This is a genomic window from Wolbachia sp. wLmal (genome assembly GCF_049435495.1).
In the GTDB taxonomy this organism is placed as follows: domain Bacteria; phylum Pseudomonadota; class Alphaproteobacteria; order Rickettsiales; family Anaplasmataceae; genus Wolbachia; species Wolbachia pipientis.
Window position 1 is genome coordinate 1,038,090 of sequence record NZ_CP185405.1, and the last position, 114,097, is coordinate 1,152,186.

Genomic DNA, 114,097 nt, shown 5'->3' on the forward strand with positions numbered 1-114,097 from the left:
TTATCAATGCTTTTTGGGTTGATTTATTATGGCTTTTTCTAAATTTCTCGATCCTAAATATGATTTGCCCTTCAAACGAGTGTTCGGCACTGAAAAAATAAGAATATTCTTATCCATTTTTTAAACGATATTTTAGGATGTACTGAAGTCAACACTATACAAGAAGTAGAATTCTTAAGCACTATTCAAGATGCTGAAATTGCCTCTGATAAGCAAAGTATAGTTGATGTTCTTTGTAAAGATTCATACGGAAATAGGTATATTGCGGAAATGCAGCTCGCTAGGGACAAGGGATTTGAAAAACGTGCCCAACTTTATGCTGCTAAAGTTTACTCAAGACAATCTGGCAATTACATTGATTTTAAGAAAGTATTCTTTATCGCTATTTCCAATAGTATATTGTTTCCTACAGAGGTTGAGTATATTTCCACTCACAATATACGTGATATAAAGACTAACGGACATTACTTAAAAGATTTTCAATTCGTCTTTATTGAGTTGCCTAAATTCACAAAGAACAAAGTAGAGCAACTGGAGAGCACAGTAGAAAGGTGGTGTTTTTTTCCGGTATGCAGAAGATACTACAGATGAAGACCTAAAAGATATTGCAGAAAAATCACCAATAATAAAGCTAGCATATGATGAATTAGACAAGTTTAGTTGGGAAGAAGAGGATCTAGCAGCATACGAAGAAAGAGTTTTGAGTGTACAGAAAGAAGCTGCTATTTGGGAACAACGTCTTGATGATGCTACTGAAAAAGGCAGAGAAGAAGGCAGAGAAGAGGGCGAAAAACAAGCTAAAATAGCAGTTGCAAAGAATCTACTTAAAGCAGGGGTTTCTATTGATATCATAACTGAAACTACTGGTCTTACAGTTAACGAAGTCAAAGACTTAAGCTCTTTGGGTGTCTAGATGAACACTTTATACTAGATGAAAACCCAGCAATTGCGGCTCAAATGTTGTGTATATAGTAAAAACGCTACTAGAAACTACTGAGTAATGTTTTTTCAACAGCACCCTAATCCTTTTATTAGTGTAATAGATTATAATATAGAAGTTCCATACAAACTTACTCATGTCCTTGTTCTTTATACCTCAGTTATGGATTAGCTTGATGTAAAGTCCTGAAATTCTGTTCTCTGCACTAATTGTAATAACATAAAATCACTTTTGCTTCAGATATTTTGTAAATTGCTGTTATTTTGCGCTTTTTGATCCATAATCTAGCAAAGCTGTTACTTTCTGTCATATATGTATTACCAATCGTATAACTTAATGATTTTAGCTTCTTTTTTGGTGTTATACTCAATTTCTAATCCATAATTGGAGTTCTTACTATCATCCACAAAGAAGTCCTGCTAATTTTTCTACTAAAATTAGTCTTTTCTTCATCTGTATCTCCTTTTGCACCTAGAATTTTATTTGCAAATTCTTTATTTTCTAAGCGGTACTTTACACCCGCCATTCAGCAACAAATTTTTCACACCAAAAGCTGATAGCACTTTTCCACTTCTCCCTAAATCTTTTGGGGAGCAAAGCAAGATATTTTTTTTCCGAACAGTTATAAACCAGGAACCATAGAAACAGCTTCATGATTAGCAATTTTAAAAGTTTGATCAAGTTCAATATTCCTAAGCGTCGTACTTGCCTTATACGAACAATAACATCCCAATGTAAGGAAAGTTAATGCAGTCAAAGCAAGTGAAATAGATATTCCTAAATGAGACATTGTTAAACTTGCGCCAACAGCAAATACTCCAGATAATATAAGAGAAGCAGAGGCATAAATTATTTGCTTTCTACCATGAGTGCTTGCTGCTGAGAATTGAGATCTTACTGATGAACTTTTTTCAGGAACTTGAGATAGGTTACTAGCCCTTTTACTATAACCTTGTTTTACATTAACTAGATCCACGTTCTTTGTAGGTACCATCGCCTCAGTGCCAACTTCCGCCTCCATTTCATTTTGGGTTGAATTATCGAGCTTCCCCCTCTTTTCAATAGCTGCAAGCCCATTATACAAATTTTCTACAGAGCAAAAATGTGAGATCTCGGCACTCAAGCTTTTTTCAACGTTTTCTAATCGTTTATTCTCTGCCTTTAATAGTTCTACGCTGCTCAATAATATAATCCTTTCTGATAAGAGTTTCTCAATTTGTTCTTTCATTATATCTGTCTCTTCTATCAACTTCTCCTGTTCTATCTGTCCATGACACTTAACATCTGATTGGGTAATTTCTCCGGATTTGCTTATGTTCTCTGTTTGTATAGCAATACTTTTTGTTTCGCTTGCTATTAAAATGCAGTCGTCACGCTTGTTTAACTCATCATTTTCCCGTTTTAATTGCTTGTTTTCTGCAATCAACTTATTTTTATCTTTCTCTCTTTCTTCTATCGAAGCATACAGCCTATCTCTTTCCTCGAGTACGCCACGTAGTTGATCCTCAATCAAATTGTTTCTATTGAAAAGAACTTTGTTCTTTTCTACAAGTTTAAGGTTTTCTTCGATCAATAATTCATTTCCTTGATCTAGAGAACAATTCATTTTTTCTTGTATTTCCAATTTAGATTTAAGTCTGCAAATTTGTCGTAAAAAATCCCCAGATGAATTTTCGAAATTGCCTCCGGACCCATTCTGTAGGCATTTTTTGACACTTTCACTTATAAGTTCTTCTACAACATTGAAAAAATCTCGCAAGAACATCTTCAGCTCTGTTAACTCTCCACTTAATGACGTAAAATTTTGTTGTTTTAGTATTTCCTCCACTTTGTTCAACCCACCTACAATTAGTTTCATAGGTTCAACCATTCTACTTGCACCACTTAAATTCATCTTGCCACTAAGATCTGCTTCATTAAACGGATCTTCACTCGTAGAAGTGTGGTTAGACTGACCGATCTGTTTAATCGGAGTACTCGAATTAATCAAATTTATATCAAAGCCAGAAGGTACGCTCATATCACTTAAAACATTAATTGAGCTATCCAGAGAAGATATGCCACTATTTTCAATTAATTCACTATTATTGGAAGCTTTCTGATCTTGTCTCTTATCAACAGCAGCTTTTGTTAGACTAGCACAATCTTTCTGATCTTCTCCACTGCTTTCACTCATAAAGCGCTTGACTCCCATTACCTTCCTAACATTCTCTCCAAGTTCTTCTCTTTCGATTATAATACGAGATTCATTTTTTTTATAGTTAATTGTCATATAATTGTTCACATTCTCTGTAGGATAATATTGGTTGTAGCGTCTTCTTCTTTACTTCTTCATCGTAGAAAGCTCGCAGCTTATCATTTGATAATATTGCTATAGCTTCTCTTACATCAGGATGCAATTGAGAACACCCATTTCTGCATGAATTAACACGGTTCAGTAGAAAAATCTTAACAGAGTGTTGCTTGTATTCCATAAGTTCCTCTAATGTAATCCCCATAACTTCTTCTTGTGATTCTATGTATTCTAGAGCTTCTTCAAAGTCTTGTCTATTAGAGGTGAGAGGTTGAGCTTTTTTTAACTTTTTGATCTCACTATCTTTTGGATGCACACCATTAACTTCAATAACAGGGATAACACTTGCAGAGTCAATTGCATTTAACACAGTACCGCAATCATCTTGATTTTTTAAGAAAGCTTTTAGCTGTTTTTTAAATTCCAGTAAATCACTTAGTTTACTTTCAGTAGTTTTAGACTTTTTGATTTGATCATTAACGTTCTTGGCTGCATGATTATTTTCTTCATCAGTCCTTATTTTACTTCTTAACTTACTAAGGAATTTGCTCAGTGGTTTCTTAAGTTTTTTATAATCATCAACAAGCAGGCCACTTATCTGTCTTTGAAAATCTTCTTGTCCTTTGAATCTCAAAACAGTATACAGATCATCTTCAGCCCTCTGCTGATCGAATCTTGTATTTACAACCATAGCCTTACCTAACACAAATGGAACAGAGCAGATACTGCTGAACAGAACTTAAGGGCGAAGTTAAAACCCACTTGGTTAAAGCCACCAGCACTTCTACAGTTAATTGTACCAATGTTTCTCTGGAAAACAACATATCTGCTAACTTTATTCTTGGGAATATAAATAGCGCAATGTCAAAAAGTGCATCACCTATGGTCTCCAGAAAACCTGGTGTTAGCTGTCAAATTAAGATTTTTAGAAAATACTCAATAATTCCAGACAGATTGCTCTAGGCCTGACCAGAACGTTTGGGTATCAAATAGGTCTTTCTGGAGTAATTAGGTATTGCAACCTAGTTACAAATTTAGTAGTGTAGAAATATTTTCATCATATAGGGAGGTTTAAATGCCAATAGAAACAAAGCGTCAAGCTGCAGTGCTTAAAAAGCTGCAAGATGTTATAAAATATACAGATCCTGAAATTGCTGCTGGGAGGAAGTTAGCTATTAAAAGGTGGTTGGAAACCTATATAGAGAATATTAAATCTTTTAAGGATGATAAACTGCAGTTTTTGTACAATATATTCCAAGATGAAAGTTGCTGGTCAGGTACAAGACTGAATAATAACGTTCTAGCTCAAAGATTGACTGAAGAAAGAATAGGTGAAATAGATAATCCACTTCGCAGGTATGAGATGGCTTCTAGTTGCTGTGTGGTAGATAAAATTCATCCACTCTTTCAAAAAAGATTTGAATCTTACAAAAGTAATTTTTCTTCTGATGAACTTGATGGTAGTGGCAATCCTATAACTGACAAATACATAAGAAATTCACTTTTGAGTGGCATTGGAAGGAAGGGCCATGTATTTAATTTCTGGATAGATAGAGAGTCTGGAGAATTAAAGCAACCTGGTAATGCAGAAGAGGGTTTTGACAGTGCTATAAAACTTAAGTGGAGTGAAGGAGTGGAATATTTTTCTAATCAGTTAGAGGAAAAAGCTAAGGAGAAGAAGCTTACGGAAGCAATTATTGCTCTATCTCGTGTTCAATCTGTCGAGAAAGACGCTCCTATTTTAGATTTCTGTATAAGGAATGTAGATGATAAAGATACTCTTTTACAAGAATTATTACGGAGAGATGATGGAGTATATTGCTTTTTTAGTAGATTAATACGTTCGTGTTTTTTTGATACAGTTCATGATTTGGTGCAGTGCTGGTGTTATAAAGAAGTTTCAGCATGTGGAAGCCATTCAGAGAAAATATTTTCACAGGATAAGTATGAACTTCTTCTTTATTCACTTTCAAATGTGATGTTGAAAAATCCTGAGTCAAGCGTTCAAGCTAGATCTCTTATCATGGAGATTTGGAAGTGTGACCGCTTTACTGAATACAGAAAGACTTCTGTTAATACTTCTAATTATACAGTTCCTATAAAGAGTGTACTTAGGGGATTAATCATTAATTGGAAACGAGGAGATGTTTGTAAGCCTGATGAGGAAAAGAAAATAGAGAAAAAAGAAATATTAGATATAATATCATTTGCTCGAGGTTCCTTTCCTGAAAAATTTGAACTTTTTAAAGAAATCATGATAGAAAACCTTAGATTATGTGGTAGCGAAGGAATGGAAGAAGATATGGACTATGGTACTTTCGCAAAAGAGTTGTTTTCTGAGTTAGAAGAAGCAACTTTACCTCCTAGAGATGATGGTTCCGGTGATTATCGAAGACGGTCCATATCCATAGTGGAAGCTGAAGATTCTAGTCTTTCTATTAGACATGATGGTTCTGGTGATGCTCCGAAATCCATTCTTGGAATCTCTAGCGTAAGTGATTTTTCTCGCCGTAGCAAGTAGAAAGGTATATTATATGAATAATGGTGATGGGTTTATCAGAAGTTTGGTCAATAGAAATCTTGAAGGTCTTAGATTAGAGTTTGAATCCTTTTTAGATCAGTGTCCATCTTTCTTGTATCATGTGGGTACGGGTCGTTTCTTTCCTGTATTCTTTTTCAGTATGTTTGCTACTGCACATGACGCAGGTGTTTTAGCTCCAGATGAGAGAGTCTATATTCGTTTTGATAATCATGGTATTGATACAGATGGTAGGAATAGAAATACAGGAAACCTGAAGGTTGCAGTCTTAACTAATAAATCCCTTGGTAAAAAGCGAGTTGTCAGGTGTTACAGCATCTCTGATGTCCCCAATAGTGGTGGGTTAAGATTTAGTAAAAGGGAGAAAAATTCTCTAGTGCAAGAGATTGGACGGGAAAATTGGGATTTAAGGGAAGAAGGCCTAAGTTTTGAGCAATACAAAGTGTGTACGCATGGGAAAGGCAAGAGCCAGGGAGAGAAAGGAGCAGTAGTATTTGAAGAGATTCGCGAAAAAGATCCTCGAGGTGGAGGTAGATTTGCCAAATATTCAGCATCTGAAATCAATCTTATTAGAGTGCTCTTAGAAAATCACGAATTAACAATTAAGGAAATAGAAGGGATGGACCTCAATCAAAATCAGCATGGACAGCTTGATGAGTTGGTCAATTTTGCACAAGTCGGGCCTGGTCAACAAAGAATCGACGGTTTTATAGGGATGCTAGCAAGTAACAATGAAGAAAATACAGAACGTCAAATAAATGAAGAAATTTTGCCATACATAACTCGAATCTATCGTCATTACTCAGGCACACCAGAAAATGATATTCGAAATCGTAATCAAAAATTTGAGAGTCACGCGGTTTTATTAGGTTTGTTAGCAAATTTTAGTCACCTCTACACGATAGATGTTGACCTTGACTTGTCCCATGGAAATTCATATGCTGCTTTTCTTGTACGTCGTCAAGCAGAGAGAGAAAACATTCCTATCGGTATTAATGTTACTGAATGGAGAACACTGTCTGATATTGCATTAAACCGCGCTAGAGGTGACGCTAAAAGATTACATGCTTCTTCATTTATATCTATTCATACTGAATCAAGACATGCTGTTTGTGTTGGATTAAATTTTAATTTACGCACAGACCCTTTTAGGGTTGGCATAGCAGAGCTTCAACAGAATAGATTTCCTTTAGTACAAAGATTATTTGAATATGTAGAAGATGAAGAAATTGAAGAAATTGAAGAAAATATTAAAAATTTCTTACTTCAATATCTTCTTGCTGAAATACCAAGAAATGCAGAAAATCGTAACAGAATACTTGCTTATATAACTGGTTTTGCTTTTGGGAATAGTGCTTTTACAAGAGAATATTTAGAGCTAAGAGAGGGAGAAGATCAAATACGTCTAAAAAAGTACATATTTAGATATGATAATGAGGATTTAAGAAGACATGCTTTAACTATGGTCTTCCATGTTCAAGGTTTTCCTATAGTTATACTTGATATTAGAAATCCCCATGATATACGATCAGTAAAAGCCATCACTCTACCACCAGGTTATAATGGTGCTGTGAATAGAGTTACATGCATACCTAATAATCAATATGGACTAAATGTTCTATTAGATAGATTTAATTCGCCTGATGATTACCTACGTAGGAATAGATATGCTTATTTTGATGGTAATCTTATAGAAGTGCCTAATGCTGAAAATGTACATAATGCTTTGAATCAAGTTATGAACAATGGATGGCAAAATGTAGCTCAGCATAGAGAGTTATTTAGAACCATTTCTAGAGTGTTAATGAATATGGGTGGTAATGCAATAATAGATGTGGATAGCGAGTACAAGTTTCGGTCTATATTGCATGGTGTATTTTATATTTGTGACAATCCTGATAAGGTGATTGCTGGGTACAATGTAGGTCAAACATATAGTCAGAGGAGGATAAGAGAAGGAGGAGTGGTGCAAGGAGTACGCACAAGAGTTACAGAACAGAGATTAGGTCTTCTATTATTAAGATCTGCAAGAAATCATCCAGAAGATACTCATCTGATTGGATATGTATTAGGATTTGCTGATAATGCAGAAGAAGTAGAACAGGAGCAAGACGAGGCAAGGTATAAAATAACAGAATTTATGGACAAACAAAGAGGATATTTGCCTATTACTTCTGGAAATGAAGTGGTTTTATCTTATGCTATATTTAATAGAGGTGCACAGAGAGCGGAAGAACTTATAACTATTCCACGAGAAGTGTATCTACATAGACTTGACCGCAGTCGTACTTCAGGACCCGGTGGAAGGACAGGAAGAATTGTAAGGCCAGTAGCACTTAATGATATTTTACCCCAAGTAAATGTGCATATTCAAGATAATATAATGGGTCTTGATCCGATAGGCAATGTGCATGATATACTCACACTAGACTTTGCAACAGATAATCGTTACTATCATTATTGGCTTCAAGAAAGGGATATACGTTCTGCTGCAAGGACAACACTATATAACTTACAGCCTGATCCGCATAATAATGTGCTCTTTGCCACACTACCTATAGGGTGGGTAAATGATCATTTGCAACGGTTGCAAAATGATATTAACAATAGAGAAATGCAAAACAATGAAATATTGATATCAAATTTGATTGTTAATATAGGTGGCATCCATTGGACTACATTAACTATTGTTTACCAAAATGAGAATTATTATTGTTATTATGCTAACTCAGCTGGCGGCGGTATTCCAAATGATGTTAGACTAGCTTTAGAAGATGGTGGTATTAATAATGCTAATATCCATAACATTCTTGCTAATCAGCAAGGTAATTTGTTAGTACAACAAAGAGATAATCACAATTGTGGCTTGTGGGCTTTGGAAAATGCCAGAGATATCAATCAAGTTTTACAAGGAAATAATAACCTTGGAGAAAGGGGTCCAGGTATGTTGGATGAGATGTGTCGCCGTCTTACGTTAAATGTTCCAGGCTTGAATAACCAGGATGATCAAAATCCTCCTAGAAATGAGCAGTACTTTCAAGATCTGAGAAGAGAAATCTCAAGAGAATTTCGAAACATTAATAATAATATTCACCAATTTCCTCAGGAGGAGCATTTAATCGATAGAAGCGTTGTTATATCATGTCAAAATCTAAATGAAATTCGTCAATTACTATTAAGTTTTTTAGAGCTCCAATATCCAACGCATGGAGTATTGCACCAGCAACCACAAGGAGGGGGAGGACCAACTATATCGCTTAATGTTGGTGATTCTGATAATAGGGAATCGTTAAAAAAACTAGAACAAACAAAAAATGATAATAAGGAAGAAAGGCAAGAAGCTGAGGAAAGGAAACATGAAGAAATAAAGCAGAATAAGAATCTGATGTTGAATGCAAGCGATCCAAATAGAACTGTAAATGATGCGATATTATCTGGAATAAAAAGCTTTGAGAGTCAAGGGGTTTCAACTATGTTGAGTGAGGCAAGCGTTTCTGTTACAAATACTCGACTTGGTAAACATTGATTGTAGAAAGTGTTTAACAAAGCATAAGCATCAAGTTAAGGAATAAGCGTGCCTTGCGAACTATAAAATTATATAGTCACAAAGGATAATGGTGCGGATTATGGGTGTAAACAACCAATGTTAATTCTTTTGCCAATAAGGTAAGGAGAATAGCCTATAATTGCAGGCTGAGGAAATTAGAATCTATAGAAATCTGATTTATGTTCTTTCAAGCTAAAGTTAGTCTTGTAAAGGTTATGTGGTCTATCGATAAAAGATTTTATCCTATTTTACCGTGAGTTCACCCTCAATGCTTCTTTGGTATTTTTGAATAGGGACTAGTATTAACTTAGTGTTATGTATTACTAATAATTCAATAGTGCAACCATTTCCAGCGTTCGAAACCAAGGGCGTTGAGAACAAGTTTCTTTGGGATGGATTGGTCTACCACTGGATTCGTGCGAACTTCTTCCAATACCTGAATGGTTTTTTCTTGAGTCATAACTGTACTCTGCTGGCATTTTACCTTCTTGTTACCATAAATCACTATCTTATCTTGTTCCCACTATTATGGAAAGGGCTATATCGCTGGGAAGTAGAACGTAAAAAGGCTATTCTTGCTTATGAAGCGCTACTTTATACGGCATAATATCGATTAATCTTTTCTTTATTTATTTTTCCAACTTTTCAATCGTTATCTTTAATCAATTATATTTTTCATTTTGTAAATTAAAAAATTTAGCTTATCCTTTTTAAATAACATTAGCATGACTTACCTTTTTTTCGGGTCTAGGAATTGTCTTCTTGAATTCTATGGTATTTTGTTTAACATTGACGCGAGAGTCTGGCATCCAGTTCTTTCGCGCAGTTCCATCAAAAACGTTGTAAAGGATTAATCGCTTTCGTGTTTACCAACTTAGTGCCCAATCTGGATCCCAGATACTGTCTCTGCTGTCAAACAAATTATCCAACAAAATTACAATTAAATGGTTGATTATTTTTAAGAATACCAAAAAAGACATGCATTAATTTTCGCATTAACGCAAGAACTATGACTTTTGGACATTTGCCTTTACTCGCTAGACGCTGACAAAACTTTTGAAAATGATTATTATGGTTTTTGACTACTATAGCTGGCATATAAAGAGCTTTTCGAATACGCTCAGATCCTATTTTGCATATGCAACTTCTCTTACTTACTGACGATCCCGATTGATAATGTCCTGGATTTAGACCAGCAAAAGCTGTAAATTGCTTAGCATTGTCAAAGTTATCAACTGATGGCATTTCTGCGACAACAGCAACAGCAGTAAGATATCCTATACCTTTTATAGTCTTAAGGTTTTCCACCATATTTTTTAGATGTGGATAGTTATTTATATGCTCATTAATTTCTTTTTCGAGAACAATAATTTGCTCCTCTATTGCCAAAATTACTTTAGATATAGCTTCTTTGCAACTGGAATGCATATTTTTGTTTTCCAAGCGATTTGCCTGTTGCACCTTATCATCTTTTAGCGATTGCATGCAACGGTAAAGCTCCCTCAAATGGCTCATTTCAGGTGCAATGGGCTTCCAAAGAGCAGGTTTGTTGGCGATACAAAATCTAGCTATCATAGCTGCATCTGATTTATCTGTCTTATTTCTGAGCAGCTCGCTTTTGCCAAAAGCTTTCTGGGTTTACTATACTGACATTATGTCCTAAATCGTGCATAAAAGTAGCCAAATCTTCTCCATACCAACTAGTTGCTTCAAGACATAAATGAGTAAGATTTGCTCCATGGCCATTGCACCAAACTACAAGTTTTGCAAAACCATCTTGATTATTTTGAAAGACTTTGTGTCGTTTTTTACTGTCCACTAACAAACAAACATCAAATTTCTTTTTTGAAATATCCACACCCAAAATAGCATTTACTTGCATAAAATTGCCTCCAAGACTATAAATAAACTGAGAGTTTAGACTAACCTTGTAATACGGGATATAATTCCAAAAGATACTGTTCAGTCTTTAACTCTATGGGAGGGAAGCAAAATCTGGCTTAATGGCATTAGTGTCGCATCAGCTTCACCCTCCCTGTGAGGTATTTTAGCTCTAATGCCTCACATCATAAAGATACAAGTGTCACGCACTGGGATGACGAGAAAGGAGTACTGGAATTTTTGTTTCAATATTTGTACATGAGCCATGCATCTGAACAGATACAATGTTATAACTAGAGATAATTTTTAAATGATTGATATTTATGAACTACGACTTTTCTTGTTGTCCACTTGTTCAACATCACCCTTCTCAAGTTTACTATCTACTTCTTTTGTGTGTTCATCATCTATACTAGTTTCATCTTTTATCTTACTAGGGTAATCTTCCTGCGATTTTTTATATGCTTCCATGTTGTCATATATAGGGTTACTGATGATTTCTATTTTTTCAGGTGTGAAAATCCTTGCTAAAAATCTCCTTATTATTGGTATTGACCTTAAGAGATCTCTTAGCTTTGAAGATTCTTGTCTTTTGTTTAGGGACTGTTGGTCTATTTTAGAGGTTTTTACACCATACTTTTTATCATCAAAATTTATTGTAGGCTTTCTTTTATTCGAAAGAACACTTTGGGCCTTTGATCCATTGGTTCCTTCAGGCCCTTGAGGTGTAGACATTGCAGGTTTAACCTTAGTTTCATCGTATTCCTTACTCATCTTTCATTTCATTATGTAATATTACTAATATTGCATAATAATAGCTAAATTACAATTAATTGCAAGGTAAAAATATTAAAACAATTGTAAATTTTGTCAGTAAAAATATAATAGGACTTTAAAATTAGAGGTTCATCTATATGAGATACAAAATTGCTGTTATTGGAGCAACCGGAAGAGTAGGGCGTAAGGTATTAAGCACGCTTGCTGAATTTCAAGATGAGGCGATAGATTGCGTTATTGCACTTGCATCGAAAAAATCAGAAGGGAAGAAGGTGAGCTTTGGTGACAAAGAGTTAACAGTTTTATGCCTTGAGGATTATGACTTCGTTGGAACTAATGTAGCCATTTTCTGTGCTGGACCTCATGTTTCTGAAGAGTATGTACCAATTGCAACACAGGCTGGATGCATCGTGATAGATAACAGTTCCCATTTTAGAATGAAAGAGGGTGTGCCACTCATTATTCCAGAGATTAATAAAGAAAAAATTATGGAATATAAAAACCACAACATAATATCCAATCCAAACTGTACTACAATACAGATGCTGCTAGTACTACATCTATTACACCAAAAAGCAAAAATAAAGAGAATCGTTGCTTCAACTTATCAATCAACTTCTGGTGCAGGCAAAGCAGCAATGGATGAGCTCTATGACCAGACAAAAAAAATCTTTATGAACGAAGCTAAAAAACCCAAGATATTCTCTAAGCAAATAGCATTCAATTGCATTCCCCATGTAGGAGAATTCATGGAAAATGGCTCTACAGAAGAGGAATGGAAAATGCAAGAGGAGACAAAAAAAATTTTAGAGGAAGATATAAAAGTTACTGCAACTTGTGTAAGGGTACCCGTCTTTATCGGTCACGCTATGGCAGTAAATGTGGAATTTGATCAACATATCACTGAAGAACAAGCTCGTGAAGTGCTAAGTGAAGCCGAAGATAGTGGAGTTTTAGTGTACAACAGGCGTGAAGATAGTGAATACATAACTCAAATTGATGTTGTACAGGAGAATGCTGTATATGTATCGCGTATTAGAAGAGACAATACTGTTGAGCACGGATTAAATATGTGGATAGTGGCTGACAACCTGCGCAAAGGCGCAGCATTAAATATAGTGCAGATTCTTGAGATTTTGATAAGAGAGCATTTGTCAATCAAGTGCATATAGAGCGCACGTACGTTGTAATTCGAAGGAAATTGTATATCACATGGCAGCGCGTGACGCTGGAATGGCTTTGTTGCATCGCTACTTATGAAAGGCTAACTATAATTAGGATTATAAGCAACTTATTGAAAATCTTGTTTTTTTTGCAATCAATCTGATCAAATTTAAGAATAGTAATTTGTTATTTATATTAATAAATTTAATTCTATTGAAAATAGCTAAAGCATTGAAATTCTTGAATTTTAGCCGGATTAGTGAGTGGTAGTGAAATTTCTTTTACTCAAATTTAGGTATTCACTGACCGTTCTTGTTATAAATACCAGAATAATAAGCTACTGATATTCTCCACCTTTTTTATCTTTAATCCATCATAGCTAGCGATGCAACAAAGCCGGCTGGATTCCAGTGTCAAGCACTGGAATGACACCATTTGCTGTGCAGTTTACCTTCAAAAATGAATGTTCGTACAGCTATGGAATAAATCGCGGTATGACGGTTCGCAGCGGTATAGTAACTCGTCACCCCGCTACTTGTTAGCGGCTGAGATACCGCGAATGAATCGCGGTATGACGTAGAAGCTATACTTTTATACTCACCAACTCAGCTGGATCCAAGTAGTCAAGCTATTCGGATGACACCCTCATAAAGTGAAATGAGATCCCGCTAACACGTAGCGGGATGACGGGAAAAGAGGTACTGGGAGACATCCTTCCTGGTAGACCCAAATCACAATGTTCGCACAGTTGTGCATCACGCGCTGCCGAACACTGTATGGTTATACAAGAAAAATTAAGGCTTAAAAGGAATTTTAAGTATCAGGACTCAAGGTTTTTATTCCTTCTTAATAAAACATAAAAAGCCCCTTTACCACCATGTTTTTTCGTAGCTTGTTGGTAGTATAGAACCATATGCTGGATTTTAGTGTCATTTAACCATTTATTTAAGTTACTCTTTATAGTGTCTGTTTTGTTTGTTGCACTGCCGTATCCCGTAATTACCAATAAACATCTATTTCCTGCTCGATAATTTTTGATAATAAAATCTATCAATTTACAGTAAGCATCCTCTATATTATAGCCATGCAAATCGAGCTTATCGCTTATAAAATATTTACCCCTATCAATCTTTGATTTTGTGTTGTAGTCAAGACAAAATGATGAGTTACCATTATTGGTATTAAGAAAATTCCCTTGTAAGTCGGAGGTACCTTTATCAACCATAGACTTTATATTTACTTTATGATCAACTTTCAAAGTAACTTTTCTACATTCTATTGGCTTAACATTTTTTTGCCAATCCAACTCATCGTCCGACATAAACGCATTAATCGAATTGTATAATTTTACAACAATATCCAAACATAGTAAAATGTTGCTTATTCTATAAAAACCCGATTTTCAATAATACGATGAAATCGTCAAAAACTAATGAGAATTTTTGGCTGTATGGAAAGCACACCTGCATGTCAGCACTGAAGAATAAAAATAGGCGGTGTATAGAACTGTTAGCAACAGAAAATTTCTATAGAGAGCACAAAAAAGAAATTAGGCAATGTGTAGACAGTAAGGGCATTAAAGTTCGATTAGTAGAAAGCAAAATACTTAATGACGTTTTACCCAAAGGTGCTAACCATCAGGGAATTGCTTTAAATGTTGCCCCTATTCTTTATAACTTAAGCATTGAAGAAATAGCTGAAAGCTCGAACGATAGCTCTACTATAGTCATTTTAGATCAAGTCACTGACACGCACAATATTGGGTCGATTTTAAGAACTTCAGCTTGTTTTAATGTCGACGCATTGGTTTTACCACATAACCATTCACCAAGTGAAAATGCATCTATTGCAAAAGCAGCAAGTGGAGCATTGGATATTGTCCCACCAATATACGTTACAAATATAGTAAAAACTATGCAGTATTTAAAAAAGGTCGGTTACTGGTGTTATGGGTTTGATTGCAATACTAAAGAAAATATAGATGAAATAAAGAGTTTTGAGAAAAAAAGAGTAATTATTTTTGGTTCCGAAGAGAAAGGAATGCGGAGGTTAGTTAAAGAAAACTGTGATTATCTTTTAAAAATACCAATGTCAAATGCAATTAACAGTTTAAATGTTTCAAATGCAGCAGCAATAGGCCTATATTCTATTTATATTAAAACAAATGCCAGCGCATAGCTGTTTATAATAAAAACACTTGATGAAAATATGGTTTTATATTATAACGTGTTAAGTAATGGATAAAAGGAGTTATATTATGTCTTACATGAGAAATGAACAGGATATTCGCTCTCAAGGCGCTTACTACAGTGCTGGGCTTAGAAGTTACCTAACTAAAGTATATAATTATATGGCTTTAGCTTTAGGCGTTACAGGGCTTGTCGCGTTCCTAACGGTGTTTTCAGGTCTTTTTCAGGTAATTCATTCTAATCCAGTCCTGTTGTATACAGTAATATTTTCTCCACTTGTACTAGTGTTTTTTGTATACCCTAAAATTCTACATCTTAGTGTTCAGTCTGCATTCACCATATTTTTTGCGTTTGCAGTATTAATTGGAATGTCTTCATCCTATATTTTCATAATTTATACTGCAGAAAGTATAGCAAGAGCATTTTTCATTACATCAATCATGTTCGGCTCTATGGCTTTGTATGGTAACATCACAAAAAGAGATCTAACAAGTATGGGCTCTTTTTTGAGAATGGGAGTCTGGGGGTTAATTATAGCATCTGTAGTGAATTTGTTCCTTGGAAGTGGTCCACTCGATTTTGCAATATCATTCATATCGGTAATAGTGTTTACTTTAAAAACTGCATCTGACGCTCAGAGAATCAAGGATGTTTATTACAAGTATAATGATGGTTCAGAAGCTGCTACTACTAAGCTGGCAATACTTGGTGCAACTAGTCTTTACCTAGACTTTATCAATGTATTTCTCAGTTTGCTCAGGTTACTTAATAACAGGGACTAAATGTTCTCCTTTTTAAGGAGAAATGATAAAAATTCTATAGTCTTCTTTTTAATATCTTTAGTTGTGTCGATGATATGTCTTACATATGCATCGGTGCCTCTATATAGCATTTTTTGTAAAGCTACTGGGTATGGTGGCACAATAAGAAAAGTAACTAACACAACAACAAATATAACTAACCAAAAGATCAGGGTCCATTTCAATGCTGATATAATGTCCGATCTACCTTGGGAATTTAAATCAGAAACTAACTATGTTGATGTAAACATAGGAGAACAAAGTTTAGCTTTTTATTACGCAAAAAATCTATCTGATCAGCCTTCATTTGGAATGGCGGTGTATAATGTTACGCCTTTCAAAGCAGGTAAGTATTTCAATAAAATTGCATGCTTTTGTTTTGAAGAGCAAATGTTGCTACCAAAACAAAAAGCAGCTATGCCCGTATCTTTCTATATAGATCCTGAGATAATGCTTGATAGTAATACAAAAGATTTAAGTGAAATAACGCTATCATACACGTTTTTTAAGCTTAAGTAACAGAATGTTTGCAAACCGTGTCATTTCAGTAATCAATAGGGTGTCATCCGAGTAGCTGACACTGGGATGACAAGAGGTAACGCAAGAAGTCTATTGATTGTGAAAACAATAACTTTGCAAAATATTAATTGTTAGATAACATAATCAAAGTTTTTGTCTTAATATTCATCATGGTTAGAGCTATACAAATTAAAAAAACTGGGGGACCAGAAGTATTAGAATTTGTAGATAAGAGCATAGGTGAGCCAAAAGGCGAGGAAGTCTTAGTGCGTCACACAACTATCGGCTTAAATCGTTATGATTTAGAGCACAGAAAAGGTACACGCAAAATTAAAAATTTACCATCAGTGCTTGGAGTGGAAGCAGTGGGAGTTATTGAAAAGCTTGGTAAAAAAATCAGTGATGGGTTGAAGGTCGGAGATAGAGTTGGATATTGCACAGCTCCTCCAGGGGCATATTGTGAAAAGCGCATTATACACCAGAAATATCTGATAAAAATTCCAGATGACATATCTGATAAAGTTGCTGCTGCAGTGCTGTTTAAAGGTATGACAGCTCACTATTTAGTTAATCAATCTTATAAAATCAGGCCTGGTGCTTTCGTGCTAGTTCATGGGGCTAATGGTGGCTTAGGACAAATAATATGCCAATGGGCAAAGGATAAAAAAGGTGTAGTGATAGGTTCTGTAAGCTCTGATGAAAAAATGAAGATAGCTTTACAAAGTGGCTGCACATACGCAATAAACTACAATGATAAAGACTTCGTTTCTAAAATTATGGAGATTACGCAAAACAGAGGAGTAGGTGCAGTATATGACCCCATAGGTTACGCTACAAGCAAGCTCTCTTTTGAATCTTTAGGCAGGTTCGGCATATACGTTTCCTATGGGCAGATATCAGGTAACGCTCCTATTAGTTTTTCTTTACTTAGTTCACGTTCGTTATTTGCAACTGGAACCTCAATATACCATTATAAGCATGATAGATTCACATTAGTGCTTACCACAATGGAAATCTTCGAGATGATAAGAAAAAAACTTTTAACTGTACGGATCAATAAAAAATATAAATTTGATGAAATAATTCAAGCACATCGTGATATGGAAAATAGAAAAGCGAGTGGGTTAAATATTATCAAAATCTCCTAAATAAATTAGTAATTTAAACTAACCATTCATTAAGTCATATCAACTAGAACTTCACATATTTAATTCTCCTTTTGGGGGAATTAAAAGCATATAGCTAAACTGACTTAGATTTACCGACAACCGTCATCCCGCTACGTGTTAGCGGAATCTATACCGCGAATAGACTTCTTGCATAACCCAAATTAAGTAGAAAAAGGTATCATCCAAGTAGCTGACACTGGTTCCTTTATGACGGTAGTAGCCCTCCTTCTCCTGTCATTCCAGTGCTCTCTTCTTGTCATCCCAGTGCTTGACACTGGGATGGCTTTGTTGCATCACACTTTATGAGATGGTGATTTATGGTAAATTCATGTAACTATCTCAAATTTAGCCATACCAATATCAGTGAATTTATTAAGCAAATAGCATTTGATTAGCAGTTCTTTTTCTCGATTTATCTCAGATTTATTCCTAAAACTAAATCCGAATATTTGCTTTAATCTTGAGAAAAACCCTTCAATATAAGATCTTTTCCCATAATTTACTTCTTTTTTCCATTCTTTCATGCCATCTTCACCTTATAATTTTATTAACCTAATAGCAGCATTCCTGTCAGACATATAATCTATTTCTGGATGTTCTGCCGCATTGTTTATTGGTGGAATTTTTGTCTTTATATCATATTCGTTACACAACTTATAAAACTTGTGCCTATCACATGCTCTATCTGCATATAGTGCTTTTATGGCATGCTGAAAATCAACTTCTTTTAGCAAATCACAAGCTCCATAGTGATCAGCCATTACTGTATTTTACAGCTATGGCTTTTTTGCTGTTTATATTCAACATTACGTGCAATTTTCTCGTTTGCTCATAGCCACGATATTTTCTGTCAGTGCTATCAACTATGTTTTTTAAAATTTTTTTTTATTTGTGTAATTTTGCAAATTATATGGGCAATAAAAACCCGTTTGTCATAGAAATAGATTTTATATCAAACAGCTACCACAGCAATTTCTGCTTAAGCTAATGAATATGTGCTTTAAGTCTGTGTGGACGCACATATTCATTAGCCAATTTCAGTTACCGTTGTGAAGATTTTTAAGTATGCAAATTAATTGCTTCTTTAAGTCTTGTATTAGCAATTACTATAATTTTACGCATTAGGGCTGTTATAGCCACCATCTTCTTCTTACCACTTTCAACAAGCTTAGAATAAAAGGCGCCAAGTATAGATTTCGACCTTGTAGCAGCCATAGCGGCTGTAAAGAGCTTTGAACGAACGTTACTTCTACCACCTGTAATCCTTCGGTAACCAACAGCTTTACCACTTTCTTTTGGATGCGGTGCAACTCCGGCAAGACTTGCTACTTCTTTTCTATTTAAGTAACCAAGCTCTGGCATTAAACACAAAAAATCTTGTGATAACTTTTTACCTATTCCAGGAACTGTTTTAAGAATTTTTTGGCGTTGTTGTAATTCGCGGCTTTCATCAATAATCTTTTGTATAGTATCATTGAGTTCGTTTATTTGACTATCGAAAAACTCAATGGTCTTTTGACAGCTTTCTTTTATATGATCATTTTCCGGTGCTTCAAGTCTGCATTTTTCTTGAGTTCTCATTTGCGTAATATCATCACGACGTTGACAAAGTGCAGCCAAAGTTGATTGTTCTGTAGAGGTAGGTACAAATAGAGAGATAGTTCTATGGCGTTCAAATCCATATTGAGCAAGAGCTCTTGCATCTGATCTATCAGACTTTGCTAAAGTTCCGTGAGATAAAATAAAGCTTTTTACTTTACGAGTATTAGCTCGATGCACGGCAATATTTTTGTCGGTAAGAAAATGTGATAAGCCAAGCTCATATTTCCCTGTATTTTCTAAAGTCACTAAAGCATTAGGTAGAATATCTGAAAACTCTTGAAATAATTGTTGCCAACCAGAAGCATTATTATCAAATTCGACAGCATTCTTCTGTTTGTGAATTGCAACGACATTTTTAAATTTTCCGATGTCAATGCCAATAAAATTTTGATAAGATGTAACCATAATAAACCTCGATAGTTTTAGTTAATTTAAGATTGTAAACGGGTGCATATATATGTCCCAAGCAACTATTCAAACGTATCGAGAGATAGGGCTAGCGTACCTTGATACCAACGGTTGTAATACCAATTTCCTTTCGGTCGCGCACGCCCGCTATTCCTAGTGAGCAGGGTTATCTTTCTCTCTTATCTCTTTTATATCACGTTTTTAACTTACAATTGCCTTAGATGGAAAATAGAGATATTACATAAAATTTTAAATTCGGTCTCAAAGTTGAAGAATGTAGGCTTGGAATAGCAGAAAGACTAATGAGATATCTAACAGTTATGAGTATTATTGCTTGGAGGATCTTCTTTATTACATCAATTGCAAGAGCTAACCCAACATTACCATGTACTACCTTATTAGCTGAAGAGGAATGGAAAGTTTTATACGTTAAAATACACAGAAAACCATGTCCAAGTGTAGTTCCCAACATAAAAGAAGCTGTTTCATGGACTTGGAGGCCATTTAGCAAGAAAAAATGACCCAGAACCAGGACCTTATGTTCTTTGGAAAGGATATAAACGTCTCTTTGATTTAGCAGAAGGATGGCGACTTGCTCACGAACCTCATATTTGTGGGTAACAGTAAGTTGTTAGCGGGATCTATCCGTAACGGTATGACGTAGTAGCCCAGTTTGAATGACCAGAAAGAGCTACAAAACAACCTTTGGTTCGCGAAACGGAGAATATACCTTCTTCACTTCAGATAAATGGCTACTTACCTCCGATTCACGATTTTTGTAAAGAGCAGAAACATGCCGCATAATACCTAGTTTTATCTGCTCAGGAACATTGTCATAACCAGCTTCGTATACAACATCAACTCTTATTGCATTCAAACAATTGAAAAACTCAACGTAGCCCCCTACATCACTAAAATAATACTTAAGTGTACTCTTCTCTTGATTTTTAGACATCATTGCAGTAGCCAATACTATCTTACTCACCATACGCGTCAAGTTAAGAGATTGTGAGCAAATTTAGAGAGGTTAAAGTGGATACTCTAGCCCTTCTACGTTTGTCTTTTAATGAAAATCGCGACCAAGTTATAGTGAGTTTTTTAAGAAATGCTTTTAAACTATTAATTTTGGTTAATACTAAAAATAACTCTCTAACCCGCCTTTTTAGCTCAATAAATGCCTTTGTTAAGCTAAGTTCTGTATTCTTTTTCACTTCTGTGCAACCAACTATGCCGTGAAATATAAGAATTGCGCACAATTTAGCATATAGTTCACATAATACTCTGCATGGCTTTCCTTTTAGCTTATCAAGCCTGGTATGGCTTTTATACAATTTAAATAATAACTCAATTTGCCACCTTACTCTGTAAATCGTTAATACTTGCTCAGCACTAATTTTATTTTCTGGAACATTAGTTATAAATATTGACCAGTTCAACAATTTTTGATTTCTTTTAGAGGATGTATATCCCTGCGATCTTGCTAATCTATTAGCTTTCCTTCTTCTGGCCATATTCAGTTAGTTTCTGACATATAATTCTTACTCTAATTTTTGCTTCTTTTCCTAACAATACCTCGTTTTCTAAAAATAACTTATCCTCTAAACATTCTAATAACTCCATTTTTTGATTTGTTTCTACATCATATATGTTGGTATCAACGACTTATGAAATAAGCTCCTATTTCATTGATTTGTTTAAAAGAACTTGGCACAAAATAACCGAGATCAGATATTAGCAAATCATTGCTTAATATATTACTTAAATGTTTCCTATATCCCTGGTCTGATCTTACCCCCTCCGTTAAATTAAGTTGGTCTATTATCTGATTCATGTAGTCGAAAACTAATTGTAACTTTATTCCAGACTTAGTATTGCTTTCATAGCCACTGTAGCTAGTACCATAACCTTTATACATCTCTTCCATACTGTTAGGTATAGCTACTGTCCAATAATTTAACACTATTAAATTGCTGTAAGATTTTGCAACCAACTTGCAAGATATTTTTAAAGAGAATCACAGATTCATTATACATCCTTTTCATAAATTCCACTGCTTCTTCAGTAAATCTAAACTTGTTTTGTTATATCTATCGAGTCCTCGTTTAGTAATTGAAACATTGTTTCTACGCTACAATTATCAACTCCTATATTACCCAAGACCATGGCTTTTACGAATGATGAACCTTTTAGCTTTCTCTTTCTTTTTATAAACCTTGTTGTAATTGAGATTTTCTCTGCTTTTTCATTAAAAAATTCTTTGAGCTTTTTTGATAAGCAAGTTATTTTATTCATTGGTTCTCTCACTAAAAGTATATCTGGGAGAACTTATACCTTATTATTCTATCTCTTTCATACCTTTATTTCCTTAACTTGACGCGTATGGTTGCACTTATTTTCTGGTAATATGCTATTCTTGCAAAATCGTATGCATACTCCGAGGGCGCAATCTTTAGAGGGAAGAGTTTTGCTGATAATTTTACTTGATCGCCTATTTTAATGCCTTTTTCCACTTTGGTTCTAACTGATATTCTGATGTTATCTAGAGCTCTATCCGGTGTCATTCCAGCGCGTGACGCTGGAATCCATATCTTTTTTTTCTGGATCCCAGTATCAAGTACTGGGATGACAGGAGAGGATTTTGAGATAGTAGGGGATTTTTCAACAGAAAGCAGAAATTGTTTATATGAGCCCCTGTCGTTAATATCCTTCACTGTGGCAACGATATCTTTTACATATCTCTCTTTATCAAGAATTTGAGTATCAACTAAAGCTGTTCTTAATTTACTAGCTGTAAATCCTATGAGCACTGCAATTAAAGCGATACACAATATCGCGTACCTTTTATGCAATATTGCAATCAAAATTAGTGTGGGTAAAAGCAAAAGAAAAATAGATATGCAGCTTGGTTCAAAACTTAGGGAAAAATAGGTTAGAATTCCTACACACTGAAAAACAGGAAACCACAGTATCAAGTTATATTGTTCATTGCGCAGATTGTTACGTATATAACTAACTATTATGTCAAGAAAAGTTAATAAGTGTGTCGATATTTGCATGTGGTGAAATTTTATTTTTCTTTTTTCATTATTTGTATATATAATAACTAAATAAGCAACAACGCGGGATGGAGCAGCTCGGTAGCTCGTCAGGCTCATAACCTGAAGGTCGTAGGTTCAAATCCTACTCCCGCAACCATTTTTAAGGATATAGTTGTTCCACTTTCCAATCGCTTCCCTCAACAAGAGTGTATCTAAATCTAATATGCTTCCTATATTCACCTTCTTGCCAAAATTCAATTACTTTTGGGATTACGCAAAATCCCACCCAAAAATCAGGACGAGAAACTTGTGTATTGTGAAATTCTTTTTCCTTCAATTTTATAGCTTGCTCAAAATCTTGCCAATCTTTCAGAATGCTCGATTGTTTTGAGCACCATGCGCTAATTTGACTACCCAGCGCTCGAGAAGAGAAGTATTTGTCAGTTCTTTCATCGTTTAGAAGTTTAACCTCTCCTTCAATTCGCACTTGCCTAGCAAATTCTATCCAATGAAACACTAACGCAGCTTTGGGGTTCTCAGTCAATTCTTTCCCTTTTTTACTGTTTACGTTAGTGAAAAACACAAAACCTTCTTTGCTATATTCCTTTAGTAATACCACTCTTGCAGATGGAATACAGTCTTTGCTACAAGTTGCTAGCGTCATTGCAGTTGGTTGTTCACACGGAGAATTAAGTACTGCTTTGTACCACTTTGAAAACAAATCAAATGGATCTTTTTCAAGTGAAAATATCATATCAAAAAATAAAATCTTAATTCTGGCACGCGTTGCAAAAATAAGTGCTACGGCCATTTTGTCGTATAAGTGTTATGATATTATTGCAAATCTTGCAAGGTTTTTGAACTTTACCATATACGTAAAAGTTATTTTGAAAGTATCCAGCAGATCCAGATGGCTGTGCATAATCTTTCAGTGTTGAACCGCCTGCAGCAATTGCATCACTCAGAGTATTTTTTATTTCAGCAGCAAGTTTTTCGCACTCTCTATAGGTCAAGTTTTTTGCTGACCTGAGTGGTGATATACAGGCTCTAAACAAGCTCTCAGAAGCATATATGTTGCCTACGCCAACTATTGATTTATTGTCCATTAACGCTGATTTGATATTCACTTTTTTGTTTTTCAGCAACTCCTGTAAATAGTCTCCACTGAATTCATCCGTGAGGGGCTCTATTCCAAAATCGCTAAAAAAATCCGTTTCTTGTTCTTTATTTAAAACGATAACTAATCCAAATCTTCTTGGGTCATTAAAAATTATTGAAGTATTGTCAGAAAATAAAAATACCACGTGATCATGCTTATTCCGCATTTGATCGTGGTCAGCATATATAAGCTTTCCGCTCATGCCAAGATGTATGATTACAGCCACACTACCATCTGTATTCCAGATGGTATACTTACCTCTACGCTTGATGTTGCGTATGACTTTGCCCTTTAGCATATCATCAATATTTTTTGTTATTGGGGCACGTAAATTCCAATTATTCACTATAACATTACTGATTTGCTTGTTTTTAATTTTATCAAGCAAAAAATTAGAGATTACTTCCACTTCCGGTAGTTCTGGCATGATACCTCCTTCAAAACTTAAGTTTCTGATGGTAATTTTGTCGTTCTCAAATACATTCGAGTATTCCGCGGTGCTTTCTCCTAAAAATTCCTCACCACAAACGAGTTTTGAAAGGGTTCTCTGTCTACTCTGTTGCTGCTTTTTTCTTTTCAAAATATTTTGCTTTAAAGCTTTCGCTAATCTTTTTTTCTCCTCTTCTTTTTCCTTATTCTTTTTTGTGTTATTCATTATCATAATATATAAACTTGCCGTTGTAGCTCAGGTGGTAGAGTACGTCATTGGTAATGACGAGGTCCCAAGTTCGAGTCTTGGTAACGGCACACTGATTATACTTATAATATTGCATAACTTGTAAGCAAGGCTTAGAAGAAAGTTACAGAGGTAAGTTGTCATGCTTTTTCCATATCCTTTCTACCTTCTTGTTTTTGAGTAGCTCTAATGCTTTACAAAAGTGATACCTTGTTTTACTTGGCACTATAATGTCATCAATGTATCCATATGATGCAGCAAAAAATGGGTTAGCAAATTTTTCTTTATATTCTTTAATTAACGTTTGCTGATCTTTTTCGTGTCGAAATATAATCTCAACTGCACTTTCAGGGCCCATCACAGCTATTTCAGCAGTTGGCCAGGCATAATTTATATCACCTTTTAGATGTTTCGAATTCATAACAATGTATGCACCACCATACGCTTTTCTAGTGATAAGGCTAATTTTCGGCACGGTCGCTTCAGCGTAAGCGTAAAGCAGTTTCGCTCCGTGTTGTATTATATTATTGTATTCTTGATTTGTACCCGGCAAAAATCCTGGAACATCAATAAGTGTGATGATCGGAATGTTAAATGCGTCACAAAACCTTACAAACCTCGCAGCTTTTCTTGAAGAATCAATATCCAAACATCCTGCAAGGTGCATAGGTTGATTTGCAACAATACCGACAGTATTTCCTCCAATTCTACCAAAACCAGTTATGATATTACGAGCAAAATCAGGTTTCAGTTCAAAGAAATTCCTTTCATCACAAACTTTTTCAATGAGTTCATACATATCATAAGGAGTATTAGGATTGGTAGGAATTAGAGTGTTTAAGGATTCATCAATGTCGTCAACATCATTACAGATTGGTGCAGATTTTGGTGATTCTTGATTATTTGCTGGTAAGAAAGTAAAGAATTCACGCATTTTTAGCAGCATTTCAACATCATTATTGAATGCAAAATCCGCTACTCCTGTTTTGCTTGTATGAATTTTTGCTCCACCGAGGTCTTCGAAACTTACATCTTCGTAGGTAACCTTTTTTACTACATCTGGCCCGGTTATAAACATATATGAACTGTTTTTCACCATGAAAGTAAAGTCAGTTAATGCTGGGGAATAAACTGCACCTCCTGCACATGGGCCCATAATTAAAGAAATTTGTGGTATAACACCCGATGCATTTACGTTTCTTTGAAAAATTTCTCCATAACCAGCAAGAGAATTTACTCCTTCCTGAATTCTGGCTCCACCAGAATCATTTAGTCCGATAATTGGAACTCTGGCATTAATTGCCATATCCATAATTTTGCATATTTTTTTTGCATGTGACGCACCAAGTGAACCACCAAAGACAGTAAAATCCTGAGAATAAACAAAAACTTTTCTGCCATAAATAGTACCATGACCAATCACTACCCCATCACCTAAAAAATTAGCATTTTGCATGCCAAAATCATTTGCATGATGTTTTACGAATTTATCGTATTCCGCAAAAGAACTTTCATCGAGCAATATACTGAGCCTTTCTCTAGCAGTTAATTTCCCTTTTTCATGTTGTTTGGTAATCCTGTCAGAACCGCCTCCTTTTTCAGCTTCTAGTGCTTTGGTTTTTAGATTTTCTAGTATTTTAAAGTCTTGCATACAATAAAGTAATTTTCAAATTAGTTGTAGACTTTATTAAGTTTACAAACCCTACTAACTATACACATACACTATTGCTATATGCAACAATGTATGTATGATAATTGTTAATGCTCTGGTGATTCATGGTCACTACTTTGAAAATGTTGCGATGTGTCAACACTTTTCATATTAGAAAGAGGTGGACTAACTGCACTGCTTTTTGTTTGTGCAAAACTTTTAGCAGCTTCAACAACCTTGCTTATACGAGGTTCTTTTTCTAGCTCTTTTAGGTACTTTGAGAAGATTTCACAACTTTTGTCATCCATATGTACCATTATTTTACCAAAACTTTCAGCTTTTTCAGAAGATAAAATCATTTCGATCTTTTCATCGCCTACCCTAAAGGTCATTTTTACTTTGCCTTGCATATCATGATATTGCCAGCTTTTTATTCAGATTAGATTATCTCCTTCTCCTATTCGCAATGCACCATATTCTAAGTCCTTAAATTCCGGGGAGTTCATAAATTTTGCAGGAGTGATCACACTTTTTTCTGGACACTGTACATAATAAAATTTATTATCTCTTTCTACTACAATTTCTTTTTTTTGTCATTTTCAATACTATCACTTACAATTTGTTTTAGACGTGACAAATATTCGCCGCGTTCTTTCAGTATATCTTCTGGCAATAATCTCCGAACTTCTTGGCTCACATCAGTGCCTGTTGAAACTAGATTAAACATTTCTAACATAAGAGGCCGTAGTTTTTCTTTTCCAGTCTCAGTAACATTTTTATCTTGCTCCATGAGGTGGTATAAGATCAGTATCGAATAATCTATTATTGATGACTTTTTTCTCCTTGGAATACATCAACACTAAACATGACCTTGTGCTTTTTTGCATCGTCTATAGATTTTTGAAGTCTCTTTGCTATGTTTTCGATAGCTTCATCATTAGGTAAGTGTTCACACAATGGCATCAACTTAAGGAAAAATATCAGCGATAGTGTATAAAATTTCTCTCTAAATTTTTTATCATTAAATTATCCAAAGAGTGCAAGAAACAGCACTTTTGTTTCTATTTTATTGCAACAAAAAAGTTTAAAATGTGTCTTTTTTAGGTGAAACATGCAAAAAGGAAAAAACCTTATTCTACAAATTAAAAATATAATATACTCGAAAACTTTTCAGAAAATCCATTGTGTTGAGTTTTACACGAACAAGCTTTTTCGACAGTATTTTCTATGATTTTAAAGTTAGTTAAAAAAAGTTTGGGAATAGAATGTGAACTTATGGAGCCATTGACATGTACCCTCAAAGCAAGCTTTTTCTAAAGCAAGATATAAGATTTGCCATACAGGCTTTCAAGAATTTAAGCATCCAAACAGCCTATCAGGATGAACCTGAGTTGGAGAGGCTATAGACTTATTGCAGCAGATGGTTCTGGTATGAGATTACCCAGCTCTGGAGAAATTGTATCCGAGTTTGAACCAAATGGAACAACAGGCACCATTGGCAATTTGTTTGTTGATTTGTGTACTTCGCTGATTTGTAGTGCTCGTCTTGCAGCTTGGAATATAGGTGAACAAACGTTGGCGGCAGAGCAATTACCCGAAGTTATCACTCAAATGCGTTTATTAAATCAAGAGAAATTATTATTTATCTATGATCGTCTTCAGTAAAATTCATTCAGCAGCATTATGATTTGGAAGTAGATTTTATTTTTCGCTTGCAAAAAAGAAATTATAGTAAGCTATGGGAACGCTGGCGAATTAGATTTTGATTTTATATTAGAAAATGAAAAGCTAAAAAATAAAATGAAAGGACAGAAAGTAAGAGTTATAGTGCTGACATTAGCCAACTGAGAAACAGAGTTTTTGACCGAGACTTTGGAGCAAAGCTTATGTGTTAAGGTGGCACATAGAGGAAACGACTCAAGGTAGGAGCAGAGTTAGAGAATTTTTCTGGAGAGGCTGTATTACAAGAATTTTGGGCAAACTTGGTCATGTGCAATATATTATCGCTTCATATATGTGATGCACAAGGGCCTTGGAACCCAGATCAAATTACTGAGTATCGTTTAAATTTTTCAGTTTTATTTGGTGCAATGAGGCAGAAACTCTATCAGGTACTTATTGCGCCAAAAAACTTTCAAGCCCTTTTTAAGTATACGCGCTAAAGTTAAAATCCGACCTGGACAGCCGCAATAAAGTAGATAAGCCTAAACGCCATCATGTCTTTAGGAGAATTTGCTAATGAAAGTTCTTAAGTTGACGTCATTGGCTGTTCCGATTCGTTATATGACATAAGAGCATCATATATTTCATGCAATGTATTTGAGATGTTTTTTTTCCATATGTTGATTAATATGCCCATATATTGTCGTCTCTTCCGAACACTCTGTATCTTTATGTATATGATTTTGTTGCTTTAATTCTTCTCTATCTACACTCTCTATTTGCTCTGACACTAGCATAACTACCTCATATTTTACATAACGAAATAAAAAAATTCTAACTGTAGTATGCTTATATAATCTACGAAGTCAATAGTTAAATTGAAAAGTTTCGGTTATAATTTACTTCATATAGAACATGCCCTTGAATTATGCTAAAAATCGCCATAGTAGGCCTACCAAATGCTGGAAAATCGACCCTATTCAACAGATTAGTAGGAAGAAAAGCAGCAGTAGTGAGTAACATTCCAGGAGTGACAAGGGATAGGCGAGAGGGAATGGGGAGAATTAGCGATTTGGAGTTTAAAGTTATAGATACAGGAGGATGGAACGACCAAACTAGTTTTTCACTGCAAGTTATTGAGCAAATAGAGTTTTCTTTATCCAGTTCAAACATAATTTTCTTTCTTGTTGACGCAAAAGTGCAAAATGAGCGAAATAAAGAGTTTGCAAAGTGGCTGAAGAGAAAAATAAATAAACCTGTGATACTGATAGCAAATAAATGCGAGAGTCATAAATCCGAAAATGTTGATTATTTGCAGTTTTTTGATTTTCTTGGCCCGGTGTATATCTCTGCCGAGCATAATCTTGGCATGGTTGATCTTTATGATGCATTAGCTGGTGTTATTGAAAATTTTAACGAGAACACTGAGTTACCTAACAATGAACTGAGTAGGCTGAGGATCGCGATCATCGGCCGTCCGAATGTTGGAAAATCAACTTTTTTAAATGGTTTACTTGCAGAAAACAGACTAATAACAAGTTCAGAGCCAGGTACCACACGTGATTCTGTGGATATTACATATGATCATGATGGAGAGTTAATTACTCTAATTGACACTGCCGGAATCCGCAGAAAGGCGAATGTTGTAGATGGCTTAGAATCAAGATTTGTTGAGAAAAGCATGGAATCAATCAAGCGCTCTCATGTGGTAGTTTTAATGCTAGACTCCCTAGTTGGTATTGAGCAGCAGGATTTATCAATTGGTGAAGCTGCAATTAAGGGAGGGAAAGGGATTATTGTTGTTTTAAATAAGTGGGATTTAATAGGTAAGGATGACAGAAGCAGGTTAATAAAATTTGTCAAACAACAGGAAGTAACCAGGTTATTCTTGGAAGTGCCAACTATAACAATTTCTGCGTTAAAAGGCATGCGCTGCGGTGATGTGATAGATAAGTGTCTTGAAGTGAGTGAATCCTTGAACAAGAAGATCAGCACTGCAAAACTGAATAAGTGGCTCATAGATGCTGTAGGAAAACATTCTCACCCTCTTGTAAAAGGCAAAGCAGTTAAAATGAAGTATATCGCTCAAATTGGTACTAAACCTCCAGCTTTTTCTTTGATATGTAACATACCTGAAAGTGTTGATGAAAGTTACAAACGCTATTTAATTAATGATCTCAGAAAAAATTTCTTTGCAGACGGTGTGCCAGTTAGATTGCTTTTGAAAAAAAATAAAAATCCCTATGTAAAATGAATACTCTGCTTTATACTTTCAGGGATAATTTACTTAAAGTTATGTGTAATAATTCCAGAATTCCTGCAATCTTTCTGCTGTCGAGTGCCGCTGCTCTAATTTTTGCATATGTGCTAGAATATTTTTTCAACATGCTGCCATGCAAGTTATGTACATACGAGCGAATAGTTTACTATATCGCCGGATTACTTGCAGTAGCGTGCATGCTTAAAGACAACAAAATTCTAATCTATGCAATGTTTTGCAGCTACCTCATAGGTGCAGTAATATCTTTTTATCATATAGGTCTTGAACTCCACTTATTTCATGATGTTTTAGGTTGTACAGAGCAAGCAAGTGGTAACGTTAGTATAGAAGAGCTCAGAAATAATCTACTAAATCCTAATTACTCTCCATCTTGTGACAGACCTCATTACGTTCTAGGTGTTTCCTTAGCAACATGGAATCTAATTTATCTCATAGTAGCTCTGTTCGTATCAGGTAAGGTGTATTGTGGAGAAAGAAAGAAATCTAAATAATTTAAGGTATAGCAACAATCAGTTCTTGCAACAGGCAATTAGAGTAGATCACGCTGGAGAATATGGAGCTATTTGCATTTATTCTGGTCAAAAATTTATTCTTAAGAAATCTTCTATAATCAATGAAATAATTGAAATGGAAGAGCAGGAAAAAAAGCATTTTCACTATTTTAATGAGAAAATCAAAGAGCAAAAAGTTCGTCCTACTGTTTTGTTGCCTGTTTGGCGTGTTTTAGGAGTGTCGCTTGGCGTTGCAACTGCCATTATGGGCAAAAAAGCTGCTATGGCTTGCACTGCTGCAGTTGAAGAAGTTATCGGGGAGCACTACAAAGAGCAAGTTTCACATTTAGAAGATGGGGAATTAAGAGAAACTATAAGTAAATTTCGCGACGAGGAGTTAGAGCACAAAGATATTGCAATTCAGCACAATGCTGAAAGCGCATTTGGCTACAACATTTTATCATCATTCATAAAAACAGGCTGCAAAACTGCTATTTACTTGTCTAAGTTAATTTAACTAAGCAGCTTTCTTAAAGTGTTTTAAATGTTCTGATAACAACAGAAACCAGGAAGGAATTCAAGTGTAACAATTATTTTATAACTATATTTACATATCACCATTATTAATAAATAATTAGTATTGGTAAATTAAATACATCTAAAGTATAGACTGCAAAGGAGGCAAAAGTGCGTTTTAATTTAGAAGAGGGAAATGCTCTTATGTAATACCTGCCACAGGTTCACAACTGTACGAACATTCATTTTTGAAGGTAAATTGCACAGCAAATGGTGTCATTCCAGTCTAGAATCCAGAAATTTAGCTTATAACTGAGCTGATAAGATAAAGGTAATTGTCTTACACTAAAACAAACGTTTTTAATTAAGTTGCATAGAACCAGTGTCTGGGCACTGGGATGACACCCCACTGGTGGTCCAAACTACAACGTTCGTACAGTTGTGGATTCCAGACTGGGATGACACCCTACTGATGGGCCCAAATCACAATGTTCGTACAGTTGTGGGTCAGGCTATAGGATGACAGAAGTTGACTTTATTAGCTATAGGTGGTATGACACTTAGTCAATTTAAGTAAGCAGATGATCTTAGCTACAAAAGTATTTTTTACCTCATTTGTTTTTGGGTTTATTCTTTTTCCCTATTTTATAAAGCTTCTAAAAAAAATAAGCAAAGATGGGCAACCAATTAGATCATGTGGACCAGAAAGTCATTTAATAACAAAAAAGAATGTACCACCTATGGGCGGAATAATAATACTGATTTCTTCTTTATTACCAATTTTACTCTGGGCTCAGTTAACACCAGAAATTTTGCTGCTGATATTGATAACTCTATTTTTTGCTCTACTTGGATTTATTGATGATTATTTAAAATTGAAGACAAATCACTATCGAGGTTTAAGTGCAAAAACCAAAATACTTATTCAGTTTATTGTTGCTCTGGTTGGTGTGTTTATACTTAAGCTATACTCTGCTGAATGTTTTACAAAAACGTCCCTATTTAAAGGAGTAATAATAGATTTTGGCTATCTATATGTTCCGTTTGCTGCGTTTGTAATTGTCGGCTCTTCTAATGCTGTGAATCTCACAGATGGTTTGGATGGCCTTGCTGCAACTCAAGTTATCACTTCCTTTGCTTTTTTGGGGCTAATTGCATATATAACTCAGGCAGATATGAATATTACTTTATTCTGCATTGCATTTATAGGAGCTATTCTAAGTTTCTTGTGGTTTAACACACATCCAGCAAAAATATTTATGGGTGATGTTGGTAGCTTGTCGGTAGGTGCGGCTTTAGGGTTAACTGGTGTCCTAATTAAAAGAGAAATGCTTTTTGCCATTATTGGAATAATCTTTGTAATAGAGACTCTATCTGTTATTATTCAGATATCATATTTTAAATATACAAAGTTTAAATATGGAGAAGGAAAAAGAGTTTTTCTTATGGCACCAATACATCATCACTTTGAGAAGAAGGGATGGTCAGAAAATGCAATCGTTGTGAAATTTTGGATAATTTCTATTATCTGTTCAGTTTTTACTATAACTTTCTTATTATAAAAACCTATGAAATACCCAGACTTTACATTAGAAAATAAATTATCAGGAGTGATAGCAGGAGTGGATGAAGTTGGAAGAGGTCCGCTAGCTGGTCCAGTAATATCCGCAGCTGTAGTGTTTATTGATAGAAATACAATTATTGATGGAATCAACGACTCGAAAAAGTTGACTCCTCAATGTAGGCAAGTCCTATATGAAAAAATAATATCCGTTGCAAAATTTGGTATAGGAATGGCAAGCGTAGAAGAAATAAATTCATACAATATCTTGCAAGCAACAAAACTTTCAATGAAACGTGCGTTGATAGACTTGGACCTAGAATTAGATTATGTGCTAGTTGATGGTAATCAACCACCTGAAGTGAAATGGCAAGTGAAATCCATAGTAAATGGTGATAATTTGAGTACATCAATTGCAGCAGCTTCAATCGTTGCAAAAGTTACGAGAGATCGGCTTATGCAAGAATTGCACAATAAGCATCCTGAATATAATTGGTATAAAAATAAAGGATATGGGACAAAAGAGCACCTTAACGCTATTGGCCTTTATGGAATTACAGAACATCATAGAAAAAATTTTGCACCCATATCTCGGGCATTATAGCCTTTACCCTTTTTTGAAAGGTATGGTTTCATTAAATAGGCAAACTGTACTCGATCCATTCCTTAAGGTAAACACTGAACTTACCCTTTCGATTATTAGGTAGTTATCAACTGTACGGAAATTTACTAAAGACTCATATCCTGCAGAATCAACCATAAAAACTGCCGGAAAATCAGAGTTTATTTTATTGAATTGTAGATATGTAAATTTTCCGTCATCAAAAACCTTAATTGGTATTATTGACTGACTACCTTTGACGTGCGAGATGGAATAATTAAAATTTAATCCCTTCTTTACAACTTCAATATCATTGATATCAGGAATAATGGTATGACTAGCTTGTTCGAAGATATCACCGTTATTTGTTGTGTAAATCTCATCACTGCTAAATAGTGGATAAAGAAACCTTACTTCATATGCTAATCTTGGATCATCTAGTCCAGTTGCTTCTTCAGCATGAAGTTCAAAGTAATAAACTCTTTTATTGGTAATTATAGTTGCATTAGTATCGGCAATATCATCTATAGGCTTAATAAACAATCTATTACCTTGAGGAAGGAGTTGCCAACCAGTTGAATCACCCATTGAAAGGTTTTGTATTACCTCCCCTGGTTCAAACAATATACTGGACTGATAACCATAAAAACCCGTATACTTATGTATAGCTTGTGGGTTATAATTTATCACCTTTATGTGATTATCTCCAGCTATTGAACGTGGCTCCTGTTTTGCAAGTGCATCACTACCACAGAGGAACAACAGTACGGCAAACAGTAAACCAATCATAATATCAAAATAAATTAATTTTCATTTTATCATTGATAGACATGCACTGCAACTATTAAGGCACTTTCTATACTATAAACCCCAAAGCAAGCGGTAGAAAAGGCAAGAAATAAGGCAAACTCCTTAAATACTTTAGAACTACAGGAGGCTTTACCTGAACGGATATACTTGGAATCCTGCCATTTTCACTTTGTAAACATACCAAGAATTCTGTCCATTATTCCACTCATATTTGCTTCAGCTTGAGTATACTCTATTTTACCACCATGCAAGATTAGTTTAATATCTGACCCAGGTGATATATTAACAAATTTACTGCCAACAACTCCACTGCTAGTGATCAGAGCTGAACTATCAATTGGCAATTTTATGTCTCTGCTTATACACATGTCGATTCGTGCTACGTAGGTAGCTTTGTCAAGTGATACACCAGTTATGCTTCCAACGTCCACACCAGAGATCTTGACACTATCACCAACTCCTATACCGTTAGCGTTAGCAAAAAGACCATATATTTTATTGCAATCCTTATAGTTTTTCTTTATGTAAGATAGCTTATCAATAGCAAAGAAAATCAGAAAAATAGTGAAAATTAATACAAATAATCCAGCGGTTATTTCAAGTATATTTGACCTTCGCATCTTTAGTTATCAGGACTCCAGCTTTTATAGTAATTTTTCACTTTTTGGTTTGGATAGTATGCACCTTTTGTACCCGTTAAATTAGGAGTATGTTTTACTTTTCTTTTTTTATTATTAACTGGTACTACATTATCAGTATAGTGAAGCCATATATGCCATTCCGGAGGCACTGTTGTAGGCTCAGAAACACTGCTATACATAACCCACCTTTTTCCTTTACTTGATTCATAGTAAGAATTTCCATTTTCATCTCTTCCTACAAATTTATCTTCTCTTCGTAATAGGCGTTTTATTGCATTACAAATTTTAGATAACATAAGGGTATTAAAACAAAAAGTATTATATATACTAATACTTTAACGATATATTAACAACAATTTAATGCAATTACCAATCTTACAAGTTATTATCCCAATAATTGCATCAATGTTTTGCTTTCTTGCCAAGAAACACAAGGTATCTTGGTTTATTTCTTTTATTGCAACAACAATCACTCTTATCATTTCATCAATACTACTCATTAAAACATATAAAGGTGAAATTATAACTTATCACCTTGGAAATTGGGCTCCTCCGTATGGAATAGAGTTAAGAATCGACGTGTTAAATTCCTTAATTCTAACCCTAGTGAATTTTATAGCGCTGATTAGTGTGCTTTATAGCTTTTATATTAACGAAAAAGAGATTAGCAAAAACAAAATCACTGGTTTTTACTCTCTATTTCTACTGTGCTTAAGCGGACTGCTCGGGATTCTAGTAACAAACGACATATTTAACCTTTACGTTTTCTTGGAAATTTCATCTCTTTCTTCTTATATATTAGTTTCAATGGGAAGGGATAAAAAAGCCTTGGTTGCAGCATTTGAATATCTAATTAGTGGAACAATAGGTGCAACATTTTATTTATTTGGCATCGGGCTCTTGTATTCAATGACTGGAACGCTCAATATGTCTGACATGGCTGAAAGAATAGTTCCATTATACGATAACAACATCATAAAACTTGGCACGTTGTTCATTTTTGTTGGTCTCTCAATCAAAATGGCACTGTTTCCATTAAGCAGGTGGCTGGTTAATGCATATAGTAAGGCGCCAAGTTTCATTAGCATATTCTTTTCAGGCACAGTGACAAAAGTGATGATATATGTTTTCATCAGAATCTTTTATACTGTTTTTCATCAAAATTTTTTCTTGTTTAAGCCGCTACTGGACAATGTGATAATTATCCTCGCACTTTGCGCTATTGTATTTGGGTCGATATTTGCAATAACCGCAAAAGACATAAAAAGACTGCTTGCTCACTCTAGTATTAGCCAAATTGGTTATATAATTTTAGCACTGAGTTTTAACTCAAAAACAGGTGTATTTGCAGCAATTCTTCACATAGTAAACCACAGCATAATAAAAACATCTTTATTTATGGCTGCAGGATGTATTTCTTACAAATTTGATACAACAAAAATAGAGAATTTATCGGGACTCAAGAAATCAATGCCTTATACAGCACTTGCGTTCACTCTACTCAGTTTAGCATTAATTGGTGTGCCTTTAACAAATGGCTTTGTAAGCAAGTGGTATATAATGAAAGCAATTATCGAATCTCGCGCGTGGATTTCCCTGATAGCTTTTGCTGCCGGTTCTTTTCTTGCACTAATATACATGTGGAAGATGATAGAGAAAATGTATTTTGAAAATGATGCAACGTCACGCACTAGAATGACACTAGGCAAAATTAATGATGTGCCATTTCCTATGCTTTTCTGTCTATTGTTTATGGCAGCTTTAACAATAGTGACTGGAATATATAGCACTCCAATTCGGTTAGTAGTTGAGAAGTTGGTTTTTTGATTTTTATCTTTGTTTTATATTTTACTATACTTTAAGGTTATAAGGTCTTTATTGTGGATAGACTGAAGAAGATTCATTGGTTGTTAGTCATTAACGTGATAGCGCTGTTTTGCGTTGGCATTGTTGTTCAATACTCTTCTGCTGGAGGAAAGTGGGTACCATTTGCAATTCACCAAATAGTCATATTTTCCTTCTTTTTCCTACTCGCTATAGCTATGTCATTCATAGAGCTAGATTTTTATTTGAAGCACGCCTACTTTTTTTATATAGCAGCAGCGATTTCGCTATTAGCAGTAAATTTTTTTGGCTCACACATAATGGGTGCAACAAGGTGGATAAGAATTGGATCAATCAGTTTGCAACCATCAGAATTTGCAAAAGTAGGCTTAATACTTGCGCTTGCTCGCTATTTTGATAAGCAGAGTGTGTATAAAATGATGGAATTTAAAAGATTGCTTAAGGCACTTATAATTATTTTCTTACCCGTGTTCTTGGTGTTAAAGCAACCTAATTTAGGCACAGCTGTAATAATGTTACTTATAGGGATGTCAATTATATTCACAGCAATAATAAAAAGATCTCATTCGGTAATATGTGGAACTCTTGGCATTTTTGCAGTACCGGCTATCTGGCCTTTTTTACGTCCTTATCACAAGCAAAGGATATTGTCGTTTTTGGATTCATCAGTGGATCCACTTGGAATAGGTTATAATGCGCAGCAATCTCAAATAGCTATTGGTTCAGGAGGTTTGCTTGGTAAGGGCTTTGTTAACGGAAGTCAAACTCAACTTGGATTTTTGCCGGAAAAGCGTACAGATTTTGCTTTTGCAGTGCTGAGTGAGGAGTGGGGCTTTTTAGGTAGCATGGCTTTAATTTTGCTTTATACCTCATTACTTGGCATAATTTTCTCTATCGCTTATAAGTCGAAAAATTATTTTTCTAAGTCGGTATCTATCGGCATTTTCGCCTTTTTTAGCGCTCATTTTTTTATAAACATCGGAATGACAATGGGCCTCTTACCTGTGATAGGCGACCCATTGCCATTTCTTTCCTATGGAGGAAGTACAACTGCTGCAAGCTTGATATGCATAGGATTATTGCTGGCAATAAAAGCAGATGAACAACAAAATGCTTGTATTTTACCTATGCTAAAGTAAAATTAAACTTTACTTGATAGTTTTTATGCTAGATGAAATGCGTGAGGAGTGTGGGGTATTTGGCATAAGTTGCAACCAAAGTGCTGCTTTTAACTCTATACTTGCTCTCCACGCTTTGCAGCATAGAGGTCAAGAGTCTTTTGGCGTAGTAACCAGTAACAACGATAAGCTGCACTCTTATCACTTTCAAGGTCAAGTGAGCAGCGTATTTGATGATATAGATGAAATAAAGAAATCCTTACCTGGAGATTGTGCAATAGGTCATGTTCGATACTCAACAAGTGGTAGTAAATTTGGAGTGCAGCCCATGTTTGGCAAAAGTGGCAAATTTGGGGATTTTGCCATAGCACATAATGGTAATTTAATTAATATTTCTCCGATACGCGAACAATTAATTAAACAAGAGTGCGTTTTTCAGTCAGATATTGATACAGAAGTAGTAGTGCATCTGACAGCAAGCGGTGAAAAAGATAGCTTTTTAGAGAGTTTTATATATGCATTAAGGCAAATACAAGGTGCTTATTCTTTTGTGGCAATCAATCAAGAAGTAGTTATTGGAGTACGTGATCCATCTGGAATCAGGCCCCTTGTTTTAGGAAAGTTAAACGGTTCTTACGTTCTTGCATCTGAAACTTGTGCTCTTGATATAATAAATGCAGAGTTTGTTAGAGAAATAGAACCAGGCGAATTAGTTACCATCAGTTCGGATAGTAAGCTAGCCTCAATGTTTCCTTTCCCACAGCAAAAATCAAGTTTTTGTATTTTTGAATACGTTTACTTTTCGAGACCAGACAGCATAATGGAGAATAGGTCCATATATGATATAAGAAAAGAAATAGGAAGAATACTTGCAGAAGAGAGCCCACCAAGAAACAATGTAAATATGGTTGTACCAATACCTGATTCTGGAATACCTGCAGCTATTGGATATGCAAAGCATTCAGGGTTACCTATGGAACTGGGGATAATTCGTAATCATTACATAGGAAGAACTTTTATACAACCAACCGCTGAAGTACGTAAAGTTAGAATAAAATTAAAATTCAATGCTAATAAGCACACTTTGAAAGGTAAAAACATAATTTTAATAGATGATAGTATAGTGCGTGGTAGTACGTTAACAAATATAATAGTTATGCTAAAGGATGCAGGAGTAAAAGAGATTCACCTCAAAATTTCAAGCCCACCAATTAAGCATTCTTGTTTTTATGGAATAGATACACCAGAGTGCAAAGATTTAATTGCTGCAAATAAATCTGTAGAGGAAATTAAGGAAGTTATAGGAGTAGATAGCCTAGCCTTCTTGAGTATTGATGGACTATATCAGGCTGTTAAAGCAGAAAAGCGTAACAATGCTACGCCACAATATTGTGATGCTTGTTTCACTGGTGATTATCCGATTGGCAAATAGTCTACGCAAGATCACTGGAGCTCAGATCTTAAACCGCCAAAATTTCTCTTGGCCTTTACTAATTCCGATTCTCGGAGTGCAAATATAATCTGGTTTGAGGTGGGATTCATAAACACAAAATTCGTGGCTTATAGTAAGGTCCTGTTTGTTATGTTCTTTTGTAATATTTAATCTTTTGTACAATATTCCTGGTCCACCTAAATTTGCTTCAAGTGGTTCAATAAGCTTTAATCCCCGTATTAACACTGCTGCTGGGAACCCTTCTGCTTCTGTTACAATGTTTAAACAGTAGTACATTCCATATATAAAATATACGTACGAAAACCCCGGCACACCAAACATTACTGAGGTTCGATTAGTATAGCCTCTTGCTGCATGACAAGCTGGGTCACTCATTCCTATATAGGCTTCAACTTCAGTTATCGTTCCACTAAAGTTAGAAAATTTCAGCATCTTTCCTAGTAACTCCCCGGCTACAACCAAAGTTGGCCGCTCGTAGAAATTTCTTGGTAGTATTATGTTGCTCATTATAAGAGTATAAGTTACTTGCAGGTGCAAGCAACTTATACTAATTACTACTTTTGTTTTTTCTTACTTACTCATTTGAGCAGCAGGAGCTTGATGTTTTTGTGTTGTGCTCTCTGTTACATCTGTTGAAGGTTGCTCCAAAAATTTTACTTCTTCAGAGCTTTTTTGTAATTGTGTTTGTGGCAATTGTGATGCTAATGCTTCATGTAAAGGCTTTGCTTCATATTGCCTTCCTACTTTTGCTTCTTTATGTGCAGCTAATTGCTCCATAGTAACACCATTACCCTCAATAAGTTCTACGGAGCCATTATCATGAATATTAATTTTAATATTACATTCTTTTCCTTGAGCATTCCACTTTAAAGTCATTTGATATGACCCATTAGCTACTTCATAAATTCTTGTTCCATGTTCATCAACCCGGCAACGTAGCCCCCTTGCTTTACTTTGAGGTAGCAATAATGTAATTGCTTTCACGCCATATTGTTTGCACAAATCGTTATTTAGAATGTCACTCATGCTTATTTCTTTTGTATTACTACCCATCGCAATTCTTACGGCAGGCTCAATAATATTATCTTCATTTTTGCTTTCTTTAAGTTTTATAAATTCTATATCATTATTTTCTATATTTTTAGATATCGCTTCTTTAATTTGTTCAGCAACTTTGCCTATAATGTTCTTACCACCATATTTATTCTCATCCCGAGCAGTATATGTATATATACCATTACTATCCTTATGAATATAAGGTGTTGGTTTCTTTTTATTAGTGGTATTAGTAGAAGTGTTGTTCTGCATTACAAAGAACTCATTCCATTCTTCTGCATTATTAAGAGTGACGTATTTAGGTACATTCTCATCTAGTATTGATTTAGGTACATTTTTAGTATCCGAAATCGAATTATTATCAGAAGGACTGATATTTAGATTAGAAGAAGTTTCAATTAAAGACACAGTTTCAGTGCTATTAGTTAACATATATGCCTCCATTATTTTTAATATATAAATGTTAGCATATAGATACCACGCCAATTAGTCAATATAAATTATGATGTTTAATGTTGAAAGCTCAAATACTCCTTTGCTTGATCGGTTAGAACGCGCCCTCTTGGTGTGCGCTTTACAAAACTAATTTTGATTAAATAAGGTTCTACTGTTTCTTCAATATTGCCAACATCTTCGGATAGCGCAATAGATATGGTGTCAATTCCAACAGGGCCTGAAGTGTTGAATAAAAATCTTAGATAATTCATATCAAGTTTATTGAGTCCCATTTTATCTACACCCAATTTTAGTAATACAGAATCAGCGACTTCATAAGTAATTTTTTTATCATCTTTCACTTCAACAAAATCCCTTATTCTTCTGAGTAACCTCAAAGCAATTCTTGGAGTGCCGCGCGCACGGCAGGCAATTTCCCGCGCAGCACCCTCTTCAATTTCAGCAGAAAGAACTCTTGCGCCTCTTTTTATAATATCGACTAGCTCCTCAAAAGAATAAAACTCAAGGTGCAAAGGAATGCCAAAACGATCTCTGAGTGGCGCAGAAAGTAATCCAAGCCGCGTTGTTGCTCCAATTAGCGTAAATGGTGGTAGATCTATCCTTAAAGTGCGAGTAGATGGACCTTCACCTACTAATATGTCCAGGCAAAAATCTTCCATAGCAGTATATAAAACTTCTTCGATGCTGCGATTTAATCTATGAATTTCGTCGATAAATAGAACATCTTTTGCATTTAAAGTGGTAAGCACTGCGGCCAAATCTCCAGCTTTACTAAGTAAAGGACCAGAAGTTGCGCGAAAGCTAACTCTTAATTCTTTAGAAACAATTTGTGCTAAAGTTGTTTTACCAAGCCCTGGAGGACCATATAATAAAACGTGATCTAAAGCTTCAGTTCTCGTCTGTGCAGCGTTTATAAACACTTTTAAATTTTGTATTAAGTCTTTTTGCCCGACAAAATCATCAAGTTGCTCAGGCCTGATGTTAATATTGCGCACATCTTCAGTATATTCTTTACCGCACGATATTGATTTCATAATGTTAAGAGCTCCTTAAGCGCCATGCGAATAATGTCCTTAGTGTCCAGGTTTGACGATTCGTCTTGTATTTTTTTTATCGTATCATAAGCTTTCATTTTTTCATACCCAAGATTGATCAATGCTGAAAGGGCATCTTCATTAATTGGATTAAAGTTATTGTTATTTATTTCTAGTTTACTTACTTTGCCACTCAATTCAGTGATGATTCGATTTATGAGTTTCAAGCCAAGTCCACTCATCTTGAGTGCTACTTTATCTTCATTCATAATTGCCAAAAATAGCTGTTCTGGAGTTAATTTACTCAAAATTGACATTGCAGTTTTATAGCTAACGCCGCTTACTTTGACAAGCAACCTCAAGCACTGCTGTTCTTCTTTGCTTATAAAACCATATAGCTGAGCGACATTTTCTCTGTTATTTGCATAGGTTTCGATAAGTAATTTGATTCTACTTCCAATTGCACAAGCACTTAAAGTTTTGGCTGAAAGATACACCATATAGCCAACATCATTCACGTTCAGGATTATGTGATCACTGCGCACTTCATCAACTATTCCGCTTAGATTTCCTATCATTTTTAGCACTGTATAGGGTTCAGTTTAAATACTCCTGGATCTTAGGTCAAGCAAACGAACATTATAACAGGGAAACGTGGCTAAAAAACCACTTGACAAACTCCGCCAGCCCCCTTATCATAAGCACTGAAGCTATTTATTTATCTTCTCTGTACAGATTAAATGACAAAAAAACTCACGTATCTAGCGCTCCGTGTTTAATTTTTTGCACTATGTGCACCTTATGTCTTATAAAATTTCTACCTACATAAGCTGAAACGCGCTTATAAAGCGTTTAAAACATAAAAAAACGCCAGCTTAAAAAATGGATAGTGAATAATTAGCTACCCTAGGGTTTCTTTTGCCTTTTTTTCTGTTTAGTAAATTTCTTAACGTTTATAATTTAGATTAGTTGCGGTTTAAAAGTAGCTGAATCGCGGTTATTAAGTGTTTAGAATAAAAAAACGCCATACTTGAAAGTATAATGTAAGTAATTAGCCAACCACGGGGCTTCTTTTGCCTTTTTTTTATTTGGTAAATTTCTTAATATTTATAGCTAAACGACAACCGTCATCCCGCTACGTGTTAGCGGCTAAGAGATACCGCGGCGGTATGACGTCTTAGCCATAGATTACCTGATCTCACCATCTTTCCGGTTGTTTTATACATAATTCTCGAATTTTGAAAATTTGCTCCATATCTAATTTCTCACTTGTATAAAATTTGTTTTCTTACTTCGAGACCTAATCTACCACAACTTTTATATGGCGTTTCTTTCCTGCAGATAATTTTATAAATGGCTGATCTTTAAAGCTCTCGAAATTTATTACATGATCAATATTGTTTACAACATTATCATTAATCTTGCATCCGTTGCCCTGTATTAAACGCTTTGCAGCGCCTTTTGAAGGTTCAAAACCGGTGTCATGTAGTAGGTTTACTAAGGATATGCCGCTTGCCACTTGTTCTTTTTTTATGATGTAATCAGGAAGTAGTGAGCTACCTTCATTCTCAAAAGCAGAAATTGCAGCAAATTGTGCAAGTTCCGCTTCTTTGTCACCATGACATATTTTTGTCACTTCTGTTGCCAAGACCTTTTTTGCTTCATTTATTTCTTGATCCTTTAAAGACTCTAATTTTCTAATCTCATCAATTGGCACATCAGTGAGCAATCTTAAAAAACGTCCAACATCTTGATCATCAACGTTGCGAAAATATTGCCAGTAGTCGTAAGGCTTTAGCATATTATCATCAAGCCACACTGCTCCACTTTCAGTTTTGCCCATTTTTTTTCCTTGTGCATTTAATAAAAGAGGCATGGTAAGGCCAAATAGCTCAGGTAAATTCAACTTTTTTCCAAGTTCAATTCCGTTTACTATATTTCCCCACTGGTCTGACCCTCCAATCTGCAGACGACAATCATATTTTTTGTTTAATTCAATAAAGTCGTAAGCTTGCAATAGCATGTAATTAAATTCCAGAAAGCTTAAGGTTTGCTCTCTATCCAGCCTGGTTTTCACACTACCAAAACTTAGCATACGATTTACAGAAAAATAAGCTCCTATATCACGCAAAAAATCTATGTATTTTATGTTATCCAACCAATCTGCGTTATTTACTATCATTGCACCAGTCTTGCTGTCATTAAAAGACACCATTTTTTCTAATGTTCTCCTTATACTGGATGTATTTTGATTGATGTTCTCTACAGGCAAGATGCTTCTTGCTTTATCTTTGAAGGATGGGTCACCAATTTTTGTTGTGCCACCTCCAAGTAAGACTATCGGCTTATAACCAAATTTTTGTAGGTGACAGAGCATCATAATCTGAATTAGGTGACCAGCATGAAGACTTGGTGCTGTGCAATCAAACCCAATGTATGCAACTATATAATTGCTCTGCAATAATAATTGATCTAGTCCTTCAATGTTTGTGCATTGGTATAGGTACCCTCTTTCTTGGATGAAATTTAAAAATTCAGATGCGTGTTTCATTTTATAAACTCCAGTCTATCCTGTCATTAATGCCGAAGGTAACCCTAATAGAGAAGCCAGTGCCCAGACACTGGAACTTAATTATAAACAAGCACACTATACAACGTTTTCGATGAAATTGCATGAAAAACTGGATTCCAGTGTCAGCTACTTTCATGACACCACTACCTGTGCAGGAGTTGCCTTCAAAATTACAACGTTTGTGCAGTTGTGCACCAGCTATCCAGGCAATCAGTTCCATAACTCTTCTATTTTATAATACTCCCTTACTTCCGGCCTGAATATGTGAACCATTATGCCTTGAAAATTCAAAACTACCCAATTGCCTTCATCCATACCTTCTACATCTATTTTATCATGTGGCTTGAGGCTTTTTATTACGTGCTCAGCTAAAGCTTTAACGTGACGGCTTGAATCACCAGATGTAATAATCATATATTTTGCAATAACGGTTTTATTCTGCACATCAAAAGTTACTATATCATGACCTTTATTTTGATCTATTATCTCTTCAATTGTACTTCTTATCGATTCCATATCGCTAAGCATTGTTTACAGGTTATATGATTCATTTATAATTATATACTCAAAATTTCTAAATATGAACTATTTTCAACGCAACTACTTGTTAAAGGTATTACCTGCATCTATTTTATCATCATGTTTTTAGCATGTACAATGTATATACTTTTTATATAATTGAAAATAGCTTTTTACTAGTATTCATTATGGGCAAGACTCTCATCTACTTAATCGGCTTTCCAGGCAGTGGTAAGTTTACTACTGCAAAGGAACTGTGTAAAATCATTGGTGCAGTAATAGTAAGCAATAATCTATTCAATAATATTATATTTGATATTATTAAATTACAAAACGCTGAAGTTCCAGATGACCTATGGGAAAAAATTTTTGCAGTTAGGGAAAATGTATTAGCAATACTGGAAAAACACTACGTAAAATCAAAACATTATATATTTACAAATGAATTGATAGAGGGTGATCCCTATGACCAAAGATTATATAACTCAGTGGTAAATTTAAGTAAAAAAATGGACATGGAAATTTTTTCTGTAGTATTACATTGTAATAATGAAAAACTAGTAAGACGTGTCCTATCAGAAGAGAGATATCAGGAAAATAAAATTACTGATCCGGATTTTGCTATAAAGAAAATTGAAGGGAAAAGGCTATTTATACCTGAGGGTTCGCTTGAAATTGATAACTCGAACTTGAGTGCAAAGGAAGTTGCAAAGAAAATTGTTGAAGAGATGAAGAAAGAAAAAAATGGAAAATTAATTAAAACTTCTGTAACAAATCATTTAAAAACAGAGCGTACTCGTGGTTGAGCAGAAAGATAAGTACCGTCCTTGTGTTGGCATAATGCTATTTAACAGACAAGGACATGCCTTTATTGGAAAACGCTTTGATAGCGATTCTTACTGGCAGATGCCACAAGGAGGTGTTGATGATGGTGAGGAACTGGAACAAGCAGCGTTACGTGAGTTGCTAGAGGAGGTTGGTACTAATAAAGTAAAGGTTATAACTAAAAGCAAGGATTGGATATACTACAACTTGCCTGAAGAAGTTATACCAATATGCTGGAATGGAAAATATTCTGGTCAAAAGCAAAGGTGGTTCTTAATGAAGTTTTGCGGAGAGGATGAGGACATTGATATTAATTATACTGGTCATCCAGAGTTCAAAGAGTGGCGTTGGCAAGGTATAGATAGTTTAGTAGCCAGTGCTATATCATTTAAAAAAGAAGTTTATAAAACAGTGATAGAAGAGTTTTCTTCTATAATAAAAGCCTCAACAATAAGCTCATGATAGTAGATTCTCATTGCCACTTGATTTATTTTTCTGACGATGAAATACCAAAAGTAATTTCAAGGGCAGAGCAAAATGGTGTAAAGGTTTTGCATAACATATGCGTAAGCATTGACGATGTTCCTAAGTTATTAAAAATTTCTTCATCCTATGATCAGGTCTACTCCTCTGTTGGTATACATCCGCTTGATGCTGCTATAGAAAACGGTGAGTGTATACATGTTGATGAATTAGTTGAATTTACCAAAAATCAAAAGGTAATTAGTATCGGTGAAACCGGGTTAGATTTTTATAAATCTGACAACAAAGACAATCAGAAAAAAAGTTTTGCATTACATATAGAAGCGTCAAGAATAACTGGACTACCTTTAGTTATTCACACAAGAAGCGCTGATAATGAGATGATCGATATGTTAAGGTCAGAAATGAAAGCCGGTGCTTTTAGTGGAGTAATGCACTGCTTTGCTTCCTCTAAAGAACTTGCTGATCAATCTATAGATTTGGGGTTATATATTTCATTTTCTGGAATTATTACTTTTAAAAATGCGAGCTTACTCAGAGAAATTGCACAAAATGTACCACGCGAGCGTGTTTTAGTCGAAACTGATGCACCATATCTATCACCTGAGCCTTATAGGGGAAAAAAGAATGAACCAGCAATGGTGAAATACGTTGTTGATTGTTTGGCAGAGTTGTGGAATGAGTCACCAGAACAAGTAGCGAAGGTAACCACAAGCAACTTTTTTAGGCTGTTTGAGCTATAAAGAAGCTCTATAAAACCATTAATTTGCTTATGAACCTAAAGATTTCACCAGCTCTCTCACCGAGTTTACAGACTTATTAAACATTTCTTGTTCACTATCATTCATTTTAACTTCTAGGATCTTTTCAATTCCGTTTTTTCCAATAATTACAGGAACACCAATAAACAACTCTTCTACACCATATTCACCATTAAGGTAAGCAGCACATGGTAATATGCGCCTCTTATCTTTTAAATATGATTCTAACATGCATATAGCTGAAGATGCAGGAGCGTAGTATGCAGATCCAGACTTAAGCAGATCAACTATTTCTTTACCGCCATTGCGAGTGCGTTCAACTATTTCATCGACTTTTTTCTGTGTGATAAGACCCACATCGATAATTTGAGTAAGTGGAACTCCAGCAACTGAAGCACAATTGATTAGTGGTACCATAGTGTCGCCATGTCCTCCAAGCACAAAAGCAGATATATCTTTAACTGAGATATTTAACTCACTTGCAAGAAAGTAACGAAAACGGGAAGAATCAAGCACTCCTGCCATGCCAACAATCATATTAGTTGGAAGGTTTGAAAATTTATGCACCACTGAAACCATGGCATCCAAAGGGTTGGTAACCACTATTACAAACGCGTTTGGAGAATATTTTTTAATATTTTCGCCAACCTCCTTCATTACTTTAGCATTGGTTTGCAGGAGGTCATCCCTGCTCATTCCAGGTTTTCTAGCGATGCCAGCGGTTATTATAATTGCATCGGAGTTTTTTATATCTTCATACCTATTTGTGCCAGTAATATTGACATTAAATCCATCAATAGGGGATGATTCTGCTATGTCGAGTGCTTTACCTTGTGGTATTCCATCACTAATATCAAGTAAAACAACATCACCGAGTTCCCTTAGTGCAATCATATGGGTGAGAGTTCCACCGATATTTCCTGCACCGATTAAAGATATTTTTTTTCTTTGTACTGTCATTTTCTACTCCTTTGTATTTACTTTTATGGTTTTACCTTCCCAAGGCGATAAGCTATCAAACATACGAAAATCTTGCGGTAAATCCATAGGATTATACACAACCTTTTTTGTCTCTATATCATATCTTACTTCCTCATAACCAGTGAGAGGGAAATCTTTTAACATTGGATGACCTTTGAATCCATAGTCTGTTAGAATCCTACGCAAATCAGGGTGATCAGAAAACTCTATTCCATACATATCAAACACTTCACGCTCAAACCACAAAGCCGTACTAAATATCTTCGCTACACTTGGAGGCATGTCGCTTTCACATAACTGAAGCTTTATGTGTACTCTAATATTATGCACAATGCTGAGCAGATTGTATATTAGCTCGAAACGCTTCTCTCTATTTGGATAGTCAACCCCAAAAATATCAACTAATAGTTCAAACCTACACTTTTCATCATCACGTAGAAAGAATAGGTACTTTTCAATTTCATCTAAAGTTGAATATATTACAATAATGCCATCATCTTTTTGAATGCACTCGCATTTGGTCTTTTTTTGTATATACTTTGCAGTTTTATCCATTCCGAGTCCGTTTTATTTTGTTTTGTAGGCATAGCATTCCATATAGCAACGCCTCAGCGGTTGGTGGGCATCCAGGGACATACACGTCAACTGGCACAATTCTATCACAGCCTCGGACTACTGAATAAGAGTAATGGTAATAACCACCACCATTTGCACAACTTCCCATGGAAATAACATACTTCGGGTCTGCCATTTGATCATAAACCTTGCGCAATGCTGCTGCCATTTTATTAGTTAGTGTGCCAGCAACAATCATCACATCTGATTGACGTGGGCTTGCACGAAACATTATACCATATCTATCAAGATCATAACGGCTGGATGCAGTATGCATCATCTCAACTGCGCAACATGCAAGACCAAATGTCATTGGCCACAATGAACCAGACCTTGCCCAATTCATTACATAATCTGTTAAATCACCAAATTTAGTGACAAGAAACCCTTCTTTTTTATAACGACCCCAGTCATCATTAGATAGAATTTGATTTGTCATAAACTACTCCCACTCTAATGCACCTTTACACCATTCATAGATAAAACCTATAGTGAGTATTGCAAGAAATACCATCATAGACCAAAATCCACCATAGCTTATCTTAGATAAAGAAACAGCCCAAGGAAAAAGAAAAGCAATTTCTAAGTCAAATATTATAAATAATATTGAAACTAGATAAAATTTAATGTCAAAATTTTTTCTTGCACTGGATAGTGGATTGAAGCCACACTCATATGTGGAAAGCTTTTCACCATCTGGCTTACTCACTGCAAGAAACATAGGCAATATACCTAAAGCAAAAGATACTACAATTGATACGCAGATAAAGATTACTATGGTTAAATATTCGCTCATTTAACAAAACATATAACACTATGAGTTTACATGCTTTCCTAACTTTTTACCACCTAAAATATGCACGTGAAAGTGTGGTACAACCTGCTCTCCATTTTCACCGTAGTTAGTGACTAATCTATATCCTGTTTTTTCTAGATTATATTTGTGTGCTATCTCTCTTACAGTTTTGAAGAAATCCGCTATTTCCTCTTCAGGAGCTTTTAGAATGAAATCATCATATGAAATATATTGATTTTTTGATATGACTAAAATATGAACTGGTGCGTCAGGGTACTTATCATGAAAAGCTAGTACATTTTCATTTTCATGTATCTTCTCACAAGGTAACTCACCTCTTAATATTTGAGCAAAGATGTTATCGCTATCATAAACTTCATTGCTCATATTTTAAGAGCGACCTTTCCCTCTTTCTTCGTTTTTCTCTACATTAGGTGTAGATAGTGGTTTTATCGCTTCACCAGAAGCATCTTCAAGATTTAAAGAGCTTACAAGTTCCCTTACTTTTACCATGTCCTGCTGTTCTTTCAAAAAGGGTTCTATTCCACTTACCCTTTTTCCAGTAACAACTCCTGGTTGTAAGTGATACATATCCCCAGGAACAGTTAGACTATGATGTCTTTCCTCTATTTTTTTAGCTTCACTCATAATACTCCCCTATAACTTATTTTTGCATTCCACAACTTTGCGACTTACCTGCTTTTATAGCTTCTTGCGCCCATTTTTTCTCACCTGAAGCTATAGTTTCTGAAGGCTGACCAACATCAGACTTCACAACTTTGTCTGATGACTGCTTTTGATCATCATATTCCTTATACAATTTTTCTGCAATACCATACAGCAATTTTAAGTCTGTGTGAACTTTAAATTCTCCGCCAGTAATTTTTGCTAGCTTTTTAAGGTTGCCACCAACTCCTTCAGCTCCTTCAGCAATTTTTTCAAGAGCAAGCTCTTTTATTCTTTTCTCATCAATTCCTGGATTGTTCTTTTTGATGTCTTCAATTATTTTTTTAACATCAACTTCAATTACAACTTTGTTTTCTTCTTTAAAGATAGTTACATTTGGCAGGTTTTGCTTCATTTCACCTAATCGTTCTGGCGTCAAATAGGGTATATCCCCTGTCAGAGTCCTTGATGCTAAAAAAGTTACCTTTCCTGTCCCTTTCTTTTGCCCCATTATTTGGACACCAAGATCCTCACTAGCTTGTGTGGTTTCTATAGGTGGATCACATTCTTCAAGTGGGTTGCCAATAATAGAACGTCCGCCATTTTTTATGTCGTGCCGCATTTCATCCCAGGACTTAAACCAATTCTTTGGCCATATAGGGTACACTGCACCCTTGACTAGAACTTTTACACCTCTACCCAGAAAACTTCCTACTCCCGAAGCTGCATTACCAACTTTAGCTAGTATAGAAGTAGATTTTTCATTTTTTCCTGTGAACATACATACCTCCAAAGTACTTTCTACAACTAAATACATTTTAATTATAGACGAAAAAATTTAAACCTCTATATCCATTATAAGATAGAATTATAGGGATTGCAACCATTATTTGTACATTGTCTAAAACATGTAGTATTTTCGCTACTTTTATTGTTCGATTTATTATAAATAATACTCTCTAAATTATGTTTAAATGGAGCACAAATAATATCATTGATGCAACTGGCGGAAGAGACGTAAATGGTTGTAATTGGATACATAGCTCAAATATTTTAACAGATACAAGAAGCATAAAAAAAGGTGATTTATTTATTGCACTCAAGGGAAAGAATTTTGATGGCCATAATTTTTTGCATGAAGCGTTTTTAAAAGGGGCAGTAGCTGCAATAGTAAGTGAGGGTAAATATAAAAATTTTCCTCTCGTTATTGTACAAGATACCCTGAAAGCTTTGCACGATATGGCATCATACTATATTAGAAATGTTCTTGTTGACGCTAAAGTTATTGCAATTACAGGCAGTATCGGGAAAACTACTACAAAGGATATGCTGCACACTGTTTTATCGCAATATGGAGTGTCCCATGCAAACGAAGGTAACTTAAATAATAATATAGGATTGCCTTTGACAATTCTAAAAGCTCCAAAAAACTGCCAGTACTTAATCCTTGAAATGGGAATGAATAAAGCTGGTGAAATAAAAGAATTATCAAAGATTAGTAATCCGAATATTGCAGTTATTACCAACATCGAACCTGCACATACTGAAAATTTTTCATCACTACTTGACGTTGCACAAGCGAAGTTAGAGATTCTGTATGGTATGAAAAATAACGGTACTTTGATTTTGAACAGAGATAATAAATATTATGATTATCTCTCATCACATGCCAATAGAAATGTAATAAGCTTCGGTAAAGATAAAAATGCTGAAGTTTGTTTGTTGGACCTAATAAGAAATGGTGACGGGCTAAATTTAAAAATCAGGCTGAGTGATAATCAAACTATAAACTGTAATTTACGTGTGCAAGGTGAGCATTTTGCTTATTCGCTACTTGTTGCAGCAGCAGTTGTGCAAAGCCTCGGACTTGATTTATCAAAATTACCACTTGCACTTAAGAATTTTAGTGTAGCGAAAGGTAGAGGCAATATTCATAAGGTCAAATACAATAGAAAATATATACATTTAATTGATGACTCCTATAACGCCAGCCCTGCTTCGATGAAAACTGCGATAAAAACTTTGAGTACATATTCTAATCAGAGAAAAGTAGCTTTGCTTGGTGATATGTTGGAACTTGGTGATGAAAGCATAAAATTTCATACAGATCTGGTTAAGGTTATCACAGAAAATAATATAGATAAAGTTTATACAGTTGGTAAATTTATGTTAGAATTGCATGAGCTTTTGCCAGATAATATAAGAGGCACGCATTTTAATGATTCTAATCAATTGAAAAGTGATTTAGCTAACATTATTCAGAATAATGACGCAATTCTAGTTAAAGGCTCACGAGGAATGAAAATGGATCTTATTGTACGGGAATTCGTAATAAAATATTAAGCGAAATCATTGTATTAATTTACAGTAACAAATTATTAGGAACTTTAATTGTGACAAAACGTGTAATTATTTTTGGTGGAACGGGGTTTATAGGGAAACACATCGTAAGACGCTTGGCAGCAGAAGGATATTTAATAAAGATATTCACTCGTAATCAGGAAAAAGCTGCTTGTTTAAAATTGTGTGGCAATTTAGGACAAATATCAATATTTAAAGGCGATTTTTTTTGATGAAAAATCAGTTCTGGATGGTATGGAAGAATGTGATGTAGCTATAAACTTAGTGGGAATATTATATGAAGCAAAAAAGCACGATTTTTACGCTGTTCACGTTAAAATAGCTGAAAGGATAGCAAAAGCTGCAAAAATGAAAAATGTACCTATGATGATACATTTTTCTGCTATGGGAATAGAAAATAGCAAGTTGTCAAAATATGCCAAAAGTAAATTAGAAGGTGAAAAAGCTGTAACTTCAGCATTTCAAAAAGCAATAATAATTAGGCCAAGCCTTGTATTTGGTAAAGAAGACAACTTCTTTAATAAATTTGCAAGATTAGCAACTATTCTTCCTTTCTTACCACTAATTGGCAATGGAACAACTAAATTTCAGCCAATATGTGTAACAGACTTAGCTGAAGTGGTATATCGTATTATCAGTTTTAATAAGCAAGACAAGAAAATTTATAACATGGGTGGACCAAAGGTTTACTCTTTCAAAAGCTTATTGAAGTTTATTCTGAATGTTACTAACAGAAAGTGTTTGTTGATCAATGTATCTTTTCCAATGGCAGAGTTAATAGCTTTCTTTTTAGAAAATAAAATTATTTCTATGCTGTTAAAACCAATAACCGGAGATACGAACCCTATGCTTACTCAAGATCAGGTGAAAGTTATGATGAATAGTTCAATCGAAAAGTCAGTTGACCTTGAAACAATGAAGGTTCGACCATTAGCAATTGAAAATGTGGTGCCAGAGTACTTGAAGATTTATAGAAAGTATTGATAAAAGAGTGTGCCCGGTGGGATTCGAACCTACGACCCACAGCTTAGAAGGCTGTTGCTCTATCCAGCTGAGCTACGGGCACACAACATATATAAAATGCTTCTTAGTACAAGTGAAGTCAAGTACTTCGTGTGAATATGATGTTTATCTTACAAAACCTTGTCATTGCAGTTGTGTGTCGCGCGCTACCGAAATTGGATGCGAGAAGTCTATTTATTTTAGAAAATATTATATAGAAACTTACTTGACAAACTCCGCCAGCGCCCTTATCACGATAGTGGAGCTATTGTATTTGCTTTCGCCAATCTGCAGATTAAAAGGTAAGGATTACTTAATGTATCGGCGTCTTATGTTCAATTTTTTGCAGTATATAGATACTGTATGTCTTTACAAAACTTCATCTACATCTAGATTTTTATCTAAATAAGCTGAACGCGCTTATAAAGCGTTACAAGACATCAAAAAATGCCAATACTCGACAGAGATAGTAAAAGACTAGCTAACTCGGGGATTCTTTGTCTTTTTTTTCTGCTTAGTAAATTTCTTAAACATTTGCAGCGTAGGTTAGTTGCAATTAAAAGCGGCTTAATCTTGCTTGTCAAGCGTTTAAAACATAAAAAACGCCAATATTTTAAAGCGGATAATAACCACGGGGCTTCTTTTGCCTTTTTTTTATTTGGTAAATTTCTTAAACATTTATGGCTAAACGACAATCGTCATCCCGCTACGTGTTAGCGGGATCTATGTTAAGGTATAGTAGGGGATCTATGCCGAGATACCGCGGCGGTATGACGGTTAAGTAGGGTGTCATTCCAGTGCTCCTTTTTTTGTCATCCCAGCGTCACGCGTTGGTTTCAACATTATATCATGAACTTTCTAAAATTCATTGAGTTATGCTTTCAAACGGTAGTGCCTGGGTGTGAGTATAACGATTATCAGTATATAAAAGTCATAGCAGATAGGCTGGAAGCAGCGAGCGCTGGTGAAGTGAAACGAATAATATTCAATATGCCTCCGCGCTCGATGAAGTCCATGTGCATAAGCGTTGCGTGGCCCGCATGGATACTGGGAAACCAACCAACTGCGAGAATAATAGTTGCAAGTTATTCTCAGCGGCTCAGCGAAAAGCACTCGCTCGACACCAGGTGCGTGATGCAGTCTAGTTGGTATAGAGCGCTATTTCCAGAGATAGAACTATCCAAAGACCAGAATACCAAATATAAATTTCAAACAGTGCAGAGAGGATACAGAATCGCAACATCAGTTGGTGGAACACTAACTGGTGAAGGTGGTGATTTTATCATTGTGGACGATCCGCTCAGTTCTGCTCAAGCTTTGAGTGAAACGCTTAGAAAGCGTGCCACAAACTGGTTTGATCAGACTTTAGTAACCAGGCTGAACGATAGAAAAAAAGGAGTCATCGTTCTTGTAATGCACAGGCTACACCAGGAGGACTTAACTGGACACCTTCTCTCCAAGCCAAAAAACATATGGCATCATATTTGTTTGCCAATGATTTCTGAAAATAAGCAGGTTATTTATTCAATCAAAAAGCCAATACCCCCCGTTCCTATCATCCGAGTAGCTCAGCACTGTGGGACCAGGCGATTATATAATAAACCAGCGTCACCTGTAAGGATATTATATTCAAGAGAAGAAGGTCAGTTGTTATATCCCCTCGATGGAGGAAAAGAAGAAGTTGAGATAATAAAAGCTGAACTTGGGAGTTACGCTTTTGCTGCTCAATATCAACAAAACCCTCTGCCGCTTTCAAGTGGTATAATTAAACCAGAGTGGTTGAAACGCTATAAAAAATTTCCTGATAATCTCTCGCATATAACACAAAGTTGGGATACTGCGGTTTCAACAAGTAACATGAGCAACTTTAGTGTCTGCATCACCTGGGCAAAAATAGATAATAAATTCTATTTACTCGACGTATATCGCGCAAAGCTTGAGTATCCAAAGCTTAAAGAACAGGTTTTGTCACTAGCTGCAAGATGGACGCCACACGCAATTTTAATCGAAGCAAAAACAAGTGGTCAACAATTGGTGCAAGAGCTAAAGACAAACAGTGATTTACCGATTATTGAAATAGTGCCACATGATGACAAGCTCACTCGATTCCACCGGATTGCTCCGATGATAGAGTCTGGCAAGGTTTTTCTGCCACATCAAGCAGTATGGCTGAACGATTTTGAGTATGAGATTTTAATGTTTCCTGAAACTCGACACGATGATCAAGTAGATAGTACCGTGCAATATCTCCAGTGGGTGAGAAACAGTACCTCCAGGGTTGCAGCTGAATCTAGCTTCTCGTTGCTGCTGCGATCATATACTATTGTAATGAGCCTTCAAAGTCACTTAAAAATAGCAACGTCCAAGGGTTTTCTGAAAAGGTCCCACAACCCGGTTCGTAAAATTCACAAGAACCATTAAAATATTTTTTTTACTTTTCATTGTATATTTCTCAACATATTATCTTTAAGTACTAAAATAATTAACAATATGGCATTATTAATAGTTGAATCACCTGCGAAAGCAAAGACAATAGGTAAATATTTGAGTAAAGAGTTCAAAGTAGCTGCATCCTTTGGACATGTGAGAGATCTTCCAGCAAAAAACGGTTCTGTCGATCCGGATAATGATTTTGCTATAAAGTATGAAACCATTGAAAAAGCAGAAAAGTATATAAAAGAGTTAGTAAAAGCCGCAAGCAAAACATCAGATATATATCTTGCAACAGACCCAGACAGAGAAGGGGAAGCAATGGCTTGGCATGTGATAGAGACATTAAAAGAAAAGAAAGCAATCAGTAATGAAAACAACATTTATAGAGTAGCCTTTAATGAGATAACAAAGAGAGCAGTTCAGGAAGCAATAAAAAATCCACGTGAAATTAATATGGATTTAGTGCGTGCACAACAAGCACGTAGAGCTTTGGATTATCTAGTTGGATTTAGTTTGTCACCACTGCTGTGGACAAAATTGTCGGGAAGCAAGTCTGCAGGGCGAGTGCAGTCTGTTGCATTAAAGATTATATGCGAACGAGAAGATGAAATTAGTAAATTTATAACACAGGAGTATTGGAGCATAAAAGCAGAAATGCAAAATAGCAAAGATGAGGCTTTTTTTGCTATGCTAAGCCACTATGACAATAAAAAGCTAGAAAAATTTGATATTAAGAATGAAGAAGAAGCAAAGAACTTAGTCAGGGAGATTGAATCAAGGCAATATGCTGTAAGCACAGTAGAACGCAAGCAAGTTAAGAGAAACCCGCTTCCTCCGTTTATTACTTCAAGTCTTCAGCAAGATGCAGTGAATAAACTGTATTTTAATGTGAAAAGTGTTATGCGCATAGCGCAAAATTTATATGAAGGTATCGATATTGGTGGTGAAACTGTAGGGTTGATAACTTACATGCGTACAGATGGGTTTTATATTGCAGATGAGGCTATAAACTCAATTAGAGGGTCAATTAAGTCATTATATGGTGATAAATATTTACCGCAGTCTCCTCGTAAATATGTAAAAAAGGTCAAAAATGCTCAAGAAGCACATGAAGCAATTCGTCCAACTGATATCAATAGAACGCCGGGTAGTATTAAGGATTACTTAACGCCAGAGCAATTTAAATTGTATGATTTAATCTGGAAAAGGACCATTGCAAGTCAAATGGAGTCGGCGATTCTTGATCAAGTGGTAGTCGAAATTAGTTCTACCGACCAGAAAGTAATTCTGCGAGCAAGTGGATCAAGTATATTCTTTGATGGTTTTTATAGAGTCTACCAAGATAACATGGAAGCCGAAAATGAAGGCCTGCTACCTGCCATGAAGGAAGGGGAAGCATGCAAGCTGATTTCAGTTGAGCCAAAACAACATTTCACTCAACCGCCACCTCGTTATAGTGAAGCAAGTATCGTTAAGAAAATGGAAGAAATCGGTATAGGCCGCCCATCAACTTATGCAACAATTATTTCGGTATTACAAGATCGTGAGTACGTTTCATTGGATAGCAAAAGGTTTATTCCAAGCAGTCGTGGTAAAATCGTTACTATATTTTTAGAAACCTTTTTTCAGCGTTGTGTAGAGTATGATTTCACAGCACAAATGGAAGAAAAGCTTGATTTAATTTCAAATGGACATGCAGATTGGAAAAAAGAATTAGGCCACTTTTGGGTGCCATTTTTTGGTCATGTAAACTCTGTCAAGCAAATGACGCATGATGAAGTTTTCAGCGGCATTCACGATTTGGTAATCGATTGGTTTTGTTCAGAAGAAGGAAGAAAAGAGGTGAATACGAAATGCCCTGCTTGCTTAGGTGGCATATTGAAATTGAACTTTGGAAAAGCCGGGGTGTTCCTTGGATGTTCTAACTATCCTGAATGCAACCATACAAAAGAAATTACGGGCAGTAACGACAATTCAGAATATCCAAAAAGTTTAGGTATAGATGATATAACAGGACAAGAGGTAGTAATTAAAAAAGGTCCTTTTGGACTTTATCTGGAGTTTAATAACGAGTTAAAAAAGAAAAAAACGGTTTCCATACCAAAAGATATAAATGTTAATGAGATTGATCTGAGCACCGCTACTCAGTTACTTTCCTTGCCAAAAGTAATCGGAGAACACCCTGAAACCGGAAAGGAAGTAAAAATAGGCCTTGGGCGATTTGGGTACTATATTTTCTATGATGGTAAATACTTTTCTCTTAAGAAAAGCTCCAAAGAGGTGCTGAATACAGAATTGAGCGAAGTTATACAAATTATTGCAAACAGCCCACGCAAAGAGCTAAAATCTCTTGGGGTTAATGAAAAGGGAAAAGAAGTTTTTATCTGCAACGGTAGGTACGGATTCTATATAAAATGCGGTAAAACAAACGTTGCTTTGGGCAAGAGTGCAGATATTGAGAGTATAGATCTGGAGAAGGCTTTAGAGTTGATTAAGGGTAAGAAATAGACTTCTTGCATAACCATATGCTCTTTATTGTCATTCCAGCGCGTGACGCTGGAATCTAGAAAAAAAGAACCTGGATGCTAGTGTCTGGGCACTGGCATGACACCCTTTCTGGTAGAGGTTGCTCTCAAATCACAACGTGCATACAACTGCAGCAGTATGATGTTTTATTTATTATATCTATAACACTGAAGTTTACAATCAGAACAAACCACTTGGCCACGTGGAACTGATTTCAGTTTATCAGTTGAAACTTGATTTGAGCAGAATATGCATTTTATTGTGTTGCTTGGAGTAAGTGAGTTATCAACAGCAATTCTATCATCAAAAACAAAACATTCTCCTTTCCAATTACCATTTTTATTATAAGTTTTTTCAAGGTAAGAAAGAATGCCGCCTTTCAGGTGGTACACATCGTTAAATCCAAGATTTTTCATGTACGCTGTTGATTTTTCGCACCTAATCCCACCAGTGCAGTACATAGCCACTTTCAGGTCTTTACTCTCAGAAAATGACTCTGTCCACTGAGGAAACTCACGGAAACATTGTGTGTGTGGATTAATTGCATTTTTAAACTTGCCTAATTTCACTTCATACTCATTTCGTGTATCTATTACTAAAACGTCAGGTTGAGAAGTAAAATCATCCCAATGCTCTGGATCAACATATTTACCCTTAAGGGAAATATCAAGATTGCTTACACCAAGATTCACAATCTCTCTTTTTAATTTTACCTTCATCTTGCTAAATGGTTGATATTCTGCTGCACTCTCTTTCCATGTAAGGTCCCTTAGCCTATAATCAGAACGTAGAAAATCGAATATTTTATCAATTGCGTTTCTTTCACCAGATATTGTTGCATTAACACCCTCTTCTGCAAGGAGTATAGTGCCCTTTAACTCAACGTTGTTGCATGTAGCTTTTATTTCGTCTTTCATGTCATAATAATTAGAAAGTTCTACAAAATGATAGAAAGTTGCAATGACGAAGCTCATGATTATTCACTTATCAACTAAAAACATGATATACAAAATTATAAAGATATTCAATAGTACGGCTGTTAATTACTGGATATCTTCAGTTTTTACATATAACATTTTAATATAAAATATAGATTCAAATTAATGTTTTTAAGAGTATTTAAAAATATATTCTTATTTCTAGTAAGTATATTATTCGTCTGTCCTATACTATCGTTAATATCAATCTTATTTACAGATTCAGCGAATTCCGAATGGGTAATCAGTACACTTTTTCCTGAATATATACTGAGTACGTTAATTTTAATGGTAGGAGTAGGGGGAATATCTTTCATATTTGGAGTAATTCCAGCTTGGCTCACCATATTTTTTTCATTTCCTGGAAGTAAAATTTTTGAGATTGCTTTGTTCTTTCCAATATCGATTCCTGGATATATAGTAGCGTTCGTCTATGTAAATACGCTAGAGTTTTCAGGTCCGGTGCAGAGCTTATTAAGAGACATTTTAGATTGGAGCAAAGGTGACTATTGGTTTCCTGAAATAAAATCCCTAGGTGGTGGAATATTAGTAATGGGATTCAGCCTATATCCATACGTTTATATGTTAGTCCGCTCAAGTCTAAAGAATGTTAGTAACTCAGTCACTATTGCGTCAATACTTGGGTTCTCCTCATTGAAGAGCCTGTTTTCTGTCATCATACCCTCCATACGCCCATCAATTATAGCTGGGTTGTCTTTGGTACTAATGGAAGTAATTACAGATTTCGGCACACCACAGTTTCTTGCTATCGATACTTTCACAACAGGAATATATCGCACCTGGTTTTTACTGCATGACAAATATTCAACTACTGTTTTAGCAGTTGCAGAATTGATTTTCGTTGTAACACTAATAGCTATCGAAAAAAAACTACAAAAAAAAGGAATATCCTACTCTTCAATCAATACCAATTCAGATTATCACAATAAACGGAGTGTGAGTGGTGCTATACCGTTAATTTGCACTTATATTATGTGTGCATTACCAATATTGATAGGTTTTGCTTTGCCAATGATTCCGCTCATATATTGGAGCATAGAGAAGGGGTTTTTCATATACGAAGCAAGATTCTATAACATAATAGCAAATAGCGTTAGTTTATCATTCATCACTGCACTAATCTCAATTAGCATTGCAATAATTATTGGATATACGGCGCGTAAAAATAAGGTAATCAATAATGTAGCACGTCTCATTTCTTTAGGCTACGCAATTCCAAATGCAATTATCGCAATTAGCATAATAATATTTTTAAGCAGAATATCCTCTTTCATTACTCAATATATTGTGGAAATTAGCTTGGTAGGAACTATTGGCGCATTAGTTTACTCATATTTATTTCGTTTTTTTGCTATATCTTTCAAGGCGGTAGAGTCAGGGCTCAAAAAAACACCAAATGAAATTGAGTGGACTGCATATACTATGGGTCATGGACCTATTTCCACATGTTTGAATGTTCATATCCCTCTCATCAAGAAGAGTATATTATCGGGATTTTTGCTCGTATTTATGGATACTATCAAAGAGCTCACAGCAACACTTATTATAAGACCATTTAATTTTGAAACTATATCAACTAGAATATATGAACTTGTAAGCGATGAGCGCTATAGAGAAGCTGCCCCATTTTCGTTAATAATAGTTATAATAGGCTTAATCTCTACAATAACCTTATTTACACTTGATGATAAGGATAAAAAATAAACGTAACCATTCACACTTAATTCTTCAATCTCACTCATGGAGAGGCCAGTAAACTTAACAATAGTGGTGACATCAACATTATTAGCCAGCATTGTTTTTGCAACTTCAATTTTTCCTTCCTTTTTAGCATCATCAAGTTTTTGTTCAAGAACAGCCCGTTCATCACGAATACGTTTTATTTCCTGTTCGTAGGCAATAAATTCTTTCTTTGACCAGTTGAATTTATTTAGTTCTTCATAAGCTCGTTTTATTATTACGTCACTACCAACTATTTTATCTAGGTCTTCTTCGTTTGTTTCTGCTGCATATCGAAAAAAGTAACACCATTTTTCAACTATACTCTCCAATTGGTCTTCTTTTGTCTTTGTAAATTTAGGTAGTTCTATGAATACAAAGTAAAAATCCTTTAAGTCATGTTCAAAGCTATTTTGATCTAAGATGACATGATTAGATTTGTACTCAGCCTTATCTGGAAAAATAATACAATCAGCAACAGCAATAAAGATAATTTCTTTGAGGTTATGATAATCATCACCTTGATCAGCTTGACTTGAGTAGGCTTTGGCAGCATAATATTGAGCACGTTTTTCGAAGCCTTTAGTCTTAGTAAACTGGTCAGGTAAGGGAGCAGTATTACTACTACCCCCTCCCTTAGAAACGCAGCGTGCAGGTTTCCCCACACTACGCTTGAGCCCCTTATCTAAGTTCTTCTTTTCTAGAACCGGCTTGTCCTTCATGATTCCTCAGGAAACATCATTCTTAATGGTGACACCAACAGTAGAGAACCTTCTCTTGAGAAAGAGCTTGCTAACATTCTTGTTCGTTTCACTCTCTCATCAAAATACTTTTTCCATTTTAAGTCAAGGGGATTTGCATCCGCTCTGATTTTAACATGTCGTCTGATAGGTATATCAATCAGCTTAAGCAGTCTTAAATACCGTATCTCTTTTGGTTTGTTCTTGCATATGGGTGCAGCAAAGACCCATCGGCGTTGACCCATTACTTTGAAGTAACGATTCTTTATCCAACGTAATCCTTTACGAGGATGTCTTTTCTTTGCCCATTTCCATAAACTATGCCAAATTTCATTGTCGACCTTTCTAAACGCTTTTTTAGCACACACATGGTGATAGTAATTTCCCCATCCTCTCAGTAGAGAGTTGAGTGACTTAATTACTATAGCCTGAGTGTTCGCTATATTTGCTTTTATCAATGTACGTGCTTTATTAAGAAGTCTTTTAATACTTTCTTTCGAAGGTTTAATAATTAACTTCTTATTATATCTACGTACATTACAACCAAGAAAGTCAAACCCTGTTGTGATAGATGTAATCTTTGTCTTTTCTTCTGAAAGAATTAAACCTCGCTCATGAAGAAAAGATGATACTAAAGGCTTAACTTCATTTTCCAGTACTTCATGTGTGAAACCTGAAATAATAAAGTCGTCTGCGTATCTGATTACGTTCACTCCACTTCTGATTTTGTTTCTTCTTCTACTGCCGAGTTTACCAAATCGACTTTCCAATAACTTTTCAAGTCCGTTTAAGGCTAAATTGGCTAGTATTGGAGAAATTATACCACCTTGCGGGGTACCTGCAGTTGTGGGATACAGAGTTTCGATTCTAGGAAGCCAGCTTTTAACCAACTATGCAGAATTTTCTTCTCCATAGGAATATGCTTCATAAGCCATTCATGATTAATGTTGTCAAAGCATCCTTTGATATCACCTTCAAGTATCCATTGTAGTTGATTACGACTTGCCAGTAACAAATGACAAGCTACTGTAGCATCTGCACAGGATCTTTTAGGCCTAAAGCCATAGGAGTGACGATCACTGATTGTTTCAGCTATCGGTTCCAGAGCAAACAGATATAATGCTTGCATGGCTCTATCTTTTATCGATGGTATTCCAAGAGGTCTTCTTTTGCCATTAGATTTACTGATATAAATCCGTTTTAGCGGAGAAGGTTTATATCCTCTTTGCTTTAACTGCTTTATTCCTTGAAATTTAGCATTGCAAGTTGACCATAGTTGACGATCTACACCCGCTGTGTTTTTTCCTTGGTTTTCAGTTACTCTCTTAACAGCCAAAGCTTTTCCGCTAAAAGAGCGTGTGAGAAGATGTTGTAAAGTTTTTACCTTACCCCATCTTCCTTCTTGGACAGCCTTAACAATACGTCTTTGTAGCCTCACAATAACTTTCTGGCATTTCTTCCATGGCAACTGCTTCCATGCTTCAAAGCTTTCGGTAGATGCACTTACAGGTTTACTTGTAATCATCTGCTTTCCTACCTTAAGTGGTTAACAAAGTTTCTTGTCACGAGGGACCAAACGGAAGTCTGCTCGTTTTCACGCGAATTAATGTTACAAATTCTATCCATTTCGTTACAAAATGGCATTCGCTTTCTCCATTCTCCTTTACCTGCACTTCCGTCAGCATTCCTTGCGGTTTGCTTGCCATGTAGGCGAAAATACAGGCTTACCCTGTTCCTTCTGTCATACAACAGTGGGTTAGGTGACTTCTCTATACCGGTGATTTGCGTACATCTAGAAATGAGAAATGTCACATTACCTTTTTGGTTAGAGCTTATCAGCATCTTTAGCTCCTTCATAATTACGATACTTTGAAGTTTCACTTACGTTCACCATACCACTAGCCTAGCTCTCCAACCACATGATGCTTGTAGTTTATGCTCCTCTCACGATTGAGCATCTTCTTTTTCAAGAGGAGGTTCATTGTCCGCATCGCTTGGCACCAACCGGTTGCCCGATTCGCACTGATGCGTAGACTCAGATGGCAAAACATCTGGTTTAATAAGTTTTAGAATCCTTTCAGTTTCTTTCTGAATGAATTCCTCTCCTTTTAAACAATATGACCGAAGACTTTCAGGTCGCACCATCTCAATTATATACCTGTTCCCACTAGAATCCCTGCAAAGAACATCAACTATACTTTGCTTATCAGAGGCAATTTCAGCATCTTGAATAGTGCTTAAGAATTCTACTTCTTGTATAGTGTTGACTTCAGTACATCCTAAAATATCGTTTAAAAAATGGATAAGAATATTCTTATTTTTTTTTCAGTGCCAAAGATTTTTTTGAAACACAAATCATTGCGAGGATCGAGAAATTTTGAAAGAGCCATAGTAAAAATACTGAGAAAAGATTAATAATTATACACTATTATTAACAATTATTCAACCATATTTTTGAAGATAGCTATACCGCCGCGGCGCTAACACGTAGCGGGATGACGGTTGTCGTTTAGCCATAAATGTTTAAGAAATTTACCAAGCGAAAAAAAGGCAAAAGAAGCCCCGTGGTTATTATCCGCTTTAAAATATTGGCGTTTTTTATGTTTTAAACGCTTGACAAGCAAGATTAAGCCGCTTTTAATTGCAACTAACCTACGCTGCAAATGTTTAAGAAATTTACTAAGCAGAAAAAAAAGACAAAGAATCCCCGAGTTAGCTAGTCTTTTACTATCTCTGTCGAGTATTGGCATTTTTTGATGTCTTGTAACGCTTTATAAGCGCGTTCAGCTTATTTAGATAAAAATCTAGATGTAGATGAAGTTTTGTAAAGACATACAGTATCTATATACTGCAAAAAATTGAACATAAGACGCCGATACATTAAGTAATCCTTACCTTTTAATCTGCAGATTGGCGAAAGCAAACACAATAGCTTCACCATCATGATAAGGGCGCTGGCGGAGGGTGTCAAGGGATTTTTGACGAAATGATTTTGAAAGCAAAGAGCGGGAGAAGGGGTTCGAACCCTCGACCTCAACCTTGGCAAGGTTGCGCTCTACCAACTGAGCTACTCCCGCAATTAAATTAACCTAAATTTACTTAATTATAGGCATATACAGCAATTTGTAAACCCCCGTGTACACGAAAAATGTGAGAGCCCATAAACTTGCGTGGTTCCTTCTATGATCTTTTCGTATACTTAAGGCTTATTTTTGATTATCATAAGTTTTTAATTATTCCACAAAGCTTTATGGGAATATTTTTATATAAAGACGACTTGCCAGCTAGTTCAATACCAGATGATGTAAGGTCTATAGCTGTTGATACCGAGGCAATGGGGCTACTTCATAGCAGAGATAGATTATGCCTTGTGCAGCTCTCTTTTAATGATGGCAACGCTCACTTAGTTCAACTCAAGAACGATTATACAGCGCCAAATTTGAGAAAAATATTAGAGGATAAAAATATAACTAAAATATTTCACTTCGCGCGATTTGATGTGAGCATAATACGTTATTACTTGGAAACTTGGGCACTTCCGTGCTATTGCACAAAGATAGCTTCACGTTTAGTTCGCACTTACACAGATAATCATAGCTTAAAAGAGTTGTGCTTAGAGCTGCTTGATACCAAACTAAATAAGCAGCAGCAATCTTCTGATTGGGGAAATGAAAATTTAACAGACAAACAAAAAAGTTATGCTGCATCTGATGTTTTGTATCTCCACAGGATAAAGGAAAAGCTAGACTTAATGCTGGAACGTGAAAATAGAAAAGAATTGGCCCAAAAGTGCTTTGAATTTCTTCCTACTCGTATTGAGTTAGACTTAATGGGTTGGGAAAACGTGGATATCTTTAACCACCAGATGTAATAGAAGTTTTTTGTTTGTACAAAACACTTTAGGGCAATTTTTCAAGCTCTGCGGTAAGAATTTAGTTGATTAACTGCTAATAGATACGCTATATTTTACAAAAATTTAGGTATTTTATGAGTGATGATATTACATCGGTAAATGATCAAAATTTCAAATCTGAAGTCACTGACTATAAAGGGTTCGTGCTGGTAGATTTTTGGGCAGAATGGTGTGGGCCATGCAAAAGTCTAATGCCACGTATAGAACAATTGGCTAAGGATAGAAAAGGCAAGATTAAGATCTGCAAATTCGACATAGATGAAGGGACTGAAGTGCCAAGTAAGTATGGAGTGCAATCTATACCCACTTTAATCATATTTCAAGATGGTAAGGAAATTGCACGCAAAATTGGTGCAATAAATGATTTGTCAAGTTGGGTTGATAGTGAAATAAGCTAATAGACAAATTTGCTTTTGTGTGTATTATAAATATTGATAAAGGGGATTGTAGCTCAGTCGGTTAGAGCAGTTCGCTCATAACGAATTGGCCGTAGGTTCGAGTCCTACCAATCCCACCATTGTATTGATCTTAGCATGATCGTAACAATGAGAAAACTATAGTATATGAACTATATATTAATGTAATGGGGGAAATGATGGAATTTACTAAGTCTCTAAGTAACAAGTTAGATGAATTGCACTTACTAAATCATCCATTTTACCAGTCATGGAATACAGGAAGCTTAAGCTTGCAAGCTTTACAAACCTATGCTAAAGAATATTATCACCACGTTGCTGCGTTTCCTCGTTACATCAGTGGTATACATTTTTTGTGCCCAGATCTAAAAATGCGACAGGTTTTACTTGGTAATTTAATAGAAGAGGAACAAGGTGATGAAAATCATCCAGAATTATGGCAACGTTTTGCTGAAGGGCTTGGCGTTGCGCGATCTGATCTTCGTGAAAGTGCACAGATTAAAGAGACACAGGAGTTAGTTGATGGTTACTTTGATATTGTAAGATCAGGTTTTGCGGCAGGTCTTGGAGCCTTGTACGCTTACGAACGTCAAACTCCAGAGGTTTCCAAGTCTAAAATTGAAGGTTTAAAAAAACACTATTCAATAAGTGATGAGCGTTCTCTTCAATTTTTTACGGTCCATATGCATGCTGATGAATGGCATTCTGAGGAATGTGCAAATCTTATTGAAGATCTAGATGAAAAAGAGCAAGATAAAGTTATGCAGGGTGCTCAAAAGGGAGCAAGGCTCTTGTGGGGTTTTCTTGATGGAATGATGAATGCTAGCGTGTGCTAGTAGTTGTAAGTAGCTTAAACTCAGTGATGTTGGAATGCAATGTCTGCATGTAATCTTCTTATATCTGACTTACGGCTTTGGGTTCATTTAGGCTATAGTGCAGAAGAGAAGTATCATTCTCAATTAGTTAGTGTTAATATTGATTTTACCTTTAAATCCCCCCCTTTAGGACTTACAACTGACCGGCTTGAGGATACTATATGCTACTTGGAGGTAGTTCAGAGTATTCAATCTCTCGTTCAAAGCAAGCAATTCAACTTAATCGAGCATTTAACTCGTGATATATACAGGACCATTAATAACCTTGTGATGCAAAAAAAGCTTATTATTTCTTCTATAGGCGTAACTATTCACAAAGTTGCACCACCTGTCCCCAGTGTGCATGGAGGTGTTTTCTTTACTTATCGTAATGCGTTGCAAGAATGATTTACATTTCTATTGGCTCAAATATGGGGAATCGCTTTTCCCATTTACAAAAGGCTGCTCAGTTACTGCAGGAACGCTATTTTAAAAATTTAAAATCTTCAATTATTCTGGAAACTAAGGCTATTTTACCAAATGATGCTTCACCTGGGTGGGACAGGCCATTTCTAAATATGGTTGTGTATGGAAGTTGTTCTTCTTCTCCTGAAGAGCTGTTAAAGGGCCTTAAATAAATTGAATGTTACATTGGCCGTCTGCAGGTCTATGAAAAATTGGCACCTCGCGTTATTGATTTGGATATTTTGTTATGGGATGACCTGACACTTGATACACCCTACCTTAAGATTCCTCACCCAGAATTGATAAACAGACCATTTTTGCTTCACTTGATGACAATGCTGAACCCTATGGCAGTAGTTAACAAAACGTTTGGTACTGTTAACCCTAACCATACGCGTCAAGTTAAGAGATTGTGAGCAAATTTAGAGAGGTTAAAGTGGATACTCTAGCCCTTCTACGTTTGTCTTTTAATGAAAATCGCGACCAAGTTATAGTGAGTTTTTTAAGAAATGCTTTTAAACTATTAATTTTGGTTAATACTAAAAATAACTCTCTAACCCGCCTTTTTAGCTCAATAAATGCCTTTGTTAAGCTAAGTTCTGTATTCTTTTTCACTTCTGTGCAACCAACTATGCCGTGAAATATAAGAATTGCGCACAATTTAGCATATAGTTCACATAATACTCTGCATGGCTTTCCTTTTAGCTTATCAAGCCTGGTATGGCTTTTATACAATTTAAATAATAACTCAATTTGCCACCTTACTCTGTAAATCGTTAATACTTGCTCAGCACTAATTTTATTTTCTGGAACATTAGTTATAAATATTGACCAGTTCAACAATTTTTGATTTCTTTTAGAGGATGTATATCCCTGCGATCTTGCTAATCTATTAGCTTTCCTTCTTCTGGCCATATTCAGTTAGTTTCTGACATATAATTCTTACTCTAATTTTTGCTTCTTTTCCTAACAATACCTCGTTTTCTAAAAATAACTTATCCTCTAAACATTCTAATAACTCCATTTTTTGATTTGTTTCTACATCATATATGTTGGTATCAACGACTTATGAAATAAGCTCCTATTTCATTGATTTGTTTAAAAGAACTTGGCACAAAATAACCGAGATCAGATATTAGCAAATCATTGCTTAATATATTACTTAAATGTTTCCTATATCCCTGGTCTGATCTTACCCCCTCCGTTAAATTAAGTTGGTCTATTATCTGATTCATGTAGTCGAAAACTAATTGTAACTTTATTCCAGACTTAGTATTGCTTTCATAGCCACTGTAGCTAGTACCATAACCTTTATACATCTCTTCCATACTGTTAGGTATAGCTACTGTCCAATAATTTAACACTATTAAATTGCTGTAAGATTTTGCAACCAACTTGCAAGATATTTTTAAAGAGAATCACAGATTCATTATACATCCTTTTCATAAATTCCACTGCTTCTTCAGTAAATCTAAACTTGTTTTGTTATATCTATCGAGTCCTCGTTTAGTAATTGAAACATTGTTTCTACGCTACAATTATCAACTCCTATATTACCCAAGACCATGGCTTTTACGAATGATGAACCTTTTAGCTTTCTCTTTCTTTTTATAAACCTTGTTGTAATTGAGATTTTCTCTGCTTTTTCATTAAAAAATTCTTTGAGCTTTTTTGATAAGCAAGTTATTTTATTCATTGGTTCTCTCACTAAAAGTATATCTGGGAGAACTTATACCTTATTATTCTATCTCTTTCATACCTTTATTTCCTTAACTTGACGCGTATGGTTGAAGATACATGGTCGGTAAAGGATCAAAATTTGAAACTTTCGCTTTAAGAATACAAGAGGCAATAAATAATTTGGATGAAATCAGTAGGAGTTCAATTGAAGCGTTAGTTTGTAGTTTGGAAGCAATAGAAAAGTCATTAAGAAAGCTTGACAAAATGCTTTCAGAACAAGGTGAAAAAGACGATGATTGTAAATTGTTAACTACTGTTCCAGGAGTGGGGATTATAGTAGCAATGACGTATAAAGCTGCAATTGATAACCCACATAGGTTTGAGAAATCTGATACAGTTGGAGCATATACAGGGTTGACACCAAGGCAATATTCTTCTGGAGAAGTTGATCGGCATGGCAGCATATCAAAGATGGGACCAGCGGAATGTAGAAGTATGTTATATGAAGCTGCACAAACAATGCTTACAGTTACCAAGAGGACATTTAAATTAAAAAACTGGGGTTGCAAAGAAAAAAGGAATGAAAAAAGCAATTGTAGCAGTAGCAAGAAAATTAGCTGTAATTATGCATAGGATGTTGGTTGATAAAACAGAATTTTATTATCAATAAACATCAAAAGAGCATAGGACAATAATTTTATTGAAAATAAAGATAGCAATGCCGATGGAAGGGACAAGCAAGAACTTAGTTAGACTTCGTGGTAAACATGTTGCCGTCCACTTCCGCCTAACAAGTATAATGCGGCTTGACAAATTTATTGTCATCTCAGACCGCGGAGAGAACCATATGCTACTTTTAACTTATGTAAAATTACCAAGGATTATGGAGAAGATATGCTGTTTTGATTTGTGTGAAAATTATTGTTGACTTATGTGCAATTAGAGAACCTAAGTCACTTTAGCTATAATTCAGAATTGAGAGCTTTTAATAACTCTCTAACTCCCACTTAGGTCTTGGTGCAAAATTAAGTGGATCTATATAATTTTTCTGTAACCTTTCAATTCCTGTCCATCCAACCATAATTGCATTGTCTGTACATAGGTCGTTAGGGGGAAAAAATATGTTTAAGTTTATGTGTTGTTTTAATTTTTCTCTCAAGAAATTATTTGCTGCAACTCCGCCGGTAATCACAAAGTCATTGATTTTGATATTTAAAGATTCGGCCATAATAATCGCATTACTAACCCTGTCCAGCAGTATGTCACTAATACACTCTTGAAACGAAGCACATACATCACACACATCTTGCTCGCTCATTTTAAGTTCTTGTACTAAGTTTTTTACTGCTGTTTTAATCCCAGAAAACGAAAAGTTACATCCAGAACGTTTTATCATTGCCCTTGGCAGTTTGAATCTTGTGCCATTGCCTTTTTTAGCCAACTTTTCAATTAATGGGCCTCCTGGGTAGCTTAAACCCAGCATCTTAGCAACTTTATCAAATGCTTCTCCTAACGAGTCATCGAGCGTTTCTCCAAGTTTAACGTATTTGCCTACATCCTGTGCAATTAAAAATTGACAGTGACCACCTGATATTAATAGGACTAAAAATGGAAATTTTACCTCATGCAGTAACCTAATAACCAATGCATGCGCTTCTAAGTGATTCACTGCAATGAATGGTTTTTGTGCTACATGCGCAATTGCTTTAGCCATCATTGTACCAACTATTAATCCACCTATGAGTCCTGGTCCTGATGTTGCTGCAATTGCATTGAGGTCACAAAAGTTAAGGTTAGATTTTTCCACGGCGCTTTTTATTAGACCACTTAAATGCTTCATATGAGCACGTGAAGCTATTTCAGGGATCACCCCACCACGTTTTTTGTGTTCTGCTTGGGAGAGAATTTCGTGAGCAAGGACTTGCTTGTCACTATTTACAATCGCTACTGCAGTTTCGTCGCAGCTTGTTTCAACAGCTAAAATGGTTTTCATGTATATTCGAGCACTTTATTATCAAAACTATATCTTGAAACGCTGTAGAAGTTAACTGCAAAGTTAACTTCTACAGCTAAAAGATTTACCGACAACCGTCATCCCGCTGCTTGTTAGCGGGATCTAGAGATACCGCGGGGTTGTAAAGTAATTTTTTACATCTAATGCTCGGCCAGTGCCTGCATGATACCACGTATTATCTATACCAAGGTGTTCTGCTTGTAGATATTATACCAACAATCCACTATTTTTTTTATGTCTTGTGGTTTAGTTTCTGGACCTATACTGATTCTAATTGAACACTCTGCTTGCTCTTTTGTTGCCCCCATTGCAAGCAAAACATGGGAAGGCTCAACTTTTCCAGAAGAACATGCGGAGCCATTACTAACTGCAATATGATTCAAGTCAAAATGCATAAGCTGCACATCACTCTTTACTCCTGGCATATAAATAAAACTTGTGTTTGGCAGCCTCTTAGAGTTTTTACCGAAGATTCTTATGTCACTGGCAAGATTTAATAATTCACACTCTAATTGATCACGTAGCTCCTTTACTTCATCCATTTTTGATAGAAGATCTGGAATATTTTGCAGTGCAGCAGAAAGGCCTGCAATTGCAACAATATTTTCCGTACCACCACGAAATCCCTTCTCTTGTCCACCACCTATTATAATAGGTTCTATCGCAAGTTCTTTATTGAATATTAAAATTCCACTGCCTGCTACACCGCCAAATTTATGGGCGGATAAAGTGAGTAAATCCACTCCTAGATCTTCCATATTAACTTTAATTTTCCCAACACTTTGAGCAGTGTCAGTGTGGCAAATTGCTCCAAATTTGTGGGCTATTTCAGCTATTTCCTCAATAGGTTGAATAACTCCGGTTTCGTTATTTGCCATCATAACTGAAACTATTGCTTTGTTTCCTTTAAGTTCGCTTAGAATTTTTTCTAGCTCTAAAAAGTCAACAATGCCCTCCTGATTAACAGGTATTATATATGGATTACATGCAGAATTAAGAATTGAAGGATGCTCTATAGCTGAAATTATATGCAGGTAGCCTGCTATTCCTCTCATAACAAGGTTATTCGCTTCAGTTGCACCAGACGTAAAAACTATTTCTTTATCACTTGAGACGCCAATAGCACCACGTACGTTATCTCTTGCATCCTGAAGAATCTTCCTCGCTTCTTGTCCTCTTTTATGTAGTGATGATGGATTGAGCGTTTGTTTTAACAAGACCTCAAATATACTTTTTTTTACATTTTCACTAATTGGAGCAGTTGCATTGTAATCAGCATATACGCAACCACTATTTTCTAAAGAGAATGGACTCATCTGTCACTTAAATAAGTTTACCATCAACTATAGCCATAACTATGTACGTTAGCTTTAACACGATAAAAAATTTATTGCAAAAACAGCGAAATTAATACATAATTAATAACTCACGTCATTAATACCTGTCAAGCGGGTTCTTATTAGGAGTTATCGTGGTTGAAGTTTTTTTGAATAATGCAACAAGAAAGATAGAAGGTGAATACCACCAAAGCAAAGATGCCAACGCGCCGGTTGTGCTGGTTTTACATCATCATCCTCAATATGGTGGTAATATGGATAGTAAAATTGTACATAGTACATATACGTCTTTTATCGATAACAATTTTTCTGCATTGAAGATTAACTTTCGTGGTGTGGGAAAATCTACCAGAACTTTTGATAAGGGTATAGGAGAATTAACTGACGCTGCGGTAGCCATTGACTGGCTTCAGGAACATAATCCTAGCAATGTTCCAATTTGGATCGCTGGTTTTTCTTTTGGAGCATGGGTGGCTATGCAGCTAACAATGCGCCGCCCTGAGATAGTGGGTTTTATTGCTCTTTCTCTTCCGGTAACTAAGTACGATTTTTCTTTTCTTTCTCCCTGTCCAGTTTCTGGGCTTATAATACAAAGCAGTAATGATACAATCTCAGAAGAAAGCGATGTAACAGAATTAGCAAAAAGGTTGATAAATTCAGTAAGAAGTGATCACATGAAATACCATATAATAGATGATACTAATCACTTTCTAAAGGATAAAGAAGAGGAAGTGACTCAAATCGTGGACAATTATATAAAACTGCGCTTGAATAGTGCAACTATTTCTTTTCAAAAGGTCAAAAAAGAGGTAAGGGTAAAAGAATATGCCTAATCTTTACAAACAAGAGAAATGAGTGTAGTAATATAAATGAAAAGGTTTTGTTATGTTTAAAAAGCTATTATTTTTTGTTTTAGCTGTGTTTATGTTATCGGGGTGTTCCCTAAGTAAACAGCGTAAGTTAAAAAGTCCGTGTATAAAAAGCAATGAAAGCATTTCATGCGAGTTGTACTCTGTTAATGATCATTGGTTAGATAAGTATAAGGCATAGAAATTGTGCTATTTTTCCTATTCACAACTTCACTAATGATCGATCTCTCAATTGGAAAATGCAGTCTGCCTTTTCTGCAAGGAGATGATTGTGTGTTACTATAAGCATAGAGCTGTTGTTTTCCTTTACGTATGAATGTAGCAGTAAAAACACGTTAAAAGAATTTGTTGGATCTAAGTTTCCTGTTGGCTCATCTGCAAGTAAAAGCTTTGGAGAATTTACAATGCTTCTTGCAATTGCAACCCTCTGCCTTTCCCCACCCGAAACTTCAGATACCATGCTACTTGCTTTGTTTTCCAGACCAAATTTTTCCAACATTGCTTGCGAATTTTTTTTTGCTTCAGCTTTGCTTTTTCCTGCAATGAGTTGAGGAAGCATAATATTTTCCAACACCGATAACTCTTGTAACAAATAGTGAAATTGATAAACAAAACTAAGAAAATTTCTTCTTACATGAGTTTTATGCTTATTACTGGCTTGTATGCAATTTATTCCATCTATCGTAACTATACCTGAAGTTGGCTTGTCCAACAAGCCTGCGATTTGCAATATAGTTGTTTTCCCTGCACCTGAATCGCCAATCAGCGCTACTACTTGCCCTCTTGTGACACTTAAGTTGATATCCTTTACAACAGCAGAATTGTTCTTGAAGCTTTTATCTACGGAAGTTAGTTCTAGTGCTACATTACCACCCATGTTTAAAAGATCCAGAAGGCATCTAAGTTTTAGTAATAATTAAACCGAAAAACTGTTACCACAACCACATTGAGACTTAGCAAAGGCATTTTTTATTTGAAAACCAGAACCACTGAGATCCTCAGTATAATCTATAACTGAGTTATTTAAAAATTTTGCTGAACAATTATCAACCATTAATACAGGATTACCATTTTCATCATTAATTACTATATCTTTACCTTTTTCGCTAAAACTGGAATGGCTTCTATAGTCCTCGCTTTCTTCATAATCATCATCTTCGTCTTCGTCATCAAACTCATCATCGTAATCATCACCTTCATCATCCAAAGATAGATTTTCATTCATTTGATCCATAAGAAAATTGTATTTGAAGCCAGAACATCCACCGCCTGAAACTGCAACCCGTAAAACGGAACTCTTATCTCCTTCCTGCTCTGCAAGAGAGTGGATTTTTTTTAGTGCATTATCAGTTAAGTTGATGTTGTAATTTGTTGACATAGTAACCACCGTTTATTATTGATAACTTATTATAGTAGAAATTTTACATGTCAAACAATAATTTTCTATTAAATTATGCATGTTTTCCAAGCAAAACAAAAGGGAGATACTTCAAAGAGCCAGAAGATGAGAATCGCAGCTGCTTTCAGCGTGATAGGGACCGTATCATTCACTCTAATGCGTTTAGAAAATTGGAGTACAAAACACAAGTTTTTATCAATTATGAGCACGACTACTATCGCACTCGGCTTACTCATAGCCTTGAAGTTGCACAAATTGCAAGGTCCATTGCGCGTAGACTTGGCTTAAATGAGGATATCACTGAATGCATAGCGCTTGCACATGATCTTGGTCATCCTCCATTTGGTCATGCAGGTGAAGATGCTCTAAAGAAATCAGTTCAAGATTTGAATCTTGATAATGAGAAGTATGAGTTTGATCATAATGTTCAAGCTATAAGGATTTTAACTTATCTTGAACAAAAACATGCTGATTTTGATGGTATGAATCTAAGTTGGGAGGTGATTGAAGGAGTTGCAAAACATAACGGTCCCTTGCTTGGTCAAAACGCGGAGTCTTCTACAAGTAATCAGCTGTTATTAGAATACAACAAAAAATATGATCTAAAACTTGAAGAATTTTCAAGCATTGAAGCGCAAGTTGCTTCAATTGCCGATGATATTGCTTACAGTGTTCACGATCTTGATGATGCACTCAGGGCGAATTTAGTAACCATCGAAGATTTGCTGAATGTTCCTTTAATTGAAAAAATGTTTAAAGACATAAGGAGCAGATATTCAGAATTGCCTCAGAGCAAACTCATACATGAATCACTGAGTGGAACTATAGGAACTATGATAAGTGATGTTGTTTCTCAGACTGAAAGAAATATTGAAGATCACAAAATAAAAAGCGTAGAAGACGTAAGAAGTCTAAATAAAATGCTAGTCACATTTTCACCAGAAGTTGCGAATGCTACAAAAGAAATGAAAAGATTCAACATGGAGAAAATATACAGAAGCTATAAACTGAGTAGAACGATGAACAAAGCAAAACGCATAATACAGGAACTCTTTCAATGTTTTTATGAAAACCCAGGATTACTTCCCACAGAGTGGAGCAAACTCGCTTGTGAATCTCAGCGTTCAGTAATAATATGTGACTATATCTCAGGTATGACAGATAGATTTGCTATACACGAGCACAGAAGAATTTTTGATACCTCATACGAAATGACTTCTTTCTAATGACTGATGATCATTTCATGTCAATTGCATTAAGGCTTGCAGAAAAAAATCTTGGAAATGTTGCACCAAATCCTGCTGTCGGGTGTGTTATTGTAAAGGATGGTACAATTGTTAGTGAGGGATACACAGGGATTGGTGGGCGTCCGCATGCGGAGGTAGTCGCTTTGCAAAACGCTAAAGATTCAACTCATGGCGCAACTATATATATCACTCTTGAGCCATGTTGTCATCACGGAGTCACGGGGCCTTGCACTGCAAAAATCATAAAAGCTAGCATAAAAAGAGTAGTAATTGCAACTATTGACCCAGATAGTAGAGTTTCAGGCAGAGGCATGAAAGCTCTGAAAGAAGCAGGAATTGAAGTTGAGCAAGGTATTATGCAAAAAGAGGCAAAAGAACTGAATGTCGGTTTTTTCACCACTAAAGAATTACATAGACCATTTATAGCTTGCAAAGTCGCAACAACTCTTGACGGAAAAATCGCAACATTTACAGGCGATAGCAAATGGATAACAAGTGAAAATACGAGAAACTGGGTGCATGAGCTCAGAACGAAATATGATGCAATTATGATTGGCAGCAATACTCTTATTAATGATGATCCACTCTTAACTTGCAGATTACCAGGACTCGGAAGTAGATCGCCAATAAGGCTAATTATAGATAGTCAAGGGAGATTAAAGGAAGAGCATAACATTGCAAAGACTGCAGACAAAGTAATAACTTGGGTCATCACAAATAAAGAAGTAGAGAAAAAAATAAAAAACATTAACTACTTAGTAGTTAATTCAAGCAACGCAGGTAAGGTTTGCCTAAAGGACATGGCATTAAAACTTGTTTCAGAAATTGGTATAACAAGATTATTAGTTGAAGGTGGAGGAGTGTTAATCACAGAACTATTAAAGTGTAATTTAATCGACAGGTTGATAATATGCCGCAGTGGTAAAATTTTAGGCAATGATGCCACTCCTTTTGTAGGAGATTTAGGGATTCAATTCATTAACAACTGTTATCAGTTTAAAAAAACAAAGATAATAGAGTTTAGTGAGGATATAGTTGAGGTTTGGGATAGGTCGTCATAATCCTTACATACTCAAACAGTAAAAAAAGGTATCCGTTCAGCGGAGCGGTAAAATAAAAAGTAGACAAGGAGTGCTAAAAACATAATATCACAAGTAGTATGTGTGGTAAATATGTCTGATCTACTAGCTAGTCTTCTCAAGCTCTGTGAAAGCTTTAAAATAGAGATAGAGCAACTAAAAGCAGAGATAAAGAGGTTAGAGATAGAAAACGAAAATTTTAGATCTGAGAATAAGGCGCTAAGAATCGAAAATGCTGAATTGAAAGAAAGACTAGGTCTGAATTCACAAAATTCATCGATACCGAGCTCAAAAGAGTTATACAAGCTAAAGAAGAAAAAGAAAAAAAAGTGACAGGAAAATAGGGGCACAGATTGGGCATGAAGGAAAGTATCGCCCTAAAATGGAAGCAGATGAAGTGGTGAAAATAGAGTTCTTGCGAGTGCGGAGGAGAAATTGCGATATCGAAAGAGCCATACATTCATCAAAAAGTTGATTTGCCAGCTTATGTTGTGGAATACCAATGGCCGCTGTTGCAAGTGTGGAAAAAGAAAAAGTAGCAGGCTACCAGAAGGTGTTACTGCGGATACATTTGGTCCAAAAGTTAAGTCAACAATTGCGGCGCTGAGCGGATTTTACAAGAACTCGAAAAGAGAAGTAGCAAATATTATAAAAAATATTTTCAACCTGGACATCAGTGTTGGTAGCGTGTCAAATAGCGAGGCTAGAGTTGCAGAAAAATGCCAAGAAGCATATGAGCAAATCGAGCAAGAAGTAAGTAAAAGTGAAGTTCTGCATATCGATGAAACGAGCCATTATAACAAAGGTAAACTTGGTTGGTGCTGGATGTTTGCCAGTAATACAGCAAGTTTTATAAAATTGACAGAGTCAAGAGGAATGAAGGTTTTACAAAATAGTAAGTTCTGCAATCGCAATAGCTTACGACAGGTACGCAGCATACAACTACTTTGCCGATAAGAACAGGCAAATCTGTTGGGCACATTTATCAAGAGATTTTGAAAGATTAGCACATAGTTGAAGTTAAAGTTCTGGGCTGTTACTTAAGAAACGTAGCCACTGAATTATTTGCACTAAAAAAGGCCTTGCTAAAAAATGAGATAGATGTTTTTAGATTTACCAGACGTGCCAGAAAATTGCGAAAACGTACAAGGTATTACTTGAAGCCGTTTACCTGAAGCAATTGGAGCTTCTCGAGTTGCAAAAAATATTTTGAAATCTGAAAGAATAATGTGGAATTTTTTAGATGACCCAGAAAACATTCCGCTGACAAACAACCATGCTGAACAGCAGATACGGCATTATGTCGTTTATCGCAAAAATTCATATTTTACCCAATCGAAGCGGGGAACTTAAACGGATAATTTCATTATACTTGACATGGAAACAAATGGGCTTTCCAAAACCTCTTATCTATCATCTCTCACACCGCTTAGCTGAACGGATACAACCCAAGAAAGGTTTTTCTACGTCATACCGCCGCGGTATCTCAGCATAGATTCCGCTAACGAGTAGCGGAATGACGAATTTGTTGTTTTTCAAATTGTAGGTAAACCTAAGCCACTTTAGCTATATAGGGTCACAACAATAGATTTTTAAGATCGGTTACGGCCTTCTTAATATCTTCAGCCTTGAATATCGCCGATCCCGCAACTAAAATATCTGCACCTGCTTTTATTATATCAGCTGCGTTAGAAAAGTTAATTCCACCATCTACTGAAATTTGTGCTTTAAGATTACGCTCCTGTATCATTTTTTTTATAGTAGATATCTTGTTCAACTGTGAATGAATAAATTCCTGCCCTCCAAAGCCAGGGTTGACTGTCATAATCAGCACAATATCTAGCTCATGTATTATGTATTCAAGCACACTTGGAGAAGTTGAAGGAACAATTGAAACTCCAACTTGAATCGGTTTTTTTTTGTCGTTTACATTTTTGTATGACTTTATCTTTCTTGTCAACCTCTCAAGGTGTGTCTCTGCTTCTGCATGTACAGTGATAATATCAGCACCAGCATTTATAAAGCTTTCAATGTGGTTACCAGGAGATTTGACCATTAAATGCACATCAAAAGGAAGATTGCTATATTTACGTATTGCAGAAACAACGCTAGGACCAATTGTAATATTTGGAACGAAATTCCCATCCATAACGTCTATGTGTATGTAATCCACACCTAAATCGCTAATTTTTCTTACTTCTTCCCCTAAATTTGCAAAGTCTGCTGAAAGTATAGAAGGTGCAATTTTAATACTCATGAGCTGCCTTTTTTGCTAAAAAATAACTTATTTTTAAAACTCTGTCACCCTAAGCACCATCTGAGTAGCTAGAGACCGATATCGGTATGCCTATTTAACTAGATCTTAAATTAGATAAAAAAAGGTAGTCTTGATAAAACTTATTTACAGCAAGTTTTTTTACATTTGGACTTTCTGTTTGTTCTTTTTTGTACCCTAATTTATAGCTTATTGAATCCTTATATGAACTGATCGTTTTGTATGCTTTGTTCATCTCTCTAGGAAAGATGCCGTTAGCAATTACGACGCATAACCCTGTAGCTGTTGCAAAAGCTAGAGTGGTAAATGCTAGATTTTGTAAAAAATTCCTTCCACTAACTTTTTTTTCCTGTATATTAGCAGAGTGCTGTTTGTTTGACACTTCTTCTAGATATTCATGCCATATGTGATTGCAGTTCGTACATTTTACCTTTCTTCCAGACGCGCCAATTTGCTTAGGAGATACTAAGTAAGTTTTAGTACAACTATTACATTGTATTTTCATAGTACTTACGTATAAAGTAGTAACAAGCCCAAATGATACGAGCTACAAATTTAATATCAATATATATATAACAAATGGAAGGTTTGCAACTAAAAAAAGCACAGAGTGAGATAGAAGATATTTGGAAAAATAGAGAAAAATTTAATGACTGTAATCTAAAGAAAACAGCAAGAATAGCAATTAAAGAGGTAATTGAGCTCCTTGATAGTGGCAAAATTAGAGTAGCAGAAAAGCTATCAAGTAGAGAATGGGTAGTACATAAGTGGATAAAGCAGGCAATATTATTACATTTTCTCACTGAAGAAAACAAAATAATAGACAATACCAATTGCTGGTTTGACAAGATCGGTAACAAATTTAGTGAATGGAATGAGGAGAAATTTCGCCAGTTAAAAATTAGAGCAGTTCCTGGGTGTTTTGTCCGCCGATCTGCTTATATAGGTACAAATGTTGTTCTAATGCCAAGTTTTATCAACGTTGGTGCATATGTTGATTCAGGAACAATGATAGATACCTGGTCAACGATTGGTAGCTGTGCGCAAATAGGAAAAAACTGTCATATTTCCGGTGGAGTGGGAATAGGTGGAGTTCTTGAGCCTATTCAAGCTTCACCTGTCATTATAGAAGATAATTGCTTTATTGGAGCACGTAGCGAAGTGGCCGAGGGTGTGGTAGTGAGAGAAGGATCAGTCCTTGGCATAGGTGTGTTTATTGGGGCATCAACAAAGATTATTGATAGAGAAACTAGCAAGATATTTTACGGCGAAGTGCCACCTTATTCTGTAGTGGTACCAGGGTCTATTCCATCTAAAAATAATATTTCAACCTATTGTGCAGTCATAGTAAAAAAAGTGGATGAAAAGACGAGATCGAAAATCTCTATAAATGAAATATTGAGGGATTAAACTATCTTACTCCTTGTCGTCACTTTTTTTATCATTATTACTAACCACAGTAATGGCATACGCGCATAACTCTGAGAAAGAGACTCCATTTTCTTGAGATAGTTTATATAATTTTTGTAGACTTTCTTTTACTTTATTAGGAATATTCCCTCCACGTTCTTTTACAAGCCAGGAATCTTGATGATGAATTGGATGAGCATCACTTTTTGGATTTCCTATGTATATTGCAAAAGGTGAACTTTGCCCTTTGAAGTCACATTGTACAGTAAATTTTTTTATAGATTCAGCCATCTAAAGACCTCTACTTTTCTTTTTGGTCGATTTTATAGCAGGTGGAAGAGGTGGTTTCTTTATAAAATCTTGTCTATTGACAACACTTTCTCTACCTTCCAAAGCTCGGCGAACATCAGCTCTGCTTAATTGCGACTCTTTTGCTACCTTCATTCCATGCTTTGCCATAATATTAGCACATGCTAGTACTTTTTTTACCAATTCTAGATCACCATTTAGCATTTGAACTAGCACTTGAAACACTTCCGCTAAAGTTAGCCCATCAGCATTTATAACCTTGTTTTCTATCAAATTGACAGCTTCTTCAAATTTGTATTCAATACTATCATCTTGAGGTATAAGGGCAACATAATCGGTGTTTTTGTCGTCCATAACTGAAGCACTATTACTCACAAACTTAAGTTTATACTATATATATAAATACTCTACTATTTTATATTATGGCACGCTATAGTTAAACATTTATTAATAACATGCTCACTTATATACACGAATTAATTGACAAAAGTCAAGAATCAATATCCATCAGTGATTTCATGAATGCCGTTTTGTACCATGAAAAATACGGCTATTATACAAGTAAATTACCGCTTGGTAAGGATGGTGATTTTACTACCGCACCTGAGATCAGCCAATTATTTGGTGAAGTAATTGCAGTTTGGATAATGCATACATGGGAAAAATTAGGAAAGCCATCAAAATTTTCTCTAGTTGAACTTGGGCCAGGCAAAGGAACACTCATTCACGATATAATAAGAGTCACTAAAAAATACAGCAGCTTTTTTAATTCAATGTTGATCCACTTAGTTGAAATAAGCCCTACTTTACGGAAGATACAAAAGGAAAAATTAAAAAGCTTAGATGTTAATTGGCACAAAAATATTGACAACCTACCAGAACAACCAACCATTTTTTTAGCAAATGAGTTCTTTGACGCTCTTCCGATAGATCAGTTTGTATATCATGATGAGGGGTGGTATGAAAATATGGTGACAAAACAAGATGATGGCAGTCTCTTGGTGTCATGCCAGTGCGTGACACTGGAATCCAGAAAAAAAGAATCATGGATTCCAGTGTCAGCTACTCAGATGACAAATGGAAAATTTTTTAATGGTGCAGTGGTGGAAATATGTTCAGTTGGGATTGAAATATTAAAAAAACTTGAGAAGAAGATATATAATAATAAAGGAGCTGCTTTGATTGTAGATTACGGTTATGTATACCCCGCATATAAGAGCACTTTGCAATCGATAAAACAACATAAGTATGCTAATTTTCTTGAGAATGTTGGTAATAGTGATATTACCGCACTTGTAAACTTTCAAGCATTAAAAGATTCATTAAAACACGTAGATTGCGAGATTTTAACTCAAAGAGAATTTTTATATCTTTTTGGCATAAAAGAAAGAACCCTGGCTTTAATGAAAAGCGCAAGTGATGAACAAAAGAATAGGATCTTTAGTGAATTCTTAAGGTTGACTGAAAATATGGGCACTCTTTTTAAAGCAATGCTATTGATATAGCTAACCCAAGAAAGGTTTCCCTACGTCATACCGCCGCGATATCTCAGCATAGATTCCGCTAACGAGTAGCGGAATGACGAGCTTATTGTCATGCCGCCACGAACCGTCATACCGCCGCGGTATCTCAGCCGCTAATAAGTAGCGGGATGACGGTTGTCTCCTAGCTGTCATCCCAGTACTGGTAGACTCAAATCACAATGCTCGTATAGCTGCAACCCTGGAGGTACTGTTTCTCACCCACTGGAGATATTGCACGGTACTATCTACTTGATCATCGTGTCGAGTTTCAGGAAACATTAAAATCTCATACTCAAAATCGTTCAGCCATACTGCTTGATGTGGCAGAAAAACCTTGCCAGACTCTATCATCGGAGCAATCCGGTGGAATCGAGTGAGCTTGTCATCATGTGGCACTATTTCAATAATCGGTAAATCACTGTTTGTCTTTAGCTCTTGCACCAATTGTTGACCACTTGTTTTTGCTTCGATTAAAATTGCGTGTGGCGTCCATCTTGCAGCTAGTGACAAAACCTGTTCTTTAAGCTTTGGATACTCAAGCTTTGCGCGATATACGTCGAGTAAATAGAATTTATTATCTATTTTTGCCCAGGTGATGCAGACACTAAAGTTGCTCATGTTACTTGTTGAAACCGCAGTATCCCAACTTTGTGTTATATGCGAGAGATTATCAGGAAATTTTTTATAGCGTTTCAACCACTCTGGTTTAATTATACCACTTGAAAGCGGCAGAGGGTTTTGTTGATATTGAGCAGCAAAAGCGTAACTCCCAAGTTCAGCTTTTATTATCTCAACTTCTTCTTTTCCTCCATCGAGGGGATATAACAACTGACCTTCTTCTCTTGAATATAATATCCTTACAGGTGACGCTGGTTTATTATATAATCGCCTGGTCCCACAGTGCTGAGCTACTCGGATGATAGGAACGGGGGGTATTGGCTTTTTGATTGAATAAATAACCTGCTTATTTTCAGAAATCATTGGCAAACAAATATGATGCCATATGTTTTTTGGCTTGGAGAGAAGGTGTCCAGTTAAGTCCTCCTGGTGTAGCCTGTGCATTACAAGAACGATGACTCCTTTTTTTCTATCGTTCAGCCTGGTTACTAAAGTCTGATCAAACCAGTTTGTGGCACGCTTTCTAAGCGTTTCACTCAAAGCTTGAGCAGAACTGAGCGGATCGTCCACAATGATAAAATCACCACCTTCACCAGTTAGTGTTCCACCAACTGATGTTGCGATTCTGTATCCTCTCTGCACTGTTTGAAATTTATATTTGGTATTCTGGTCTTTGGATAGTTCTATCTCTGGAAATAGCGCTCTATACCAACTAGACTGCATCACGCACCTGGTGTCGAGCGAGTGCTTTTCGCTGAGCCGCTGAGAATAACTTGCAACTATTATTCTCGCAGTTGGTTGGTTTCCCAGTATCCATGCGGGCCACGCAACGCTTATGCACATGGACTTCATCGAGCGCGGAGGCATATTGAATATTATTCGTTTCACTTCACCAGCGCTCGCTGCTTCCAGCCTATCTGCTATGACTTTTATATACTGATAATCGTTATACTCACACCCAGGCACTACCGTTTGAAAGCATAACTCAATGAATTTTAGAAAGTTCATGATATAATGTTGAAACCAACGCGTGACGCTGGGATGACAAAAAAAGGAGCACTGGAATGACACCCTACTTAACCGTCATACCGCCGCGGTATCTCGGCATAGATCCCCTACTATACCTTAACATAGATCCCGCTAACACGTAGCGGGATGACGATTGTCGTTTAGCCATAAATGTTTAAGAAATTTACCAAATAAAAAAAAGGCAAAAGAAGCCCCGTGGTTATTATCCGCTTTAAAATATTGGCGTTTTTTATGTTTTAAACGCTTGACAAGCAAGATTAAGCCGCTTTTAATTGCAACTAACCTACGCTGCAAATGTTTAAGAAATTTACTAAGCAGAAAAAAAAGACAAAGAATCCCCGAGTTAGCTAGTCTTTTACTATCTCTGTCGAGTATTGGCATTTTTTGATGTCTTGTAACGCTTTATAAGCGCGTTCAGCTTATTTAGATAAAAATCTAGATGTAGATGAAGTTTTGTAAAGACATACAGTATCTATATACTGCAAAAAATTGAACATAAGACGCCGATACATTAAGTAATCCTTACCTTTTAATCTGCAGATTGGCGAAAGCAAATACAATAGCTCCACTATCGTGATAAGGGCGCTGGCGGAGTTTGTCAAGTAAGTTTTTTTGTTTCTATTCCCAATAAAAGTTCGTTATATGGTTATGCAAGAAGTTTAATACTCATAGTTTCAAGCATATACTGAAATATCTCATTAGCAATTGCAACATCTTGGCGTGGGGCTTTGCCGTGTTCTATAAACACAGAGATTGCATAGCGCGGGTTATGGTAAGGGCCATAGGCGATAAATAACTTATGACTTTCGCCCTTAGAGTTTATTTCTGGTGTACCGGTTTTGCCAGCAATTTGTATACCGCTTAGCCCTTTCTTATAGGTTCCAGTTTTAGAATTCACCACATCAAACATAGCTTTTCGAACTATGCTAAGATGCTCACAATCCACATCAATATCGGGAAAATCTTGTATCGTTTCATTCATCTTAATGCGGGGAATTACCTCTTTTCCTGTTGCAATCCTCGCTGCAAGAACTGCAAGCTGTAGTGGTGTTGTAAGCATATACCCTTGTCCTATAACTAAGTTGATAGTGTCACCTAAATACCACTGCGAATATAGCTTTCGTGTACGCCAATCTCTATCTGGCAACAACCCTGGAGCTTCTTCTTTAAACGTTCCAATCAGTGACCCACTGCCAATACCAAATTTTCTGGCCATTTCTACTAGAGAGTCTACACTTATTTTTTTCCCTATATTATAAAAGTAAGTGTTGCATGATAATGCCATTGCTTCATTTAAAGATACATATCCATGGACTTTGCTTTTCAGGCAACGAAATTTCCGCTCACCTATTTTCATATAGCCCTTACACGAGAATTTTTCTTCTGGTGTGATTATTCCGTCTTTTAAACCCGCAAGCGCAACTATTACTTTAAATATTGAACCAGGTGGAATTTGATATGATAACGCACGATTCACGAGCGGCAATGAAGGAGCATTCAAGCTCTCCCAAGTCTCATTTGATAGCCTGCTAGCAAAAAGATTATTATCGTAAGAAGGTGAATTATATAATGCTAAAATTTCTCCATTATTTACATCAATAACCACTGCGGAGCCTTGGTGATCTTTAAATACCTCTGCGGTTTTCTCTTGCAGATTAATATCAATTGTCAGTTGTACATCTTGTCCGTCTTGTTGTGGTATGCTTGATAATTCTTTTATGACGCGTTTTTTAGAATTTATTTCCTGCTCAGATTTTCCTGACTTGCCTTTCAATATATGATCATATGTATATTCAATACCGCTGATTCCTACTTCGCTTATGCCTTGCTGTCTTTTTGTATATCCGATTACATGAGAACACATTGAACCAAACGGGTAATAACGTTTATAAAGAGCAGTTATTTTTTCTGACGATTTTGCTATTTTAGACTCGACTTCTGATAATGTCTGCAAATCAACTTCCTTACCAGAACCATCAAACAAAACAACATACGAAATTTTGTTTACCGCAAGTTCAATGCTATTCCTATCTAAAATTTTGCCCCGCTTAGGCATAATAGTAGCAACTCTTATTCTATTACTATTAGATAGTGCTTCGTACTTTTGTCTGTTTCGTATTTGTAAATTATATAACCTGCAACTAAAAACCGCAGAAATGGTAAGCTGAATACCACCTAATATGAATGCTCTGCGGTTAAAGACTTTGTTTTTTGTCCACATAACATTCCTTCAAAACACACTTTTTTTCCCCTCTTTTATTGTTACACTTCTGGCTTTTACCGTATTACAAACCCTTTTTTTCCCACTCACTTAAGGTCACAAACTTATAACCTGATTTTTTTAGTATTTTAATAATATGAGGTAAAGCTTCAATTGTGTTTGACCTGTTATTGTGATCATGAAACAGTATAACTGCTCCATTATGTACATTACTTAAAACTCTTTCAACTAAAGTTTCTGGCTTATCACCTTGCCAATCTAGCGAATCAACTGTCCATAATATTGAATACATATTTAATTGATCAGTATTTTCAATCAGATTATCGTCATAACATCCATATGGCGGACGAAACCATTTTACATCTTGTTTTATTGCATTTTTAATTGCTGTATTTGTCTTTTCCAATTCTTGCAATTGTTCCTCACTTGAAAGTGATGTCAACTTCCTATGCGACCAAGAGTGATTGCCTAACTCATGACCTGATTCATGAATTTTCTTTACTATTTCAGACGTTTTTTCATTTGTACGTTCACCAAGCACAAAAAATGTTGCTTTTGCTTCATAGCTTTCCAGAACATTAATAATATCGTTTACTCTATTGTTAGACGGTCCATCATCAAACGTAAGTGCAACAAACTTATCGTCGTTATTCAATAATTTTTTTATATTACTTAAATTTCTATATGATAGATCTAGATTACAACTGAGCCCACAGTATGGTAAATTAAAATTACAATCACTACAAAAAGCCGTACTTGAATATAGTAAGAAAAAAGTGATTATCCTTATAAACATTTGTAATCAGCAAAGTGATAGAATACTACACTTTTTTGCTAAGTTAAGCCATCTTTAATTGCTGTAGCCTTTACTTCATCGCTTCTTTAATATATTGTATTAACAATTTTATATAATATATTATGATTGCAAATATAAATACCGTTGCGCTTCAGGGAATTAGCACAGTAAATGTCAATGCACAAATTCATATGGCAAATGGTATTCCAGCTTTTAATATTGTTGGCTTGCCGGATAAAACTGTTGCAGAATCCAGAGAGCGCATCAGAGCAGCGTTAAATTCAATCAATCTACTACTACCTCCAAAAAGAATTACAGTTAATCTCTCCCCTGCGGATTTGCTGAAAGAAGGCAGTCATTATGACTTGGCTATTGCTATTGGACTACTTGTTGTAATGAATGTGATACCAGTTGAAAAAGTTCAGTCTTATATAATCATGGGTGAACTGGCTCTTGATAGCAGAGTTATTCCAGTTTCAGGTGTGCTGCCAACAGCAATTAATGCAAAAAAGGACAATAAAGGAGTAATTTGCCCGAGAGGAAATGGTGTAGAAGCTGTATGGGTGAAGAATGTTTCAATTCTGGCTATAGAGAAATTAACTGATATTATCAGACACTTTAAGGGTGAGCAATTAATTCAGCCAGTAATTTTTAATTATAGTGATGCACCCAAAGAAAAAAGATTGATTCCCGATATGAAGGATATCAAAGGCCAAGTTGTTGCAAAAAGAGCAGCTGAAATTGCAGCAGCAGGTGGGCATAATATGCTTCTTGTTGGCCCTCCTGGTACTGGAAAATCAATGCTTGCTAAGCGCTTTATAGGATTGCTGCCTGATTTAACCGAACAGGAGATGATTGATGTTAATATTATTTCCAGCATAACAAAAACTGGTAATGAAATATTCAAAGTAACTCGTCCCTTTCGTGAACCTCATCATTCATGCTCTATGCCAGCGATGATAGGGAGAGGAAAGAATGCAAAACCTGGAGAAATTACCATGGCTCACAATGGCGTGTTATTCCTTGATGAGTTGCCAGAATTTCCAAGACTTGTGCTTGATTCTCTGCGCCAACCACTTGAAGATAGAAAAGTTACCGTTGCAAGGGCAAATGCTCACATAACCTACCCTGCAAATTTTCAACTGATTGCTGCAATGAACCCTTGCAGGTGCGGTTATTTAGGTGATGCAAGCAGATCGTGCAACAAAGCTCCAAAGTGTGGCACAGATTACAAAAACAAAATATCAGGCCCATTGCTTGATAGAATAGACATATGCATTGAAATGCCAAACGTTAGCATACTCTCTCCTGAAATCTCTGTGGAGGGAGAAAGTACTAAAATCATAAGAGAAAGAGTGATAGCAGCAAGAAAAGTTCAAACTGAGCGCTATAGTGAATTAAATATTCGTTGCAATTCAGAAGTAAGCGGTGAAGCATTTAATAAATTTACTGAACCAGATCAGGCAGGGTTAGAATTGCTAAAATACGTACTGAAAGAAAATTACATTTCCAATCGAGGCTACACACGCGTATTAAAAGTTGCAAGAACTATTGCAGATCTTGCAAAAAGTGAAGAAGTAAAAAGAGCACACATTGCTGAAGCGCTCAATTACAGAATAAAGGTATATTAAAATTAGTTTACTTGACAGGCAATTTTTTTTACTATACACTCCCTTAGTGAAATTTTAACATTCTATTTAAGGAGTAGAGTTATGGCATTAACAAATTATGAGTATAGAAAAGGGGATGGCATTTTTTATGCTATTTCAGAAGGATATATGCAAGCTGAAAAATACTGGGGAATTCCTGGTGCTGCTAGTCAACCTGGTCAGTACGCTATGCATAATAAAGGGAGAACAGCATTATTTTCGCTTGCAGTTGCAAGTATTGTCTTTACAGCAATGCATATGAAAGCAGGCTTTGTTAGTGCAGCAGAAGCTTCTGGGTTTCTTGCTAAGACTGCCAGTTACTTTGTTGGAACAAATCAAGCAATAGCTGCTTCATTACCTGGATTTATCGGAACAGGTGTTGCTAATCAGATAGTTGCGGGTGCCATAATGGCAATTGCTGCAGCTGCTGTTCTTTATGGAACATATCAAATTGCCTCAAAATTAAAAGATGTTGCGGTTGGAGCATTGAAAGGGGAAGAGAAAAATCAGGAAGTTAATAATCATTAACAAAATAAAAAGGGATAGGTTTCTGTCCCTTTTTATAAACGTTTTCTATTTTTTGCATCGGTTAAGTGATGTCATCTAAGAATCTAGTTATTATAATTAACGGCACTTATTAGTATAAATGTTAAGAATAAGTAAATCCCGTTTACTGTTTACGCCTATAGAAGTGAAAAGTATTTGCATATTATTAAAAAAGCGGTAACTTATTATCAAGTGAATTCGCTAAATTTGAGTAATTTAAATGTCTATTGATCTTAGTCTGCCGGAGTTACCTATATTGCACCCAAGGATTACCGTTGTGGGAGTGGGTGGTGCTGGTGGAAATGCTGTGAATAACATGATCCAATCTAATTTGCAAGGAGTGAATTTTGTTGTCGCAAATACCGATGCTCAAGCACTAGAAAAGTCGTTATGTGATAAAAAAATTCAGCTTGGCATTAATTTAACTAAGGGGCTTGGTGCTGGTGCTTTGCCTGATGTTGGCAAAGGTGCAGCAGAAGAGTCAATTGATGAGATTATGGAGCATATAAAAGATAGTCATATGCTTTTCATCACAGCAGGAATGGGCGGTGGTACTGGAACCGGTGCAGCACCGGTAATTGCAAAAGCAGCCAGAGAAGCAAGAGCCGCAGTTAAGGATAGAGCGCCAAAAGAAAAAAAGATATTGACTGTTGGAGTTGTAACTAAACCGTTCGGTTTTGAAGGTGTGCGCCGTATGCGCATTGCAGAGCTTGGACTCGAAGAACTGCAAAAATACGTGGATACACTTATTGTCATTCCAAATCAGAATTTATTTAGAATTGCAAATGAAAAAACTACATTTTCTGATGCATTTAAACTTGCTGATAATGTTCTGCACATTGGCATCAGAGGAGTAACTGACTTGATGGTCATGCCAGGGCTTATCAATCTTGACTTCGCTGATATAGAAACAGTAATGAGCGAGATGGGCAAAGCGATGATCGGCACCGGAGAGGCAGAAGGAGAAGATAGAGCAATTAGTGCTGCAGAGGCTGCAATATCTAATCCATTGCTTGATAATGTATCAATGAAAGGTGCGCAAGGAATATTAATTAACATTACTGGTGGCGGAGATATGACTCTGTTTGAAGTTGATGCTGCAGCCAATAGAGTGCGTGAAGAAGTAGATGAAAATGCAAATATAATATTTGGTGCTACTTTTGATCAAGCGATGGAGGGAAGAGTTAGAGTTTCTGTTCTTGCAACTGGCATTGATGGTCGCAATAATAAATCAGAAACTTCACCTATAAGTCAGAGCGAAGACTCAGAGAAAGAGAAATTTAAGTGGCCATATAGTCAAAGTGAAAGTACACAAGACAAAACACTGGAAACAAAACCAGCTGAACAGGTAAGCGAAGGAGCTAAGTGGGGCAGCAATATCTATGATATACCAGCTTACTTAAGAAGAAAAAAATAATGCAATTTTGGCTACTTAAGTCAGAGCCAAGTGAATACTCATGGCAAAAAATGGAAAAGGAGCAGGTAGTTGAGTGGGATGGTGTGCGCAATTATCAAGCTCAAAATTACATGAAAATTATGAAAGCAAGCGATCTTGCGTTTTTTTATCATACAGGTAAAGAGAAAGCAATACTTGGAATCGTTGAAGTATTTAAAGAGTATTATCATGTTAATGATCCCAAGTTCGGATTAGTGAATGTAAAGTTTTTGAAACCTTTAAATAACCAAGTAACGTTAAATAATATAAAACAAAACCCACTTTTGAAAAATATGACTATATTAAAACAACCACGTTTATCAATTGCCCCAGTTTCGGAAATTGAATGGAATGAAATAATAAGGATGAGTGATGTGTAATACCTGTCATTTCAGTTCCTAAATGATGTCATCTCAGCACACAACGCACAGCTGTATGAATATTTGTCTCGAAGGCAGTGCATTAAACGTTATAGCCGATTTTGCATCAAACACAAAGGCGTCATTCCAGTGCTTGACACTGGAATCCAGCCTTAATGCAACCACATTAAAGCCGTTGTGTTTTAATATAAGATTAGCTACTTTTATATTCACTAACTTGATGTCTAATCAAAATTCCTGGATCCCAGTGCCTAGACACTGGGATGACATCCTTCTAGTGTACAATATTCGTACAGTTGTGTACATGACGCAAGGGTCTATAACTCTTCTTTTTTGGATTCCAGTGTCAGCTATTTGCATGACACCCTTACTGATGTGTCACTCATGTTAGAAGTAAATATTCTTGACAAGAAATGGTGCAGCATTATAGAAAATCCTAAAAATTTTGTATTAGGTGTCATCAATGCTTCTCTAAAAGAATTAAAAATAGACCACTATAAACCAAATATATCAATAGCTCTGGCTGATGATGACTTGCTACATCAACTTAATTTAAAATTTAGAGAAATGGATAAGCCAACTAACGTACTATCATTTCCGTATGAACAATTGTCTAATGAGTGCGATTTAGGAGACATAGCAATTTCAATAGACACAATAAAAAGAGAATCGCATGAGTATTATATACCCATTCTTGCTCACATTGCACACATGTTAGTGCATGGATTACTGCATTTACTTGGTTATGATCACCAAAAAAAAGATGAAGAAATTATAATGAAAAATCTAGAAAGAGAGATTTTAGCTTCGCTTGGCTACAATATGTGTGCGATTTAAAAGGAATTTAATAAAAATATAGTAGATGATAATAAAATATGTTATCTACAAAGGGTTTTAGCTATAAACAATAAAAGGTAAGTGATATGGTTCAGTTTTCTTTGCCAAAGAATTCTAAAATTAATCAAAAGGGCAAAATTTATCCTATTCCTGCTAGAGCAAAAAACATCAGAAGATTTCAAATTTACCGTTGGTCTACTGATGACGAGAAAAACCCTAGAATAGACACATTTTTTATTGATATGGATAGTTGTGGCCCTATGGTACTTGATGCATTAATAAAAATAAAGGATGAAATAGATTCGACTTTAACTTTCAGACGTTCTTGTAGAGAAGGCATATGTGGATCTTGTGCCATGAATATTGACGGAACCAATACTCTTGCATGTACTAGATCTATACATGATATAAAAGGTGACGTAAAAATATATCCATTACCTCACATGTATGTAATAAAGGACCTAGTCTCGGATTTGAGCCAATTTTATGAGCAATACAAATCAATTAAACCTTGGTTACAAGCAGATAAGCCTGCCCTACCAAATAAAGAATACTCTCAATCTTCTGAAGATAGAAAAAAATTAGATGGCTTGTCCGACTGTATATTATGTGCTTGCTGTTCGACTGGTTGCCCAAGCTACTGGTGGAATAGTGATAAATTTTTAGGACCAGCAATACTATTACAAGCTTACAGATGGATTGCTGACAGCCGTGATAATAAGACAGGTGAAAGACTTGATGTTTTAAACGACCCATTCAAGTTGTATCGTTGTCATACAATAATGAATTGCACAAAAACTTGTCCTAAAGGACTTAATCCAGCAAGAGCAATAGCGAAAGTAAAACAGCTCATGGTAGAGAGAGAAGGAGTTTAAGTATTATCTTTTGCATTCTTCGTAAGAGAACAGCAAACCTTCCGAAGCGTAGGGTATTGTTAATACCCTGAACGCTTTTCCGTTTGTGAAGTGCATCGTATCATCGTACGATTCAAATAATTTTTTGAACAACTCATGTCTTTGGTTACTAATAGTTTGAAAATCCTCTTTTTCTAAAAGCTTTTTAGATTCGAAGAGGTAAAGCATAACTTCGTGATAAGTTGGGTAAGATGCCAAAAATTTTGGGTCAAATTGAAAGGTTTTCATAAAAGCATTATTATAAAATTTTAGCTTTTGATTCTTACTATATATTACTATAGCAACCGGTAACCTCTCAAGCAAATTTTTCTGTGTAGCTAAATAACTGTTTAATTCAGTATATAATTTCTCTGCATCACTAACATCTTTCCCATACATTACTATGCTACCAGAACCTTGTATTGGAATTTTAACAAAATCGAAAACCTTAGGTTCGTTCTTATAAGTTATGACATGTCTTCCTGGTTTTGTGCTATGAGCGCTACCGGTAATAACAAATTTCTTAGAACCATCTACATATTTATCATAAAACAAGTTATAAAATTCCACCTTTCTACTCTTGTTATATCTTAGTATTGGAAATGGTAAAGAGTTGAAAACGTTTTTATAGCTCTCCACTTCCTGTGTAAGCTTACTATTTTCTAACTCAAGTCCGTTAGCCTTTATCTTACAGTCTGAGACATTCCTTATCCATAACAGCACACCTATCACATTGTTAGAATCATCTATTATGCTTCTACCGTAACATATGCAATAAACCTCACTGTCTTTTGACTTTAAATCTAGAGTAAAAGATTTATTTATTTCCTTTGCCTCAACAAAATTTTTGATTAAGCTTTCTGATTGCTCAAAAAAATTCACAAACTCATTAAATGAGTAAAAAACAGTATTAAGCAAAATTAGTAAATTGGGAGAGAACTTTTCTATACGTTTTTTTGCATCCCAAATATAAAACCCATCATTCACAGTATCAATTAAATTATTTATGATAACATTTTGATGCTGTAAGTTCTTAATCTTATTACTAATTTTTAATTTAGAATAAGAGAGAAAGAATAATATTAGAATCAATATTAAAACCACTTCATACAAAAAAAACATAGCACTTTTAAAACAAATGTAAAAATTTGTAACCGCTCAGAATTATGCTGAAGAGGTATATAAGTAAAGATTGTCTAACATTTGAAAGCCCAATCTCTTATAAAGGTTCACAGAAGATTTCATACAATGTGCTACTATATATTTGCATTCAAGCTGTTTAGCTATCTTTATTCTTTCTAAAACCATTTGGGTACCTATTCCACGATTCCTGTAAATTGGTAAAACTCCATCACTATAAAAACCAGCTACGCTATCTTGAACATAAAGACCGCATGTCCCAATAATTTTATTATTTAGTGTTACAAGAAAAAATCTTAATCTTGAGTTCTTATCATCATAATTTGATAATCCGCGAAAAAATGTGCTGACAATTCCAACGCCATGATAAAAAATTTTAGAAGTGTGCAGATCTAACTGTTCTAAGAGGTTGCTACCATTCACAGCATTTAACCTCAAGTTTGGAATAACATCAGCAGGTAAAAAGTAATTTTTCATATTAAGTAAAGCTTTTTTTGGTGTGCTAACGTGTTTTATTTTACACTTTTCTAAAATATCTCTTATTTTCATATGTGAATTTATTACCCATGTTGCTTCTATATCTCTTGTTCTGAGATAATCTAGAGTTTTTTGTATAGAAAGCTCGGTACATTGATCTCCACAGAACACAAAATTAAATAATGACTCCTTGGTACCATTTATTGTAAATATGATGTTATCAAATTCATCGTGTACTTCCCACTCAGATAAATTCGCTGTGTACAGTATATAATCCTTTAGATTTTGAACAATTAAGCTTGAATAATAAATTTTTTTATCCTGCATACACCAACAATAAACAATAAAAGGCTCCTATAAGAACACAGGCTAAAATTGCAGCTATAACGTCATCTAGCATAATACCTAAAGGACCTTTGGTATTTTTATCGATTAAATTTATAGGCCACGCTTTTATTATATCAAAAAACCTAAAAGAAAAAAAGCACAACAACAATGAAGAACAATTCATCTCTTGGCTTAACAATATCGAAACTAAAAGTATCGTCAGCAATTGACCAACCACTTCGTCAATTACTACCTCTTTTGGATCACATGAAGTCTTGTAATGTTTTATATAATTACCTGTAGACCATAATCCAATTAAGAATAAAAAAGAAATAATTGCTGCACCTAAAATTTTGTTGCTCAGGATTACAGGAACAAGCGGAAAAGAAGCCAAACTACCCACAGTACCTGGCATTTTTTTTACTGTTCCAGACAGCCACCACGTTGATATTAATTTATATAAAAATTTCACAATATATCCAAATACAAAATTAACTTATAAGAACAGAAAGAGTATCCTCTATAGAGGCGCTTTCATACAATAATCTATAGACCGCTTCACATATAGGCATTTTTATCTTTAGCTTTCCTGCTAAATTAAATATGGACTCAGCAGTGCTAAAACCTTCAATCACTGACTTGCCTTCTGACAAAATCTGCTGAACATTAAAGCCATTGTCACTATTACCTATTTTAAACCCAAAAGATAAGTTTCTTGAATTCAAGGATGTGCATGTCATAATTAGGTCACCCAGACATGCTGGCCCAAGTAGTGTATTTATATCCACACTACCGTCACCAATTTTTGCTGAGTATAAAGCCTTAATTTCGCTCATACTTTTCGTAATCAATGCTGCATGAGCATTAAACCCAAGTTTACTACCTAGAACAATCCCACACGCTATAGCAAAAACGTTCTTTAACGCTGCACAAATCTGTACTCCTATAATGTCGTTACTAAACTCCAATTTAACATTTTCTTGTTGCAGCTCTGATACTAGCTTTGAACCTAATGTGTTATTTTGGCATGCAAGAACCATTGAATAGGGTAATTTTCTTGCAACTTCTACAGCAAAGCTAGGACCTGAAAAAATAGCAATAGGATTGTTAGGTAAAATTTCATTTACTATTTCACTAGGTAATTTTAATGTAGACTTTTCTATTCCCTTACAAGCTAAAATTATTGCTACATCTTTTTTCAGATTACAATTATGCAATTGCTGACATACCTTCCTCAGAGACTGAGTGGGAACAGCGAGGATTGTTACTGAAGCATTAATTATGTCTTCAATAGCCAATTTTACTGACACATTATCAGAAATTCGACAACCGGGTAGCTTGTCACTTTCTCTTTTCCCGTTGATTGATTCAAATGTAGTTTCATTGTGAGTCCACAAAATCACATCTTTCTTACTACCTAATGAAATTGCGATTGCTGTACCCCATGCACCAGCACCTAAAATTGATATTGCCACACAATATTCCTGAAAATATTACTTATACTTTAAAATAGTAGGATAAGTAAATTAAAAATATAACACAGACATATAGAATAGTTAAATATTTATTAACCGAAGTATTCTTTTAATAATAGTAACTTTAATTCAATATTTACTAAAAATATTATTACTATCATGGTATGTCTATTATATTTTAGATCTATTTATATAACTTTGGAACAATATATTTACTATTAATTAATAAGTGTAATTTTGGTCATTTGTTAATAAAAATTTGATTTATTACTTTCCTTAGTTATATATATTACTAAAATTATAAATTATTTATGGGGTGTAAAATATGCGTATATTATTAATTGAAGATGATCAAGTAAGTGCAAAGACTGTAGTTAACGCCTTAACTTCTGATGGACACTTCTGTGACGTTGTTACTTCTGCACAAGATTATAACAATAATATGGTTTCCTCAAACGGAGATTACTATGACCTAGTTATTTTAGATATACACTTACCTGGTGATATTGACGGATATGATATATTGTTAAGACTAAGAAGTGCAAAAATCAAAGTTCCTGTTTTAATACTTTCATGCATATCCGCTGTCAATCACAAAGCTAAAGGACTCGGGTATGGTGCCGATGATTACTTAACCAAGCCATTTCATAAAAGCGAGTTATTAGCTCGAATTAAGGCCATAGTGCGTCGTACTAAAGGCCATCCTGAATCGGTGATAAAGATTGGTAATATAAATATCAATTTTGATCACAGGGTTGTTGAGGTGAAAGGTAAAATGGTTCACCTTACTAATAAAGAGTATTCTATGATAGAATTGCTAGCAATGCGTAAAGGAACAGTACTAACAAAAGAAATGTTCTTAAATCATCTTTACAATGGCTTGGATGAACCTTCAGATAACAAGATAGTTGATGTTTTTATGTGCAAATTACGTAAGAAACTTGAAAGTGCAAATGATGGAAAAAGCCACATAGAAACCGTTTGGGGCAGAGGGTATGTTCTGAAAGAGTATATTGATGATGATGAATATTCTAATGTTAATGTAGGCGAAAGTAGTGATGGCTATCAAGCAGAACAAGTGAAGGACAACGCATGAAATGCCTACACATCTAAATATAGCATGGCTTATATCGCACGTATCATGTGAACGCCTAGGTGAAATATAAGCCGAGTTCTGTTTATGTAGCTATTTATCTGGAGTAAATGTTACCATTTACCGCATGCGATTTACCCGAGTAGATATGAGGAAAACATAAAATCTACTTCTATTTAATCTTGCTCCTAGTGTTGGTTACTCGACTACCAATGTTGCCATTGCCATGGTGTGCTCTTACCACACCTTTTCACCCTTACCTAAAAATATTTTAGGCGGTAATTTTCTGTAGCCCTATAACTGGAGTTACCTCCGGCGGGCATTACCCGTCACTATTTTTCCTTGGAGCCCGGACTTTCCTCTGCTATGTTTATCACACAACAGCAGCTACTTATTTCACCTAGGAATTATACTTTAACATGAAAATCACAAAAGCAAAAGACAATTTCCTAACAGTCTACATATTAAAAACATTTAGACAAATAGCTAAAGGTGATATTCCGGCACATCATCACTATCCCAAGATAAGCTTTTTTCACTTTTAGACTCCGCTTCAGTTAGTCAAGAGCCTGGTCCACCGCTTGAAGACGATGAGCTACTTCTTGATCGACTACTACTTTCTACTGATATACTATTTAGCACTGTTTCAGATTGATATATAGTTCGCATTCTGTTACCAGTGGTAAAAATTTCTTCATCGCTACTTGAAGATGATCGCCTTCTATAACCCAAATCAGTTAGTTCTAATACAGGAGCAGCATTACGACCCTTAACATATCTATATGCTATAATTCCTATAATTCCAACAATACCTATTGCTCCAACCAAAGATCCCCCTATCATTCCTGCCTTATTAGACCCTATAGCAAGTTGAGTAGGTTGTGGTGAAGAAGTAGACTGAGGAAGTAAAGTCGTGGTGAATATAGGAGTTGTTGACTCTTTTGTTCTAGTACTTGGTATACTAAATACTGTTTGTGTAGTTTTCTCTGAGCTTGTTGTTGGCGCAGTTGGTTCCACTGTTACTGTGCTTGTTTGAGTCGTTGACTCTGTTGAAGGTTTATTCGTTGTAGAAGTAGGTGCAACGGCTTCCGTTGTCAATTTAGTAGTCTTCACAGCGTCGGTTTCTGCTGTGCTAGTAATTGCAGCAGTCGGCGTTTTCTTAGAAGTCACAACCGTTTCTGCAACAGTTATAGGAGCCACGGTACTACTAGAAATAATATCTGGCGTTAATCGACCGTTAATGATATTAACAAAATCACTGAGAGTTTTGATGCTATTTGCCGGTATTATTGTTGCTTCAGAAGATTTTCCAGAGCCGTTTTGATTAAAAGTTACAATATTTTCTCCACTTACCGCAGTTACGATAAAACCACCCTGACCGTTGCCTTTAATATATAATTGCTCTATAGGATCTGTAAATTGATAGATAGGAAAATCTGACACTGATCCATTTTTAAGTAGAGTTGCTATATGTAACCTCTGCTCATTAGCTGATTGGTCATTTTCAAGAAAAGCAACTAGATCATTTCCTTCCGTTTGTTCAACATACTGCAAAAAGCTTATTTCATGTTCTCTAGAAAGAGATAGTGCTTTATTATCTATTTGACCTTTTCGATTACCAAGTAAAAAGCCATTAACTCCATCCTTCAGACCCTGAATCACTTTAGCCATATCAAATTTAAAAATACGTGTTTTTCTCACCTCTTGATTTTCCTTAGTAATCCTTTTGCTCACTTGCGAATAAAGCATCGTGTTTCCATTTAATGCCAATTGCCCCTGATTATCAAAATTGAACAATTTTCTTTCTGTAACACCTTTTTCTCCAGTCAATACCTTAAATTTTCCGCTCTCGCTTGACTTTAAGTACCAAGAAACTAAAGTTTGATCCTTTAAGTTATGGGCGATTACAATTACGTCACCATTACCAACTTTCACTGCTCTTGGTTGAAAGTAACTATTGCCCACATTTGCAAGACTATTATTATCAATATTCTTTTGTAATTTTCTTTTATCTAAATGTTCAGCTGAAGGAGTATTAACTGATTGTTTAATTCCGTAAGTGTTAAAAGATAAGCCTTTAACGCATTTTTCTCCTTCTTCGCCAATTCCCTCTTCAGGAAAGACAATTCCAACTTTATCTATTTCAGCTGAATCTTCTATTAATGTGAGAGATAATTGATCTTTGAATTCATTTGCTACGCTGATATTTGTACCCCATTCGTATGTTTTTGATTGATATAATGGACTAATAAGTAATTTCACTTTACTGCTCCCATTACCATTATCTTGATAGCTGAGTCCATAAGCGACTCCATCTCCTTCAATCAACCCTACGTTTGCTGGGTTAAAACCTATCGCTTCTTTAACTTCCGGTGTATTTGAGTTGATCCCGAGCAATCTTCTTAATATAGACATAATTTTATTTAAAATATTAATAAAATGCTATTATGATTACCCCTGTGTGTTAATGTCAATAAAAATTTTAACTAAAATTAAAAAATTAATACTCTTGTAATCTGCAAAGCGAAATATGAGAAATGAGTAGCAGTAAAGAATTCGCAAACTGGGTGGATAAGCAATACCACTCCATAGATAGTATGATACTGCAAAACGCTATTTCTCAAAAAACCAACAATTGCAATTATTAGCCCTTCAGATATAATCTGTTGAAATTCACATGAGTCTCACGAATGACAGAAAAAGAAAAGCAGTTTAGTTTTACATTAGAAAACCTCAAGAAAGCGGAAAAGTTTATAGAGATGTATCCCAAAGGTAGAGAAGGTAGTGCTGTTATGCCTTTACTATATCTGGTTCAAGAGCAATGCGGATGGGTTTCTGACTCTGCTATGCGTTGTGTTGCTGATATGCTGCATATTCCACATATTCGTGTATATGAAGTGGCAAATTTTTACACCATGTATAATTTAAAACCAGTAGGCAAATATCTAATACAAATTTGTAGAACAACTCCTTGCTGGTTGTGCAATAGTGAAGAAGTTTTAAATACCTTTAAAAAAAAACTTGGAATCAATATCGGTGAGACTACTAAAGATAATTTGTTCACTTTAAAAGAAGTTGAATGCCTAGGTGCATGCGTTAATGCTCCCGTTGTGCAGATCAATAATGACTTCTATGAAAATCTTACTCCTGAGAAAGTAGAAAACATCATAACAGAACTTTCAGGCAAATAGATGAAAGAAGAATTTTCATTCAAGAGAATCAAGCAATCAGGTTCTGCAAGAGTTGGAACAATTAAAACTCCAAATGGAAGCGTAGAAACCCCCGCTTTTATATTCTGCGCAACAAAAGCTGCAATTAAAGCTGCAGATATTGAAAGAATAAGTGAAGCTGGTACCCAAATCATACTTTCCAACACCTATCACCTAATGCTTCAACCAGGAGAGAATACTGTTGCAAAACTTGGTGGTTTGCGCAAGATGATAGGATGGAATGGGCCAATGCTAACTGACTCAGGTGGATATCAGATATTTAGCTTAGGCCACGGATCAGTTTCGGAAGAGATAAAAGGAATAAGAAAAAAACAAAAAACTTTGATCAAAATTAATGAGGATGGGGCAATTTTTCGTTCTTACATTAATGGTAAAATTTATTGCTTAACTCCTGAAAAATCTGTACAAATTCAACAGAAATTAGGTGCAGATTTAATCCTAGTTTTAGATGAATGCACTCCATTTCACGTAAGCAAAGAATACACAGCAAAATCAATGCTCATGAGCCACAGATGGGCTGAACGTTCTTTAAATGAATTTGAAAAAAACAATAATGGCAAGCAGGCACTGTATGGAATTAGTCAAGGCGGAGTGTATCAAGATTTACGTAGAGAAAGTTGTGATTTTATCAACGATTTGCCATTTTTTGGTCAAGCAATAGGTGGATCACTTGGTCAAAGTAAAGAGCAGATGCATGATGTAGTTTCTTTCACTATGGACCACCTGAAAAAAGACAGGCCTACTCATTTGCTTGGTATTGGTGGAATTGTGGACATCTTTCGCGGAGTAGAGCTTGGAATTGACACGTTTGATTGCGTGCATCCAACCCGCTTAGCAAGGCATGGTGGCGCACTTGTTAAAGTAAAAAACAGAAATTCTATTTCTTCAAAGTGCAAAGAGCATATTAATTTGCGGAATCAACGATTTGAGCTGGACAACAACCCAATTGAAAGTGACTGTTTATGCTTTACCTGCAGAAAACATTCAAGAGCTTATATACACCATTTACTGAAAGCTAAAGAGCTCCTGGCTTACACGCTCGTTACCATTCATAATATTTTCTTTATGAATAAGTTAATGGCATCAATAAGGCAGGCTATATTAGATGATAGGCTAGATCGGGAGAAAAATAATTGGATTAGTGAGATACCACTACCATACGCGTCAAGTTAAGAGATTGTGAGCAAATTTAGAGAGGTTAAAGTGGATACTCTAGCCCTTCTACGTTTGTCTTTTAATGAAAATCGCGACCAAGTTATAGTGAGTTTTTTAAGAAATGCTTTTAAACTATTAATTTTGGTTAATACTAAAAATAACTCTCTAACCCGCCTTTTTAGCTCAATAAATGCCTTTGTTAAGCTAAGTTCTGTATTCTTTTTCACTTCTGTGCAACCAACTATGCCGTGAAATATAAGAATTGCGCACAATTTAGCATATAGTTCACATAATACTCTGCATGGCTTTCCTTTTAGCTTATCAAGCCTGGTATGGCTTTTATACAATTTAAATAATAACTCAATTTGCCACCTTACTCTGTAAATCGTTAATACTTGCTCAGCACTAATTTTATTTTCTGGAACATTAGTTATAAATATTGACCAGTTCAACAATTTTTGATTTCTTTTAGAGGATGTATATCCCTGCGATCTTGCTAATCTATTAGCTTTCCTTCTTCTGGCCATATTCAGTTAGTTTCTGACATATAATTCTTACTCTAATTTTTGCTTCTTTTCCTAACAATACCTCGTTTTCTAAAAATAACTTATCCTCTAAACATTCTAATAACTCCATTTTTTGATTTGTTTCTACATCATATATGTTGGTATCAACGACTTATGAAATAAGCTCCTATTTCATTGATTTGTTTAAAAGAACTTGGCACAAAATAACCGAGATCAGATATTAGCAAATCATTGCTTAATATATTACTTAAATGTTTCCTATATCCCTGGTCTGATCTTACCCCCTCCGTTAAATTAAGTTGGTCTATTATCTGATTCATGTAGTCGAAAACTAATTGTAACTTTATTCCAGACTTAGTATTGCTTTCATAGCCACTGTAGCTAGTACCATAACCTTTATACATCTCTTCCATACTGTTAGGTATAGCTACTGTCCAATAATTTAACACTATTAAATTGCTGTAAGATTTTGCAACCAACTTGCAAGATATTTTTAAAGAGAATCACAGATTCATTATACATCCTTTTCATAAATTCCACTGCTTCTTCAGTAAATCTAAACTTGTTTTGTTATATCTATCGAGTCCTCGTTTAGTAATTGAAACATTGTTTCTACGCTACAATTATCAACTCCTATATTACCCAAGACCATGGCTTTTACGAATGATGAACCTTTTAGCTTTCTCTTTCTTTTTATAAACCTTGTTGTAATTGAGATTTTCTCTGCTTTTTCATTAAAAAATTCTTTGAGCTTTTTTGATAAGCAAGTTATTTTATTCATTGGTTCTCTCACTAAAAGTATATCTGGGAGAACTTATACCTTATTATTCTATCTCTTTCATACCTTTATTTCCTTAACTTGACGCGTATGGTCAAGGAAACAATCTACTGATTCGATGTATCCGTTACCAAATTCCTGCTCCAAATTTAAAGGATGATTAGTGTTAATAAAATCTATTTCGTTCATTATATACCTCACTAAAAATTAAATTATAATCAAAATAAGATATTAAGTCAAGATATTGAATAATTTAACAAGATTAGTAAATTTTAAAATACAGAGCTGACTGTAATTAATATTCTAATTACATATTTTGTTAATATGTTAATGTTATAATAATACAGAGCCTTACCTTAATTCTTGACTTTGTCCTATAAAATTCATACTTTATTTACTGTTTATAATTCAGATTAAAATGGCATTAAATCCGCTGGAACAGTTTAAAGTATATACGGTAATAGAGTTACCTAGGTTATTTGGGTATGACGTAAGCTTTACCAATTCATCTTTTTTCACGATGATTTCGGTGATATTGATGATACTCTTTTTGCTTTTTGGAATAAAGAAGGGGTCAGTAATACCAGGATATTTGCAAGCTGCAGTTGAGTATGTATATGATTTTGTTATTTCAATAATAGAAAATAACACTGGAAGCAAAGGCTTGCAGCACATTCCATTGATATTCACAGTATTTATTTTCATTTTATCGTGTAATTTAGTTGGTGTTCTTCCTTATAGTTTCACGGTCACAAGTCATGTGATAGTCACCTTCGCTTTATCGATGGTGGTTTTTATTTATATAACGATTGTTGGATTTAAAGAAAGGGGAGTAGAATTTTTACGCATATTGCTACCAAAAGGAACTCCTTCGTGGCTTGCACCTATAATAATTATTATTAAGTTGTTTGCTTATTTAGTAAGGCCGGTTAGCCTATCAATAAGGCTTGCAGCAAATATGATTGCTGGTCATACAATCATCAAAGTGATAGCAGGGTTTATTGTAAATATGAACATATTTTTCACTCCTGCGCCGTTTTTGTTCATAATTGCATTGATAGGATTTGAAGTATTTGTTGCAATTTTACAAGCTTATATATTTACTATATTAACATGTGTATATTTGTCAGATGCAGTAAAGTAATTGACTTCCTTGTAGAATATTTTACAATTACATTATAAAGAAATAATTAAGGGTAATGTATGGATTTAGTAGCTTTAAAATTTATAGCAATTGGTTTAGCTGTGTTTGGAATGCTCGGTGCTGGTTTAGGTATAGCTAATATCTTCTCTGCTATGTTAAATGGGATTGCGAGAAACCCTGAATCAGAAGGTAAAATGAAAAGTTATGTTTATATTGGTGCTGCCATGGTTGAAATCATGGGATTGCTTGCGTTTGTACTTGCAATGTTATTAATATTTGCTGCTTAACAGATGCCACAGCTTGATGTTTCAACCTTCTTTTCTCAAGTTTTTTGGTTTTTAATTTTTTTCTCTTCACTTTTTTTCGTAGTAAGTTGTTTATTTTTGCCAAAGTTAGATGAAATAATAAGCACTAGAAGTAAAGAAGTATTGGATTCTTTTAATAGTTCTGTTCATCTTTTAAGACTCACGGAAGATCAGGTTGCCAAGTATAATGCCGCTTTAAACCAAGCTAGAATACAGGCAAAAAAAATCATAGATGATGCACTTGCTCAGGTAGAAGAAATGAGAGCTAATGTTAAGAATATATTAGAAGAGGAAGATAAAAAAAAGAGCAAGCTTATTGAAAAAAAAGTGGCAGAATTTAAATCTGAATATACTGATCAGTTAAAACAAATGGCTACTAGTATTGCTTTAATTTATTATACTAAACTGACTAATTCTGAAATTGAAGAGGAATTTATTGCTGACTTGGTGTCCAAAGAATTTTAGGGGTTTTTATGTCTACATCACTGATTATCGGTCTTGCCTTCTTGGTAAGTTTTGTCCTTTCGTATAAATTGCTAAAGAAAGTGATGAAAAATGCGCTTAACAATAAGCGTAACAAAAGCAAATTTTCAAGTGAAGAAACTGAAAAATTCAGGAAAGATATGTTGGAGTATTACAAAAAATCTTCTAAAAAATACAAAGAATTAGATGCAGAAGTTAATAAAATGATGAATGAAGCACTTGATAAAGCTAATAGTATCATTAAGCACAATAGACAGCAGCTAGATCAGACATTAGATGACAATGCCCATTCTAACTTGAAGAAAGTCACTGACCAAGTTGAAAAAGCTCTTGGAGATTTACAGGCTAACACAGCGAATATAGCTGCTGATGCTGTAAAAAAAATAATGCATGAACGTAAAGATGATAAGCGTAGTAGCGAGGTCATATCTTCATTTTCACGTGACTTAAATAAAAAATTGCATTAGGTTCAATGCAACAATTGCCTATACTTCAAGCTGATAATGTAGAAAAAATTAAGTTTGATTCTAGTTTGTGCAAAGAGCCAGAGAAACTTTTTTACTATAAATTTAATATAATTCCTTGGCAAAAATTAAATAATACTACTTTTTTTATGGTTGAAGACACAAGCCGAGATATCAACCGTTGGGTCGAAGCTCATTACGGTATTGACTATGTATTAATAAAAGTGGATAGCGAACAGATTTTAAATCTTCTTAACTCGCACTTTGGTATTTCAGAATTTGCAAGCAACTACTTATATTACAAGAATCCTAATTTTTCAGCCAAAAGCATTAAACTAAGCTCAATATTTTTTGCTTCTTTCTTTGTTGTAACTTCAATTTTAACACTAACAGAGAAATATACATATTTTGCTTTGATGTTGATATTTATAATCGGATGTTCCAGCTATTTATTCAAGTTTATAGCTACAATTTTTAACTTATGTAAAACCTCCAACCAAAAAGTGGATTATAGTAAGCTGAGTGAAGAAGATTTTCCTATATATACTATTTTATTGCCTGCTTTTAAAGAAAGTGCAGTGATAGAGCAATTGGTTGAAAGCATTGAAAGTTTGGATTATCCAAAATCAAAATTAGATGTGAAGCTTCAGGTAGAAAGTGATGACCAAGAAACGCTAGCAGCTATAGAAAAGTACACTTTACCGCAGTATTTTGAAGTAATAAAAGTGCCTTATTCTTTGCCTAGAACAAAAGCCAAGTCATGCAATTATGCTATGAGCTTTGCTAGAGGAAAGTATGCAGTAATATATGATGCGGACGATAAACCAGACCCATTGCAGTTAAAAAAAGCACTAATTGAATTTAATAAGGGCGACGATAAGCTTGCCTGTGTACAAGCAAAATTAAATTACTATAATTGTGATTATAATTTTCTTACACAATCCTTTTCTCTGGGGTATATGAATTGGTTTCAATACTTATTGCCTGGATTCCAAAAAATGAACATGCCAATGCCTTTGGGTGGTAGCAGTAATCATTTTTCAGTAAAAATTCTAAAAAAAGTGTTTTTCTGGGATGCTTACAGTGTTACCGAAGATGCTGACCTCGGTTTGAGACTTGCGCAAATGGGATATAAAACCAGGATGATTGACTCAGAAACATTGGAAGAGTCACCAATTGCTGTATTTGCTTGGATTAAGCAAAGAGCGCGCTGGATCAAAGGCTATATGCAAACTTATATTGTTCATTTAAAAAATATAAAGTCTCTTTATAAACACACTGGATTTAAGGGAATTTTGCTATTGAATCTTTTTGTTGGCTCTGCAGCTTTTCTTGCCTTATGGGAATTTATTCTTTACCCTGAGCGATGGAACAAAACTCAGCATGGTTTATGGAAGCAAAACCTGTAGCTATTTGGCTTTTTCTCTGCTCGGTCATGGTAATTCTCATGGTAGGGATTGGTGGATTTACCAGACTTTCAAAAGCAGGATTGTCAATCACGGAGTGGAAACCAATTACTGGAACATTACCACCACTGAGTGAACAAGACTGGCTACAAGAAAAATTAAAATACGAAGCTACACCTGAATATAAAGCACTTAACTATGGTATTAGTATGGAGGAGTTTCGCGCTATATACTTAATAGAATATGTACACAGATTGGTTGCAAGACTAACAGGTTTAGTTTTTGTCCTGCCATTTATATATTTCATATTAAGAAGAAAAATATCTAAAAAGGTAGTAATAAAGCTATGTGTGGCATTATTATTTGGAGCTTTACAAGCTTTTGCTGGTTGGTATATGGTTAAAAGTGGTTTAGTAACTGAACCTCATGTTAGCCACTATAGGCTTGCACTTCACTTATTATTAGCATTAATTATCTTTGCATTATTGTCATATCAATTTTTTGATTACCAAATATGGATCCCAGTGTTACGTACACAACTATACGAACATTGCAGTATAAGAGTAATTTTCACCAAGAAAGATGTCATCCCAGTGCCCAGACACTGGGATCCAGAAAACTTAACTTTAAATAAGTGGCTGCATAGTAAAAGCTGGATTCCAGTGTCAGCTACTTTCATGACACCATTTGCTGTGCAATTTATTTTCAAAAGTAAGCGTTCGTACAGTTGTGTGTCAGCTACTCGGATGACAGGATTTCAATCTACTAACAGTAGTATATATTACACAATACTTATTCTGATTCTAATTGTAATACAAATAATTTTCGGCGCATTTGTTGCGGGATTAAATGCTGGTTTGATTTACAATACCTTTCCACTAATGGACGGACAAGTCGTTCCAGAAGATTTATTTTTCTTACAGCCTATATGGCTGAATATCTTTGAGAACAGAGCGACAGTGCAATTTATACATCGAGCACTGGCATTGCTAATACTAACTTTGGTAGTAATACTCACAGTAAAAAATGCTAGCGTAAAACCGGTATATATTATGCTGCTCTCCATCATCATTCAGATAATTTTAGGAGTGGTTACTCTTTTGTTACACATACCAATAGCCATTGCCATAGCTCATCAAGTGTTTTCATTTATCTTGTTTGGGTCAAGTTTGTACTTCTTGTGTTATTTAATACCAACTCTCATTGTTGGCCAGTCAAATAGGAGACATTGCAGAGTTGTTTAATTGTGGAGCTGGCAAGAGAAGTAATAAATTTGCACAAAGCACCCTCAAGCAGAGCAATTGTATCGTATATTTTATTGCGCAAAATGTTCTGTTTTATATATAACCAAAGCCTCTCAACAGGATTGAGCTCAGGTGAGTATGGAGGTAGGCATATAATGTCGATATTTTTAGGTACCTTTAAATTTTTTCCAACTAGCACAATCCATAACAAGAAAAGCCTCTCGTGTTTCTAGATATTGCGACATCTGCTCAAGAAATATGTCTATGCAATCAGTGTTGACATTTGAGCTAGAACTCTCTCCATTTCTAGGATTAACCGCACTATAGAGATAGAAATTTTGCCTACCTAATTTTGTTTTAACCTGTGTTCTAATCCCCTTTTTAAACCACCCATGTCCAACCTTTGAATGTGTGCCAAACCGTGATTCATCAAAGAAAAATAGCTTCATTGAGATTTTTTTTTGAATTCCTCTTGTTTGCTTTTATCTTGTCCATTATGAACTGGTCTTGGTGTAATATATGAGAATTTCATCTTTTGCATATAGCGGTGTACTGTAGATTTGCTGATATTTAATCTGAACTTTTCCTGGATTCTTATTCTCATTTCTTTAATGGTAATATTAGGATTTTCTTCTATCCACTCTTCAATTTGCTGTAGTTGAACCTGATTTAATTTAGTTTTTCTACGGCGTTGTGGAGGAGCAAACAGTTTTTCTTCTCTGCCAAATTTTAGGTCATGCAGTAAGTGCCTTTCTTGAAATGCAATATATTTTTGCTACAGCCGTTATACTGTACTTTTTTGCTGCAATTACAGCATTTAGTTTTTTTGAAACATATGCATTATTCCTTACTTTCTTCAGCATTTCTTTTGCTGATTCTACTACTTTTTCATCCAATAATTTTGATCTTAATGCCATTTATACCTCAACTATTTTACTTACTTCATTATCGCTTTTCTTCCATCTTTGTCCATCTGTTTGCCGTGTAATGGGAATTGGTATTACTACCATTATATTCTACCGTTATTTTGTATCGCACTGCATTACATCAAGCTCTATCTAAAATAGTCATTCTCTATCTTAACATAATTTATGGTCAAGCCTACAGTGCTGCCACTCCCATAAAGTAGTTCGTCCAATCTTAAATCTTGCTGCCACTGCTTCTCTGCTTTCTCCTTCGTCTAGCGCCTCCATTGCTTTTTTTCTTAAATCATAACTATATGCTGCTGGCATTCAACCTCCTTATCATTATCTATCCTTATCACATCCGGACTTCTATGAAAAGAGCTATAAATCGTGAAAAAGAACTGCTCATTAAGTGCTGTTTGCTTAATAAATTTACTGACATTGGTATGGCTAAATTCGAAATGGCTACATGAATTTATCGTAAATTATTACCGTATAAGGTACGATGCGACAAAGCCATCCCAGTGTCAGCTACTCGGATGACACCGTCATAAAGGAACCAGTGTTAGCTACTTGGATGACAACCATTGTGCTTGAGGCAAAATTGACTATCACTTCTTTTTATAGAGCTTGCTCCAAACTTTGTTGTTAGTTAATACAAAAAACACTGTTAAAATTATAAAATACGCCACTACTTTTAATCCAAGTTTATGCCGGCGCTCTAATTCTGGCTCTGCTGCCCATTGTAAAAAATTTATCACATCATACGCCATATTTTCAACTGTGGCTTGCCTTGCACCATCATATTCCACCATTCCTTCAGAAAGTGGTGGCGCCATAGCTAATCTGCCTGTTGGAAAATACGAATTAAAATATAAATCATTTTCATCGTGTTCGCCGTTTTGATAGCCTGTTAACAATGAATAGACATAATTTGCACCATCATGCCTTGCTTTAATAATTAATGATAAGTCTGGTGGGACTGCACCATTGTTGCTTGCTGCAGCTGCTTCTTTTGTATCAAAAGGCGCAATAAAATAATCCGAAGGTACTCCAGGTCTGTCAAACATTTCACCCAAATCATTTGGACCATCTTTAACTTGATAAGAAGCTGCTATTTGTTTTACATCTTCTTCAGAAAAACCGACATCTTGCAAATTACGAAATGCTACCCTATTCATTGAATGACAAGCAGCACAGACTTCTTTATACACTTTATAGCCACGCTGAATTGACTCTCTATCGAAAGATCCGACAATTCCATCAAATTTCCAGTCTATTTTCTTATTTGGTGATGATTTAAATTCTTCTGCAGATATAAGACTAGATAGAAATAACATGCAGAAGATTGCAAATACATTAGATCCCATGCATAACCACTGTTTCAGTAAATTTCGAATTGATGTCATGCAAGTAGCTGACACTGGAATCCAGCTTATTTCATCACTGACATTATGGCTATCATGCACTCCTAGAATCTGTTGTCCATTGCATGATTTGTAAGTATTTTTATACCTGGATCCCAGTGTCAAGCACTGGGATGACAACGGAAGATAGTGGAATGACACTGTGTGTTGTATACAACGTTCATACAATTGTGTACATGATGCTGGAATCCATTTATTTTTTTTCTGGATCCCAGTGTCAAGCACTGGGATGACAGAAGAGAGCTCTGGGATGACAGAGAATTTTGTAAGAGATCTGCTTTGAATTGACATCACCTCATCTCCGGCACAGAATCACTTAAGGTTTTTGGTGGTTCTTTTGGCTTTTCATACTTACTAAGCAGTGGTAAAACTATCACAAAGTATGCAAAGTAATAAAGAGTAGATAGCCTACTCATAGTGATGTAAGGCTCTTTTACCTCTTGTCCTCCAAGCCAGGCAAGAAGTACAAAATTTATTGCAAAAACCCAAAAAAATTTCTTAAACACCGGGCGATAAGCACCACTTTTAACTTTTGATTTATCAAGCCAAGGTAACAAAAACCACACTAAAATAGACGCAAACATGGTAAGCACACCAGTAAGTTTATCTGGAATTGAACGTAGCATTGCATAAAAAGGTAAAAAATACCACTCTGGCACTATATGTACCGGAGTGACCATAGAATCAGCTTCTATATAATTGTCTGGATGCCCAAGATAATTGGGAGCATAGAAAACAAATGCGAACAAAACTACAAAAAACAGACCAAAAGTTATGCAATCCTTGACTATATAATAAGGATAGAGAGGGATGGTATCCTTATCTGATTTTACCTCCACTCCACTTGGGTTACCAGAGCCAAACCTATGCAGAGCTATCACATGAAGCATAGCTAAAGCAATAATAACAAAAGGCAGAAGATAATGCAGAGCGAAAAAACGGTTAAGTGTTGGGTTATCCACTGAAAAACCACCCCATAACCATATAACTATTTTATTGCCAATTAAAGGTATAGCAGAAAATAAGTTGGTTATAACTGTTGCACCCCAGAAACTCATTTGTCCCCAAGGCAATACATATCCCATAAAGGCAGTTGCCATCATTGCAAAAAATATAAATATTCCAATAAACCACACCATCTCTCTCGGTCTTTTATAAGATCCGTAATATAATCCACGCATTATATGAACATAGACTACCATAAAGAAGAGCGATGCTCCAACAGCGTGAGTGTAGCGTATTAACCACCCGTAATTCACATCTCGCATTATGCGCTCTACACTATTAAACGCATAATCAACATGCGGAGTGTAGTGCATAGCAAGAAATATACCTGTTATTATTTGTAAAATCAGCGCTATACCAGCCAAAGAGCCAAAGTTCCAAGCATAATTTAAGTTTTTTGGCACTTGGTAAGAAGCAGTGTGTCTTAGAAAAGAAAATATAGGCAATCTATATTCTATCCATCCTAATATGCCTTTTTCTTCTTTTATTGTTTCTCTTTTGTTATCTTCCTGCATAACTTAAACCTTTCTGAACACATGTCCATTGCTACTTTTATCTTATTTTTTTATTGTAGCAACTTATCCTTTACGCACAAATAAAAACTTTAAAGCAATATTAATTACCTCTTCAGCAACCTGTCACGTGCTGCGTTTAATTTTTGTGCAAAATATTCCGAGCCTCCCTTATCTGGGTGAACTAATTTCATTAAATTTTGATATGCTTTATTGATTTCATTTTGACTTGCCTCAGGATTCAGCCCCAGTATCTTTAATGCTTCATCCTTGGACATGTTATCACCAGTGTAATTTTCAGTACAACTTCTACTGCTATTAAATTCGTTCAAAAACTTACTCAATATAGAGTTCATCATGAAACTCATATTATTTTTTTTTGTCAGGAAAAGAAAAAATACAACAACGCTAGGCAAGACAAATGTAATTACTATGAATACTAAAAAAAGAAAAAAGATGAATGACATGTATATTTTTTATCATTTTATGATTAAATAGTAACAATTATAATTGTCATGGTAAATAACATGTTCATCCAGATTGAAGAAACACCAAACCCAAATACGCTAAAATTCCTTCCTGGATTTGAAATTTTAAACGAAGGAGAAACGGCTGATTTTTCAAATGCAAATGAGATAAAAAATTCTAAACTAGCAGCAAATCTTTTTCAAATAGAACATGTGGTAAGAGTGTTTTTTGGTCATGATTTTATTTCAGTAACAAAATTGGGTGGAATTAGTTGGGATACATTAAAAGTAGAAATTTTAACTACAATCATGGATCACTTTACTTCAGGTGGAAAAGCACTAGATAAAGAAGGAGTAAATGATAATAATATACCGGATGAAGAATTTTTCGATGAGAATGATATAGAAATTGTAAATAGAATAAAAGAATTGATGGAAAGTTATATCAAACCTGCAGTTGCTCAAGATGGTGGCGATATCAAATTTCGTGGCTATAAAGATGGAATAGTTTATGTTGAGTTGCAAGGAGCTTGCTCTGGATGCCCAAGTGCTGCAATTACTTTAAAGCAAGGAGTGCAAAATATGCTGAGCTACCACATACCAGAGATTGCAGGTATAGAGACCACACTATGACTAATCAAACGGTTAGAGGAACAAAAGATCTCCTGTTTGATGAATGGTACAAGTTTAAATACATAGAGCAAACAGCAAACAGAATCTCAAGTTTATACGGCTTTTTGCCCGCCCAAACTCCAATATTTGAATACACGGAGGTTTTTACAAAAACCTTAGGTGATAGCTCAGATATCATCACTAAAGAGATGTATAGCTTCAATGATAAAGGGGGAAAGAGCATAACTTTACGTCCTGAGTTCACTGCAGCGATTGTCAGGCTACTCATTAAAAAAAAACTGCAAACACCGATAAAATTATTCTCAACAGGACCTGCATTTCGCTATGAAAGACCGCAAAAGGGAAGACAAAGGCAATTTCATCAGATAAATTTTGAGGTTTTTGGCATAGAAGATCCAAAAGCTGATATTGAATTGATATCACTCGCTCAGCACTTACTAACTGAATTTGGCATCAATAAAAATGTAAAGCTGGAAATCAACTCTTTAGGTGATGGTGAAACAATAACTAAATATAGAGAAGCTTTGATCTTATACTTTACAAAGTATCAAAATGATCTATCAGAAGATAGCAAAAATAGGTTGATCAAAAACCCACTCAGAATACTGGATTCCAAGGACGAGAAAGATAAATCAATAATTTCTGATGCGCCCAAAATCAGCAATTATTATACGAAAGAGTCCTCAGATTTCTTTGAACAAATACTAAATGGATTAACAATTCTTGATATACCTTATACCGTAAACAATAAACTAGTTCGAGGTTTGGATTATTATTGCCACACAGTGTTTGAGTTTGTTACAGAGGATTTAGGTGCACAAGGGGCAGTTTT

At 35.3% G+C, this 114,097-nt stretch carries 108 protein-coding genes, 5 tRNA genes, 1 other RNA gene and 17 pseudogenes (1 of these 131 running past the window's edge); 60 read left to right on the forward strand and 71 right to left on the reverse strand.

Annotation, left to right across the window (positions count from 1 at the left end):
- The first annotated feature begins 28 nt into the window (after positions 1–28).
- Positions 29–913 (forward strand): annotated as a pseudogene (locus tag ACEL90_RS05225) (Rpn family recombination-promoting nuclease/putative transposase).
- A 400-nt stretch (positions 914–1,313) separates the two neighbouring features.
- Here ACEL90_RS05225 and ACEL90_RS05230 read toward each other — a convergent pair.
- From ACEL90_RS05230 to ACEL90_RS05240, 3 genes are all read right to left on the reverse strand, one after another.
- A complete protein-coding gene (locus ACEL90_RS05230; RefSeq protein ID WP_423348848.1) occupies positions 1,314–1,466 on the reverse strand; it encodes a hypothetical protein in 153 nt (50 codons plus the stop codon).
- 96 nt (positions 1,467–1,562) lie between these two features.
- The gene (locus ACEL90_RS05235; protein WP_423348849.1) at positions 1,563–3,212 is read right to left on the reverse strand and encodes a TomO hydrophobic C-terminal domain-containing protein; all 1,650 of its coding nucleotides are present in this window, start codon (positions 3,210–3,212) and stop codon (positions 1,563–1,565) included.
- The gene (locus ACEL90_RS05240; RefSeq protein ID WP_423348850.1) at positions 3,202–3,924 is read right to left on the reverse strand and encodes a hypothetical protein; all 723 of its coding nucleotides are present in this window, start codon (positions 3,922–3,924) and stop codon (positions 3,202–3,204) included. Before ACEL90_RS05240 ends, ACEL90_RS05235 begins: the two co-directional genes overlap by 11 nt.
- Before the next feature lie 384 nt (positions 3,925–4,308).
- On the opposite strand from ACEL90_RS05240, the gene ACEL90_RS05245 reads away from it, so the two are divergent.
- Positions 4,309–5,754, forward strand: a complete 1,446-nt coding sequence (locus ACEL90_RS05245) for a cytoplasmic incompatibility factor CifA (protein WP_423348851.1) — start codon at positions 4,309–4,311, stop codon at positions 5,752–5,754.
- A 13-nt stretch (positions 5,755–5,767) separates the two neighbouring features.
- Complete coding sequence (locus ACEL90_RS05250) at positions 5,768–9,298, forward strand: cytoplasmic incompatibility factor CifB (protein WP_423348852.1); 3,531 nt, start codon at positions 5,768–5,770, stop codon at positions 9,296–9,298.
- Positions 9,299–9,642: 344 nt separating this feature from the next.
- Here the strand turns inward: ACEL90_RS05250 and ACEL90_RS05255 are convergent, their stop codons facing one another.
- From ACEL90_RS05255 to ACEL90_RS05265, 3 genes and pseudogenes are all read right to left on the reverse strand, one after another.
- Positions 9,643–9,798, reverse strand: a complete 156-nt coding sequence (locus tag ACEL90_RS05255; protein ID WP_423348853.1) for a hypothetical protein — start codon at positions 9,796–9,798, stop codon at positions 9,643–9,645.
- Between the two features lie 442 nt (positions 9,799–10,240).
- Positions 10,241–11,201: pseudogene (locus ACEL90_RS05260) on the reverse strand (IS110 family transposase).
- A 320-nt stretch (positions 11,202–11,521) separates the two neighbouring features.
- Entirely contained in the window at positions 11,522–11,974 is a 453-nt protein-coding gene (locus ACEL90_RS05265) for a hypothetical protein (protein ID WP_423348854.1), read from the reverse strand.
- Between the two features lie 140 nt (positions 11,975–12,114).
- On the opposite strand from ACEL90_RS05265, the gene ACEL90_RS05270 reads away from it, so the two are divergent.
- A complete protein-coding gene (locus ACEL90_RS05270) occupies positions 12,115–13,149 on the forward strand; it encodes an aspartate-semialdehyde dehydrogenase (protein WP_423348855.1) in 1,035 nt (344 codons plus the stop codon).
- Between the two features lie 812 nt (positions 13,150–13,961).
- Here the strand turns inward: ACEL90_RS05270 and ACEL90_RS05275 are convergent.
- Positions 13,962–14,462 carry a Smr/MutS family protein gene (locus tag ACEL90_RS05275; RefSeq protein WP_423348856.1) on the reverse strand — a complete coding sequence of 167 codons (501 nt, stop codon included), beginning with the start codon at positions 14,460–14,462 and terminating at the stop codon, positions 13,962–13,964.
- Positions 14,463–14,554: 92 nt separating this feature from the next.
- On the opposite strand from ACEL90_RS05275, the gene rlmB reads away from it, so the two are divergent.
- The 4 genes from rlmB to ACEL90_RS05295 all read left to right on the forward strand — a co-directional run bounded on the left by rlmB (position 14,555) and on the right by ACEL90_RS05295 (position 17,797).
- Entirely contained in the window at positions 14,555–15,319 is a 765-nt protein-coding gene (gene rlmB / locus ACEL90_RS05280) for a 23S rRNA (guanosine(2251)-2'-O)-methyltransferase RlmB (RefSeq protein ID WP_423348857.1), read from the forward strand.
- A 79-nt stretch (positions 15,320–15,398) separates the two neighbouring features.
- A complete protein-coding gene (locus tag ACEL90_RS05285) occupies positions 15,399–16,112 on the forward strand; it encodes a Bax inhibitor-1/YccA family protein (RefSeq protein WP_423348858.1) in 714 nt (237 codons plus the stop codon).
- Positions 16,113–16,649, forward strand: coding sequence for a cytochrome c oxidase assembly protein (locus tag ACEL90_RS05290; protein WP_213863166.1), 537 nt, complete (start codon positions 16,113–16,115; stop codon positions 16,647–16,649).
- 170 nt (positions 16,650–16,819) lie between these two features.
- The gene (locus tag ACEL90_RS05295; protein WP_423348859.1) at positions 16,820–17,797 is read left to right on the forward strand and encodes a quinone oxidoreductase family protein; all 978 of its coding nucleotides are present in this window, start codon (positions 16,820–16,822) and stop codon (positions 17,795–17,797) included.
- 347 nt (positions 17,798–18,144) lie between these two features.
- Here ACEL90_RS05295 and ACEL90_RS05300 read toward each other — a convergent pair.
- A pseudogene (locus tag ACEL90_RS05300) lies at positions 18,145–18,679 on the reverse strand (transposase); the annotation flags it as partial.
- 198 nt (positions 18,680–18,877) lie between these two features.
- Positions 18,878–19,825 carry an IS110 family transposase gene (locus tag ACEL90_RS05305; protein WP_209472550.1) on the reverse strand — a complete coding sequence of 316 codons (948 nt, stop codon included), beginning with the start codon at positions 19,823–19,825 and terminating at the stop codon, positions 18,878–18,880.
- Between the two features lie 216 nt (positions 19,826–20,041).
- Between ACEL90_RS05305 and ACEL90_RS05310 the strand changes: the two are divergent.
- Positions 20,042–20,449: pseudogene (locus ACEL90_RS05310) on the forward strand (IS4 family transposase); the annotation flags it as partial.
- A 70-nt stretch (positions 20,450–20,519) separates the two neighbouring features.
- On the opposite strand, the gene ACEL90_RS05315 reads toward ACEL90_RS05310, so the two are convergent.
- The 3 genes and pseudogenes from ACEL90_RS05315 to ACEL90_RS05325 all read right to left on the reverse strand — a co-directional run.
- Positions 20,520–20,816: a head-tail connector protein gene (locus ACEL90_RS05315; RefSeq protein WP_423348774.1), complete on the reverse strand. Its 297-nt coding sequence runs from the start codon at positions 20,814–20,816 to the stop codon at positions 20,520–20,522.
- 10 nt (positions 20,817–20,826) lie between these two features.
- A pseudogene (locus tag ACEL90_RS05320) lies at positions 20,827–22,120 on the reverse strand (IS4 family transposase).
- 89 nt (positions 22,121–22,209) lie between these two features.
- Positions 22,210–22,884 (reverse strand): annotated as a pseudogene (locus tag ACEL90_RS05325) (DUF4131 domain-containing protein); the annotation flags it as partial.
- 62 nt (positions 22,885–22,946) lie between these two features.
- Between ACEL90_RS05325 and ACEL90_RS05330 the strand changes: the two are divergent.
- Positions 22,947–23,023, forward strand: a tRNA-Met gene (locus ACEL90_RS05330).
- A gap of 3 nt (positions 23,024–23,026) precedes the next feature.
- On the opposite strand, the gene pdxH is transcribed toward ACEL90_RS05330, so the two are convergent.
- Together pdxH and mutM are read right to left on the reverse strand one after the other, a co-directional pair.
- Entirely contained in the window at positions 23,027–23,620 is a 594-nt protein-coding gene (gene pdxH / locus ACEL90_RS05335) for a pyridoxamine 5'-phosphate oxidase (RefSeq protein ID WP_022626142.1), read from the reverse strand.
- Between the two features lie 16 nt (positions 23,621–23,636).
- Entirely contained in the window at positions 23,637–24,452 is an 816-nt protein-coding gene (gene mutM / locus ACEL90_RS05340; protein WP_015589411.1) for a bifunctional DNA-formamidopyrimidine glycosylase/DNA-(apurinic or apyrimidinic site) lyase, read from the reverse strand.
- A gap of 247 nt (positions 24,453–24,699) precedes the next feature.
- Here mutM and ACEL90_RS05345 point away from each other — a divergent pair.
- Positions 24,700–24,772: transfer RNA gene (locus tag ACEL90_RS05345), tRNA-Thr, on the forward strand.
- 53 nt (positions 24,773–24,825) lie between these two features.
- Here ACEL90_RS05345 and ACEL90_RS05350 read toward each other — a convergent pair.
- From ACEL90_RS05350 to ACEL90_RS05365, 4 genes are all read right to left on the reverse strand, one after another.
- The gene (locus ACEL90_RS05350; protein ID WP_015589410.1) at positions 24,826–26,352 is read right to left on the reverse strand and encodes an acyl-CoA carboxylase subunit beta; all 1,527 of its coding nucleotides are present in this window, start codon (positions 26,350–26,352) and stop codon (positions 24,826–24,828) included.
- A 107-nt stretch (positions 26,353–26,459) separates the two neighbouring features.
- On the reverse strand, positions 26,460–26,762 hold the full coding sequence (locus ACEL90_RS05355; RefSeq protein ID WP_231115838.1) for a hypothetical protein: 303 nt from the start codon (positions 26,760–26,762) through the stop codon (positions 26,460–26,462).
- Between the two features lie 164 nt (positions 26,763–26,926).
- A complete protein-coding gene (locus ACEL90_RS05360; protein WP_255407368.1) occupies positions 26,927–27,142 on the reverse strand; it encodes a hypothetical protein in 216 nt (71 codons plus the stop codon).
- A 32-nt stretch (positions 27,143–27,174) separates the two neighbouring features.
- A complete protein-coding gene (locus ACEL90_RS05365) occupies positions 27,175–27,315 on the reverse strand; it encodes a hypothetical protein (RefSeq protein ID WP_423348860.1) in 141 nt (46 codons plus the stop codon).
- Positions 27,316–27,463: 148 nt separating this feature from the next.
- On the opposite strand from ACEL90_RS05365, the pseudogene ACEL90_RS05370 reads away from it, so the two are divergent.
- A pseudogene (locus ACEL90_RS05370) lies at positions 27,464–28,591 on the forward strand (transposase).
- A 67-nt stretch (positions 28,592–28,658) separates the two neighbouring features.
- Here ACEL90_RS05370 and ACEL90_RS05375 read toward each other — a convergent pair.
- Positions 28,659–28,811, reverse strand: coding sequence for a hypothetical protein (locus ACEL90_RS05375; RefSeq protein ID WP_423348861.1), 153 nt, complete (start codon positions 28,809–28,811; stop codon positions 28,659–28,661).
- A 131-nt stretch (positions 28,812–28,942) separates the two neighbouring features.
- Here ACEL90_RS05375 and der point away from each other — a divergent pair, with 131 nt between their 5' ends.
- The 6 genes from der (at position 28,943) to ACEL90_RS05405 (ending at position 33,467) form a co-directional block, all read left to right on the forward strand.
- Complete coding sequence (gene der / locus ACEL90_RS05380) at positions 28,943–30,268, forward strand: ribosome biogenesis GTPase Der (protein ID WP_012673406.1); 1,326 nt, start codon at positions 28,943–28,945, stop codon at positions 30,266–30,268.
- Positions 30,265–30,786 carry a disulfide bond formation protein B gene (locus ACEL90_RS05385; protein ID WP_015589379.1) on the forward strand — a complete coding sequence of 174 codons (522 nt, stop codon included), beginning with the start codon at positions 30,265–30,267 and terminating at the stop codon, positions 30,784–30,786. Before der ends, ACEL90_RS05385 begins: the two co-directional genes overlap by 4 nt.
- On the forward strand, positions 30,761–31,303 hold the full coding sequence (locus ACEL90_RS05390) for a demethoxyubiquinone hydroxylase family protein (RefSeq protein WP_006279362.1): 543 nt from the start codon (positions 30,761–30,763) through the stop codon (positions 31,301–31,303). Before ACEL90_RS05385 ends, ACEL90_RS05390 begins: the two co-directional genes overlap by 26 nt.
- A gap of 381 nt (positions 31,304–31,684) precedes the next feature.
- The gene (locus ACEL90_RS05395; protein ID WP_186802321.1) at positions 31,685–31,825 is read left to right on the forward strand and encodes a hypothetical protein; all 141 of its coding nucleotides are present in this window, start codon (positions 31,685–31,687) and stop codon (positions 31,823–31,825) included.
- Positions 31,826–31,883: 58 nt separating this feature from the next.
- A complete protein-coding gene (mraY, locus tag ACEL90_RS05400) occupies positions 31,884–32,864 on the forward strand; it encodes a phospho-N-acetylmuramoyl-pentapeptide-transferase (RefSeq protein ID WP_423348862.1) in 981 nt (326 codons plus the stop codon).
- A gap of 6 nt (positions 32,865–32,870) precedes the next feature.
- Positions 32,871–33,467 (forward strand): ribonuclease HII, encoded by a 597-nt coding sequence (locus tag ACEL90_RS05405; protein ID WP_015589381.1) that lies wholly within the window; start codon positions 32,871–32,873, stop codon positions 33,465–33,467.
- Positions 33,468–33,470: 3 nt separating this feature from the next.
- Here ACEL90_RS05405 and virB9 read toward each other — a convergent pair whose 3' ends face one another.
- The 3 genes from virB9 to ACEL90_RS05420 all read right to left on the reverse strand — a co-directional run bounded on the left by virB9 (position 33,471) and on the right by ACEL90_RS05420 (position 35,211).
- Positions 33,471–34,253, reverse strand: coding sequence for a P-type conjugative transfer protein VirB9 (virB9, locus tag ACEL90_RS05410; RefSeq protein WP_010082330.1), 783 nt, complete (start codon positions 34,251–34,253; stop codon positions 33,471–33,473).
- Positions 34,254–34,438: 185 nt separating this feature from the next.
- Positions 34,439–34,894 carry an outer membrane lipid asymmetry maintenance protein MlaD gene (locus ACEL90_RS05415; RefSeq protein WP_423348863.1) on the reverse strand — a complete coding sequence of 152 codons (456 nt, stop codon included), beginning with the start codon at positions 34,892–34,894 and terminating at the stop codon, positions 34,439–34,441.
- A gap of 2 nt (positions 34,895–34,896) precedes the next feature.
- Entirely contained in the window at positions 34,897–35,211 is a 315-nt protein-coding gene (locus ACEL90_RS05420) for an NADH-ubiquinone oxidoreductase subunit NDUFA12 family protein (protein ID WP_182309790.1), read from the reverse strand.
- Positions 35,212–35,275: 64 nt separating this feature from the next.
- Between ACEL90_RS05420 and ACEL90_RS05425 the strand changes: the two genes are divergently transcribed.
- Genes ACEL90_RS05425 through purF form a run of 3 tightly spaced genes read left to right on the forward strand, consistent with a single transcriptional unit; the run spans position 35,276 to position 39,310 of the window.
- Entirely contained in the window at positions 35,276–36,742 is a 1,467-nt protein-coding gene (locus tag ACEL90_RS05425; RefSeq protein WP_423348864.1) for a proton-conducting transporter membrane subunit, read from the forward strand.
- Positions 36,743–36,795: 53 nt separating this feature from the next.
- Positions 36,796–37,899, forward strand: a complete 1,104-nt coding sequence (gene rodA / locus ACEL90_RS05430; RefSeq protein WP_423348865.1) for a rod shape-determining protein RodA — start codon at positions 36,796–36,798, stop codon at positions 37,897–37,899.
- A 25-nt stretch (positions 37,900–37,924) separates the two neighbouring features.
- Complete coding sequence (gene purF / locus ACEL90_RS05435; protein ID WP_423348866.1) at positions 37,925–39,310, forward strand: amidophosphoribosyltransferase; 1,386 nt, start codon at positions 37,925–37,927, stop codon at positions 39,308–39,310.
- A 21-nt stretch (positions 39,311–39,331) separates the two neighbouring features.
- On the opposite strand, the gene ACEL90_RS05440 is transcribed toward purF, so the two are convergent.
- The 7 genes from ACEL90_RS05440 to rsfS all read right to left on the reverse strand — a co-directional run bounded on the left by ACEL90_RS05440 (position 39,332) and on the right by rsfS (position 44,977).
- Positions 39,332–39,838, reverse strand: coding sequence for a DNA-3-methyladenine glycosylase (locus ACEL90_RS05440; RefSeq protein ID WP_423348867.1), 507 nt, complete (start codon positions 39,836–39,838; stop codon positions 39,332–39,334).
- Between the two features lie 63 nt (positions 39,839–39,901).
- Entirely contained in the window at positions 39,902–40,819 is a 918-nt protein-coding gene (locus ACEL90_RS05445; RefSeq protein WP_423348868.1) for a hypothetical protein, read from the reverse strand.
- A 77-nt stretch (positions 40,820–40,896) separates the two neighbouring features.
- Positions 40,897–41,877 (reverse strand): Holliday junction branch migration DNA helicase RuvB, encoded by a 981-nt coding sequence (ruvB, locus tag ACEL90_RS05450; protein ID WP_015589389.1) that lies wholly within the window; start codon positions 41,875–41,877, stop codon positions 40,897–40,899.
- Positions 41,874–42,455 (reverse strand): Holliday junction branch migration protein RuvA, encoded by a 582-nt coding sequence (ruvA, locus tag ACEL90_RS05455; RefSeq protein WP_265024512.1) that lies wholly within the window; start codon positions 42,453–42,455, stop codon positions 41,874–41,876. The genes ruvB and ruvA overlap by 4 nt, the downstream gene beginning before the upstream one ends.
- 722 nt (positions 42,456–43,177) lie before the next feature.
- Entirely contained in the window at positions 43,178–44,428 is a 1,251-nt protein-coding gene (tyrS, locus tag ACEL90_RS05460) for a tyrosine--tRNA ligase (protein ID WP_423348869.1), read from the reverse strand.
- A 1-nt stretch (position 44,429) separates the two neighbouring features.
- The gene (locus tag ACEL90_RS05465) at positions 44,430–44,669 is read right to left on the reverse strand and encodes a hypothetical protein (RefSeq protein WP_423348870.1); all 240 of its coding nucleotides are present in this window, start codon (positions 44,667–44,669) and stop codon (positions 44,430–44,432) included.
- Positions 44,660–44,977 carry a ribosome silencing factor gene (rsfS, locus tag ACEL90_RS05470; RefSeq protein ID WP_423348871.1) on the reverse strand — a complete coding sequence of 106 codons (318 nt, stop codon included), beginning with the start codon at positions 44,975–44,977 and terminating at the stop codon, positions 44,660–44,662. The genes ACEL90_RS05465 and rsfS overlap by 10 nt, the downstream gene beginning before the upstream one ends.
- 179 nt (positions 44,978–45,156) lie before the next feature.
- On the opposite strand from rsfS, the gene ACEL90_RS05475 reads away from it, so the two are divergent.
- From ACEL90_RS05475 to ACEL90_RS05485, 3 genes are read left to right on the forward strand one after another with little or no spacing between them, the layout of a single operon-like run.
- Positions 45,157–45,774 (forward strand): hypothetical protein, encoded by a 618-nt coding sequence (locus ACEL90_RS05475; protein WP_423348872.1) that lies wholly within the window; start codon positions 45,157–45,159, stop codon positions 45,772–45,774.
- 34 nt (positions 45,775–45,808) lie between these two features.
- Entirely contained in the window at positions 45,809–46,255 is a 447-nt protein-coding gene (locus tag ACEL90_RS05480; RefSeq protein ID WP_007548581.1) for an RNA pyrophosphohydrolase, read from the forward strand.
- The gene (locus ACEL90_RS05485) at positions 46,252–47,019 is read left to right on the forward strand and encodes a TatD family hydrolase (protein ID WP_264339544.1); all 768 of its coding nucleotides are present in this window, start codon (positions 46,252–46,254) and stop codon (positions 47,017–47,019) included. Before ACEL90_RS05480 ends, ACEL90_RS05485 begins: the two co-directional genes overlap by 4 nt.
- Before the next feature lie 27 nt (positions 47,020–47,046).
- Here ACEL90_RS05485 and mdh read toward each other — a convergent pair whose 3' ends face one another.
- Genes mdh through ACEL90_RS05520 form a run of 7 tightly spaced genes read right to left on the reverse strand, consistent with a single transcriptional unit; the run spans position 47,047 to position 50,876 of the window.
- Positions 47,047–47,997, reverse strand: coding sequence for a malate dehydrogenase (gene mdh, locus ACEL90_RS05490; protein ID WP_423348873.1), 951 nt, complete (start codon positions 47,995–47,997; stop codon positions 47,047–47,049).
- A 3-nt stretch (positions 47,998–48,000) separates the two neighbouring features.
- Positions 48,001–48,573 (reverse strand): NADH-quinone oxidoreductase subunit C, encoded by a 573-nt coding sequence (locus ACEL90_RS05495; protein WP_423348874.1) that lies wholly within the window; start codon positions 48,571–48,573, stop codon positions 48,001–48,003.
- Positions 48,566–49,072, reverse strand: a complete 507-nt coding sequence (locus ACEL90_RS05500) for a NuoB/complex I 20 kDa subunit family protein (RefSeq protein ID WP_006279574.1) — start codon at positions 49,070–49,072, stop codon at positions 48,566–48,568. The genes ACEL90_RS05495 and ACEL90_RS05500 overlap by 8 nt, the downstream gene beginning before the upstream one ends.
- A gap of 3 nt (positions 49,073–49,075) precedes the next feature.
- Positions 49,076–49,429 (reverse strand): NADH-quinone oxidoreductase subunit A, encoded by a 354-nt coding sequence (locus ACEL90_RS05505; RefSeq protein WP_006279576.1) that lies wholly within the window; start codon positions 49,427–49,429, stop codon positions 49,076–49,078.
- A gap of 18 nt (positions 49,430–49,447) precedes the next feature.
- Positions 49,448–49,816, reverse strand: a complete 369-nt coding sequence (locus tag ACEL90_RS05510; protein WP_423348875.1) for an HIT domain-containing protein — start codon at positions 49,814–49,816, stop codon at positions 49,448–49,450.
- A 3-nt stretch (positions 49,817–49,819) separates the two neighbouring features.
- The gene (locus tag ACEL90_RS05515; protein ID WP_423348876.1) at positions 49,820–50,077 is read right to left on the reverse strand and encodes a hypothetical protein; all 258 of its coding nucleotides are present in this window, start codon (positions 50,075–50,077) and stop codon (positions 49,820–49,822) included.
- Between the two features lie 16 nt (positions 50,078–50,093).
- Positions 50,094–50,876 (reverse strand): hypothetical protein, encoded by a 783-nt coding sequence (locus ACEL90_RS05520; RefSeq protein ID WP_423348877.1) that lies wholly within the window; start codon positions 50,874–50,876, stop codon positions 50,094–50,096.
- A 185-nt stretch (positions 50,877–51,061) separates the two neighbouring features.
- Between ACEL90_RS05520 and ACEL90_RS05525 the strand changes: the two genes are divergently transcribed.
- Positions 51,062–52,438, forward strand: a complete 1,377-nt coding sequence (locus ACEL90_RS05525) for a UDP-N-acetylmuramoyl-tripeptide--D-alanyl-D-alanine ligase (protein ID WP_423348878.1) — start codon at positions 51,062–51,064, stop codon at positions 52,436–52,438.
- Positions 52,439–52,488: 50 nt separating this feature from the next.
- Positions 52,489–53,440 (forward strand): annotated as a pseudogene (locus tag ACEL90_RS05530) (complex I NDUFA9 subunit family protein).
- 8 nt (positions 53,441–53,448) lie between these two features.
- On the opposite strand, the gene ACEL90_RS05535 reads toward ACEL90_RS05530, so the two are convergent.
- A tRNA-Arg gene (locus ACEL90_RS05535) sits at positions 53,449–53,522 on the reverse strand.
- 785 nt (positions 53,523–54,307) lie between these two features.
- On the opposite strand from ACEL90_RS05535, the pseudogene terL (ACEL90_RS05540) reads away from it, so the two are divergent.
- Both terL (ACEL90_RS05540) and topA read left to right on the forward strand, forming a co-directional pair.
- Positions 54,308–55,744: pseudogene (gene terL / locus ACEL90_RS05540) on the forward strand (phage terminase large subunit); the annotation flags it as partial.
- Positions 55,745–55,948: 204 nt separating this feature from the next.
- On the forward strand, positions 55,949–58,399 hold the full coding sequence (topA, locus tag ACEL90_RS05545; RefSeq protein WP_423348879.1) for a type I DNA topoisomerase: 2,451 nt from the start codon (positions 55,949–55,951) through the stop codon (positions 58,397–58,399).
- A gap of 164 nt (positions 58,400–58,563) precedes the next feature.
- On the opposite strand, the gene ACEL90_RS05550 is transcribed toward topA, so the two are convergent.
- Entirely contained in the window at positions 58,564–59,391 is an 828-nt protein-coding gene (locus tag ACEL90_RS05550; protein ID WP_423348880.1) for a rhodanese-related sulfurtransferase, read from the reverse strand.
- A 129-nt stretch (positions 59,392–59,520) separates the two neighbouring features.
- Between ACEL90_RS05550 and ACEL90_RS05555 the strand changes: the two genes are divergently transcribed.
- On the forward strand, positions 59,521–61,119 hold the full coding sequence (locus ACEL90_RS05555) for an ABC transporter permease (protein WP_423348881.1): 1,599 nt from the start codon (positions 59,521–59,523) through the stop codon (positions 61,117–61,119).
- On the opposite strand, the gene ACEL90_RS05560 is transcribed toward ACEL90_RS05555, so the two are convergent.
- The 7 genes and pseudogenes from ACEL90_RS05560 to ACEL90_RS05590 form a co-directional block, all read right to left on the reverse strand.
- Positions 61,023–61,856 (reverse strand): Rpn family recombination-promoting nuclease/putative transposase, encoded by an 834-nt coding sequence (locus ACEL90_RS05560; RefSeq protein ID WP_423348882.1) that lies wholly within the window; start codon positions 61,854–61,856, stop codon positions 61,023–61,025. The two genes, ACEL90_RS05555 and ACEL90_RS05560, sit on opposite strands and share 97 nt — an antisense overlap.
- Entirely contained in the window at positions 61,853–62,764 is a 912-nt protein-coding gene (locus ACEL90_RS05565) for a group II intron maturase-specific domain-containing protein (RefSeq protein ID WP_423348612.1), read from the reverse strand. The genes ACEL90_RS05560 and ACEL90_RS05565 overlap by 4 nt, the downstream gene beginning before the upstream one ends.
- Positions 62,692–63,399 (reverse strand): reverse transcriptase N-terminal domain-containing protein, encoded by a 708-nt coding sequence (locus ACEL90_RS05570; protein WP_423348613.1) that lies wholly within the window; start codon positions 63,397–63,399, stop codon positions 62,692–62,694. Before ACEL90_RS05570 ends, ACEL90_RS05565 begins: the two co-directional genes overlap by 73 nt.
- Positions 63,400–63,407: 8 nt before the next feature.
- Complete coding sequence (locus ACEL90_RS05575; RefSeq protein ID WP_423348614.1) at positions 63,408–63,731, reverse strand: hypothetical protein; 324 nt, start codon at positions 63,729–63,731, stop codon at positions 63,408–63,410.
- Positions 63,732–63,818: 87 nt separating this feature from the next.
- Positions 63,819–64,019, reverse strand: a complete 201-nt coding sequence (locus tag ACEL90_RS05580) for a hypothetical protein (protein WP_012481961.1) — start codon at positions 64,017–64,019, stop codon at positions 63,819–63,821.
- Positions 64,017–64,264, reverse strand: a pseudogene (locus tag ACEL90_RS05585) (PD-(D/E)XK nuclease family transposase); the annotation flags it as partial. The pseudogene ACEL90_RS05585 and the gene ACEL90_RS05580, both read right to left, overlap by 3 nt.
- Before the next feature lie 614 nt (positions 64,265–64,878).
- Positions 64,879–64,951, reverse strand: a tRNA-Gly gene (locus ACEL90_RS05590).
- 173 nt (positions 64,952–65,124) lie between these two features.
- On the opposite strand from ACEL90_RS05590, the gene ACEL90_RS05595 reads away from it, so the two are divergent.
- From ACEL90_RS05595 to folK, 6 genes and pseudogenes are all read left to right on the forward strand, one after another.
- A complete protein-coding gene (locus tag ACEL90_RS05595) occupies positions 65,125–65,745 on the forward strand; it encodes a ribonuclease D (RefSeq protein WP_015589270.1) in 621 nt (206 codons plus the stop codon).
- Between the two features lie 116 nt (positions 65,746–65,861).
- Positions 65,862–66,185 carry a thioredoxin gene (gene trxA / locus ACEL90_RS05600; protein WP_423348883.1) on the forward strand — a complete coding sequence of 108 codons (324 nt, stop codon included), beginning with the start codon at positions 65,862–65,864 and terminating at the stop codon, positions 66,183–66,185.
- Between the two features lie 42 nt (positions 66,186–66,227).
- A tRNA-Ile gene (locus tag ACEL90_RS05605) sits at positions 66,228–66,304 on the forward strand.
- Between the two features lie 78 nt (positions 66,305–66,382).
- On the forward strand, positions 66,383–67,039 hold the full coding sequence (locus ACEL90_RS05610; RefSeq protein WP_423349303.1) for a CADD family putative folate metabolism protein: 657 nt from the start codon (positions 66,383–66,385) through the stop codon (positions 67,037–67,039).
- Positions 67,040–67,078: 39 nt separating this feature from the next.
- Positions 67,079–67,465, forward strand: a complete 387-nt coding sequence (locus ACEL90_RS05615; protein ID WP_423348884.1) for a dihydroneopterin aldolase — start codon at positions 67,079–67,081, stop codon at positions 67,463–67,465.
- Between the two features lie 23 nt (positions 67,466–67,488).
- A pseudogene (gene folK, locus ACEL90_RS05620) lies at positions 67,489–67,938 on the forward strand (2-amino-4-hydroxy-6-hydroxymethyldihydropteridine diphosphokinase).
- On the opposite strand, the pseudogene ACEL90_RS05625 reads toward folK, so the two are convergent.
- Positions 67,925–69,218 (reverse strand): annotated as a pseudogene (locus ACEL90_RS05625) (IS4 family transposase). The pseudogenes folK and ACEL90_RS05625 sit on opposite strands and share 14 nt — an antisense overlap.
- Before the next feature lie 101 nt (positions 69,219–69,319).
- Between ACEL90_RS05625 and ACEL90_RS05630 the strand changes: the two are divergent.
- Positions 69,320–69,835: a transposase gene (locus ACEL90_RS05630; protein WP_423348770.1), complete on the forward strand. Its 516-nt coding sequence runs from the start codon at positions 69,320–69,322 to the stop codon at positions 69,833–69,835.
- Between the two features lie 352 nt (positions 69,836–70,187).
- Here the strand turns inward: ACEL90_RS05630 and tsaD are convergent, their stop codons facing one another.
- Together tsaD and ACEL90_RS05640 are read right to left on the reverse strand one after the other, a co-directional pair.
- Entirely contained in the window at positions 70,188–71,195 is a 1,008-nt protein-coding gene (gene tsaD, locus ACEL90_RS05635) for a tRNA (adenosine(37)-N6)-threonylcarbamoyltransferase complex transferase subunit TsaD (RefSeq protein WP_423348885.1), read from the reverse strand.
- Positions 71,196–71,395: 200 nt separating this feature from the next.
- Positions 71,396–72,532, reverse strand: coding sequence for a cysteine desulfurase family protein (locus tag ACEL90_RS05640; RefSeq protein ID WP_423348886.1), 1,137 nt, complete (start codon positions 72,530–72,532; stop codon positions 71,396–71,398).
- Positions 72,533–72,687: 155 nt separating this feature from the next.
- Here ACEL90_RS05640 and ACEL90_RS05645 point away from each other — a divergent pair, with 155 nt between their 5' ends.
- Positions 72,688–73,386 (forward strand): alpha/beta hydrolase, encoded by a 699-nt coding sequence (locus ACEL90_RS05645; RefSeq protein ID WP_423348887.1) that lies wholly within the window; start codon positions 72,688–72,690, stop codon positions 73,384–73,386.
- A 238-nt stretch (positions 73,387–73,624) separates the two neighbouring features.
- Here ACEL90_RS05645 and ACEL90_RS05650 read toward each other — a convergent pair whose 3' ends face one another.
- Positions 73,625–74,299: an ABC transporter ATP-binding protein gene (locus tag ACEL90_RS05650; protein ID WP_423348888.1), complete on the reverse strand. Its 675-nt coding sequence runs from the start codon at positions 74,297–74,299 to the stop codon at positions 73,625–73,627.
- 39 nt (positions 74,300–74,338) lie between these two features.
- The gene (locus ACEL90_RS05655; RefSeq protein ID WP_423348889.1) at positions 74,339–74,800 is read right to left on the reverse strand and encodes a HesB/IscA family protein; all 462 of its coding nucleotides are present in this window, start codon (positions 74,798–74,800) and stop codon (positions 74,339–74,341) included.
- A 47-nt stretch (positions 74,801–74,847) separates the two neighbouring features.
- Here ACEL90_RS05655 and ACEL90_RS05660 point away from each other — a divergent pair, with 47 nt between their 5' ends.
- The 3 genes and pseudogenes from ACEL90_RS05660 to tnpC all read left to right on the forward strand — a co-directional run bounded on the left by ACEL90_RS05660 (position 74,848) and on the right by tnpC (position 78,580).
- Positions 74,848–76,047 carry a deoxyguanosinetriphosphate triphosphohydrolase gene (locus ACEL90_RS05660; RefSeq protein WP_065106726.1) on the forward strand — a complete coding sequence of 400 codons (1,200 nt, stop codon included), beginning with the start codon at positions 74,848–74,850 and terminating at the stop codon, positions 76,045–76,047.
- Complete coding sequence (gene ribD, locus ACEL90_RS05665) at positions 76,047–77,129, forward strand: bifunctional diaminohydroxyphosphoribosylaminopyrimidine deaminase/5-amino-6-(5-phosphoribosylamino)uracil reductase RibD (protein ID WP_007550419.1); 1,083 nt, start codon at positions 76,047–76,049, stop codon at positions 77,127–77,129. The genes ACEL90_RS05660 and ribD overlap by 1 nt, the downstream gene beginning before the upstream one ends.
- Positions 77,130–77,240: 111 nt before the next feature.
- A pseudogene (gene tnpC, locus ACEL90_RS05670) lies at positions 77,241–78,580 on the forward strand (IS66 family transposase).
- A 143-nt stretch (positions 78,581–78,723) separates the two neighbouring features.
- Here tnpC and rpe read toward each other — a convergent pair.
- Together rpe and ACEL90_RS05680 are read right to left on the reverse strand one after the other, a co-directional pair.
- Positions 78,724–79,404 (reverse strand): ribulose-phosphate 3-epimerase, encoded by a 681-nt coding sequence (gene rpe, locus ACEL90_RS05675; RefSeq protein ID WP_423348890.1) that lies wholly within the window; start codon positions 79,402–79,404, stop codon positions 78,724–78,726.
- A 94-nt stretch (positions 79,405–79,498) separates the two neighbouring features.
- Positions 79,499–79,927 (reverse strand): zinc-ribbon domain-containing protein, encoded by a 429-nt coding sequence (locus ACEL90_RS05680; protein WP_341815061.1) that lies wholly within the window; start codon positions 79,925–79,927, stop codon positions 79,499–79,501.
- 74 nt (positions 79,928–80,001) lie between these two features.
- Here ACEL90_RS05680 and dapD point away from each other — a divergent pair, with 74 nt between their 5' ends.
- Positions 80,002–80,832, forward strand: a complete 831-nt coding sequence (gene dapD, locus ACEL90_RS05685) for a 2,3,4,5-tetrahydropyridine-2,6-dicarboxylate N-succinyltransferase (protein ID WP_423348891.1) — start codon at positions 80,002–80,004, stop codon at positions 80,830–80,832.
- Between the two features lie 6 nt (positions 80,833–80,838).
- Here dapD and ACEL90_RS05690 read toward each other — a convergent pair whose 3' ends face one another.
- Both ACEL90_RS05690 and ACEL90_RS05695 read right to left on the reverse strand, forming a co-directional pair.
- Entirely contained in the window at positions 80,839–81,123 is a 285-nt protein-coding gene (locus ACEL90_RS05690) for a DUF2610 domain-containing protein (RefSeq protein ID WP_010962783.1), read from the reverse strand.
- Positions 81,124–81,495 (reverse strand): hypothetical protein, encoded by a 372-nt coding sequence (locus ACEL90_RS05695; RefSeq protein WP_423349304.1) that lies wholly within the window; start codon positions 81,493–81,495, stop codon positions 81,124–81,126.
- 101 nt (positions 81,496–81,596) lie between these two features.
- On the opposite strand from ACEL90_RS05695, the gene ACEL90_RS05700 reads away from it, so the two are divergent.
- On the forward strand, positions 81,597–82,646 hold the full coding sequence (locus ACEL90_RS05700) for a class I SAM-dependent methyltransferase (RefSeq protein WP_423348892.1): 1,050 nt from the start codon (positions 81,597–81,599) through the stop codon (positions 82,644–82,646).
- A 192-nt stretch (positions 82,647–82,838) separates the two neighbouring features.
- On the opposite strand, the gene terL (ACEL90_RS05705) is transcribed toward ACEL90_RS05700, so the two are convergent.
- The 3 genes from terL (ACEL90_RS05705) to ACEL90_RS05715 all read right to left on the reverse strand — a co-directional run bounded on the left by terL (ACEL90_RS05705) (position 82,839) and on the right by ACEL90_RS05715 (position 87,328).
- Entirely contained in the window at positions 82,839–84,290 is a 1,452-nt protein-coding gene (terL, locus tag ACEL90_RS05705) for a phage terminase large subunit (protein WP_423348893.1), read from the reverse strand.
- A 667-nt stretch (positions 84,291–84,957) separates the two neighbouring features.
- Positions 84,958–86,532, reverse strand: a complete 1,575-nt coding sequence (locus ACEL90_RS05710) for a penicillin-binding transpeptidase domain-containing protein (protein WP_423348894.1) — start codon at positions 86,530–86,532, stop codon at positions 84,958–84,960.
- Between the two features lie 64 nt (positions 86,533–86,596).
- The gene (locus ACEL90_RS05715; protein ID WP_423348895.1) at positions 86,597–87,328 is read right to left on the reverse strand and encodes a polysaccharide deacetylase family protein; all 732 of its coding nucleotides are present in this window, start codon (positions 87,326–87,328) and stop codon (positions 86,597–86,599) included.
- Between the two features lie 122 nt (positions 87,329–87,450).
- Here ACEL90_RS05715 and ACEL90_RS05720 point away from each other — a divergent pair, with 122 nt between their 5' ends.
- The 4 genes from ACEL90_RS05720 (at position 87,451) to ACEL90_RS05735 (ending at position 91,338) form a co-directional block, all read left to right on the forward strand.
- Complete coding sequence (locus ACEL90_RS05720) at positions 87,451–88,959, forward strand: YifB family Mg chelatase-like AAA ATPase (RefSeq protein ID WP_423348896.1); 1,509 nt, start codon at positions 87,451–87,453, stop codon at positions 88,957–88,959.
- A gap of 81 nt (positions 88,960–89,040) precedes the next feature.
- Complete coding sequence (locus tag ACEL90_RS05725; protein WP_423348897.1) at positions 89,041–89,505, forward strand: hypothetical protein; 465 nt, start codon at positions 89,041–89,043, stop codon at positions 89,503–89,505.
- Between the two features lie 238 nt (positions 89,506–89,743).
- The gene (gene ftsZ, locus ACEL90_RS05730) at positions 89,744–90,940 is read left to right on the forward strand and encodes a cell division protein FtsZ (protein ID WP_010962790.1); all 1,197 of its coding nucleotides are present in this window, start codon (positions 89,744–89,746) and stop codon (positions 90,938–90,940) included.
- Positions 90,940–91,338 carry an EVE domain-containing protein gene (locus ACEL90_RS05735; protein ID WP_007549395.1) on the forward strand — a complete coding sequence of 133 codons (399 nt, stop codon included), beginning with the start codon at positions 90,940–90,942 and terminating at the stop codon, positions 91,336–91,338. The genes ftsZ and ACEL90_RS05735 overlap by 1 nt, the downstream gene beginning before the upstream one ends.
- Before the next feature lie 33 nt (positions 91,339–91,371).
- On the opposite strand, the gene ACEL90_RS05740 is transcribed toward ACEL90_RS05735, so the two are convergent.
- The gene (locus tag ACEL90_RS05740; protein ID WP_423348898.1) at positions 91,372–91,551 is read right to left on the reverse strand and encodes a hypothetical protein; all 180 of its coding nucleotides are present in this window, start codon (positions 91,549–91,551) and stop codon (positions 91,372–91,374) included.
- 171 nt (positions 91,552–91,722) lie between these two features.
- On the opposite strand from ACEL90_RS05740, the gene ybeY reads away from it, so the two are divergent.
- Together ybeY and ACEL90_RS05750 are read left to right on the forward strand one after the other, a co-directional pair.
- Positions 91,723–92,175 (forward strand): rRNA maturation RNase YbeY, encoded by a 453-nt coding sequence (gene ybeY, locus ACEL90_RS05745; RefSeq protein WP_010082473.1) that lies wholly within the window; start codon positions 91,723–91,725, stop codon positions 92,173–92,175.
- Positions 92,176–92,261: 86 nt separating this feature from the next.
- Positions 92,262–93,050 (forward strand): succinate dehydrogenase iron-sulfur subunit, encoded by a 789-nt coding sequence (locus ACEL90_RS05750; protein ID WP_423348899.1) that lies wholly within the window; start codon positions 92,262–92,264, stop codon positions 93,048–93,050.
- A 3-nt stretch (positions 93,051–93,053) separates the two neighbouring features.
- On the opposite strand, the gene ACEL90_RS05755 is transcribed toward ACEL90_RS05750, so the two are convergent.
- Genes ACEL90_RS05755 through ACEL90_RS05770 form a run of 4 tightly spaced genes read right to left on the reverse strand, consistent with a single transcriptional unit; the run spans position 93,054 to position 96,487 of the window.
- The gene (locus ACEL90_RS05755) at positions 93,054–94,190 is read right to left on the reverse strand and encodes a hypothetical protein (RefSeq protein ID WP_423348900.1); all 1,137 of its coding nucleotides are present in this window, start codon (positions 94,188–94,190) and stop codon (positions 93,054–93,056) included.
- 42 nt (positions 94,191–94,232) lie between these two features.
- The gene (locus ACEL90_RS05760; RefSeq protein ID WP_423348901.1) at positions 94,233–95,012 is read right to left on the reverse strand and encodes a GNAT family N-acetyltransferase; all 780 of its coding nucleotides are present in this window, start codon (positions 95,010–95,012) and stop codon (positions 94,233–94,235) included.
- On the reverse strand, positions 95,002–95,484 hold the full coding sequence (locus ACEL90_RS05765) for a phosphatidylglycerophosphatase A (RefSeq protein WP_423348902.1): 483 nt from the start codon (positions 95,482–95,484) through the stop codon (positions 95,002–95,004). The genes ACEL90_RS05760 and ACEL90_RS05765 overlap by 11 nt, the downstream gene beginning before the upstream one ends.
- Positions 95,485–95,503: 19 nt before the next feature.
- Positions 95,504–96,487, reverse strand: coding sequence for an NAD(P)H-dependent glycerol-3-phosphate dehydrogenase (locus ACEL90_RS05770; RefSeq protein ID WP_010962796.1), 984 nt, complete (start codon positions 96,485–96,487; stop codon positions 95,504–95,506).
- A 325-nt stretch (positions 96,488–96,812) separates the two neighbouring features.
- Here ACEL90_RS05770 and ACEL90_RS05775 point away from each other — a divergent pair, with 325 nt between their 5' ends.
- On the forward strand, positions 96,813–97,583 hold the full coding sequence (locus ACEL90_RS05775) for a response regulator transcription factor (protein ID WP_423348903.1): 771 nt from the start codon (positions 96,813–96,815) through the stop codon (positions 97,581–97,583).
- Positions 97,584–97,634: 51 nt separating this feature from the next.
- Here the strand turns inward: ACEL90_RS05775 and rnpB are convergent.
- Together rnpB and ACEL90_RS05785 are read right to left on the reverse strand one after the other, a co-directional pair.
- Positions 97,635–97,984: RNase P RNA component class A (gene rnpB, locus ACEL90_RS05780), an RNA gene on the reverse strand.
- A 157-nt stretch (positions 97,985–98,141) separates the two neighbouring features.
- Positions 98,142–99,995, reverse strand: a complete 1,854-nt coding sequence (locus ACEL90_RS05785; RefSeq protein ID WP_423348904.1) for a hypothetical protein — start codon at positions 99,993–99,995, stop codon at positions 98,142–98,144.
- A 275-nt stretch (positions 99,996–100,270) separates the two neighbouring features.
- On the opposite strand from ACEL90_RS05785, the gene nuoE reads away from it, so the two are divergent.
- Both nuoE and tgt read left to right on the forward strand, forming a co-directional pair.
- A complete protein-coding gene (gene nuoE, locus ACEL90_RS05790; RefSeq protein WP_423348905.1) occupies positions 100,271–100,771 on the forward strand; it encodes an NADH-quinone oxidoreductase subunit NuoE in 501 nt (166 codons plus the stop codon).
- Positions 100,772–101,983: a tRNA guanosine(34) transglycosylase Tgt gene (tgt, locus tag ACEL90_RS05795; RefSeq protein WP_264339463.1), complete on the forward strand. Its 1,212-nt coding sequence runs from the start codon at positions 100,772–100,774 to the stop codon at positions 101,981–101,983.
- On the opposite strand, the pseudogene ACEL90_RS05800 reads toward tgt, so the two are convergent.
- Positions 101,980–103,273 (reverse strand): annotated as a pseudogene (locus ACEL90_RS05800) (IS4 family transposase). The gene tgt and the pseudogene ACEL90_RS05800 overlap by 4 nt on opposite strands.
- 57 nt (positions 103,274–103,330) lie before the next feature.
- Positions 103,331–103,459: a hypothetical protein gene (locus tag ACEL90_RS05805; RefSeq protein WP_423349314.1), complete on the reverse strand. Its 129-nt coding sequence runs from the start codon at positions 103,457–103,459 to the stop codon at positions 103,331–103,333.
- A gap of 229 nt (positions 103,460–103,688) precedes the next feature.
- Here ACEL90_RS05805 and ACEL90_RS05810 point away from each other — a divergent pair, with 229 nt between their 5' ends.
- The 6 genes from ACEL90_RS05810 to ACEL90_RS05835 are packed head-to-tail and all read left to right on the forward strand — an operon-like array spanning position 103,689 to position 108,316.
- The gene (locus tag ACEL90_RS05810) at positions 103,689–104,414 is read left to right on the forward strand and encodes a F0F1 ATP synthase subunit A (protein WP_423348906.1); all 726 of its coding nucleotides are present in this window, start codon (positions 103,689–103,691) and stop codon (positions 104,412–104,414) included.
- Positions 104,415–104,473: 59 nt separating this feature from the next.
- On the forward strand, positions 104,474–104,701 hold the full coding sequence (locus tag ACEL90_RS05815; protein ID WP_006014985.1) for a F0F1 ATP synthase subunit C: 228 nt from the start codon (positions 104,474–104,476) through the stop codon (positions 104,699–104,701).
- A gap of 3 nt (positions 104,702–104,704) precedes the next feature.
- Positions 104,705–105,184, forward strand: a complete 480-nt coding sequence (locus ACEL90_RS05820) for a hypothetical protein (RefSeq protein WP_065094794.1) — start codon at positions 104,705–104,707, stop codon at positions 105,182–105,184.
- An 8-nt stretch (positions 105,185–105,192) separates the two neighbouring features.
- The gene (locus tag ACEL90_RS05825; RefSeq protein ID WP_423348907.1) at positions 105,193–105,669 is read left to right on the forward strand and encodes a hypothetical protein; all 477 of its coding nucleotides are present in this window, start codon (positions 105,193–105,195) and stop codon (positions 105,667–105,669) included.
- Positions 105,670–105,683: 14 nt separating this feature from the next.
- Positions 105,684–107,075, forward strand: a complete 1,392-nt coding sequence (locus tag ACEL90_RS05830) for a glycosyltransferase family 2 protein (protein WP_423349305.1) — start codon at positions 105,684–105,686, stop codon at positions 107,073–107,075.
- The gene (locus tag ACEL90_RS05835; protein ID WP_423348908.1) at positions 107,033–108,316 is read left to right on the forward strand and encodes a COX15/CtaA family protein; all 1,284 of its coding nucleotides are present in this window, start codon (positions 107,033–107,035) and stop codon (positions 108,314–108,316) included. The genes ACEL90_RS05830 and ACEL90_RS05835 overlap by 43 nt, the downstream gene beginning before the upstream one ends.
- Here the strand turns inward: ACEL90_RS05835 and ACEL90_RS05840 are convergent.
- Positions 108,273–109,233 (reverse strand): annotated as a pseudogene (locus ACEL90_RS05840) (IS630 family transposase). The gene ACEL90_RS05835 and the pseudogene ACEL90_RS05840 sit on opposite strands and share 44 nt — an antisense overlap.
- Before the next feature lie 192 nt (positions 109,234–109,425).
- Positions 109,426–109,548 (reverse strand): annotated as a pseudogene (locus tag ACEL90_RS05845) (IS630 transposase-related protein); the annotation flags it as partial.
- Positions 109,549–109,595: 47 nt separating this feature from the next.
- Here ACEL90_RS05845 and ACEL90_RS05850 point away from each other — a divergent pair.
- Positions 109,596–109,694, forward strand: a pseudogene (locus tag ACEL90_RS05850) (IS5 family transposase); the annotation flags it as partial.
- Positions 109,695–109,832: 138 nt separating this feature from the next.
- Here the strand turns inward: ACEL90_RS05850 and ACEL90_RS05855 are convergent.
- The 3 genes from ACEL90_RS05855 to ACEL90_RS05865 form a co-directional block, all read right to left on the reverse strand.
- Positions 109,833–110,591 (reverse strand): cytochrome c1, encoded by a 759-nt coding sequence (locus ACEL90_RS05855; RefSeq protein ID WP_010963022.1) that lies wholly within the window; start codon positions 110,589–110,591, stop codon positions 109,833–109,835.
- 347 nt (positions 110,592–110,938) lie between these two features.
- A complete protein-coding gene (locus ACEL90_RS05860; protein WP_423348909.1) occupies positions 110,939–112,168 on the reverse strand; it encodes a cytochrome b in 1,230 nt (409 codons plus the stop codon).
- A 104-nt stretch (positions 112,169–112,272) separates the two neighbouring features.
- Complete coding sequence (locus ACEL90_RS05865; RefSeq protein WP_423348910.1) at positions 112,273–112,533, reverse strand: J domain-containing protein; 261 nt, start codon at positions 112,531–112,533, stop codon at positions 112,273–112,275.
- Between the two features lie 159 nt (positions 112,534–112,692).
- Between ACEL90_RS05865 and ACEL90_RS05870 the strand changes: the two genes are divergently transcribed.
- Entirely contained in the window at positions 112,693–113,265 is a 573-nt protein-coding gene (locus ACEL90_RS05870) for a NifU family protein (RefSeq protein WP_423349306.1), read from the forward strand.
- A protein-coding gene (gene hisS / locus ACEL90_RS05875) for a histidine--tRNA ligase (RefSeq protein ID WP_423348911.1) crosses the window boundary here: on the forward strand, positions 113,262–114,097 show its 5' portion. 391 nt of this gene lie beyond the right edge of the window; 836 of the gene's 1,227 nt are visible here — the first part of the coding sequence; its start codon is at positions 113,262–113,264; its stop codon lies beyond the right edge, outside the window. The genes ACEL90_RS05870 and hisS overlap by 4 nt, the downstream gene beginning before the upstream one ends.

What these genes read in the sequence shown, in the direction of transcription:
- terL (WP_423348893.1), bottom strand. Translation starts at nt 84,290, where the DNA reads ATGAACTTTCTAAAATTCATTGAGTTATGCTTTCAAACGGTAGTGCCT.
- ACEL90_RS05865 (WP_423348910.1), bottom strand. Translation starts at nt 112,533, where the DNA reads ATGAGTTTCATGATGAACTCTATATTGAGTAAGTTTTTGAACGAATTT.
- ACEL90_RS05285 (WP_423348858.1), top strand. Translation starts at nt 15,399, where the DNA reads ATGTCTTACATGAGAAATGAACAGGATATTCGCTCTCAAGGCGCTTAC.
- ACEL90_RS05655 (WP_423348889.1), bottom strand. Translation starts at nt 74,800, where the DNA reads ATGTCAACAAATTACAACATCAACTTAACTGATAATGCACTAAAAAAA.
- virB9 (WP_010082330.1), bottom strand. Translation starts at nt 34,253, where the DNA reads ATGATTGGTTTACTGTTTGCCGTACTGTTGTTCCTCTGTGGTAGTGAT.
- ACEL90_RS05360 (WP_255407368.1), bottom strand. Translation starts at nt 27,142, where the DNA reads ATGGAGCAAGATAAAAATGTTACTGAGACTGGAAAAGAAAAACTACGG.
- ACEL90_RS05305 (WP_209472550.1), bottom strand. Translation starts at nt 19,825, where the DNA reads ATGGTTACATCTTATCAAAATTTTATTGGCATTGACATCGGAAAATTT.
- purF (WP_423348866.1), top strand. Translation starts at nt 37,925, where the DNA reads ATGCTAGATGAAATGCGTGAGGAGTGTGGGGTATTTGGCATAAGTTGC.
- ACEL90_RS05810 (WP_423348906.1), top strand. Translation starts at nt 103,689, where the DNA reads ATGGCATTAAATCCGCTGGAACAGTTTAAAGTATATACGGTAATAGAG.
- mutM (WP_015589411.1), bottom strand. Translation starts at nt 24,452, where the DNA reads ATGCCAGAACTACCGGAAGTGGAAGTAATCTCTAATTTTTTGCTTGAT.
- ACEL90_RS05295 (WP_423348859.1), top strand. Translation starts at nt 16,820, where the DNA reads ATGGTTAGAGCTATACAAATTAAAAAAACTGGGGGACCAGAAGTATTA.
- rpe (WP_423348890.1), bottom strand. Translation starts at nt 79,404, where the DNA reads ATGAGTATTAAAATTGCACCTTCTATACTTTCAGCAGACTTTGCAAAT.
- ACEL90_RS05550 (WP_423348880.1), bottom strand. Translation starts at nt 59,391, where the DNA reads ATGAGCTTCGTCATTGCAACTTTCTATCATTTTGTAGAACTTTCTAAT.
- ACEL90_RS05715 (WP_423348895.1), bottom strand. Translation starts at nt 87,328, where the DNA reads ATGTTTATAAGGATAATCACTTTTTTCTTACTATATTCAAGTACGGCT.
- ACEL90_RS05785 (WP_423348904.1), bottom strand. Translation starts at nt 99,995, where the DNA reads ATGTCTATATTAAGAAGATTGCTCGGGATCAACTCAAATACACCGGAA.
- ribD (WP_007550419.1), top strand. Translation starts at nt 76,047, where the DNA reads ATGACTGATGATCATTTCATGTCAATTGCATTAAGGCTTGCAGAAAAA.
- pdxH (WP_022626142.1), bottom strand. Translation starts at nt 23,620, where the DNA reads ATGATATTTTCACTTGAAAAAGATCCATTTGATTTGTTTTCAAAGTGG.
- ACEL90_RS05570 (WP_423348613.1), bottom strand. Translation starts at nt 63,399, where the DNA reads ATGATTACAAGTAAACCTGTAAGTGCATCTACCGAAAGCTTTGAAGCA.
- ftsZ (WP_010962790.1), top strand. Translation starts at nt 89,744, where the DNA reads ATGTCTATTGATCTTAGTCTGCCGGAGTTACCTATATTGCACCCAAGG.
- rsfS (WP_423348871.1), bottom strand. Translation starts at nt 44,977, where the DNA reads ATGCTTAGCGATATGGAATCGATAAGAAGTACAATTGAAGAGATAATA.
- ACEL90_RS05350 (WP_015589410.1), bottom strand. Translation starts at nt 26,352, where the DNA reads ATGCAAGACTTTAAAATACTAGAAAATCTAAAAACCAAAGCACTAGAA.
- mdh (WP_423348873.1), bottom strand. Translation starts at nt 47,997, where the DNA reads ATGACAGTACAAAGAAAAAAAATATCTTTAATCGGTGCAGGAAATATC.
- tgt (WP_264339463.1), top strand. Translation starts at nt 100,772, where the DNA reads ATGAAAGAAGAATTTTCATTCAAGAGAATCAAGCAATCAGGTTCTGCA.
- ACEL90_RS05680 (WP_341815061.1), bottom strand. Translation starts at nt 79,927, where the DNA reads ATGAAAATACAATGTAATAGTTGTACTAAAACTTACTTAGTATCTCCT.
- ACEL90_RS05650 (WP_423348888.1), bottom strand. Translation starts at nt 74,299, where the DNA reads ATGGGTGGTAATGTAGCACTAGAACTAACTTCCGTAGATAAAAGCTTC.
- ACEL90_RS05385 (WP_015589379.1), top strand. Translation starts at nt 30,265, where the DNA reads ATGAATACTCTGCTTTATACTTTCAGGGATAATTTACTTAAAGTTATG.
- ACEL90_RS05820 (WP_065094794.1), top strand. Translation starts at nt 104,705, where the DNA reads ATGCCACAGCTTGATGTTTCAACCTTCTTTTCTCAAGTTTTTTGGTTT.
- ACEL90_RS05525 (WP_423348878.1), top strand. Translation starts at nt 51,062, where the DNA reads ATGTTTAAATGGAGCACAAATAATATCATTGATGCAACTGGCGGAAGA.
- ACEL90_RS05265 (WP_423348854.1), bottom strand. Translation starts at nt 11,974, where the DNA reads ATGAGTAAGGAATACGATGAAACTAAGGTTAAACCTGCAATGTCTACA.
- ACEL90_RS05690 (WP_010962783.1), bottom strand. Translation starts at nt 81,123, where the DNA reads ATGGCTGAATCTATAAAAAAATTTACTGTACAATGTGACTTCAAAGGG.
- ACEL90_RS05480 (WP_007548581.1), top strand. Translation starts at nt 45,809, where the DNA reads ATGCTATTTAACAGACAAGGACATGCCTTTATTGGAAAACGCTTTGAT.
- rlmB (WP_423348857.1), top strand. Translation starts at nt 14,555, where the DNA reads ATGAAATCGTCAAAAACTAATGAGAATTTTTGGCTGTATGGAAAGCAC.
- ACEL90_RS05465 (WP_423348870.1), bottom strand. Translation starts at nt 44,669, where the DNA reads ATGGAACTGATTGCCTGGATAGCTGGTGCACAACTGCACAAACGTTGT.
- ruvA (WP_265024512.1), bottom strand. Translation starts at nt 42,455, where the DNA reads ATGATAGGAAATCTAAGCGGAATAGTTGATGAAGTGCGCAGTGATCAC.
- ACEL90_RS05510 (WP_423348875.1), bottom strand. Translation starts at nt 49,816, where the DNA reads ATGAGCAATGAAGTTTATGATAGCGATAACATCTTTGCTCAAATATTA.
- dapD (WP_423348891.1), top strand. Translation starts at nt 80,002, where the DNA reads ATGGAAGGTTTGCAACTAAAAAAAGCACAGAGTGAGATAGAAGATATT.
- ACEL90_RS05700 (WP_423348892.1), top strand. Translation starts at nt 81,597, where the DNA reads ATGCTCACTTATATACACGAATTAATTGACAAAAGTCAAGAATCAATA.
- der (WP_012673406.1), top strand. Translation starts at nt 28,943, where the DNA reads ATGCTAAAAATCGCCATAGTAGGCCTACCAAATGCTGGAAAATCGACC.
- ACEL90_RS05420 (WP_182309790.1), bottom strand. Translation starts at nt 35,211, where the DNA reads ATGTTATCTAAAATTTGTAATGCAATAAAACGCCTATTACGAAGAGAA.
- ACEL90_RS05725 (WP_423348897.1), top strand. Translation starts at nt 89,041, where the DNA reads ATGGCATTAACAAATTATGAGTATAGAAAAGGGGATGGCATTTTTTAT.
- ACEL90_RS05825 (WP_423348907.1), top strand. Translation starts at nt 105,193, where the DNA reads ATGTCTACATCACTGATTATCGGTCTTGCCTTCTTGGTAAGTTTTGTC.
- ACEL90_RS05595 (WP_015589270.1), top strand. Translation starts at nt 65,125, where the DNA reads ATGGGAATATTTTTATATAAAGACGACTTGCCAGCTAGTTCAATACCA.
- ACEL90_RS05290 (WP_213863166.1), top strand. Translation starts at nt 16,113, where the DNA reads ATGTTCTCCTTTTTAAGGAGAAATGATAAAAATTCTATAGTCTTCTTT.
- ACEL90_RS05440 (WP_423348867.1), bottom strand. Translation starts at nt 39,838, where the DNA reads ATGAGCAACATAATACTACCAAGAAATTTCTACGAGCGGCCAACTTTG.
- nuoE (WP_423348905.1), top strand. Translation starts at nt 100,271, where the DNA reads ATGACAGAAAAAGAAAAGCAGTTTAGTTTTACATTAGAAAACCTCAAG.
- tyrS (WP_423348869.1), bottom strand. Translation starts at nt 44,428, where the DNA reads ATGAAACACGCATCTGAATTTTTAAATTTCATCCAAGAAAGAGGGTAC.
- ACEL90_RS05775 (WP_423348903.1), top strand. Translation starts at nt 96,813, where the DNA reads ATGCGTATATTATTAATTGAAGATGATCAAGTAAGTGCAAAGACTGTA.
- ACEL90_RS05255 (WP_423348853.1), bottom strand. Translation starts at nt 9,798, where the DNA reads ATGCCAGCAGAGTACAGTTATGACTCAAGAAAAAACCATTCAGGTATT.
- ACEL90_RS05560 (WP_423348882.1), bottom strand. Translation starts at nt 61,856, where the DNA reads ATGAAGGACAAGCCGGTTCTAGAAAAGAAGAACTTAGATAAGGGGCTC.
- ACEL90_RS05835 (WP_423348908.1), top strand. Translation starts at nt 107,033, where the DNA reads ATGGAACAAAACTCAGCATGGTTTATGGAAGCAAAACCTGTAGCTATT.
- ACEL90_RS05230 (WP_423348848.1), bottom strand. Translation starts at nt 1,466, where the DNA reads ATGGCGGGTGTAAAGTACCGCTTAGAAAATAAAGAATTTGCAAATAAA.
- ACEL90_RS05815 (WP_006014985.1), top strand. Translation starts at nt 104,474, where the DNA reads ATGGATTTAGTAGCTTTAAAATTTATAGCAATTGGTTTAGCTGTGTTT.
- ACEL90_RS05485 (WP_264339544.1), top strand. Translation starts at nt 46,252, where the DNA reads ATGATAGTAGATTCTCATTGCCACTTGATTTATTTTTCTGACGATGAA.
- ACEL90_RS05475 (WP_423348872.1), top strand. Translation starts at nt 45,157, where the DNA reads ATGGGCAAGACTCTCATCTACTTAATCGGCTTTCCAGGCAGTGGTAAG.
- ACEL90_RS05750 (WP_423348899.1), top strand. Translation starts at nt 92,262, where the DNA reads ATGGTTCAGTTTTCTTTGCCAAAGAATTCTAAAATTAATCAAAAGGGC.
- ACEL90_RS05495 (WP_423348874.1), bottom strand. Translation starts at nt 48,573, where the DNA reads ATGGATAAAACTGCAAAGTATATACAAAAAAAGACCAAATGCGAGTGC.
- ACEL90_RS05720 (WP_423348896.1), top strand. Translation starts at nt 87,451, where the DNA reads ATGATTGCAAATATAAATACCGTTGCGCTTCAGGGAATTAGCACAGTA.
- ACEL90_RS05365 (WP_423348860.1), bottom strand. Translation starts at nt 27,315, where the DNA reads ATGCCATTGTGTGAACACTTACCTAATGATGAAGCTATCGAAAACATA.
- ACEL90_RS05515 (WP_423348876.1), bottom strand. Translation starts at nt 50,077, where the DNA reads ATGAGTGAAGCTAAAAAAATAGAGGAAAGACATCATAGTCTAACTGTT.
- ACEL90_RS05755 (WP_423348900.1), bottom strand. Translation starts at nt 94,190, where the DNA reads ATGTTTTTTTTGTATGAAGTGGTTTTAATATTGATTCTAATATTATTC.
- ACEL90_RS05660 (WP_065106726.1), top strand. Translation starts at nt 74,848, where the DNA reads ATGTCAAACAATAATTTTCTATTAAATTATGCATGTTTTCCAAGCAAA.
- ACEL90_RS05425 (WP_423348864.1), top strand. Translation starts at nt 35,276, where the DNA reads ATGCAATTACCAATCTTACAAGTTATTATCCCAATAATTGCATCAATG.
- trxA (WP_423348883.1), top strand. Translation starts at nt 65,862, where the DNA reads ATGAGTGATGATATTACATCGGTAAATGATCAAAATTTCAAATCTGAA.
- ACEL90_RS05235 (WP_423348849.1), bottom strand. Translation starts at nt 3,212, where the DNA reads ATGACAATTAACTATAAAAAAAATGAATCTCGTATTATAATCGAAAGA.
- ACEL90_RS05270 (WP_423348855.1), top strand. Translation starts at nt 12,115, where the DNA reads ATGAGATACAAAATTGCTGTTATTGGAGCAACCGGAAGAGTAGGGCGT.
- ACEL90_RS05735 (WP_007549395.1), top strand. Translation starts at nt 90,940, where the DNA reads ATGCAATTTTGGCTACTTAAGTCAGAGCCAAGTGAATACTCATGGCAA.
- ACEL90_RS05855 (WP_010963022.1), bottom strand. Translation starts at nt 110,591, where the DNA reads ATGGGATCTAATGTATTTGCAATCTTCTGCATGTTATTTCTATCTAGT.
- ACEL90_RS05405 (WP_015589381.1), top strand. Translation starts at nt 32,871, where the DNA reads ATGAAATACCCAGACTTTACATTAGAAAATAAATTATCAGGAGTGATA.
- ACEL90_RS05505 (WP_006279576.1), bottom strand. Translation starts at nt 49,429, where the DNA reads ATGAGCGAATATTTAACCATAGTAATCTTTATCTGCGTATCAATTGTA.
- ACEL90_RS05805 (WP_423349314.1), bottom strand. Translation starts at nt 103,459, where the DNA reads ATGAACGAAATAGATTTTATTAACACTAATCATCCTTTAAATTTGGAG.
- ACEL90_RS05415 (WP_423348863.1), bottom strand. Translation starts at nt 34,894, where the DNA reads ATGCGAAGGTCAAATATACTTGAAATAACCGCTGGATTATTTGTATTA.
- ACEL90_RS05240 (WP_423348850.1), bottom strand. Translation starts at nt 3,924, where the DNA reads ATGGTTGTAAATACAAGATTCGATCAGCAGAGGGCTGAAGATGATCTG.
- topA (WP_423348879.1), top strand. Translation starts at nt 55,949, where the DNA reads ATGGCATTATTAATAGTTGAATCACCTGCGAAAGCAAAGACAATAGGT.
- ACEL90_RS05250 (WP_423348852.1), top strand. Translation starts at nt 5,768, where the DNA reads ATGAATAATGGTGATGGGTTTATCAGAAGTTTGGTCAATAGAAATCTT.
- ACEL90_RS05710 (WP_423348894.1), bottom strand. Translation starts at nt 86,532, where the DNA reads ATGTGGACAAAAAACAAAGTCTTTAACCGCAGAGCATTCATATTAGGT.
- ACEL90_RS05520 (WP_423348877.1), bottom strand. Translation starts at nt 50,876, where the DNA reads ATGTTCACAGGAAAAAATGAAAAATCTACTTCTATACTAGCTAAAGTT.
- mraY (WP_423348862.1), top strand. Translation starts at nt 31,884, where the DNA reads ATGATCTTAGCTACAAAAGTATTTTTTACCTCATTTGTTTTTGGGTTT.
- ACEL90_RS05575 (WP_423348614.1), bottom strand. Translation starts at nt 63,731, where the DNA reads ATGAAGGAGCTAAAGATGCTGATAAGCTCTAACCAAAAAGGTAATGTG.
- ACEL90_RS05580 (WP_012481961.1), bottom strand. Translation starts at nt 64,019, where the DNA reads ATGGTGCGACCTGAAAGTCTTCGGTCATATTGTTTAAAAGGAGAGGAA.
- ybeY (WP_010082473.1), top strand. Translation starts at nt 91,723, where the DNA reads ATGTTAGAAGTAAATATTCTTGACAAGAAATGGTGCAGCATTATAGAA.
- ACEL90_RS05630 (WP_423348770.1), top strand. Translation starts at nt 69,320, where the DNA reads ATGGTCGGTAAAGGATCAAAATTTGAAACTTTCGCTTTAAGAATACAA.
- ACEL90_RS05500 (WP_006279574.1), bottom strand. Translation starts at nt 49,072, where the DNA reads ATGACAAATCAAATTCTATCTAATGATGACTGGGGTCGTTATAAAAAA.
- ACEL90_RS05375 (WP_423348861.1), bottom strand. Translation starts at nt 28,811, where the DNA reads ATGCTAGTGTCAGAGCAAATAGAGAGTGTAGATAGAGAAGAATTAAAG.
- ruvB (WP_015589389.1), bottom strand. Translation starts at nt 41,877, where the DNA reads ATGAAATCAATATCGTGCGGTAAAGAATATACTGAAGATGTGCGCAAT.
- ACEL90_RS05610 (WP_423349303.1), top strand. Translation starts at nt 66,383, where the DNA reads ATGGAATTTACTAAGTCTCTAAGTAACAAGTTAGATGAATTGCACTTA.
- tsaD (WP_423348885.1), bottom strand. Translation starts at nt 71,195, where the DNA reads ATGAAAACCATTTTAGCTGTTGAAACAAGCTGCGACGAAACTGCAGTA.
- ACEL90_RS05695 (WP_423349304.1), bottom strand. Translation starts at nt 81,495, where the DNA reads ATGGACGACAAAAACACCGATTATGTTGCCCTTATACCTCAAGATGAT.
- ACEL90_RS05315 (WP_423348774.1), bottom strand. Translation starts at nt 20,816, where the DNA reads ATGGTGAGTAAGATAGTATTGGCTACTGCAATGATGTCTAAAAATCAA.
- ACEL90_RS05860 (WP_423348909.1), bottom strand. Translation starts at nt 112,168, where the DNA reads ATGCAGGAAGATAACAAAAGAGAAACAATAAAAGAAGAAAAAGGCATA.
- ACEL90_RS05555 (WP_423348881.1), top strand. Translation starts at nt 59,521, where the DNA reads ATGTTTTTAAGAGTATTTAAAAATATATTCTTATTTCTAGTAAGTATA.
- ACEL90_RS05355 (WP_231115838.1), bottom strand. Translation starts at nt 26,762, where the DNA reads ATGCAAGGCAAAGTAAAAATGACCTTTAGGGTAGGCGATGAAAAGATC.
- ACEL90_RS05445 (WP_423348868.1), bottom strand. Translation starts at nt 40,819, where the DNA reads ATGTTAACTAATAGCACTGAAACTGTGTCTTTAATTGAAACTTCTTCT.
- ACEL90_RS05615 (WP_423348884.1), top strand. Translation starts at nt 67,079, where the DNA reads ATGTCTGCATGTAATCTTCTTATATCTGACTTACGGCTTTGGGTTCAT.
- ACEL90_RS05245 (WP_423348851.1), top strand. Translation starts at nt 4,309, where the DNA reads ATGCCAATAGAAACAAAGCGTCAAGCTGCAGTGCTTAAAAAGCTGCAA.
- ACEL90_RS05275 (WP_423348856.1), bottom strand. Translation starts at nt 14,462, where the DNA reads ATGTCGGACGATGAGTTGGATTGGCAAAAAAATGTTAAGCCAATAGAA.
- ACEL90_RS05640 (WP_423348886.1), bottom strand. Translation starts at nt 72,532, where the DNA reads ATGAGTCCATTCTCTTTAGAAAATAGTGGTTGCGTATATGCTGATTAC.
- ACEL90_RS05870 (WP_423349306.1), top strand. Translation starts at nt 112,693, where the DNA reads ATGTTCATCCAGATTGAAGAAACACCAAACCCAAATACGCTAAAATTC.
- ACEL90_RS05760 (WP_423348901.1), bottom strand. Translation starts at nt 95,012, where the DNA reads ATGCAGGATAAAAAAATTTATTATTCAAGCTTAATTGTTCAAAATCTA.